Below are 110,887 nucleotides of genomic sequence, written 5' to 3' on the forward strand. Positions count from 1 at the left end.
CGCCGACCCGCCGCCCACCGTCTGGGTGAAGTACCCGGTTCCCGGGGGCGGGGCGGCGCGGGGTTGTAGCACACGTTCGACGTGTGGTACGCCTCCACGTAGACCAGACAGTTCTGGCAGGACACCGGGTTTGCCCCGGCGCCGGCGCACGGGGCCGCCTGTGCCACACCGGGTGCGGCGCCGACCATCGAGAACGGGGCGATCGCGAGCGCGGCGGCCGCCGTCGCGATAACGCGCACCCCGTTCACTGGCAGACCTTCCCACACCCCCTTGGTTGTACATGCTAGCGACCTGACGGGACCCCCGACTTTCCTTGCCGGCCCGCGATCGGCCCTAGGATCGTCGACGTGTCAGCGACCGAACGCATCGAACTCACCCTGCTGGCGACCGGTCTGATCTTCATCGTGGCCGGGGCGGCGCAGGCCCGTTTCCGCTTCATCAAGGAGCGCCGGCCGGGTCGGCGGTTCTACTGGGCCACCTCGATCATCGGCATCGTCAGTTTCGCGGCGGGGGTGGGCAAAATCTGGCCCAACGCCGTCGCCGTCGCGGTCATCTTTTCGGCGGTCGTCGCCTTCTCGGCGTATCTGACGACGCCCTATCTCAAAATCGGCGGACGAATCTATGCGTCGTCGCCGGAAAATCGTCAGCCCGATCCCTGAGGAAACAATGCCGACCGCTGATTTCCAGACCCTGCTCTATACGACGTCCGGCCCGGTCGCCACGATCACGCTGAACCGCCCCGAGCAGCTCAACACCATCGTCCCGCCCATGCCGGACGAGATCGAGGCCGCCGTCGGGCTGGCCGAGCGCGACGACGACATCAAGGTGATCGTGCTGCGCGGCGCGGGCCGCGCCTTCTCCGGCGGCTACGACTTCGGCGGCGGCTTCCAGCAGTGGGGCGAGGCGATGAACACCGACGGGCGCTGGGACCCGGGCAAGGACTTCGCGATGGTCACCGCCCGCGAGACCGGCCCGACCCAGAAATTCATGGCCATCTGGCGCGCATCCAAACCGGTGATCGCGCAGGTGCACGGCTGGTGTGTCGGCGGGGCCAGCGATTACGCGCTGTGCGCCGACCTGGTGATCGCCAGCGAGGACGCGGTGATCGGCACCCCCTACAGCCGGATGTGGGGCGCCTACCTGACCGGCATGTGGCTCTACCGGCTGAGCCTGGCCAAGGTGAAGTGGCACTCGCTGACCGGCCGGCCGCTGACCGGCGTGCAGGCCGCCGAGGTCGAGCTGATCAACGAGGCGGTGCCGTTCGAGCGCCTCGAGGCCCGCGTCGCCGAGGTCGCCGCCGAGCTGGCCAGGATCCCGTTGTCGCAGCTGCGGGCGCAGAAGCTGATCGTCAACCAGGCCTACGAGAACATGGGCCTGGCGTCCACCCAGACGCTGGGCGGCATCCTCGACGGCCTGATGCGCAACACGCCTGACGCGCTCGATTTCATCGAGACCGCCCAGACGTGGGGCGTGCGGGCGGCGGTCGAGCGGCGCGACGGCCCGTTCGGCGACTACAGCCAGGCCCCGCCGGAGCTGCGGCCCGACCCCAGCCACATCATCGTGCCTGATCGCGACGGATAGTGAGATGGCCTACGAATGTGCCCCCGGCGCCCCCACCGGGGCGCTGAAAGTGCTACGGTAACGACTATGTCTCGGCTGAGTTCCGGCCTGCGTGCAGGCGTCGCTTTTTTTGCTTTCCTGGTAGCCCTGGGCATCGCGGCTACGACCTTCCCGAAGACGGCGGCGGCCGACTCCACGGAAGACTTCCCGGTCCCCCGCCGGCAGATCGCCACCACCTGCGACGCCGAGCAGTATCTGGCGGCCGTCAGGGACACCAGCCCGGTGTACTACCAGCGGTACATGATCGACTTCAACAACCACGCCAACCTGCAACAGGCAGTGATCGACAAGGCGCACTGGTTCTACTCGCTGTCGCCGGAGGAGCGCCGGAACTACTCCGAAAACTTCTACAATGGCGACCCGCTGACCTTCGCCTGGGTCAATCACATGAAGATCTTCTTCAACAACAAGGGCGTTGTCGCCAAGGCCACCGACGTGTGCAACCAATATCCGCCCGGCGATATGTCGGTGTGGAACTGGTCTTAGATCGACCCTGGTCTTTATTGGCCATCGAGTTTAGACTCTGCGACTGTCGGGAATCGCTTTTTTCCCCGTAGTTTGGGGACAAATCAATAGTTCTTGACTGGTATTCGCACTCGTGCAGACGCCAGTCCGTGCGCGACCAGAGTCAACCAGGACTTACACCATGCCCATGCCGGGATGCTGCGCCCCAGCGAGGACGCGATGAGCGTCGTAGACCCCCAGTCCGACGCGCTCGCGGCCCTCGACTGGCTCGAGATCACCTGCCAATCCGAGGCCGGGTGCACGAACAGGGCGACGCACATCGTGTACCGGCACGCCGTGGACCAATGCAACCGGCCGAACCTCGACCCGTCGGGCAACGTCGTGGAGATCCTGTGCATCGGTTGCGTGCGCCGGCTCAAGGCCCAGGTGCTGCAGCAGGTGGACCGGATCAACCGCTGCCCGGGCGGCTACTGCCTGACCTGCGGGGCGCCGGTGCACAAGCTCAGCGACGTCATGCGCAAGATGGTGCAGCTGCGCACCTACGCCTGACCTCTTTTCAGTAGTGCGGGGCGCTGGCCCCGCGACAGTTCCCCCACGTTACGCACGTGATATGCGTTACACTTCAGGGCGCGAGGGGAAGAAGTCAACGGTCCCGTCCAGGCAAGAAACGGCCATGATTTACTTAGGTAAGCCTTGGCTGCGCTGGTGCCCCGGGATCGGTGCGCCGGGCGGACGGGCGCTGCGCGGCGATCCGCCCAACAGAAGTGCCCAACCGCTGAAAGGGATTCCAGATTTTCAAGGTGCTGTCCCGAACGTGGATCCCCCTGGTCATCCTGGCGGTGGTGGTGATCAGTGGGTTCATCGTGTACCGCGTGCACGGCTACTTCGGTTCGGAAAAGCGCGAATCCTATGCCGACAGCAACCTGCAAAATCCAAAGCCGTTCAACCCGAAGCGAATCGCCTATGAGGTGTTCGGCCCGCCCGGAACAACCGCGGACATCAGCTATTTCGACGTCAACGGCGACCCGCAACGCGTCGACGGCGCGCCATTGCCGTGGTCGCTGCGCATCACCACCGACAAGGCCGCCGTGATGGGCAACCTCATGGCGCGCGCCAGCGGCGACAGCGTCGGCTGCCGCATCACGGTGGACGACGTGGTCAAGGCCGAACGAATCTCCAACGAGGTGCACGCCTACACCTTCTGCGTGGTGAAGTCCGCGTGACCACGCAACAGTTCGCCAACACCCACGCCGAACGACCGTTCATCGCAAGAGCGATCCACACCTTCGCGGTACCGATCATCCTGTTCTGGGTCGGGATCGCCATCGCCCTCAGCCTGTTCGTCCCGTCGCTGGAAGTGGTCGGCCAGGAGCGGTCGGTGTCGCTGAGCCCCAGCGACGCACCGTCATTCGTGGCGATGAAACACATCGGCCGTGCGTTCAACGAGGGCGAGACCGACAGCTCGGCGATGATCGTGCTGGAGGGCAACCAGCCCCTCGGCGACGACGCCCACAAGTTCTACGACGCGATGATCCGCAGGCTGCGCGACGACAGGACGCACGTGCTGAGCGTCCAGGACTTCTGGGGCGATCCCCTCACGGCCGCGGGCGCGCAGAGCAACGACGGCAAAGCCGCGACGGTCCAGGTGAACCTCGCCGGCAACCAGGGCGAGCCGCTCGCCAACGAATCCGTCGAGGCCGTCCGCAAGATCGTGAACAGCGTGCCCCCGCCGCCGGGGGTCAAGGTCTACGTCACCGGGGTGGCGGCGCTCGCCGCGGACCTGCACCACAGCGGCGACAAATCCATGCTCCGGATCACGATGACGACGGTCGCGGTGATCCTGATCATGTTGCTCTTCGTCTACCGCTCGATCATCACCGTGATCCTCCTGCTGGTCACCGTCGGCTTCGAATTGACCGGAGCGCGTGGAGCGGTCGCGCTGCTGGGGCACTTCGGACTGCTGGGACTCTCCACCTTCGCGGTGTCACTGCTTACTTCGCTGGCGATCGCGGCCGGCACGGACTACGGCATCTTCATCGTCGGTCGCTACCAGGAGGCCCGCCAGGCCGGCGAAGACAGGGAATCCGCGTTCTACACCATGTATCGGGGGACGGCGCACGTCATCCTGGGCTCCGGTCTGACGATCGCCGGGGCGACGTTCTGCCTCCACTTCGCCCGGATGCCGTACTTCCAAACCCTCGGCATTCCTTGTGCGGTCGGGATGTTGACCGCGGTGGCGATCGCGCTGACGCTCGGCCCGGCGGTGCTGACGGTGGGCAGCCGGTTCGGCGTGTTCGACCCCAAGCGCAAGATCGGGGTGCGCGGCTGGCGACGGATCGGTACCGCGGTGGTGCGCTGGCCGCTGCCGATCCTGGCCGTCACGTTTGCCGTCGCCCTCGTCGGCCTGCTCACGCTGCCCGGCTATAAGGCCAACTACAACGACCGCGAATATCTGCCGAAGTCCATCCCCGCCAACGAGGGCCTGACGGCCGCGGATCGCCACTTCTCCCAGGCCCGGATGAAGCCGGAAATCCTGATGATCGAGTCGAACCACGACATGCGCAATCCGGCCGACTTTCTGGTCCTCGACAGGCTGGCCAAGGGCATCTTCCGCGTCCCGGGCATCTCCCGCGTCCAGGCGATCACCCGGCCCGACGGGACGACGATGGACCACACGTCCATCCCGTTCCAGATGAGCATGCAGAGCGCCGGTCAGATGCAGAGCATGAAATACCAGCGCGACCAGATGGACAACATGCTCAAGCAGGCCGACGAGATGACCAAGACCATCGCCAACATGCAACGCATGTACGACCTGATGACCCAGCTGGTCGCCACCACCCACCGCATGGTCGGCGACACCGTCGAGATGCAGCAGATCACCAACGAGCTACGCGACCGCATCGCCGACTTCGACGACTTCTGGCGACCGATCCGCAGCTACTTCTATTGGGAGAGGCACTGTTTCGACATTCCGATCTGCTGGTCGATCCGGCAGATCTTCGACGCGCTGGACGGCGTGGATCAGATCACCGACAAACTGAACACGCTCGTCGGTGACATCAAGGACCTCGATCGGCTGATGCCGCAGATGGTCGCCCAGTTCCCGCCGATGATCCAGACCATGGAGAACATGCGCACGATGATGCTCGACATGCACAGCACGATGTCGGGGATCTTCGCCCAGATGGACGAAATGAGCGACAACGCAACGGCGATGGGCCACGCCTTCGACGCCGCCAAGAACGACGACTCGTTCTACCTGCCGCCAGAGGTGTTCAAGAACAAGGACTTCAAGCGCGCGATGAACAACTTCCTGTCGCCGGATGGGCACGCGGCGCGCTTCATCATCCTGCACCGCGGCGACCCCGCGTCGGCCGAGGGCATCGCGAGCATCGACAAGATCCGCACCGCGGCCGAGGAGTCGACCAAGGGAACGCCTTTGGAGGACTCGAAGTTCTATCTGGCCGGAACGGGCGCCGTCTTCAAGGACATCTCCGAAGGGGCCCAGTGGGATCTGGTGATCGCGGGGATTTCCTCGCTGTGCCTGATCTTCATCATCATGCTGATCCTCACCCGCGCCCTGGTCGCCGCCGCCGTCATCGTGGGTACGGTGGCGATTTCCCTGGGCGCTTCCTTCGGGCTGTCCGTCCTTTTCTGGCAGCACATCCTGGGCATCCAACTGCACTGGATCGTGCTCGCGATGTCGGTGATCGTGCTGTTGGCCGTGGGTTCCGACTACAACCTGCTGTTGGTCTCCCGGTTCAAGCAGGAGATTCACGCCGGCCTGAACACCGGCATCATCCGCTCGATGGGCGGCACCGGCAAGGTGGTCACCAACGCGGGCCTGGTGTTTGCGTTCACGATGGCGTCCATGGTCGTCAGCGACGTGCGGATGGTCGGCCAGGTGGGCACCACCATCGGGCTGGGCCTGCTGTTCGACACGCTAATCGTGCGCGCGTTCATGACGCCGTCCATCGCCGCGCTGCTGGGGCGCTGGTTCTGGTGGCCGATCCGGGTGCGCTCCCGCCCGGCCAGGGTGGTGTCGCGGCCCGTCGAGCCGCGTTCCCTCGCCTACACCGACTGACCGCCGATCGGCTCCGAATAGCTGTTATGGCAACGATCGCGCTCATCGGCTTCCTCGGCGGCCTCATCACCGGCATCTCGCCGTGCATCCTGCCGGTGCTGCCGGTGGTGTTCTTCTCCGGCTTGAACAGCACCCGCGCCGCAAGGCCGTACCTGGTGATCGCCGGTTTGGTCTGCAGCTTCAGCGTGGTCACCCTGGCCGGTTCGGCCCTGCTGTCGGCGCTGCACCTGCCGCAGGACGCCATCCGCTGGGCCGCCCTGGTGACGTTGACCCTCATCGGCCTCGGGTTGATCTTCCCGCCCCTGCAACATCTCATCGAGCGGCCGTTCGCCCGCCTCCCGCAGCGTGAAATGGGTTCGGGCCGCACGGGTTTCGGGCTCGGCCTGACGCTGGGCGCGCTGTACGTGCCGTGCGCGGGCCCGGTGCTGGCCGCCATCGTCGTCGCCGGCGGGACGGCGCGCATCGGCCCGCCGATCCTGGTGCTGACCGCGGCGTTCGCGGTCGGCGCCGCCCTGCCGCTGCTGGTTTTCGCGCTGGCCGGGCGGCGCATCGCCGAGCGCGTTGCGGCCTTCCGCCGTCGGCAGCGCGCGATCCAGGTCACCGGCGGGATCGCGATGATCCTGCTGGCGGTGGCGCTGGTGTTCAACCTGCCCGCCGTGCTGCAGCGCGCCGTCCCCGACTACACGGCGGCCATGCAGAAAGGCATCGGCGCCAACAACATTCGGCAGAAGCTGAACGCCAGCGGCACCTCCCGGGGGCAGCTGGCCGACTGCACCGATGCTCTTGGCGGGACTGCGGCGTTGCAGCAGTGCGGTCCGGCACCCGCCATCACCGGGATCACCGGCTGGCTCAACACCCCGGGCGGCGCCCCGATCGACCTGGCCTCGCTGCGCGGCAAGGTGGTCCTGGTCGACTTCTGGGCATACTCCTGCATCAACTGCCAGCGCGCGATCCCGCACGTGGTCGATTGGTACCACCGGTATCGCGACGACGGCTTCGTCGCCATCGGGGTGCACACCCCGGAGTACGCGTTCGAACGGGTCCCCGCCAACGTGGCCAGCGGCGCCGCCGCGCTGCACATCGGCTATCCCGTCGCGCTGGACAACGACTACGCGACGTGGAACAGCTACCAGAACCTGTACTGGCCCGCCGAATACCTCATCGACGCCAACGGGACGGTGCGCCACACCAAGTTCGGCGAGGGCGACTACGACGGCACGGAACGGCTGATCCGCCAATTGCTGACCGACGCCAACCCGAACGTCAGGCTGCCCGGCGCCGGCGGCACGGTCGACGCCACCCCGCACACCCGGCTCACCCCCGAGACGTACTTGGGCGCCGGCAAGGCCGTCAACTACGGCGGCGGCGGCGAATACCAGCCCGGCACAGCCACGTTCGCCTATCCGGCCACGCTGCCCGACGACCGGTTCGCCCTGCGCGGCCGGTGGGCCCTGGACGACCAGGGCGCCACGGCCGACAGCGACGACGCCGCCATCCGGCTGAACTACACCGGCAAGGACGTCTACGTCGTCGTCGGCGGCACCGGCACCATCACCGTGACCAGGGGCGGCCGCACGACCGCGACGCCCATCGGCGGCCCCCCGACCCTGCACCAGATCGCCGGCGCCGACCCGGGGGACACCGCGCGCCGCGATCAGCTCGACATGCAGGTCGGCAAGGGCCTGCAAGTGTTTTCGTTCACGTTCGGCTGAGCAGACCATGTCCTCGACCACGGCCGACTCCGGCTTCGACGCGATGAAGGGCGATAGGCTACCGCTCGATGAGCAACGAGCTCGACGCCCTGCTGCGCCGGGTGGCGCGCGGGGACAGCGCCGCCTTCGCCACGGTCTACGACCTCACCAAGGCCCGGGTGTACGGACTCGTGACGCGGGTGGTGCGCGACCCGGGCTACAGCGAGGAAACCACCCAGGAGGTCTACCTGGAGGTGTGGCGCAGCGCGGCGCAGTACGACCCCGCCAGGGGGTCGGCCCTGGCCTGGCTGCTGACCATGGCGCACCGGCGGGCCGTGGACCGGGTGCGGGCCGAGCAGGCGGGCAGCAATCGGGAAGCCCGCTACGGCGCGGCCAGCGCCGAAACCGCCGGCACGATAGCCCAAGATCCAGTCGCCGACTCGGCGATCGCCGGCGACGAGCGTCGCCGCGTGGCGCACTGCCTGGACGCGTTGAGCGATGCGCAGCGGCAGTGCATCGAGCTGGCCTACTACCAGGGGCTGACCTACAGCGAGGTGTCGCAGCGGCTGGCCGCCAACCTGTCGACGATCAAGTCCCGCATCCGCGACGCGCTGCGGGGCCTGCGTAACTGCCTGGACGTGCCATGACCGAACCGACCGATTTCGAACTGCTTGAGCTCGCCACCCCGTACGCCCTGCACGCCTTGTCGGACGCGGAACGCGCCGAGGTCGAGCGGCGGGTGGCCGCCGCGCCGGCGCCGGTGGCGGCGGCCTTCGGCGACGAGGTCCGCGCCGTCCGCGAGACGATGGCGGTCGTGTCGGCGGCCACGGCGGCCGAGCCACCGGCACGCCTGCGGGCGGCCACACTGGCCGCCGCGAGGCCCGACAATGTCCGTCAGATGGCTTGGCGCAGAACGGTTTTGGCGTCCACGGCGGCGGCCGTCGTGGTGGGTGCCGCGGCGTTCGGCGTCGGGGTGCTGATGCGTCCGCCGGCCAAGCCGACGATGGCCGAGCAGGTCCTGGCCGCCCCGGACGTGCAGACGGTGTCGCGGCCGTTGGCCAACGGCACCGCCACGGTGATGTTCTCCCGCGACCGCAACGCGGCCGTGCTGGTGATGAACAACGTGCCGCCGCCCTCGCCGGGGACCGTGTATCAGATGTGGCTGATCGGGAGCAACGGCCCCACGTCGGCGGGCACCATGGGCGCCGCGGCCGTGTTGCCGTCGACGAAAGACATGCTCACCAACATCGGAACCTCGACGGCGCTGGCGTTCACCGTCGAACCCGGCAGCGGGTCGCCGCGGCCCACCACCCCGATCCTGGCCGAGCTGCCGCTGAGCTAGGCCTTCTTGGCGAGGCCGCCCAGGATCGCGACGAGCACGCCCAGCCCCACCAGCGCGGCGCCGGCCACCAGCGTCACGTCCAGCCAATGGCGCAGGCCGGCCTCGGCGTGGGCGACCATCACCTCGGCGACCTGGCGGATGTCGCCGGTGGTGCGGTTGAGCGCGTCGTCGACGTAGCGGCGGCCCACCTCGATGCCCGCCCATCCCGCCGCGCCGACCAGCAGCGCCGAGACCCCGAGGCTGCTCAGGGCCTTGCCGCGGCGGCGCGCGGCGGCCAGCGTCAGCAGCGCGAACAGGCCGCTCAGCGCCGCCGCGCCGGCGCTGACCCACGGGCCCCAGGCCGCCAGCCGGCTCAGCTTGCCCTCCCGCAGCGACGGCGGCATCGACACCGCGACCGGGATCGTCAGGTCCGCGGGCACCGTGACGTTGTGGCTGCTCAACACCTGCCGGAACGAGCCGTCGTTGAGCATCGGGGCCACATCGATGACCCACTGGTTGCCGCTGTGGCCCGGCGGGGGGTCGGTGAACAACCAGGCGTGGGCGGCCCGGTTGGCCCGGGCGAACAGCGGCGGGAACGAGGGGCCCGCCGTGAAGCCGCTGGCGACGTCGTGCACCTGCGCGCCGTCCACCGGGTGCCGCGCCGCGCCGCGCTCGGCGATGAGCGCCATCGCCCGCGTGGTGAGTTCGCCCGCCATGGCCGACTGCAGGGCGCGGTCGCCCGCGGCCCGCTGCGCGAGCGCGGCGTAGCCGTCCTCGCTGACGACGTTGCGCTGTGCCCAGCCCGCGGGAACCGTGACGGCCAGCGCAACCGTGGTGGCCAGCCACAACGCCACGGTTGCCGCGAATCGCACGCCCTAGAACCTACTGAATCCCCCGCACGTACGCGGCCTGGCCGAGGTGCTGGGCGCAGTCGTCGATGATGCTCACCAGCCGCGCGCCGGCCGTGACGGGCGGATCCCAGTTGGTGTCGACGACGCGGCCCAGCTCATCGGCGGTCACGCTGGCGATGTATTCGAGGGTCAGCTTGTGCACCGCGTGGTAGTAGCCGCTCAGCAGCTCGGCGGGGGCCTTCACCTTCGCCACCTCGTCGGGGCCGTGCCCGTAGCCGGTGTCGTTGCGCGGCAGGTCCAACCCGAACCGGTCCACCCAGCCGTCGCGGGTCCACACCTGCTCCACGCCGGCCACGTGGGCCAGCTGGATGTCCTGCACCCGGGCGCTGTGCCAGATCAGCCAGGCGATGCTGTTGGCGCTCGGGGCCGGGCGGTAGTTGGACACCTCGTCGGTCAGCCCGTCGGCGAGCTCGTCGACGTGTTCGATCAACCGGGTGAACGCGTCGCGAAGCAGTTCCTGAGTTGCAGCGTCAGCGTTGGCCATGCCACCGACATTACGGGCCGCCGTGGAAGACCGCTTCGACGTTGTTGCCGTCCGGATCGCGGACGAAGGCCCCGAAGTAGCCGGGGTGATATTCGGGCCAGAGCCGCGGCTCGTGTAGCGATTCGGCGCCCAGCCGCACGGCCGTCTGGTGGAACGCGCGCACCGCGCCCTCGTCGGCGGCCTCGAACGCGAGGTGCGTTTCGCGGGCGGCACCCATGCCCGACCCGTCGGCGATCCAGAACGACGGTTTGCCGTCGCGGCCGTACCCGATGGCGCGGCCGAAATCCATTTGCCGCGAGAACCCCAGTACCCCCAGCACGTTGTCGTAAAAACTCTGCGATTTCGGATAGTCGGCGCAATTGATTCCGATGTGGTCGATCACGGAAGAGGTCCTGGCACGACGCACCGGCGCGGTCGTAGATTATTTAGATGACCTACGACCTCATCATCCGCAATGGCACCATCGTCGACGGGCTGGGCGGTGAGCCGTACGTCGGCGACGTCGCGGTGCGAGACGGCGTGATCGAGGCGGTCGGATCCGTGAACGGCGACGGCGCCCGCCGCGAGATCGACGCCACCGGCCTGCTGGTCACGCCCGGCTTCGTCGACCTGCACACCCACTACGACGGCCAGGCCATCTGGTCGGAGCGGCTGACCCCGTCGTCGGCGCACGGGGTGACCACGGTGGTGGTGGGCAACTGCGGCGTCGGCTTCGCACCGTGCCGCCAGTCCGACCACGACGTGCTCGTCGACGTGATGGCCGGGGTCGAGGACATTCCCGGCGTCGTGATGACCGACGGCCTGCCGTGGAACTGGGAGACCTTTCCCGAATACATGGACGCGCTGGATGCCGGCAAACGCGACATCGACGTGGCGGCCTACCTGCCGCACTCGCCGCTGCGGGTGTACGTGATGGGTCAGCGCGGCGCCGACCGCGAGCCGGCCACCGCCGAGGACCTCGCGAAGATGCGGGCGCTGGCCAAGGAGGCGATGGAGGTCGGCGCGCTGGGCTTCGCGTCGTCGCGGCTGACCATCCACAAGACCGAAAGCGGTTCGCCGATACCGAGTTACGACGCCGCCCGCGAGGAGATCGAAGAGATCGCCAAGGGCGTCGTGGACGCCGGCGGCGGGCTGCTGCAATTCGTGCCGGACATTCCCGCCGGCGGCTACCAGCCCGTCCTGCAGACGGTGTTCGATGTGGCCGAGGACCTGGACCTGCCCGTCACCTTCACCCTCGTCGTCGCCAATTCCGGCGACCCGACGTGGGAGGACGCCATCACGATGATCGAGAAGGCCAATGCAAATTCGGGGGCCGGTGGGGCACAATTTACCGCGCAGCTGCTGCCGCGCCCGATCGGGCTGATCATCGGGCTGCAGCTGAGCGCCAACCCGTTCGTGCTGTACCCCAGCTACCGCGAGATCGCGCACCTGCCGCTGGCCGAGCGCGTGGCCGAGATGCGCAAGCCGGAGGTCCGCGCCCGGATCCTGGCCGACAAGCCCGGCGTCGGGCACCCGATCCTGTACGTGGCGCAGATGTGGGACTGGATCTACCCGTTGGGCGACGAGCCGAACTACGAGCCGGACCCGTCGACCAGCATCGGCGCCCGCGCCCGGGCCCGCGGGGTGGATCCGATGGAGGAGGCCTACGACCGGCTGCTCGACGACGACGGCCGCGCCATGCTGTTGGTCGCGACCAGCAACCTGCAGAACAACTCGCTGGACACCGTCGGGAAGTTGCTGCACCGCGACGACGTGGTGCTCGGGCTCGGCGACGGCGGCGCCCACTACGGGATGATTTGCGACGCCAGCTACACGACGTACTTCCTGGCGCATTGGGCGCGCGATCGCAAGTCCGGCAGGTTCACCGTCGCCGAGGCCGTCCGCGAGCTCACCTCCGTGCCGGCCCGGGTGGCCGGGCTGGGCGACCGCGGCCGCATCGCCCCCGGGTACAAGGCCGACCTCAACGTCATCGACCACGGCGCCCTGCGGCTGCACAAGCCGGTGATCCGGCACGACCTGCCCGCCGGCGGGCGGCGCCTGGACCAGACCGCCGACGGATATGTGACAACGATCGTTTCCGGGGAAATAATTGCTGAAAATGGCGTTCCGACCGACGCGCGTCCAGGCAAGTTGGTCCGCGGCCGAAAGCCTTTGCCTGTACCTGGTCGATAACGCCACGAAGGGCCCCCCTTCCCGGTTAAGTTGGGTCAGTGACGAGCCCGCATTTTGCGTGGTTGCCGCCTGAAATCAACTCGGCACTAATTTTTGCCGGGCCGGGTGCGGCGCCGCTGCTTGCTGCGGCCGAAGCCTGGGACGGGTTGGCCGAGGACCTGGCGACGTCTGCGTCGTCGTTCTTCTCGGTGACCTCGGATCTGGCCAACGGGTCGTGGCAGGGCGCGTCGGCGGCGGCGATGATGGCCGTCGCGACCCAGTACGTGGGCTGGCTGAGCGCGGCCGCGGCGCAGGCCGAGGCGGCATCGAGCCAGGCCGCGGCCATCGCGGCCGCCTTCGAGTCGGCGGTCGCGGCCACCGTGCAGCCCGCGGTGGTGGCCGCGAACCGCGCCCTGGTGAAGGCGCTGGCGTCCACGAACTGGTTCGGATTCAACCTGCCGGCGATCATGGACACCGAGGCCGCCTACGAGGCGATGTGGGCGGCCGACGTGGCCGCGATGTTCGGTTACCACGCCGACGCGTCGGCGGCGGCCGCGCAGTTGGCGCCCTGGCAGCAGGTCCTGCAAAAAATCGGTTTCACCTTCAACAACGGCAAAATTGGTTTCGGTCCACTTTCGATGGGCAATTCGAACGTCGGTTACGGAAACAGCGGCAGCTTAAATGTCGGCTCCGGAAATTCGGGGAACAACAACTTGGGGTTGGGAAACCTCGGTAATAACAACTTTGGCTTTGGCAACAGCGGTAACAACGACTTCGGTATCGGGCTGACCGGCAACAACCAGATCGGCTTCGGCGGCTTCAACTCCGGCACCGGCAACATCGGCTTCTTCAACTCCGGCAGCAATAACATCGGCTTCTTCAACTCCGGCACCGGAAACTTCGGCATCGGAAACTCGGGCGTGTCCAACACCGGCCTCTTGAACTCGGGGTCGGTCAACGCGGGCTTTTTCAACAGCGGCAACGCCAACACGGGCTTTTTCATGGACGGCAACCTGGCCAGCCACAGCGCCCAGGACGCCGTGCTCAACTCCGGCATGACCGGCGGCGTCGGGGCGGCCAACCTCAGCTCCAGCCTGCTGAACTCGGCCGCGACCACGGGCGGCCTCAACGCGGGCCTGTCCAACGCGGCGATGCTCAACCCGGCCAGCGCCGCCATCGCCGCCCCGGGCGACACGAGCGTCCTTTCCGGCGGCATGCAAGCGGGTGCCGCGAACGCCGTCGCGGGCGCGGCGAGCGGCCCCACCCCCACCCCGCCGGCGCTGCGGACCACCACGGCACCCGCCGGCTTCTTCGCGGCCAGCGGCGCCGAGGAGGGGATGCGGAACCTGCCCGGCCGGGAGTCCGGCATACCCAACTCGAACTTCTTCAACAAGGCCGACCGCCCGCCCGGCGCGCCCGAGCCGGGCATCGGGGAGCCGGTGCTACCCGACTAGCCGCCTAGTCTTAGACCATGCGCACGAAAAAGAAGGTGGACCTCGAGCGGCTGGCCGCCGCCCTCCCGGACTTTCCGTTTGCATACCTGATCACGGTCGGCGACGACTATCGCGCCCACACCGTCACCGTCGAGCCCCGGTTGCGCGAGGCCACCCTCGACGTCGGCCTGATCGGCGGGCGCACGCGGGAGAACCTGGCCCGGCGCGGCGACGTCACCCTGCTGTGGCCCCCGCGCGAACCCGGCGGCTACTCGCTGATCGTCGACGGCAAGGCCGAGGTGACGGAGTCGGCCGACGAGACCGTCCGCCTGGGCGTCGTGCCGGAGCGCGCGCTGCTGCACCGCGAGGCCGACTCCCCCAGCGCCGCCAAGGGGTGCCTGCACGACTGCGTGGTGTTCTCGCATTAGTTTCCCGCGCCGAACGTGCAACCAGGGCGGAAAATTCGGCGAAATCCCGCCCTGAGGGCACGCTCGGCGAATACGAAAAAGCCCGGCCCCCAAAGGGACCGGGCTTTTCGTTGACTTTCTAGAAGTCCATGCCGCCCATGCCGCCGGTCGGGTCGCCCGCGGGAGCGGCCGCCTTCTCCGGCTTGTCGGCGACGACGGCCTCGGTCGTCAGGAACAGCCCGGCGATGGACGCCGCGTTCTGCAGCGCCGAGCGGGTGACCTTGACCGGGTCGGCAACGCCGGCCTTGAGCAGGTCCTCGTACTCACCGGTCGCGGCGTTCAGGCCGGTGCCGGCGGGCGAGTTGCTGACCTTCTCGGCGACAACGCCGGGCTCCAGCCCGGAGTTGAAGGCGATCTGCTTCAGCGGGGCCGACAGCGCGACGCGCACGATGTTGGCACCGGTCGCCTCGTCGCCGGTGAGCTTCAGCTCGTCCAGGGACGGGGAGGCGTGCAGCAGGGCCACGCCACCGCCGGCGACGATGCCCTCCTCGACCGCCGCCTTGGCGTTGCGAACGGCGTCCTCGATGCGGTGCTTGCGCTCCTTGAGCTCGACCTCGGTGGCCGCGCCGGCCTTGATCACCGCAACACCGCCGGCCAGCTTGGCCAGGCGCTCCTGCAGCTTCTCGCGGTCGTAGTCGGAGTCGCTGTTCTCGATCTCCTGGCGGATCTGGGCCACGCGCCCGGCGATGGCGTCGGAGTCACCGGCGCCCTCGACGATGGTGGTCTCGTCCTTGGTGACGACGACCTTGCGGGCCTTGCCGAGCAGCGCGACGTCGGCGCTCTCCAGCGACAGGCCGACCTCCTCGCTGATCACCTGGCCGCCGGTGAGGATCGCCATGTCCTGCAGCATCGCCTTGCGGCGGTCGCCGAAGCCGGGGGCCTTGACCGCCACCGACTTGAACGTGCCGCGGATCTTGTTGACGACCAGGGTGGACAGCGCCTCGCCCTCGACGTCCTCGGCGATGATCAGGAGCGGCTTGCCGGCCTGGATGACCTTCTCCAGCAGCGGCAGCAGGTCCTTGACCGTCGACACCTTGGAGCTGACCAGCAGGATGTAGGGGTCCTCGAGGACCGCTTCCTGACGCTCGGCGTCGGTGACGAAGTAGCCCGAGATGTAGCCCTTGTCGAACCGCATGCCCTCGGTGAGCTCGAGCTGCAGGCCGAAGGTGTTGGACTCCTCGACGGTGATGACGCCCTCGTTGCCGACCTTGTCCATCGCCTCGGCGATCAGGTCGCCGATCGACTGGTCGCCCGCGGAAATCGCGGCGGTGGCCGCGATCTGGTCCTTGGTCTCGACCTCCTTGGCCGACTTCAGCAGGGTCTCGGTGACCTTCTCGACGGCCTTCTCGATGCCGCGCTTCAGGCCGAGCGGGTTGGCGCCGGCCGCGACGTTGCGCAGGCCCTCGCGCACCAGCGCCTGGGCCAGCACCGTGGCCGTCGTCGTGCCGTCACCGGCCACGTCGTCGGTCTTCTTGGCGACTTCCTTGACCAGCTCGGCGCCGATCTTCTCGTACGGGTCCTCCAGCTCGATCTCCTTGGCGATGGACACACCATCGTTGGTGATCGTGGGGGCACCCCACTTCTTCTCCAGTACGACGTTGCGGCCCTTGGGACCCAACGTCACCTTTACCGCGTCGGCGAGGGCGTTCAGGCCCCGCTCGAGGCCGCGACGGGCCTCTTCGTCGTACGCAATTGTCTTGGCCATTGCGAAGTGATTCCTCCGGATTGGGAATGAAACTGGGGCCACCGGGTGGCGACGACCCCATTACTTACGCTGGCCGGGTGCAGTGCCCGCGACGGACGACCTAGCTGGTCTCACCGTCCCGACCTAGCACTCGCCAGTCGCGAGTGCCAACGTCATTCTTAGCACTCGCCTATGCCGAGTGCAAGAACGGGTCACCCCTTATCGCGGGTTATCGCGCAGCGCGTAATCCGTCGATGACGACGTCGGTCACCCGCTCGGCCAGCGCCGAGTCGTAGGCCTCCATCGCCTGGCAGCCGACCAGGATCGTCTTGAGATCCCGCATGTCGATGTCGCGCCGCGCGGTGCCCGCTTCCTGCGCGGCCCGCAGCAGCTCGCCGAGCAAGGCCTTGAAGGCGTCCTCGGCCTCGGGCGCGGCGCAGGCGATGTCGATCCCCAGCCCCGCCAGCGCGTCGACCAGGCCGCGGTCCGTCGCGCCCCAGTGCAGCACCATCGAGCGCAGGAAGCTGAACAGCGCCTCGCCGGGCCCGGCCGATTCGAGCAGGGCGCGCCCGTCGTCGACCAGGTGGCCCATCCGGTCCTCGATGACGGCCTGAAACAGCGCCTCCTTCGTCGGGAAGTGACGGTAGACCGTGCCCGCGCCGACGCCGGCCCGCCGCGCGATCTCGTCGATGGGCACCGCCAGGCCCTCGGCCGCGAAGGTCTCGTAGGCGACGTCCAGGACGCGCGCGCGGTTGCGCGCCGCGTCGGCGCGCAGCGGCCGGGCCGGGTGCGCCATCTGTTCACCACCTATCGGTTGACAAAGCGGGGCGTGCGTTCCGTATAGTGACGATCAACCGGAGCGCTCGCCCCGTTTACTCTACAAGTTCAAGGAGCCCGTCATGGCCAAGTGGACCACCGCGGACATTCCCGATCAGACCGGTCGCGTCGCCGTCATCACCGGAGCCAACACCGGCCTCGGCTACGAGACCGCGCTGGCGCTCGCCGACCACGGCGCCCACGTGGTGCTGGCCGTGCGCAACCTCGACAAGGGCAAGGACGCGGCGGCCCGGATCACCGCGGCGAGCCCGCAGGCGGACGTCGCGCTCCAGGAGCTCGACCTGACGTCGCTGGACTCCATCCGCGCGGCGGCCGAGCAGCTGCGCTCCGCGCACGACCGCATCGACCTGCTGATCAACAACGCGGGCGTGATGTGGACGCCGAAGTCCACCACCAAGGACGGCTTCGAGCTGCAATTCGGCACCAACCATCTGGGCCACTTCGCCCTCACCGGGCTGCTGCTGGACCGGCTGCTGCCCGTCGCCGGCTCGAGGGTCGTGACCGTCAGCAGCCTGGGCCACCGCATCCGTGCCGACATCCACTTCGACGACCTGCAGTGGGAACACGGCTACAGCCGCGTGGGCGCCTACGGGCAGTCGAAGCTGGCCAACCTGCTGTTCACCTACGAACTGCAGCGCCGGCTCGCGCCGCACGGCACGACGATCGCCGCGGCCGCGCACCCGGGCGGCTCGCGCACCGAGCTGACCCGCAACCTGCCGCCGCTGGTGGCGCGCATCACCCCGCTGATCGAGCCGTTGTTCCAGGGCGCCGACATGGGCGCCCTGCCGACGCTGCGCGCCGCGACGGACCCCGGCGTGCTGGGCGGCCAGTACTACGGCCCGGACGGGTTCGCCGAGCAACGCGGCTACCCGAAACTCGTTGGCTCCAGCGAGAAGTCGCACGACGTCGCCACGCAGCGCCGGCTGTGGGCGGTCTCCGAGGAGCTCACCGGCGTGGTCTACCCCTTCGACTGACGCCCGCCTAGGGCAGGTCGAGCAGTTGCTCGTAGAACCCGCCGAAGCCGCGGACCCGGTCGACCAGGTGGATTTCGAGGATCCAGTGGCAGCTGCGACCGGTCGGGTCGCTGCGCCGCATCGGCCTGTCCGAGCCGGGCATGATGTACCACTCGACTCCGGTGCCGGCGATCTTCTTGTGCGGAAACTCGCCCACCAGATGGCCGGCGATGTGGCTGCCCCACTGGAAGCCCTCGGCGCGGGCCACATCGACGACGTACTCGAACAGCTGCGCGCCGGTGACGTCGGGGTGATCGTTGAAATAGCCGCGCCCGGCCTCCCACACCCGCGGCAGCGCGTCGCGCAGGGCCACCTTGTTCGGATCGTCGCCCAGCACGAACGTGCGCCCGAAGTCGGCCTCCCATTCCTCGAAGATGGGCCCCAGGTCGAGGTAGGCGATGTCGTCGGCGGCAATCGCCCTGTCGGGAGGGTGATCCTTGAAGGGCCGCAGCGTGTTCTCGCCGGCCCGCACGATCCGACGATGCCAGTGCCGGGTCACCCCGAACATGTCCGCGGCCAGGCGGGCGATCTCGTCGGACAACTCCTGCTCGCGGACGCCGGGGCGAATCATGTCGGACCGTTCGATCTCCGCGAACAGCTGTGCGGCCTTGGCCTGGGCCTCGAGAAGCCGTGCTGCGCGCAGCTGTTCGTCAGCGGCCCCCACACCGGCGATGGTAACTGGCAGGCTGGGCATATGTCCCTCGCCGTTCCGCCCTACCCACCGCCCCGCTACACCAAGGACGAGCCGGAGGTCAGCGCGTGGCTCAAGCGCGCCGACGCGCCGCCCGATTACGAAACCTTCGGGACCGAGTACCACTACCTGGCCAACCAGCAGGCCACCGACGGCGACTACGGCCTGTACCGCGTCGACATCGCCCCGGCCGGCGGCGGGCCCCCGGCCCACTTCCACCGGGCGATGTCCGAGGCGTTCTTCGTCCTGTCCGGGACGATGAAGCTCTACGACGGCAACGACTGGGTCGACGGGCACCCCGGCGATTTCCTCTACGTCCCGCCCGGCGGCGTGCACGGCTTCCGCAACGAGGCCGACGAACCGGCATCGGTCCTGATGCTGTTCGCCCCCGGGGCGCCGCGGGAGGCCTACTTCGAGGGCTTCGGGGCGCTGGCCGACATGACCGACGACGAACGCCGGGAATGGTTCATCCGCCACGACAACTACTGGGTGCAGTAGTCGGTTAACGCTGGGCGAACTTTCGGTGCCGCGCACCGATGTTCGGCGCCGGCGCGACGTAGGGTTTGGCCGTGCAGGTCAGGTCGAAGCGCGCGGCGGCGTGGTTGCGGATGAAGGTCGAGACGGCGTACAGCGCCCCGGTGCGGACCGCCGAGCGGGTCAAACGGCCGAGGCGCCCCGGCCTCAGGCCGGTGCCCACCGCATCCGCCCGGGTCCGCGGGCGGCGGCTGCGGCCCCTGACCGGTCACCGGCCGAAGCGGTAGTCGCCGTCGACCAGTTCGCGGGTGCGTTCGTAGAACGTCCGCCCGCTGTACGGCAATTGCGTGACGACCTTGCCGCTGGGATGCCGGAAGTAGTTGTCGCACGCGAGCCACACCTTGCCCGCCATCGCGGCCTGGAGCTCGTCGTTGTAGCGGCGCTGCGCGTCCGCGGTGACCTCGATCGTGCGCGCGCCGCGGGCCCCCATCACGTCGAGGATGTGGCGGACGAACGTGGTCTGGGCCTCGTGGATGTACAGGATCGAGTTGACGCCGTTGGTGTTCGGGCCGTACAGCGTGAAGAAGTTCGGATAGCCCGCGATCAGCGTGCCGAGGTGGGCCTCGGCGCCGCCGCTCCAGTCGTCGCGTAGGTGGCGTCCCCCGGTCCCGTAGACGTCGATGCTCGACAGGTAGTCGGCGGCCTTGAATCCGGTGCCGTAGATGACGGTGTCGACGCGGTGCTCGACGCCGTCGGCGGTGCGCACCCCGCGCTCGGTCAGCTCGGCGATCGCGGTCGTCTCCAGCGTGACGTTGGGCAACGCGAACGTGGGGTACCACTCGCGCGACATCAGCGGCCGCTTGCAGCCGGCGGGATAGTCCGGCGTCAGCTTCGCGCGCAGCTCGGGGTCGGCCACCTTGCGCCGCAGGTAGCTGCGCGCGAGCTCGGTCGCCTCGCGCGTCTGCGCGGCGTCGACGTCGAAGCTCGACGATTCGTAGGCATCGAAGGCCTCGTCGCGCAGTTTGCGCGCCATCTCGGGGTGGCGTTCGAACTCCTCGTGCTGCTCGGCGGTGAACGGGAAGTCGAAGCGCGGGGCGATCCAGATCGGGGTGCGCTGAAACACCGTGAGGTGCGCGGTTTTTGGTGCGATCGCGGGCACGTACTGGACGGCGCTGGCGCCGGTGCCGATGGACGCGACCCGCTCCCCCTCCGTCGGCCTGCTGTGATCCCAACGCGACGAATGGAATTGGCGACCGCGGAACCGGCGCGCCCCGGGGATGTCCGGAACGTGGGGCACGTCGAGCATCCCGACGGCGCTGACCACGACGTCGAAGTCGTGCCCCGCGCCGTCGTCGGTCGTCAGCGTCCACCGCCGCCGCTCGTCCGACCACCGCACCGTCGCGATCGCGGTGTGGGGCCGCAGGTGCGGGCCCAGCCCGTGATCGGCGGCGACCTTTTCCAGATACGCCAGGATCTCGGGCTGGTTCGCGTAGGTCTTGCTCCAGCGCGGGTTGGGCGCAAAGGAATACGAGTACAGGTGCGACGGGACGTCGCAGGCCGCGCCCGGAAAGGTGTTGTGCCGCCAGGTCCCGCCGAACCCGTCCGCGCGGTCGAAGATGGTGAAGTCGTAGCCGCCCTGGGCCAGCTGGATGCCCATTGCGATGCCCCCGGCACCGCCGCCGATGATCCCGACGCGCGGCTTTAACCCCATTGCGCGAAGTACGGTCGCTCGGGGCGGCTCTTCTCCACGAGGATGAACACCACGCCCCACGGGTCGACGAACCAGCTGGTGCGGACCCGCGCGACGTCCGCGACCCCGCTGACCAGAAACCGCACTCCCCTGCTCTGAAGCTCCGCGCGGGTGGCGTCGAGGTCCTCACAGATCAGCCCGACGTGCGACAGCCCGTGATCGGTCAGGGCCCGGTCGCCGTCGCCGCCGTCGACGTTGAGGTATTCGATCACCTCCAGCACCCGGTCGCCGTCGTCGCCGAAGCCGACGATGGCCGCCTTCATGCTCGGGTCGGACACCAGCTCCCCCATGTCCTCGCGAATGGCATTACCGCTCATGACATAGGGCGGCGAGAGCACACGCAGGCCCAACACGTCGCGATAGAACGCCACCGCGGCCTCGCAATCGGGAACGCACACCCCGGCGTGGGCCAACCCGGTAATCACGTTCTCAACCTTACGTCGGCGAGGCACGGATCGGGGAGGGCCGATAATGGCCGGGTGCGGTCAGTCGAAGAGCATCAGCGAGTCGTAGCGGAGATGATCCGCGCCCGCCCATCGGTAGCGGTCGCGCTGGCGCAGGCCCAGGGGCTGGCGCTGGCCGACGACGTCGTCGCCCGGTTGGCGCTGCCGGTCTTCGACAACTCCGCGATGGACGGCTACGCGGTGCGCGCCGAGGACGTCGCGGACGCCACCCCCGACCACCCGGTGGTGTTGGAAGTCGCCGAGGACATCCCGGCCGGGCGCACCGACGAGCTGACCCTGCGGCCGAAGACCGCGCACCGGATCATGACCGGCGCGCCGGTGCCGGCCGGCACGACGGCCGTCGTGCCCGTCGAGGACACCGACGGCGGGGTGGACTCGGTGGCGATCCACCAGCCCCGCCCGGCCGGCGCGCACATCCGCCGGGCGGGCGAGGACGTCGCGCCCGGCACCACGGTGCTGCGCCGGGGCCAGGTGGTGACGCCGGCGGTGCTCGGGCTGGCGGCGGCGCTGGGCATGGCGGAGCTGCCGGTGATTCCGCGCCAGCGGGTGCTGGTGATGTCCACCGGCTCGGAGCTGGTGTCGCCGGGCGAGGCGCTGCGGCCCGGGCAGATCTACGAGTCCAACTCGATCATGCTGGCCGGCGCCGTCCGCGAGGCCGGCGCCGAGGTGATCGCGGTCGCGACCGCCGAAGACGATGTCGCGCAATTCAGTTCGATCCTCGACCGGTACGCCGCCCCTGAAAATCAAGTCGACCTGATCATCACCAGCGGCGGCGTCAGCGCCGGCGCGTACGAGGTCGTCAAGGACGCGTTCGGCCGCGAGGGTATTCAAGGGGACCAGGGGGTGGAATTCGTCAAGGTGGCGATGCAGCCCGGCATGCCGCAGGGCATCGGGCGGGTGGCCGGCGCGACGATCGTCACCCTGCCCGGCAACCCGGTCAGCGCGCTGGTGTCCTTCGAGGTGTTCATCCGCCCCGCGCTGCGCCGCGCGATGGGCCTGCCGGATCCGGACCGGCCGCACCGCCCCGCGGTGCTCGCCGAATCGCTGACCTCGCCGCGCGGCAAGCGCCAGTTTCGCCGCGCGATCCTCGACCGCGAGTCCGGCAGCGTCACCAGCTACGGCCCGCCGGCGTCCCACCACTTGCGGTGGCTGGCGTCGGCCAACGCGCTGCTGGACATCCCCGAGGACGTCGTCGAGGTGTCCGAGGGGACCGAGCTGCTGGTCTGGGACCTCAGCTGAGGCTGGTCGAAGGCGCGGCTGCAGCGGATCGCGACGCCGGCTGCGGCGAGCATCACCGGGATGGTGACCAGCGCCCCGGCCAGCCCGACCCGGCCGGCCAGATGGCCGATCAGCGGCGGGCCGAGCAGGTAGCCCACCCACCCGGTCGCGGCGACGAGCGCGATCGCCGAGCCGGCGCCGCTCGCCGAGTAGGCGGCGCTGAACGCGGTGGGCACCAGCAGCGCCACCCCCGCCCCCAGGGCGGCGAATCCGATGACGCTGACGACCGGATTGGCGGTCGCGAGCGTGACGGCCATGGCGACCGCGGCGAACAGCGCGAGCACCGGCAGCAGCACCCGGGCCGAAACGCGGGCGTGCAGCCGCACCGCGCCGAACCGCGTGACGACCATCGCACACGTGTAGGCGGCATAGCTGCACGCCGCGATGCCGGGCCCCGCGCCGACCACGTCGCGCAGGTAGGTGGCCGACCAGTCGGTGGCGGCACCCTCGCACAGGAACGACGAAAACGCCACGGCCGCAAGCACTCCCACGGCCGGCGTCATCCAGGGCCGCCGGCGCAGGCCGGGCTCGGGCCCGGCCGCCTCGTCGGCGATCAGGCGCCGGGTCAGCGCCTCCACCGCGACCACGACCACGACGCCGAGGACCGCCAGCTGCGGCAGCAGGCCGACGCCCGCGCCGACGCACGCCGCGCCGATCAGGGCTCCGGCCAGCGCACCGACGCTCCACATGCCGTGGAACCGGGACATGATGGGCGCCCGGGCCAGCCGCTCGACCGCGGCGGCCTGGGTGTTCATCGCGACGTCCAGCGCCCCCTGGAAGAACCCCCACAACGCCAGCGCCGCGAACAGCCACGCCCCCGACCGGGCCAGCCCGACCGTCGCGCCCGCGGCGGCGTATCCGGCCAGCGTGACGCGAACCAGCCGGGGGCTGCCCCAGCGCGGCAGCGCCCAGTGGCTCAGCAGCGTGGCGGCCACCGACCCCACCGGGGCGCCGAACAACGCCGTGCCCAGCGCGGCGTCGGACAACCCCAGCTCGGCCTTGACCCGCGGTATGTGGGCGGCCCACGACGAAAACAGCACCGAGTGGGCGATGAAGGCGGCGGTGACCCCGATCTTCGCGCGGCGCAGCCGCGTCGCCCAGCCGTCATCTGAATGCATTTGCAACCAATCGTTCCCCGTGCGCGCCGCTGCCAACCACCGGGCTCTTCTAAGATGGCCGCGTGGCAAGACGCCCCCGCACCGTGGGCCCCACCGCCGAGGACCCGGCCTTCAGCCCGCAGCACGCCCTCGAGTTGGTGCGCTCCGCCGTTCCGCCCGTTCACCCGGCCGGCAGGCCCTTCGTCGCCGCCGGCCTCGCGACCGCCCTCGTCGGCCGCAACCACCGCTGGGTGCGACGGGTGGGCCTGCTGGCCGCCGGCGCCTGCGCGGGGTTCTTCCGTCACCCCACGCGGGTGCCGCCCACCCGGCCCGGCGCCGTGGTGGCGCCCGCCGACGGCGAGATCTGCGTGATCGACTCGGCGGCCCCGCCCGCCGAATTGAGCATGGGCGACGCCCCGCTGCCGCGGGTCAGCATCTTCCTGTCACTGCTGGACGCCCACGTGCAACGGGCCCCGGTGAGCGGCGAGGTGGTCGCCGTGCAGCACCGGCCCGGCCGGTTCGGATCCGCCGACCTGGCCGCGGCGAGCACCGAGAACGAGCGCACCAGCCTGCGGATCCGGACCGACTCCGGCGCCGACGTCGTGGCGGTGCAGATCGCGGGGCTGCTGGCGCGCCGCATCATCTGCGACGCCCACGTCGGGGACAAGCTGACGATCGGCGAGACCTACGGCCTGATCCGGTTCGGCTCCCGGCTGGACACCTACCTTCCGCCCGGGACGGAACCGCTGGTCAAGGTCGGCCAGCGCGCGGTCGGCGGCGAGACCGTGCTGGCCGAACTGCCATGAGCGACAAGCCCCGCGGCAGGCGGACGGTGAACCTGCAGATCCTGCCCAGCGCGATGACGGTGCTGTCCATCTGCGCGGGGCTGACGTCCATCCGGTTTGCCCTCTTGCACCAGCCGGTGCCCGCGATGGCTCTGATCGTCGCCGCCGCGATCCTGGACGGGCTCGACGGCCGGGTGGCCCGCATGCTCGACGCCCAGTCGCGGATGGGCGCCGAAATCGACTCGCTGGCCGACGCGGTGAACTTCGGGGTCACGCCCGCGCTGGTGCTCTACGTGTCGATGCTGTCGCGCTGGCCGATCGGCTGGGTGGTGGTGCTGCTGTACGCGGTGTGCGTGGTGCTGCGGCTGGCCCGCTACAACGCGCTGGCCGACGACGGGAACCAGCCCGCCTACGCGCACGAATTCTTCGTCGGGATGCCCGCGCCCGCGGGCGCCGTCTCGATGATCGGGCTGATGGGGCTCAAGCTTCAGTTCGGTGACGGCTGGTGGACCTCGGTGTGGTTCCTGTGCATCTGGGTGACCGGGACGTCGATGCTCATGGTCAGCGGGATCCCGATGAAAAAGATGCACGCGGTGCGGGTGCCGCCGAACTACGCCACCGCGGTGCTGCTGGTGCTGGTGGTCTTCGCCGCCGCCGCGGTGTTGCAGCCCTTCATCACGATCTGGGTGATCATCATCGCCTACCTGTGCCACGTCCCGTTCGCCGTCCGCAACAAGCGCTGGCTGGACCGGCATCCCGAGGTGTGGGGCGATCAGCCCAAGCAGCAGCGCGCCGTGCGGCGCGCGAACCGCCGGGCGCAGCCGAGCCGCCGGTCGATGACGCGGTTGGGGCTGCGGAAGCCGAGCGGGCGCCTGCGATGATCCCGGCCTCCGGCGAGGCCCGTCAGCTCACCCTCACCGCGAGGCTGAACACCTCCGCCGTCGACTCGCGCCGCGGCGTGGTCCGGCTGCATCCGAATGCCGTTGCGGCCCTTGGCATCCGGGAATGGGACGCGGTGTCGCTCACCGGATCGCGGACGACGGCGGCGGTCGCGGGCCTGGCCGGCCCGGACACCCCCGTCGGCATCGTGCTGCTCGACGATGTGACGCTGTCCAACGCCGGGCTGCGGGAGGGCACCGAGGTGATCGTCAGCGCGGTCACCGTCTACGGCGCGCGATCGGTGACGCTGTCCGGCTCGTCGATGGCCGCCACTTCGATCACGCCGGTCACCCTGCGCCAGGCGTTGCTGGGCAAGGTGATGACCGTCGGCGACGCCGTGTCGCTGCTCCCGCGCGACCTGGGTCCGCCGTTCTCGACGTCGGAGGCCGCCCGCGCCCTGGCTTCCTCGGTCGGGATCAGCTGGACCTCCGAGCTGTTGACCGTCACCGGTGTCGATCCCGACGGACCGGTCAGCGTGCAGCCGAACTCGTTGGTCAGCTGGGGAACCGGAGTCCCGGCCGTCGAGGGCAGGCCGCACGAACGGCTGTCCACCGGCACCCCGGAGATCCTCGTCGAGGAGCTGAAGGGCTCGCAGCCGCAGGCCGCCAAGCTCGCCGAATGGCTCAAGCTTTCGCTCGACGAACCACACCTGCTGAAGACGCTGGGCGCCGGCACCAACCTCGGGGTGCTGGTGTCGGGGCCGGCCGGCGTGGGCAAGGTGACGCTGGTGCGCGCGGTCTGCGACGGGCGCAGGCTGATCGAGCTCGACGGGCCCGAGGTGGGCGCGCTGGCCGCCGACGACCGGCTGAAAGCCGTTGCCGCGGCGGTGCGCAAGGTCCGCGACGGCGGCGGCGTCCTGCTGATCGCCGACGTCGACGCGCTGCTGCCTGCCACGGCGGAGCCGGTGGCCGCCCTGATCCTGGGCGAGCTGCGGGCCGCGGTCGCCACGGGCGGCGTCGCGTTGATCGCCACCTCCGCCCACCCCGACCAGCTCGACGCGCGGCTGCGCGCCCCCGACCTGTGCGACCGCGAACTGGGCCTGCCGCTGCCCGACGGCGGCACCCGCAAGGCGCTGCTGGAGGCGCTGCTCAAGCCGGTGCCCACCGGCGATCTGCGCCTGGACGAGATCGCCTCGCGCACACCGGGTTTCGTTGTTGCCGACCTCGCCGCCCTGGTGCGCGAGGCCGCGCTGCGGGCGGCGTCGCGGGCCAGCGCAGACGGCCGGCCGCCCGAGCTGAGCCAGGACGACCTGGTCGGCGCGCTGACCGTCATCCGGCCGCTGTCCCGTTCGGCCAGCGCGGAATTGACCGTCGGGAACGTCACGCTCGACGACGTCGGCGACATGGCCGAGGCCCGGCAGGCCCTGACCGAGGCGGTGTTGTGGCCGCTGCAGCATCCCGACACGTTCGCCCGGCTGGGCGTCGACCCGCCGCGCGGCGTGCTGCTGTACGGCCCGCCCGGGTGCGGCAAGACGTTCGTGGTCCGCGCCCTGGCCAGCACCGGCCAACTGTCGGTGCACGCGGTCAAGGGCTCCGAGCTGATGGACAAGTGGGTGGGCAGCTCGGAAAAGGCGGTGCGCGAACTGTTTCGGCGGGCCCGCGACTCGGCGCCGTCGCTGGTGTTTCTCGACGAGGTGGACGCGCTGGCGCCGCGGCGGGGCCAGAGCTTCGACTCCGGCGTGACCGACCGGGTGGTGGCCGCGCTGCTGACCGAGCTGGACGGGATCGACCCGCTGCGCGACGTGGTGGTGCTGGGCGCCACCAACCGGCCCGACCTGATCGACCCCGCGCTGCTGCGGCCCGGACGGCTGGAGCGGCTGGTGTTCGTCGAGCCGCCCGACGCCGCGGCCCGTGGCGAAATCCTGCGCACCGCGGGCAAATCCATTCCGCTGAGCGACGACGTCGACCTCGACGAGGTGGCCGCCGGGCTCGACGGGTACAGCGCCGCCGACTGCGTGGCGCTGCTGCGGGAGGCCGCGCTGGGCGCCATGCGGCGATCGATCGACGCCTCCGACGTGACGGCCGCCGACCTCGAGGCGGCCCGCAAGGCCGTGCGCCCGTCGCTGGATCGCGCGCAGGTCGACGCCCTACGCGCGTTCGCGAAAGCTCTCTAGCACCGCGCGCGCCGACGCCGCGACGTCGACCTCCAGCCATTTCGGCATCGGCTCGTCGTGCGCATGGCGCCGCACCACCGCGTACGGCAGATCGGCGACCGCGCGCGCGACGGCGTCGACCGATCGCCGGTCGCCGCGCCCATACAGTTGCCTCGCCAGGGCGGCGAGCCGCTCGGTCAGCGGCGCGTTCATGGCGGCGAGCGTCTGCCGGAACGCCGCGTCCGGCTCGCCGTCGAGCAGGTCGCCCGGGCGGATGGTCAGCAGCAGCCGGGCGTCCTCGGGCAGTTCGCGCGCGAAACCGATGCCGGCCACGGCCATCGCCACCGCGGTGTCGACGGGGGTGGCGCCGCGCGCGGCCATCGCGCGCGCCTGAAAGCGTTCCAGCGCCCGCAGCCACGCCGCCGTCAGGATGCCGTCGCGATTGCCGAACCGGTGATACAGCGTGCCCGCGGGCGCGCCGCTCGCCTTGGATATCGCCGCGACGCTGGCGGCGCGGGGCCCGCCGTCGAGCACGAGCGCCCGCGCTGCGTCCAGGATCACATCGGTTTCGTGCTTCCGCGGTGGCGCCATGATCTAGTACATTCCTTCTATATGGAACGATTACCCTATATCGATGAGCATGCCATAACCGTCGACGCGAATCGCGCAGACACGTGGTCGGCGCTGCTGCGGGTGATGTGCCGCGACCCGCACGACCCGTCGACCGTCCCGGCCGGGTTCGTGCTGGACGAGGCGCGCGCGCCCGAGCGGTTCGCGCTGAAGGGCCGCCACCCGTTCGCGGTCTATCGCTGGGTGTTCGAGTTGGCGGACGAGCCGGCGCACCGCACCCGGGTGCGCGCGCTGACGTGGGCCGACTTCCCCGGCATCCACGGCAAGGCCTACCGCGCGCTCGTCATCGGCACGGGCGGTCACCGCGTCGCGGTGCGTTGGACGCTGAACCGCATCGCGGCCGCGGCCACCGGAGCCGACTACACCGACGTCTTCGAAGCCGCGCTGGCGCAGGGCGATTCGCGCACCGCCGAGCAGGCGTTCCGCGACGCGGTGGGCGACCGGCCGGGCTCGGGCGGCAGGCTGGTGGTCTGGATCCACCGCCACGTCCTGCGATTTCGGCTGGGCCCGTATTCCTCGCCCCAGCACATCATCGGCTGGCCGATCGCGCGTTCGGATCCCGACGAGGTCGTCCTGACCACCGGCGGGCCGCTCATGCGCGGCGAGCTGACGCTGCGCCGCCAGGACGGGCGGGCCTCGCTCACCACCCGCGTGCAGTACGCCCACCAGATCGCCGCCCGAGCCGTCTGGGCCGTGATCGGACCGCTCCATCGGGACGTGGCGCCGCAACTGGTGAAACGCATTGCGGCACACGCTTGAACCGGATGGCTCGCTCGCTCGTGACCACGAAGCTGTAACCCCCTCGACTACTTAACGGCATGGAGAAGCGATGATCACGGCAGCGCCGACGACGCGCGTCATGGTGGTGGCGATCCTGGTGTCGACGGTCGTCTTCCTCGATGGCACCGTGGTGAATCTGGCGCTGCCGGCCACGGCGCGCGAGCTGGGCGGGGGCATGTGCTCGCAGCAATGGGTCGTCGACGGCTACCTGCTCGCGGTGGCGGCCATGGTGCTGCCGGGCGGCGCCATCTCGGACCTGTTCGGCCGCATCCCGGTGCTGCGCTTCGGCCTGGCGGCCTTCGGTGCGGGCTCGGTGCTGGCGGCCACGGCCGCCACCCCGGCCATGCTGATCGCCGGGCGCGTGGTCCAGGGGCTCGGCGGCGCCTTCCTGGTGCCCGGCTCGCTGGCGCTGATCAACTCGTCGTTCGGCCCCGCGGCCCGGCCCGCGGCGATCGGGTCGTGGACCGCCTGGACCAGCACCGCCTTCGCGGTGGGGCCGCTGCTGGGCGGGCTGGCCGTCGACTTCCTGAACTGGCGCTGGATCTACGTCCTGTCGGCGATCCCCATGGCCGTCGGTTTCGCGCTGACGTTCTCGCTGCCCGACATGCCGGCGCCCGCCGGCCGCGCCCGCGTCGACGTGGCGGGCGCGGCACTGTCGGCGACCGGCCTGGCCGCCACGGTGTACGCGCTGATCGAACAGGGTCGCCGGGGCTGGGGCGACCCCCTGGTCCGGGCGGCGCTGGCGGCGGGCGTCGCGGCCCTGCTGGCGTTCGTGGCGTGGCAGCGTCGCACCCCGCACCCGATGGTGCCGCTCAGCCTGTTCGCGACCCGCAATTTCGCCGGGGCCAACATGGTCACCGCGTTCGTCTACGGCGGCATCACGATGGGCTCGTTGGCCCTGGGCCTGTACCTCCAGGAGGTCGCCGGCTACTCCGCCACCGCCGCGGGTCTGACGACGCTGCCGAGCCCGATCATGTCGTTCGTGTTCGCCCGTGGCGTCGGCGGATTGGCCGCCCGGCTCGGGCACCGCCTGTTCCTGATCGTCGGCCCGGCGCTGGCGGGCATGGGCCTGTTGCTGATCCGCCCCACCGCGCACGGGTTCCACCTCGTCTCCGACGTGCTGCCCGGCAGGATGCTGCTGGCCGTCGGCATGGTGCTGGCCATCACCCCGCTGACCGCGGTCAACCTGTCCGCCGTCAAGTCCGCGCACAGCGGGATCGCCGCCGCCATCCAGAACGCGACGGGGCGCACCTCCGCGCTGATCGCCGTGGCCTGCGTGGGGCTGATCACCGCCAACCGGCTGACCGACGCCAGCTTCACCCGGCTGCTGGAGGTCAGCGCGGCATTGTTCTTCGTGGGCGCCGTGATCGGTGCCCTCGGCATCAGAAACGCGCCCGCCCCGGCCGGGTCCGCCGCCGACACGATGACGCTGGAGCTCCATCCCGCGCGCTAGCGTTACTGTCATCGGGCATGACGCAACGTCCCACCGCCCTGCAGGTCGTCGAGGGAATCGACCTGTCGGGCAAGGCCTGTGTGATCACGGGCGCCTCCTCCGGTCTGGGCCGCGAGTCCGCCCGGGCGCTGGCCGTCGCCGGCGCGCACGTCGTCCTGACCGCACGCAACCCCGACGCCCTGGCGCAGACGGCCCGGTGGGTGGCGGGCGAGGCGCCCGGCGCGCGGATCTCGACGGTGCCGCTGGATCTGACCGCGTTGGCCGGCGTTCGCGCGGCGGCGCGCGCGATCGGCGAGGTCGCACCGGTGATCGACGTCCTGATGAACAACGCCGGCGTCATGTTCACCCCGTTCGGGCGGACCCGCGACGGGTTCGAAATCCAAATCGGCACAAACCATTTCGGGCACTTCGAGCTCACCCGCCTGCTCGTCCCGCAACTGGCCGCAGCGGGCGGCGCGCGCATCGTCGCGCTGTCGTCGGCGGGCCACGCCCTGGGCGACGTCGACTTCGCCGACCCCAATTGGGAGAGTAGGGAATACGACAAGTTCGCCGCCTACGGCGCGGCCAAGACCGCGAACATCCTGCACGCGAAGGAGGCGGACCGGCGGCTGCGGGGGTCGGGAATCCGCGCGTACGCGGTGCACCCCGGCACCGTGGCAACGTCGCTGGCGCGCTACATGTCCCGCGCCGACTTCGCCCGGCTGCGCGAGATTGCCGCCGCCCGCGGCGGCGCGCTCGACCTCTCCACCCCCGAGCAGGGCGCGGCCACCCAGGTGTGGGCGGCGGTCAGTCCCGAGCTGTCGGACACGGGTGGGGTGTACCTGGAAGACTGCCACGTCAGCGACGCGGTCGCCCCCTACGCGTGCGACGAGCGGCGCGCGGCGGACTGGTGGAGCATTTCCGAAAAGCTCTGCGACAGAGCGTGAATCGAATGTGCACCCAGGCATTCGAGTGTGCGCATGGGGCGGTATTTTGACCGAATTCTCTCCGTGGGTTCACAGTCAAGTGCACCAACGCACACTCGGCGGTCGCTAGCGACTCACGGCTCCGGCAACTCCCGCCAGTCGGCCGACAGCCGCGAGCTGAACCGCGGCGGCCGGCGATCCAGGAACGCGCTGACCCCCTCGCGGGCGTCGGCGGTGCCCATCACGCGGTGGTGCAGCTGGGTTTCCAGCGACGCGACCTGCCGCGGGCCGTAGTTGTTGATCGCGCTGTCCCACAGCAGCCGCTTGCACAACGCCGCCGACATCGGGGCCACGTGGGCCGCGATGTCGCGGGCGATTTCGCGGGCGTGGTCGAGCACCCGCTCGGCGGGCAGCGCCCGATTCGCGACGCCGAGCGCCACCGCCTCGGCGCCGGTGAAGGTGCGCCCGGTGAGCAGCAGCTCGGCGGCCACCCCGAGGGTGGCCAGATGCGCCAGCGTCCAGTGCGACGCGCAGTCGGGGATCACGCCCCGGCGCACCTGCACCACACCGTATTTGGCGTCCTCGGCGGCGATGCGGATGTCGGCCTGCAGCGCGATCGTCAGGCCGATGCCGATGGCGTGGCCGTTGAGCGCGGCGATCACCGGCTTGCGCAGCTCAAACGCGGCCGGGTCGATCGGCGAGGCCGAAAAGCCGCTGTCGTCCGCCGGGGAGTCGAACGGCGAGATGTTGCCCGAGAAGTCGGCGCCCACGCAGAAGGCGCGGCCCGCCCCCGTCACCACGAGGGCGCGGACGGCGTCGTCGGCGTCGCAGTCCCGGTAGGCCCGGCTCAGCAGCCGGCCCATCTCGGCGGTGTAGGCGTTGAGATGGTCGGGGCGATTCAGCGTCAGCACCGCCACGCCCTCGTTGATGTCGACCGTCACGTCGGCGCTCATCGCGTTGCCCCCTATTCGGACAGCTGGAACTCCACCATGTCGGCAAGCGCGTCGACGGCGTCGCCGAGCGCCACGAATCGCTCGGCCGCCGACGGCGCCGACAGCACGCTGTAGCGGTCGGCGGTGCCGATCGGGATGCGCGACGCCAGTTCGAACAGCCGCTGCCCGGGATCGCCGTCAGCGCAACCCAGGAGCTCGTCGCGCTCCGGCAGCCGGGCATCGCGGGCCGCGGCGATCCGCTCGAACAACGCCAGCACGCGGTCCTCGATCTCGAGCAGCTGCGCGGCGCTCACCGGCTCCCCCGGCTCGTCGGGCCACACGCTCACCGTCGCGCGCGGGTAGGGATCGTCGGGCAGCCACTCGCGCACCCGGATCCGCTCGCCGGTCCGGCAGCGCAACGCGTATCGGCCCCCGCCATGGTCGGCGTGTTCGGCGATGCGCGACAGCACGCCGACGTCGCACCGCGAATCGCCGCCGCCGACCTCGCGGCCCCGCGCGATCAGCACGACGCCGAACGGTTCGTCGTCGTGCAGGCACCGCCGCACCAGCGCGGCGTAGCGGGGCTCGAAGACGCGCAGCGGCAGCTCCTGGCCCGGCAGCACCGCCGATTCGAGCGGGAACATCGCCCGCTCAACGGGTTCGGTGTCGGCCATCAGATGTCCAGCTCCGCCACCAGCGCGTCGACCACCGCACGCAGGTCGCCGTCGTGCTCCTCGGCCACCCGCCGCTGACGCTGATACGACGCGCCGTGGGTCACGATGTCGGCCACCGCGCGCAGCTCGTCGGCGCACCGCAGCGACTTGGCGACCGGCTCCAGCATGTTCAGCACGTCGTCGAGGTCCTCGGTGACCAACCGCTCGTTGCTCTCGGCGTCCAGGATGATCACCGCGTCCAGGCCGTAGCGGGCCGCGCGCCACTTGTTCTCCTGCACGTGCCAGGGCGGCATGGTGGGCAGCGTCTCGCCGGCGTCGAGCCTGCGGTCCAGGTCGACGATCAGGCAGTGGGTCAAGGCGACCAGCGCGCCGAGCTCGCGAAGGTTGGACACGCCGTCGCAAACCCGCACCTCGAGGGTGCCGAGGTGCGGCGAAGGCCGGATGTCCCAACGGATTTCGTCCATGTGGTCGATGATGCCGGTCTTCTTCTGGTCGTGCACGAAGCCCTCGAACTCGGACCACCGCTGGAAGTGGAACGGCAACCCGGCGGTCGGCAACTGCTGAAACATCATGGCGCGGTTGCTGGCGTATCCGGTGTCCTCGCCGCCCCACCACGGCGACGACGCCGACAGCGCCAGCAGGTGCGGGTAGTACTTCAGCAGCGAGGTCATGATCGGCATCACCTTGTTGGCCGACGAGATCCCGACGTGGACGTGCACCCCCCAGATCATCATCTGGCGGCCCCACCACTGGGTGCGTTTGATCAGCTCGGCGTAGCGCGGGGCGTCGGTCAGCTTCTGGGCGGACCACCGGGCGAACGGATGGGTGCCCGCGCAGAACAGCTCCATGCCGCGGTCCCGGACGACCCGGCGGGCCGGGCGCAGGGTCTCGCCCAGGTCTTCCATCGCCTGCGCGGTGCACTCACAGATGCCGCTGACCACCTCGACGGTGTTGCGCAGCAATTCCTTATGCACGCGCGGGTTTTCGCCGATCTCGGCGATGACCGCGGTGGCCTCGTTGCTCAGGTCGCGGGTCTGGGCGTCGACGAGGGCGAACTCCCACTCCACGCCGATGGTCGGCCGCGGCGAGGGCGCGAAATCGATGCGGGTTCGCGACCTGCTAGCCGGCGCCGATGACACCGCACGCCACCCGCTTGCCGGCGTCACCGGTCGTCATCGTCATCTGGTCGGGACCCGGCGTGCCGTTGGTCTGGTTGTAGCGCTCCGGCGGGATGTTGGCGAAGTTGTCGGCGCCGGCGTGGATGACGATCGCCGTCTTCTCACCGGAAGTCAGGTCCTCCATGGCGAACGCGTCCGTGGTGGTCACCAGCATGCCCACGCCGTCCTTGCGAACCTGCAGCGAAGTCAGGTCGCCGCTGGCCGGTTCGCCTGAATGCCCGGGCGCCTGGAAGTGGCCGCCGGCGGACAGGAAGTCGCCGGGCGCGCCGCCGGTCGGGGCCGTCGAATTGGGCTCGCACTTGCCCACCTTGTGGATGTGCACCCCGTGGAAGCCGGGCGTGAGGTGCCCCGGGCCGGACGTCGCGATGGTGATGGTGGCGTAGCCGTTGCTGAAATCGAACTTCGCGGTCGCGACCTGAATGCCGTCGGGCGTCTTCAGTTGGGTGGTCAGGCTTTGGCCCGCCGGTTGCTGTTCGGCGCCGTCGGTGCCCGAGGTGGGTGACGGCGCGCTCGCTCCCGTCCAGATCGCCGGCGTGGTGCCCGGGACCTTCGAGGCGTGCTGGGGTGACGAGCAGGCACCCACCAGCGCGACACAGGATCCGGCCGCGAGCGCGGACGTGATGACGGCGGCGGCGTTGCGGTGCTGAGGCATAGCGGAAGCCTAGCCCGACGGTCCCCGAAATTGGAGCAGCGCCAACGTCAGCCCGTCACCAGGACGATGACGCCCGGCGGCTGGCTACTCAGCGCCGGAATCCGCGGCTGCACCGGCGCTCCCAGGTTTTTCCCGACCGCGTCGGCGGTGGCGTGCTCACCGTCGGCGTCGGTGTAGTAGACCGTGGTGGCCGTCACGTCGGGCAGCGTCAGGTTGCCGACGTCGGTCACCTTGAAACCGGCGGACGTGAGCTGATCCTTGGTGCGCGCGGCGACACCCTCCTTGGAGGAGATGTTGTAGATGCGGACCTCGGCCTGGTTCGCCGGGGCGGCGCTGGTGGTCGCCGACGGGCTGGCGCTGCTGGTCGCGCTGGACACGGCCGACGCCGAGTCGTCGTCGGACTTTCCGGAGGAACTCAGCGCCTGCCAACCGAGCAGCAGGAAGATGACGCCCAGGAACAACAGCACCATCACCATGGCCCGGAGTGGAAGTCCCGTGGAATCGGGAACGCGCTCTTTCATCGAGCCCACTGTAGCGAGTTAGGTCACCTCGAAGCCGAGACGGCGGGCGGCCCGCGCCTTCTGCCGGCTCGCGCGCAACCGGCGCAGCCGCTTCACCAGCATCGGGTCGGCGGCCAGCGCCTCGGGTCGATCGACTAACGCGTTGAGCACCTGGTAATAACGCGTCGCCGACATCGAGAAGAGCTCCTTGATGGCGTCTTCCTTGACCCCTGCGTACTTCCACCACTGGCGCTCGAAGGCCAGGATGTCGTGTTCACGGCGGGTGAGGCCATCGGCGATTTCAGCGTCGTCCCCCGATCGATTTGCCCGCGCCATGGCGCTGTCCATATCGCTTCCCCTGGACCCTTCCGGCGATGCTCAACGTGTTCGAATGACTCTTACTTAGGGGCGTGTTTCGGCGAATATTGAACCACGCCGCGAACCCTCAAGCCGTAATCCAGACCCGCGAGTCGGCCGATTGGCCGCGATTGCCCCCGGCACCCGGGAAGGCGGGACATCGCCGCGCCTAAGCTTGCCGACCATGGCAGTCGTACCCATCCGCATCGTGGGAGATCCCGTCCTGCACACCCCGACGACGCCGGTGCCCGTCGGCGCCGACGGTTCGCTGCCGGCCGACCTGCCCGAGTTGATCGCCACCATGTACGACACCATGGACGCCGCCCACGGCGTCGGCCTGGCCGCCAACCAGATCGGATACGGGCTGCGGCTCTTCGTCTACGACTGCGCCGAAGACCGCGGCCTGACCGACCGCCAACGCGGTGTCGTGATCAACCCGGTGCTGGAAACCTCCGACATACCCGAGACGATGCCCGACCCGGGCGCCGACGAGGAGGGCTGCCTGTCGGTGCCGGGCGAGTCGTTCCCCACCGGCCGCGCGAAGTGGGCCCGCGTCACCGGGCTCGACGCCGACGGCAACCCGGTCACCATCGAGGGCACCGGCCTGTTCGCGCGGATGCTGCAGCACGAAACCGGTCACCTGGACGGCTTCCTCTACCTGGACCGCCTCATCGGCCGGTACGCCCGCAGCGCGAAACGGGCCGTGAAGTCGCACGGTTGGGGCGTCCCGGGACTGTCGTGGCTACCGGGCGAGGGGCCGGACCCGTTCGGTCACTGATGGTTTCGTGGCCCGACCCGGGAACCCGGGTGACGGTTCGCTACCGGCGCGCGGAAGGGTCGGTCCCGCCGCTGACCGACGCCGTCGGAGTCCTGCTGGCGGTCGATCCGCTGGTGCGGGTGCGGACGAAAACGGGTGCGGTGGTCGAGTTCGCGCCCGCCGACGTGGTCGCGTTGCGCGCGCTGACCGACGCGCCGGTGCGCACCTCGGACATCCGGGCGCTCGAGCGCGCGGCCGCCGCCGCCTACCCCGGCGATGAACACACCTGGCTGGACGGCTGGCTGCTGCGGGCCGGGCCAGGGGCCGGTCCGGCCGCCAATTCGGCCATGCCGCTGGACATTTCGGCCCGCATCACCGCGATCCCCGAGATCGTGGCCTGGTATGAGCGTCGCGGCCTGGCCCCGCGGCTGGCCATCCCCGAGCGCCTGCTGTCGCTGCCGCCCGGGGCCACGGTCGAGCTCACGGAGCAGATCCTGGTGCGCGACCTCGCGCCCGGCGGCACCCGGTGGGTGGGGCTGTCGGCGGCGCTGCACGAGGACGCGTTGGCCCGGGCCGCGAGCCGCGGGGCGACCCGCGCGTTCGTGGAGCTCGACGACGGCGACGCCGACCGGATCGCCCTGGCCCGGTCCCTCGGCTTCCGGCTGCACCACCGGCGGCGCTACGTGCCGGCGCGACGACTCGATAGCGTCGAGCCATGATTGACGGCGGCGACCCGCGGCTGCGGCTGGCCACCTGGAACGTCAATTCGATCCGCACCCGCCTGGACCGCGTCCTGGACTGGCTGGGCCGCGCCGACGTCGACGTCCTGGCCATGCAGGAGACCAAGTGCTCGGACAGCCAGTTCCCCACCCTGCCGTTCTTCGAACTCGGCTACGAGGTCGCGCACGTCGGCTTCAACCAGTGGAACGGCGTGGCCATCGCCTCCCGCGTCGGCATCGACGACGTGCAGGTCGGCTTCGAGGGCCAGCCCACCTGGAGCAGCAAGCCGGAGGTGGCCGCCACCGCCGAGGCGCGCGCGCTCGGCGCCACCTGCGGCGGCGTCCGGGTGTGGAGCCTGTACGTGCCCAACGGCCGCGCCGTGGGCGACCCGCATTACTACTACAAGCTGAATTGGCTTGCCGCGCTGCGCGATACGGCGGCCGGCTGGCTGCGCGACGATCCCACGGCCCCGATCGCGCTGGTCGGCGACTGGAACATCGCCCCGACGGACGAAGACGTGTGGAGCACCGAGTACTACACGGGCGCCACGCACGTCTCCCCGCCGGAGCGCCGGGCGTTCGAAGCCGTCGTCGACGCACAATTCACGGACGTGGTAAGACCTTTCGCCCCGGGCCCGGCGGTCTACACCTACTGGGATTACACCCAGCTGAGGTTCCCGAAGAATCGCGGCATGCGGATCGACTTCATCCTCGCGTCGCCGGCGCTGGCGGGCCGGGTCACCGGCGCGCAGATCGTGCGGGAGGAACGCAAGGGCAAGGCGCCGAGCGATCACGCGCCGGTGCTGATCGATGTGAGGACCATTTGAGCCTGCTCTGAGAAGTTCCTCGTTGTACGCGGGTATGTAACGTGGCAGGCTTTCGCTATCGAGCACGAATTCGTTGTTGCTGTTAACTTTGCGTTCAACGGGTACTCAGGTAGCCGCGCGGTTCCCAGCGAGAGCGACTAGATACCAGGGAGTGATCATGGGTGTCGTCGGCGGGGCAGTCCGCAACGTGGGCAAAACCGTGGGTCGCGCGGCGGACGCGACCACCGCGGCAGCGGGTGCTGTCGGCGGCGCCGCGGTCAATGGAATCGTCGGCGGCGTAACGGGAGCCGCCGAGGGAATCAAGCGCGGAATCAGCAGCGGCAGCCATTCGACGCCGGCCGCGGCGCTGGCCCTGGGCGCCATCGGCGTCGCGGGTCTGGTCGAGTGGCCGGTGTTGCTGGCCGTCGGCGGAGGCGCTTTGTTGTTGCACCGGATGCAGCAGAAAACCGGCGGCCAGGCCCCGGCGAAGGCCAACCTCAAGCCGGTGCCCTCCGAGCCCGCGCCGAAGAAGGTCACGCCGGCGAAGGCGGCCGGCAAGCCGGCGGCCAAGAAGGCTGCCGGGCGGCGCGCCGGTGCCGCCGAGTTGCGCAGCACCAACTAGGAACCGTCTGAGCCGCCCTTGAGCATTGTCACGTCGTTACAACGATCGACGCCGCTGCGGGCGCTCACGACAGTTCTGGACATCGCGGCGATTCCGCTGCGCGAAGGCGCCCGCGCGCTCACTGGAGATTTGCCGCATGAAACGCTGAGCCGGCGCTGCTGGCGGGGCGAGAACCGCGCCTGGATCGAGGTGCGCGGCCTGGACGACGCAAACCCCGGTGACCTCGACGCCGCCGTGCTCGACGCGCTCCGCGCCCACCCCGGCGTCAGCTCGGTCAGCCTGAACCACCCCTTGTCCCGGGTCGTCATCACCCTCGGCGACGGCCACACCTCGCTGCGCGACCTCTGTCACCTCATCGACGACGCCGAAAGGCGTTGCCGCGCAACGAGCAAGGCGTCGGCGACCACCCTGCCCGGCGACGGCGTGGTCGCGGCGACCAGGGCCGTGACGCTGGCCGCCAACGCCGCCGGGCTGGGCGTCGCGCTGGCCGGGCGCGCGCTGCGCTGGCCGCGACTGCCGATCGGCGTCCAGGCGCCCATCGTGGCTCTCGACTACCAGCCGTGGCTGCGGCGCCTGCTCGAGGACCGCATCGGCGGGCCCGCGACGGACACGGTGCTGACGCTGGCCATGGCGGCGGCGGAAACCGTCACGCTGGCCCCGGCGTCGCTGTCGGTCGGCCTGCTGATGCAGTCGCTGAAGGCCGCCGAATGCCGCGCCGAGGCGGCGGCGTGGCGCAGGCACGAACCCGAGCTGGCCCGCTACGCGAACCAACCGCCCGGCGATGCCCCGCCGCGGCCGCCCCGCGCCCGGGCCGTGGAACGCAACGCCGGGCGGTTCGCGCTCGTCCAGGCGCTCGCCGCCGGGCTGGTCGGCGCCACCACCCGCAACCTGAACATGACCGCCACCGCGGTGCTGGTGACCGCGCCCAAGGCCAGCCGCACCACCCCGGAAGCCTTCGCGGCGGCGCTCGGGCGCGGCCTGGCCGACCACCACGCGGTGCTGTCGCTGCGGCCCGACGCGCTGCGCCGCCTGGACCGGGTCGACGCGATCGTCATCGACCCCCGCGTGTTGTGCACTCCCGGCTTGCGGGTGGCGCGCATCCGCGGCGCCGACGAGTTCGACCTGCCCGCGGCGTGGGACCGCGCCCAGCTGGCGCTGGAGCGCAACGGGCACCGGCCGGGCTGGCACCGGGTGCCCGGCGAACCCGGTTCGGCGGTCGAGGCGCTGTTCCGGCCCGGCCACGACCCCCTGGCGTCGGCCGTGGTCGCCGAGGCGCACCGCACGGGCGCCGAGCTGGTCTCGGTCGACGTCGACTCGCTGGGCGAATTGCGTCCCGCGTTCGACGACCTGAGGCCCGTGCCGGGCAAGGGCTCCATCGACGACGCCCTGGCCGGCGCGGTGGCGGACCTGCAGCAGGCCGGTCGCACCGTGGCGGTGCTGTCATCTCTTGGCGCGCAGGCGATTTCGGCCGCCGACGTGGCCCTCGGGGTGCTGCCCCAGCCCGGTGCGGGTCCACCGGCCTGGTGCGCCGACCTGCTGCTGCCGGATCTGGCCGCCGCGTGGCGGCTGCTGCACGCGCTTCCGGCGGCCAAGGCCGCCACCCAGCGCGGCGCCGGGATCGCGGCCGGCGCGACGGCCATGGGCTCGCTGCTGATGATCCCGGGCATCCGCGGCCTGGGCCCCGGGCCGGTGACGACCGGCGCGGCCGCGGGCGCGCTGTCCGGGTACCTGCTGGCGCGCGGGACCCTGGCCGCGGACCCGCCGCGCCCGGCGTCCGCCCACGAATGGCACGCGATGTCGGTCGATCAGGTGCGCCGGGTGTTGCCGGCCACCGACTCGGAGCCGGACACCCGGCCCGCGGGGCGGCCCGACGCGCCCCCCAACGCGGCCTGGCAGCTCCTCAAGGCCGTCCGCGCCGAGCTGACCGACCCGCTCACCCCGGTGCTGGCGCTGGGGTCGGCGGCCAGCGCGGTGCTCGGTTCGCCCGTCGACGCTGTCCTGGTCTTCTCGGTGCTGACCGGGAACTCGATCCTGGCGGCCAGCCAGCGGCTGCGCGCCGAGAACCGCTTGAACCGCCTCCTCGAGCAGCAGATCCCGCCGGCCAGGAAGGTCGGGACCGGTCCCGACGGGGAGCGGGTGTACACCGACGTCATCGCGGCGCAACTGCGCCCCGGCGACGTCATCGAGATCCGCACGCACGAGGTGGTGCCCGCCGACGCCCGGATCGTCGAGGAGGTCGACGTCGAGGTCGACGAGTCGACGCTCACCGGCGAGTCGCTGTCGGTGGAGAAGCAGGTCGACGCCACGCCCGGCGCCGACCTCGCCGAGCGTCGCTGCATGCTCTACGCCGGGACCACGGTGGTCGCCGGCACCGCGGTCGCCCTGGTGACCGCGGTCGGGGCCGACACCCAGGAACGCCGCGCCGCCGAGCTGGTGTCCGGCGACCTGTCGTCGGACATCGGCCTGCAGCACCAGCTCAGCCAGCTCACCAACCGGGCCTTCCCCGTCAGCGTGGCCGGCGGCGCGCTGGTGGGCGGCCTGGGGCTGCTGCGCGGTACCGGCCTGCGCCAGGCGGTGGCCAGCGGCATCGCCATCGCCGTCGCGGCCGTCCCCGAGGGCATGCCGCTGGTGGCGACGCTGGCGCAGTCGGCGTCGGCGCGGCGGCTGACCAAGTTCGGCGCCCTGGTCCGCGTGCCGCGCTCGGTGGAGGCGCTCGGCCGCATCGACGTGGTCTGCTTCGACAAGACCGGAACCCTCAGCGAGAACCGCCTGCGGGTGGCGCAGGTCCGCCCCGCGCCCGGGCGCTCGCCCGAGGAGGTGCTGCACGACGCCGCGCACGCCGCGCCGGCCGCCAACGGCAACCCGCAGGTGCACGCCACCGACGTCGCGATCGTCGAGGCCGCCAGGCGTTCGCTCAACGGCTCTACCCCCGACGCCGAGGCGGACGCCCACCTGCCGTTCCGCTCCGGGCGGTCCTTCTCCGCCTCCATCACCGGCACCGAGCTGACCGTCAAGGGCGCGCCGGAAGTGGTATTGGCCGCGTGCGACGGGGTCGACAAGAAGACCGCGAAGACGGTCTCCGAACTCGCCGCCAACGGGTTGCGGGTGATCGCGGTGGCGCGGCGCCGGCTGACGGCGCAACAGGCGCGGGCGATCCAGCAAGACCCCGACGACATCGCGGAATTCTGCCGCGACGGGCTGACCCTGACGGGGTTCCTCGGCCTGTCCGACACCCCGCGCGCCGAGGCCGTCGGCCTGCTCGCCAACCTGCGCGACCAGGGCGTGGGCGTCAAGCTCATCACCGGCGACCACCCGATCACCGCCCTGGCCATCGCCCGGGAGCTGGGGCTGGCCGTGACCGACGAGCAGGTGATCAGCGGCGCGGAATGGGACGCGCTGTCGCGCAAGGACCAGGCGCGCGTCGTGACCGAGCGGGTCATATTCGCCAGGATGACGCCCGAGAACAAGGTGCAGGTCGTGCAGACCCTGGAGGGTGCCGGCGTGCTCTGCGCGATGGTCGGCGACGGCTCCAACGACGCCGCCGCCATCCGGGCCGCCACCGTCGGCATCGGCGTGGTGGCGGGCGGCAGCGACCCGGCCCACATGGCGGCCGACGTCGTGCTGGTCGACGCCCGCATCGAGGCGCTGGTGGAGGCGATCGCGGAGGGCCGCCAGCTGTGGCAGCGGGTGCAGGCGGCCGTGTCGGTGCTGCTCGGCGGCAACGCCGGCGAGGTGCTGTTCGCCGTCATCGGCAGCGCGCTCACCGGCACGTCGCCGCTGAACACCCGGCAGCTGCTGCTGGTGAACATGATGACCGACGCGCTGCCGGCCGCCGCGCTGGCGGTCAGCGAGCCCAGCGGCCCGGTCGATTCCGGCCTACGCGGCCCGGACCAGCCCGCACTGTGGCGCGCGGTGGCGATCCGCGGGGTCACCACGGCCGCGGCGACGACCGCGGCGTGGGCGATGGCGAGCGTCACCGGCCGCCCGCAGCGGGCGTCCACGGTGGCGCTGGTCGCGCTGGTGGGCGCCGAATTGGGTCAAACGCTGCTGGATTCCCGGGCCCCGCTGGTGGTGCTCACGGCGGTGGGCTCGCTGGGGGCGATGGGGACGCTGATCAGCATCCCGGTGGTCAGCCAGTTGCTCGGCTGCACACCGCTGGGTCCGGTCGGCTGGGGACAGGCCCTGGGTGCCGCCGCCGGGGCGACTGTCGGGGTAGCCGTTCTGAACCGTGTTGCGGAAGGTTGGGGCACGCGGCTCCAGCCGGACACACTGCCACCCGGACCTGACGCGCCCGCGACGAACGCGGAACCGTCCGATCGGAATGCCGAATCTCCACGACCCCGACCCGCCAGAGCAGCGCATAGAGTTCAACCAGCGGGACCTTCAGCACCGAGGCAATCGACGAAACTAGCGGATCGCCCCCGAGGTCGGTCATCGTCGACATAGGTCCGACGGTGGCCTCGCGACCCGGCGGGGCGGCAAACCCTCAGTTACCGGAAGGCAAATGATGGCCGAAAAGAAGACGCGCAGGGGGACCTCGCAGCGCGACGCCGTGCAGAAGATCCGCGAGGGCGAAACCTTCGTGGTGAACGTGCCGGTGGTGGGGCAGGTGGAGATTCCGCGCCCGGAGCAACTGGCGTATTACGGCGGCCTGGCGGCGCTGGCCGCGTTCGAGCTCATCGACTGGCCGGTCGCCCTGGTGATCGCCGCCGGGCACGTCTTGGCGAGCAACCACCACAACAAGCTCCTCGAGGAGCTCGGCGAGGCGATCGAGGAGGTTTAGGCTCCGCCGTCGCTCAGGCGCTGGCGACCGCGCGGTCGAACCGCAGGGTGACCCGGGTGCCGCCGGAGCTTCGTACGGTGTCGACGCCGTCGGCCAGCCCGCCGATCAGCGTCAGCCCGCGGCCGCGTCGCTTGTTGCGCAGGCTGGCCGACGAGTCCCCCACCCAGCGCCCGCTGTCGCTGACGGTCACCGCGACCGTGTCGTCGCGCAGGAAGGCCTCGACGGTCACGGTTTTGCGCGGCTCGCTGTGGCTGCCGTGCTCGATCGCGTTGGTCACCGCTTCCCCGGTCGCCAGCAGGATGTCCTCCTCGCGGCCCGGCTCGACGGCGATGCTGTCCAGCCAGCCCCGCAGCTGCCTGCGCGCGACGGGGATCTGCGCCGGCACGGCCGGCAGCACGGTGGCGAAGCTGCGCCCCGCCGCATGGCTCGGGCGCAACGCGAGGACCACGACGTCGTCGCGATAGCCCGCCGGCGGTGTCATCCGCGCCAGCAACTCGGTGCAGACCGATTCGACCGGCAGCTCGGCGCACGCGGCGGCCGCGGCCTTCAGGCGGGCGAAGCCCTCGTCGAGCGTCTCGCCGGCCCGCTCGATGAGCCCGTCGGTGTACAGCAGGATCATGCCGCCCGGAGTCAGCTCGGCCGTCGCGGTGGCGCCGGACGGGTGGGCGTCCTCGACCGCCACCGGTGGACGGCGGCCCGACTCGAGGAAGACCGGATCGCCGTCGGGCGGGACGAGCAACGGATAGGGATGCCCGGCGCAGCTGTAGCTGACGGTGGCGCCGCCGGAGCCGGTCCCGCTATCGATCAGCGCGTAGGCCACCGTCGCGCAGCGGGCGCCGGTGACGCTGGCCGCGTACCTGTCCAGCGCCGCCAGCACCGCGAGCGGTTCGGCGGCGGTGAGCGCCGAGGCGGCCACCGCGGCGCGCAGCCTGCTCATCACGATCGCGGCGGCCAGGCCGTGCCCGACGACGTCGCCGACGGAGATCCCGATCAGGCCGGCGCGGCCGAGCGGAGTGACCGAATACCAGTCGCCGCCGACCCGCATCGCTTCGCCGGCCGGCTGGTAGACGGCCGCCACGACCGCGGCGGTCGAGCTGCGATCCAGGTCGAGCAGGTGCTCCTGGAAGTCGACGGCGATCCGGTGTTCCCGCGCCATCGTCCGGACCCGGTCCAGCGCCGACTGGGTCAGCTCGGCCATCCGGCGGAACGTCTCGAGCTCGGTCGCGTCGAACTGCCGCGGCGTGGGCCACAGCAGCAGCAGCGCGCCGACGACGCGACCGGTGTTGTCCCGCAAGGGATGCGCGACGCAGGCGCGCACGCTGGCGGCGGTGTCGCGCACGGCGTGCTGGTAGCGCGGGGGCAGGTCGAACGTGTCGGGGACGACCATCGGCTCGCCGCCGCTGATGACGTCGGCCCCGATCAGCGGCGAGTCGAGCGCGGCCACGTGGTAGCGGTCGCGCACCTCCACGGGCAGGTCGCCGGCGTATTCGAAGCGCACGTGGCGCTCGCCGTCGAGCACCCCGATCGTCACCGCGGCGGGATCGCCCGTCTCCGACGGGTGGCCGATCAGGGCGTCCAGAATGCCGGCCACCGAGTCGGTGGCCTGCAGGGCGGCGTCGAGGCGCGCCAGGTCGCGCTGCGCCTCGCGCCGCTGGCGGTCGCGTTCGCGGGCGACCGCCGACAACCGCGACGCCACCCGGTCGACCAGCTCCTGCGAGCGGAACGGCTTGGGCAGGTAGTCGTCGGCCCCGCCCGCGAAGCCCTCGTCGACGGCCTCCGCACCGGCCCGGGCCGACAGCATCAGGACCGGCGTGGCGGCCAGGGCCGGGTCCGCGCGGATCGCCGCAACCAGGTCGAAGCCGCTGAGGCCCGGCATCATGACGTCGGTCACGATCGCGTCGGGGTGCAGTTCCCTGGTGACGGCCAGGGCCGACTCGCCGTCGGCGACCAACACGGTTTCCCAGCGGGCGGAAAGGACCCGGTCCAGGTGCGCCCGCATGTCGGCGTTGTCGTCAGCGATCAGCACCAACTGCCGCGCACCGCCGGCCGCCCGGCGCGGCGCGCCCGCCAGCCACTGACCCGCCTCGGCCACATACGGGTTGCTCACGTCCGGCATCGCCGCGGGGGGCGGATCGACCGCGACGTCGGCGGCGGAACGCGGCAGCCGGATCGTGACCGTCGTTCCGCGATCCAGTTCGCTGTCGATCTCCACGGTTCCGCGTTGCAGTTCGACGAGCCCGCGCACCAGCGACAGCCCGATCCCGGTGCCCTCCACGCTGCGCCCGCGCGTGTTCTCGGCCCGGTAGAAGCGTTCGAACAGGCGGTCCAGGTCGTCGGGCGCGATGCCAACTCCCGTGTCGCGCATGGTGATCCGGCACTCGGCGGCGTCGGCGCGCACCTCGACCGAAATCGAGCCGTGCAGGGTGTATTTGACGGCGTTGGAAAGCAGGTTGAGGACGATCGTTTCCCACATGCCCGGGTCGATGTCGGCCAGCGCGGGACCGCAGTCCAGCACCAGGTCCAGCCCCGCGCGCTGGCACAGCTCGGTGAACGACGAGGCGATGTGCTCGGTGAGCGCGCCGACGTCGGTGCACACCAGCTTCGCGTTCGCCCGGCCCGCTTCGATGCGGGAGAAATCGAGCAGCGAGTCGACCAGGCGCAGCAGGCGCCGGGCATTGCGGTCGGCGACGCTCAGCCGATCCGTTAGCACGCTATCCGGCGGCGCCTCGGACAGCGCGTCACCGAGCGGACCGAGCAAAAGCGTGAGGGGCGTGCGGAATTCGTGGCTGACGTTGGTGAGAAACGCCGTCTTGGCCCGATCCAGCTCGGCCAGCGCGTCCGCGCGCTGCCGCTGCTGCTCGTAGGAGACGGCGGAGGCCAGCGCGGAGGACAGCTGGTCGGCGAGCAGCTGGCAGAAGCCGCTGTACATCGAATCGAGCGGCCGCAGCGGGCTCGCCCCGATCACCAGCGCCCCGCCGTGGGCTCCTTCGCCCAGCGGCAACACCAGGGCCTGCCGCGGGCAGTCCTCGCCGAGAACGCCTGCGATGCCCGGTATCACGTCCTCCAGCCCGTCGATCACGGCTGCGGTCGTCCGCGAGCGCGGCGCCGCCCCGGGGCCCGTCAGCTCCGCCAGCGAGCCCGGCAGCAGCTCCCGGATCGAGGGCGTCGCTCCGCGCAGCGCGCCGTCGAGGTACACCGCGATGAACGGCAGGTCCAAGGGCTGCGCGCCGCATGCGGCGACGGCGCTCTGCACGGCGTCGTCGATGCCGTGCGTCTCCATCAGGGCGCCGGCCACCGCGTTGAGCAGGTGGAGGCGACGCTCGCTCAATACCCGGTGGGTGGTCTCCCGGACGGCGCAGAAGATTCCGTAAACGTCTCCGCCGCTGCCGATCAGCGGGCTGTAGCTGAACGTGAAGTACCGCTCCTCGGGCTGGTCGCCGGTCATCAGCGGCAACATCAAGTCGTCGGACCACGTCGCGATGCCGGTGTCGATGACGCTGGTGAGCATCGGGTGAATCTGTCCCCAGATCTCCCACCACACCTGCTCCGCCGGGCGCCCCAGGGCCGCCGGGTGCTTGTTGCCCAGGATCTGCGCGTAGGCGTCGTTGTACATCAGGAACAGGTCGGCCGGCCCCAGCCACAGCACGATGGGAAACCGCGACGTCAGGGTGACCGCAACGGCCGCCCGCGCCTCGGCGGACCACTGGTCCGGTGACCCCAGGGGGTGGTTCGCCCAGTCGAACTCGGCGAAGCGGCGACCCATTTCGCCGCCCAAGTCGACCGCGGCCGCCAGATCAGCCGGCAGGCCTGGGTTCATTGCCGGCGGTTGCGCTGCAACGCATCGGCCAGCGTCGGTGCGATGTCGAGGATGCGGTCCAACTCGGTCACCTGGATCGGCCGGAGCACCTGGTCGTGATCGGCCACCACACGCACCGAGGTGCCGGCCGCCTTCCCTTCCTCGTGGCACTCGAGCACCGCGTTCAACGCCGCGCTGCCGAAGAAACTCACGGCCGCAAGGTCGATGACCACCAACCGCTCCGGGTGCGTCGCCGCCACCTGGAGCGCGGCGGTGAGGTGGGTGGCGAGCTCGCCGACGTTGCTGGAGTCGACATCACCCTTGACGCGCACGACTACCGCATCCCCATTGGCCTCGTGACCGACCGCCAACACTTCCATGCCCTTCCCCGACTTCGTGCGTTCGCATACAGCGCTGGTTACCCAGCCGGCTCGTCGGGAATCCTTTCGTGGACCGTCAGCAACAAATGGTCGAACTGACTTTGCGCGGCGGGCGCCGGGGCCATCAGCGTCGTCACTTCGTCGAGCAGTTGCTTCGCCAACGAGCGCAGCTTCACGTTGGTCTCCTGCGAACGCCATTGCAGCACGCGGAAGGCTTGGTCGGCGCTGACCCGGTAGACGTACATCAGCACGCCCTTGGCCTGCTCGATGGCCGCACGATTCTCGAAGAGGTCGGGCAGGGCGGCGTCGAGCACCTCTTGCCGGGCCTCGCCGAACGTGTCGGTCAGGTCGACGTAATAGCCGGCGGTGCCCACCACCGCTCCCGACTCGTCCAGCATCCGGTCGGCCACCACGATGGCGTCGTGCACGTTGCCCGCGGTGTCGAGGAACCGGTGCCGGCTGGAAAACGACTCCGCCGACTGCAACGCGTAGTCGAGCAGCTCCTGGACGTGCGCGCGGTCGTCGGGATGCTTGTGCGATAGCAGCAGATTCGTCGTCGGTTCCACGGACCCGGGCTCGTACCCGTGCATCCTGGCCACCTCGTCGGACCATTCCCAGCGTTGGCCGACGAACCAGAACCGGAAGGCGCCGACGTTCAAATGCCGGGCGGCCGCCTCGATTGCGCTGGTCGGCTCCTTGTGGTTGCCCGCGGGTTGCACGTTTGCATCCTGCCATCCGGTGGGTATCCCGGGCTACCGCCTGAGGGGGTAACGTCGCGTGCGGACCATCCACAAGACGCGGGAGCGCACGCCGAGTGCGCTGAGAGGACGGCTGGGGCCGTCGACCGTAAGAACCTGACCGGGTAATGCCGGCGTAGGGAGATGAAAAATGACCGACACCTTGTCAACAGCCGCGCCGTCCGTCACCACCGGCCCCATCGCGGGCAGCAGCAAGGCTTACCGCGAGCTGGACGGCGTGCCCGGCGCGCGGGTCCCGTTCCGGCGGGTCCACCTGTCGACCGGGGACCACTTCGACCTCTATGACACGTCCGGGCCCTACACCGATCCCGACGCGGTGATCGACCTGGCGGCCGGCCTGCCGCCGCGGCCCGGGGTGGTGCGCGACCGCGGCACCCAGCTGCAGCGCGCCCGCGCCGGCGAGATCACCGCGGAGATGGCGTACATCGCCGCCCGCGAGGAGTTGCCCGCCGAGCTGGTGCGCGACGAGGTCGCCCGCGGCCGCGCGGTGATCCCGGCCAACCACAACCATCCCGAGAGCGAGCCGATGATCATCGGCAAGGCGTTCGCGGTCAAGGTCAACGCGAACATCGGCAACTCGGCGGTGACGTCGTCGATCGCCGAGGAGGTCGACAAGATGGTGTGGGCCACCCGTTGGGGCGCCGACACCATCATGGACCTGTCCACCGGCAAGAACATCCACGAGACCCGCGAGTGGATCCTGCGCAACTCCCCGGTGCCGGTCGGCACGGTGCCGATCTACCAGGCGCTGGAGAAGGTCAAGGGCGACCCGACGGAACTGACGTGGGAGATCTACCGCGACACCGTGATCGAGCAGTGCGAGCAGGGCGTGGACTACATGACCGTGCACGCGGGCGTGCTGCTGCGCTACGTGCCGCTGACCGCCAAGCGGGTCACCGGCATCGTGTCGCGCGGCGGGTCGATCATGGCGGCCTGGTGCCTGGCGCATCACCGGGAGTCGTTCCTGTACACCAACTTCGAGGAGCTCTGCGACATCTTCGCCCGCTACGACGTCACCTTCTCGCTGGGTGACGGGCTGCGGCCGGGCTCGATCGCCGACGCCAACGACGCGGCGCAGTTCTCCGAGCTGCGCACGCTGGGCGAGCTGACCAAGATCGCGAAAGCCCATGGCGCGCAGGTGATGATCGAGGGCCCGGGGCACATCCCGATGCACAAGATCGTCGAGAACGTGCGGCTGGAAGAGGAGCTGTGCGAGGAGGCCCCGTTCTACACGCTGGGGCCGCTGGCCACCGACATCGCGCCGGCCTACGACCACATCACCTCGGCGATCGGCGCGGCGATCATCGCCCAGGCCGGCACCGCGATGCTGTGCTACGTGACCCCGAAGGAGCACCTGGGGCTGCCGGACCGCAAGGACGTCAAGGACGGGGTGATCGCCTACAAGATCGCCGCGCATTCGGCCGACCTGGCCAAGGGGCACCCCCGCGCCCAGGAGCGCGACGACGCGCTGTCGACGGCCCGCTTCGAGTTCCGGTGGAACGACCAGTTCGCGCTGTCGTTGGATCCCGACACCGCACGGGAATTCCACGACGAGACGCTGCCGGCCGAACCGGCCAAGACCGCGCACTTCTGCTCGATGTGCGGGCCGAAGTTCTGCTCGATGCGAATCACCCAGGATGTGCGCGACTTCGCCGCCAAGCACGGGCTCGAGACCGAAGAGGACATCGAGGCCATGATGAGCGAGGGGATGGCCGAGAAGTCGCGGGAGTTCGCCGAGCACGGCAACCGGGTGTATCTGCCCATTACCCAGTGACGTTTCTGCCGCTCGCGCCGGCGGGCACCACGCCGTTGCGCGTGCTGACCATCGCCGGGTCGGACTCGGGGGGCGGCGCGGGCATCCAGGCCGACATGCGCACCATGGCGCTGCTCGGCGTGCACGCCTGCGTCGCGGTGTCGGCGGTGACCGTGCAGAACACGGTGGGGGTCAAGCGCTTTCACGAGGTGCCCCCCGACGTCGTCGCCGACCAGATCGAGGCGGTGGTCACCGACATCGGCATCCAGGCCGCCAAGACAGGGATGCTGGCGTCGTCGGCGATCATCGCGGCGGTGGCCTCTACCTGGCGACGGCTGGGTCTGCCGGCCCCGCTCGTCGTCGACCCGGTGTGCGCGTCCATGCACGGTGGCGCGCTGCTGGCGCCCTCGGCGCTGGATTCGCTTCGGGACCAACTGTTTCCGCTGGCCGCGCTGGTGACACCGAACCTGGACGAGGTGCGGTTGCTGGTCGACATCGACGTGGTCGACGCGACCTCGCAGCGCTCGGCGGCCAAGGCGCTGCACGCGCTGGGCCCGCGATGGGTGTTGGTCAAGGGCGGGCACCTGCGGTCCTCGGAGCGCAGCTGCGACCTGCTCTATGACGGCGCCGAGTTCCACGAGTTCGACTCGGAGCGGCTGCCCACCGGCAACGACCACGGCGGCGGCGACACGCTCGCGAGCGCGGTCGCGTGCGCGCTGGCGCACGGCCTCACGATGCCGGACGCGGTCGGCTTCGGAAAGCGCTGGGTCACCGAATGCCTGCGCGCCGCCTATCCCCTGGGTCATGGGCACGGCCCGGTGTCTCCCTTGTTCAGGCTCACGTGAACCTTGAGGCGATCGCAGGCGTGGCGCACGAACCCGACGGGTCACCGGCGGGCGTCGTCGTGCTGACCCACGGCGCGGGCGGGGACCGGGATTCGCTACTGCTGCAACAGGTTTGCGACGAGTGGGCGCGCCGCGGCTGGCTTGCGGTGCGCTACAACCTGCCGTATCGGCGGCGCCGGCCCAAGGGCCCCCCGTCGGGTGCGGCGGCCGCCGACCGCGCGGGCATCGTCGAGGCGATCACGGTGTGCCGCGGCCTGTCCGGCGGCCCGCTGATCGCCGGCGGGCATTCCTACGGCGGTCGGCAGACCTCCATGGTGGTCGCCTCCGGCGAGGCCGGCGTGGACGTGCTGACCCTGTTCTCCTACCCGGTCCACCCGCCGGGCAAGCCGGAGCGGCCGCGCATCGAGCACCTGCCCGACATCCGGGTGCCCACCGTGTTCACCCACGGAACGTCGGATCCGTTCGGCACGCCGGGCGAGCTGCGCGACGCCGCGGCGCTGATCGCCGCGCCGACCGAGGTCGTCGAGATCACCGGAGCGCGCCACGATCTGCGCTCGAAGACCCGCGACGTGCCGGCGCTGGCGGTCGACGCCGCGCTGCGGCTCATTCGTCGCCAAAAACCGTGAGCCGCATCAGCTTCCGGACGCACGCCTGCGCGTAGGACGAGTCCTCGTCGGCCGCGGCCATCCGGCCGAGGTCGATCACCAGGGCCATCGCGGCGTGCACCAGGAACCGCGCGTGCATCGGGGGAACGGACGGTCGCGCGGCGGTCAGCAGCCGGACCCAGGAGTCGACCGTCGACCGCTGCACGTTGCGCAGCAGCGCCTGGTCGCCGGGCGCCAGGTTGAACCGCTCGGTGTAATAGACGGCGGCCAGCTCCGGGTTGGCGAATGACGTGGCCACGTAGGCGCCCATCAGCGCCGTCAGTGCCTGGCGGGGTTCGGCGAACGCGCCCAGGATCGGGGACAGGTGGGCGGAGACCCGGTCGGCCGCCCGGCGCAGCCCGGTCGCGAGGATCTCGCGCTTGCCCGGGAAATACCGGTAGATCCCCGAAACCGGTAGGCCGGCGGCCGAGGCGATCTGCGCCATGCTGGTCCCCGCGTACCCCCGCTCCTCGAACAACACCATCGACGCGTGCAGCAACGCTTCGTAGGCGCCCGCGTCGGAAGCGAAGATCCGCCACGCCACCGGGCGGGGGAAGTCGTCCGACGGCTCCGGAAACTCGGCCGCGAGGATCGCGGACGCCGCCCCGGTCAGCAGCGCGCGGATCTCGTCGGCCGGCAGGCCCGCTCCGTGGTCGACGACGCTGCCGATGGCGCTGAGCGCCGCCGCCGAAAGCATCCACCGCTGCCGGGATGTCAGCGACGGTCGAATCGCGCTCAGCGGCCGCTGGATTCGGCGATTGACCAGCCGCAGCTGTCCGGTCAGCACGGCCTGGTCCTCGGCCCGCAGGTATCGGGCCTGCCAGCGGTACAGGCCTCCGGCGGCGCGGTTGTCCAGGGTGACGTCGATGAGCGCGGCGATCACCTCGTCCAGCGTCGCCGCGCCGTCGGTCCGATCGACGAGTTGCTGGCCCAGGGCCAGCACCGCCCCGCGAAAGAGGGCGTACTTGCCGGCGTAGTGGCGGTAGAGGGCGGCCGCCGAGATCCCCACCCGCGCGGCGATGGTCTCCATTCCCACCGCGTGATAGCCGTTGGCGCTGAACGCCTCGGCCGCGGCGCGGGCGATCTGCGCCTTGCGGTCCTTGGGCCGCCGCCGGACCGCGGTGCTGGCGGTGGACACCCGATTACCCTACCGTCTCCGCGGAATCTCCATTAACATATGACGCGACCAGAAGGACCGCACATGTTGGAAAAGCTTCGCCGAGTGCTCGAATTTCGGCTCAGCATCGCCCAGCTCATGGCGATCGGAATCATCCTCGGCACGCCCTATCTCCTGGTAGGCGCCATCTGGTCCACGACACACACCGAGCACCTGCACCAAATGCACGGCATCGACCTGGCGGTGTCCTTCCTCGGCTCGATCGTGTCGTGGCCGGTGCTGATCTTTGCCAACGTCTGCATGACCTGACGGATCGGCCGTTTACATAGTCACGGGGGAAGCAGGAGCATGCGGAATCGTCCGATGCTGGTGGGAGCTGTCGGCCTGGCGCTGGCGCTGATCGGATTGGCGGCGCTGTGGCTGCCGATCGAGCTCGACGCGCACGACGCCTACGGCTTCCCGATCCAATGCGGCAACGGCTTCAGCTCCAACCTCTCGGCCGGGCAGGGCGCCGGCGCCGGCGCGGCCGACCAGTGCGAGAGCGCGCTGCTCACCCGTCGCGCCTGGGCGATCCCGTCGGCCGCCATCGGCTGGCTGCTGATCACCGTCTTCCTGATCGTGTGGGCGCGCGCCGCCCCGCCCGCGCGCAGCGATTTGCTCAGCTAAAACTGGACAGTTTTAGCTGTCTAATTTAGGCTGGGGTTCATGGACGGCGTCGGCGACTCCTCGGTGATGGCGGCCCGCGACCTGCGGGTGCTGTTCAGCCGGTTGCGACGCCGGTTGAGGAGCCTCGGGGTCGACGACGACCTCACGCCGTCCCAGACCGCGGTGCTCACCCGCCTCTGGAAAGAGGGACCGTCGTCGGCCAGCACGCTGGCCGGCGCCGAGGGGGTGCGTCCGCAGTCGATGGCCACCATCGTGGCCGCGCTCGAGCAACGCGGGCTCATCGCGCGCGCTCCCGACCCCGAAGACGGCCGCCGCCAAGTCGTTTCGTTGACGTCGGCGGGCCGGCGGCGCGCCGAGAGCCATCGTCAAGCGCGGGAAGAGTGGCTGGCACGCGCCATCCAGGAGCGGTATTCCGAACGGGAACGCCGAACCATCCTCGATGCGCTAGCGCTGCTCGAGCGTCTGACCGAGTCATGAGAGGGGAACCGCTGCAATGGAATTGGGTGTGCACTTCATCGACTTCCTGCCGGGGGATCCGGCAAAGCTAGGCCCGACGCTGGCCGACGCGGCCAAGGCCGCCGAGCAGGGCGGCGCCACACTGTTCACCCTGGCCGACCACTTCTTCCAGATGGAAAACGTTGGGCGAGCCGAGGATCCGTTCCTGGAGGGCTACACGTCGTTGGGCTTCTTGGCCGGACAGACCGCGACCATCGACCTGGCGCTGCTGGTCACCGGGGTCACCTATCGCCATCCGGGCGTGCTGGCCAAGACAGTCACCACGCTGGACGTGCTGTCGCAGGGCCGATCGATGCTGGGCCTGGGCGCCGCATGGTACGACCGCGAACATCTCGCCCTCGGCGTTCCGTATCCGCCGCTGCGCGAACGGTTCGAAAGGCTGGAGGAGACGCTGCAGATCTGCCGGCAGATGTGGAGCGACGACGACGGGCCGTACCACGGCAAGCACTACCAGCTGGCCGAGACGATCTGTGCGCCGCAACCTATTCGGTGGCCGCCGGTCCTGATCGGCGGCGACGGCGAGAAGAAGACGCTGCGGTTGGTGGCGCAGTATGCCGACGTCTGGAACAGCATGTCCAGCGACGTCGACGAGTTCAAGCGCAAGGTGGACGTGCTGCACCGCCACTGCGACGCCGTGGGCAGGGACCCCGGCGAGATCCGCAAGACGTCGGGTGGCGTCGCCCTGCTGGATCCCTTCCAGGACACCGCCGGTTACCTGAGGACCGTTGAACGCTACGCCGAGTTGGGCGTCGACATGATCAACGTCGGGCCGCTGCCCGGGAACCCCGACCCGGTCGGATTCATCCGACGTCTCGGTGACGAGCTGGTGCCCAAGCTCGCCGAAATCGCCTGAGCTATCCCGGATACCGCGAGTAGCAGGCGTCCATGTTGCCGCCCACGCCGCCGCGGAAGGCGGCGATGCGGGTGAATCCGGCCGGCACGCTGATGCCGTCGGCGTCGCTGGCGACCAAGTGATTGGTGAGCAGTCCGGCGACGGCCTCGTCGAGGTCGCCGGCCGTCAGCACAAGCTGCTTCTGGGAGGGCAGTTCGATCGGTTCGGCCATCTTGCGGTGCACGACGCCGGTCAGGCAGGCGGTGCGCAGCGCGGTCCAGGGGCTCTGCATGGGCAACCCGCGGTCGTGTTGCACGGCCAGCGCGTACCTCGACATCACCATCGACAGGGCGGTGTCGTCGCCCTGCGGCAGCGTGCGTTCACTCTCGGCGGCCACCTGACCCACCTTCGCGAGTCCGGGTAGGTCGACCACGATGGTGTTGGTGGCCGGGCAGTAGGACGCCGGCGGGCTAGGCTTGGCGTCCGGGCAATCGGCCGGTTTGTAGGACAGCGTCGGCGGATTCTTCAGGGGGAAGATCTTTCCCAGCAGCTCCATGAGCGTCGTCAGCGTGTCCTCGTTGATGGGGACCTCTCCGGTCTCCGGGTCACCGCTGGTGTCGAGCCGCAGGGTGGTCGGCAGGTCGCCGCGGCGCTGCTCGATCTCCTGCTTGTTGATGGTCGCGCACGCCGAGGCTCCGTCGATGAAACCCATCTGGAACGCGCTGATGCGATCCAGGGCCGACCCGTGCTCGTCGTCGTTTTGGGTTTCGGCGTCCATCACCGGATCTCGGGTGGTGATGATGCCGGCCAGCACGTGGTCGAGCCCGTCGGCGGTGCTCAGCGTGAAGCGGGGTGATTTCCCGTCGGCCACCCAGAACAGGTAGACGCCGGCGAAGCAGTCGGCCTGCTGCTCGCGAACGATCGTCGGGTCTTTGCGGGTCACGAGTTTGGCCATCTGCTGTAGGGCGTGACCGAATTCGTGCGCCAACACACCATTGACGGACATGTCGCCGAAATAGCGCTGCGCGACGGCCATGAACACCGTGCGATCCCAGGCGATCAGGTTGCAGCGCCCCGTGAAGAACGCGTTGACGAGCTTATAGGTGTCGTTGTAACAAACGATCGGGCTACGCGGATTCTCCGAGTCGTAGGACACCATCTTTTCGACCGGAACGAAAGTTCCTTTCAGCGATTGGCTGTATACCGACTTCCAGTACTCCTCGATGTCGTTGATCGACAGCAACGACAGCTTGTCGATCGGGCCGTTGTCGGTGTTGAGCACTTTGCCGGTGGGACTCGGTGCGTTCGGCCGGATTCCGCTGGGCCCGTTGGTCGCCGGGATGCCGCCCACCCGGAACGGGTCGTTGAGCATCGACAGAGCGCGCCCGTCGACGAAGGTGGTGCACCCGGCCACCACAAGTACCGCCCCGGCGCAGGCGATTGCCGCCTTCAGACGTCGACTCGGCCCGCGCTTGTTCATGAATGACCTCATCCCGGCCGGGCTGCAGGGCAGCATCAAAGGGACCTCATTCTAAATCCCCTGGCAAACTCTGACAGGCCAAATGCAACTTGGGTTACCCATTGCGAAACGCGAACGGGCGGGAGGGTATTCGATACGCGAATTGCCGGTGCCCTAAAAGGGCGGCGGATCGTCGTCGTCGAGCGGTGGGGCGGGTCCGCCGTAGGTCCAGTAGTCCATGGGCCGGGTCGTGCGCGCTTCGCGGGCCTGCCGATTGCGTCGGCGTTCGGCGGCGATGCGGTAGGCGCGGTCCTGGGCTCTGGTGCGGCGGCGTTTGGGCATCATCGCGGTGCGTTCGGCGCCGTAGTCGGGGATCGGGTCGGCTTCGGGGGCCGCAAAGCCCCCGACGGAGCGGCACAGACTCGGGAACAGCAGTGCGCTGCCCGGGGTCGTGACATAGGTCTGCCCGCCAGGCATGGTCACGATCAGGGTCCCGTCGCGCAACTGCTTTTCAACCCAGCCCCAAAACGTCTTCAGCAAATGATGAGTTCTGCAGTAGCACTTGAGGTTTGAGGCATGGGTGGGCCCACCTTGGGCGTAGGGGATGGTGTGGTCGATGTCGCATTCGATCGCCGGGCGATCACAACCCGGGGCACGACACGTCAGATCGCGGCAGCGCACGAAATCGGCCAACGCTTTGGAGGGCACGTAGCCGTTTTCCGGTGGGGCGTCGCCGGGATGGACCAGCGGCACCAGCTTGGAAGAGGCGGCCAGTTCGGCCACCAGTTCGGGTGGGATGAGCCCGTCGGCCCCCAGCTCGGAGCCCGCCGCCGTGCCGGTGCCATCCAGGGTGGCCTGCTCGGCGATTACATGGATGACGACTGGCCCGGCCGGGGGCCGCTTGCCGGCCGCACAATCCGGGCGCCCGCAGCGACACCCCAGCCGGTCCGCCCCGGCCGCCAACGCACCCAGCGCGTCGGCGCGGCGCTGCTCGCGGGTGCGCGGATCGTGCGCGCACACCGTGGCCGCCAACGCAGTCAGCCGCCGGTCCAACGCGTGGGCATCGGTGGCGAACAAAGTGCCTTGGATCTCGGCGAGGCCGTCTTGGACCCGATCCCCGATCCACACCTCCCGACCGACCTGAGCCTCGCGGCGCCGGCGTACCGCGTCCTTATCGGCCTTGGCCACGATCTTGTCCACCTGGGCGGCCAGCCGACCCCGGCTCATCGACGGCCAGCGCGCCACGTTGGCCGCCAGCGTGGCATCGACCCCCGCCAACACGGCGTCGTCGACGATCAAATCGGTGCGAAACACCAGCGTCGCAAACATCCTGAAATCGATGTCGCCGGCTCGAAATACCTCCCCCACCCCAGGCAGACGCTCCCGCAGCGCCCGCGCGTAGTGCAGCCGGCTGGCCGCCAGGCCCTGACTGATCCGCAACGCCGCGGCGATTTCGGCGGCCACCGCCTCCATGGTGTCGATGGCCCAATCCTCGGTTTCCGAACACCGCGACAACCGATACCGAAACAACTCATGAATCGCGACCAGCTGCGCGGCCGCCGCCCGGTTCTCCGCCCGCGACTCCGCGCCGATCCGCTCCAGCATCACCGCCGACTCCGGAGTCACGGACGGGGAGTGCCGCTCGATCATCTCGTCAAGCCGGGCAATCGCCTCGGCACGGGCGGCTTCATCGAACATACGTTCGAGTATGCCACGCCCCACTGACATTTCTGTTCAAGCGGCCGGGGCAGATGATCGTGGCAGCCGTTGCCAGTGGTGACCCGGCCGCTGACTGGCGCCCTGCCGGGTCGTCTTCGAATTGATCTGTCCCACCGTTGCGCGAACGCCGAAAAAAGAGCCCCGACACCGCTAGGGCATTCGCGTGCGGTGCCGCTTGTCGTGCGGCGGCACGCCGTTCACACCGCCGATCGACTCCGCGTAGGTGCCCACCGCGAAGCCGACACCAGAACCCATGATCGCCAAAGCATCCCGGTTGACGGCATCGACGGTGTCGCGGGGGCTTTGGAAGTTGGGGTCGAACGGGACGCCCGCCTGGCCGCCCCACAGTCGCGCTTGCACGGTGGTTTTCGGCTGCGAGGCGCCGGTAGTCATGCCGCCGACCGGCACGCCCGCGATCATGAAGGGGTGGTAGTCGGTCCTGGTGCCCAGCGGCATGTCGGCGGGCCGCTTGCCGGCCAGGTTCAGATAGCCGCCCAGCGTGCGCTCGATGCCGGCGGAACCCTCGGGCACGTCGCCGAAGGAGATTCCTGGCGTGGGCGGACCGGACTGGTCGCCGTCGTCGGTGAAGTAGCCGGCGTTCGGCGATCCGAGCATGGTGAAGTCCAGGTACATCGCGATGTCGTTGAGTTGGTTGGCATCCATGCCGAACACGTAGTCGGTGACGCCGTTGAGCCCGTCCTCGTCGGCTCCCCAGAACACGAACCGCACCGCGTTGTTCACCGGGGCCAAAGGGCCCAGCTGCAGCGCCGTCTCCAACACGGCGGCCACGCCGGTCGCGTTGTCGTTGATGCCCGGTCCGTCGCGCGGGCCGTCGAGATGCGCGCCGACCACGATCGCCTCGTGCGGCGAGCCGGTTTCGGTCTGCGCCAGCACGTTTCGCGAGGTGATCTTGATGTTCTCGGCGTCCAGCACCAGGCGTATCGGCGCGGTCTCACGCGCGAGCGCCGGGGCGCCGTAAGCGCCAACGACGGCGACCGGCACGGTCAGCTGCTTGAAATAACCGGGCGCGAAGAGGCCGGGCGGAGCCCCCTGGCCGCCGCTGGGCGCGCTGAGCACCACCAACGCCGCCGCGCCCTTGGCCAGCGCGGCGTTCTGCTTGTCGACCACCGAGCAACCTGAGTCGTCGACGACGGCGATCGCCCCCTTGGGCACCGCGGCCGGGTAATCGCCGACGGCGCAGCCCGAGGGTCGCGCCGGGTGCACCGGCGGCCCGGTGAGCCCGCCCGGGGGCGTGCGAACCAGCAGCGACGCCTGGTCGACCTGATAGGTGCGGCCGGCCACCGTGAGCGCGGGCTTACCGGGCGAAACGTTGAAGAGCCGGTCGAACTGCGGTGTTGATACGTTGAAACCCCTGTCCCGCAACGCCTTCGCCACATACTCGACGCTGGCGTCGTAGCCCGGCGTGCCGTCCGCGCGGTTTCCGCGGTTGGCGTTGGCGACGTTCTGCAGCGCGCGCAGGTGGGTGACCAGCCGGTCCGCGGTGACCCGCTGGGCCAGTACCCGGGCCAAATCCGGCGCGGCCGACGGCGGTGCGGGGCGCGGCGACGAGCATCCCGCCACGAGCGCGAGCACGATCAGCGCCGAGGCCAGCGGGCGCATCATGGCTTGGCGAGCACGTGGCGCGTGCGATCCGCCAGGACCGGAACCCCGTTGCGGCCGCTGAGGTCCTGCGCGTAGAAGCCCACCGCGTAGGCCACGCCGGCGCCGTTGATGCCCAGCGAGGTGCGGTCGATGTGATCGAGGGTGTCGGTTTTCTGGTGATAGTTGGGGTCGAACGGTTGGTCGGCTTCCCCGCCCCACAGCTTGGCCTGCTCGGCGGATTTCTTCACCTCCGCGCCCGAGAACAGCCCGCCCGCCGGGATGCCGGCGAGGGTGAATCCGTCGTAGTCCGAACGGCCGTCGAACGAGGTGTCCTGCGCGGTCTTGCCGGCCGATTTGAGGTAGGCGACCAGCGTGCGCTCGATGCCGGCCGAGCCCTCCGGCACCACCGGCTGGCCGCGCGCGTCCATCGGCAGCGACTGGTCCCCGTCATAGGTGAAGTAACCGGGGTTGGGCGACGCGAGCATGTCGAAGTTCAAATACAGCGCAATGCCTTTGAGCGCGTCGAGGTTCAGCGACTCCACGTAGTTGCGCGAGCCGATCAGCCCGAGTTCCTCGGCGCCCCAGAAGCCGAACCGCACCGCGTTGTGCACCTGCGGCGAATTCCCCAGCTGCACCGCGGTTTCCAGGACCGCGGCCACGCCGGATCCGTTGTCGTTGATGCCCGGGCCCTCGGGCACGCTGTCCAGGTGGGCACCGGCCATCACGACGTCGGTGGGCGAGCCGGTCTTGGTCTGCGCGATCACGTTGCGGGCCTTGAAGGTTTGCACGCTCGCGTTGAGCTTGATCGTGGTCGGTCCCGGCTGCGCGCGCAGCTGCATCCCGATGGACTTGGTGACGCTCAGCACCGGGATCTTCACGTCGGTGTCGGCCCCGAGGGTGCCGCCCATCTGCTGCTCGTCGACGTTGTCGACGACGATCATCGCGACGGCGCCGCGCTGCGCCGCGGCGTTCTCCTTCTGGGCGAACGGGCAGGTGCCGCGGTCCACCAGCACCACCGCGCCCTGCACCCGCAGCCCATCGAAGTCCGACGGCTTGCAGCCCGGGTCGTCTCCCTGCGGCACCGGCACCAGTGGCCCGCTCACCCCGTCGGGCGGGGTGCCGAGGCTGAACTCCAGCGGGCGCGCCTCGACCGCCGCGCCGCCGACCGTCAGCGCCGGCTTGTCGCCGTGGAACACCCGGGCCGAGAACTCGGGGGTCTGCACGTCGAAACCGCTGTTGCGCAACGTGTTCACCACATAGTCGACGCTGGCTTCGTAGCCGGGGGTGCCCACGGCGCGGGTGCCGTTGTTGGCGTTGGCGATGTCCTGGAGTTTCGACAGGTGCGCCAACATCCCGTCGGCCGTGACCTTGTCGTGCAGTGCGGTCGCGAACGAGGCCGCGGCCGGGTTGGCGCTAGGCTGCTCCGAGCCGGCGCAGCGGTTCGAGCATCCGGCCAGGGATGCGGCCAGGGCGACGGCGCCGAGCACCGCCGGGATCGTTCGCGATTTTTTTACCATCGCGCCCAAGGTTAGACATACAGCGCGGTGAATGGCGCAAAAGGAATGTTGCGCACCACAAACCAAACCGCCACCAGCAGCAGCGTCACCATCGCCGCCCAGCGCTGGTGCTGCCACCCCTTGACGCGCCGGCCCGTCACCCGACCGTAGGTCCACGCCCCATACGCCCATACCAGCAGCACCAGCGCCACCAGGCCCAGCGCGTTGAACCGGGCCGCCGCCGCCACGTCGCCGTGCATCAGCGAATACAACATCCGTGCGCTGCCGCACCCCGGGCAGTCGATGCCCAGCAGGGCCTTGGTGGGACACACCGGCACCGGCCCACCCGGCGTGGTGGGATCACCCACCCAGGTGGCCGCGCACACCAACGTCGTGGACGCGGCCACCAGGAGCGGCGCCCCCAGGGCGAACCGCACCGGCCGTTGGCGCGTTACCACGAGCGTCCCCGCTTAGAACATCGCGGAAATCATGGCCGCGCTGGTGTTGTCCGCGTTCATACCGACGGCCACCGTGTAGATGATCGCGATGACGACCCAGACGACCCAGATGATGACCGACCAGATGACCCACTTGCGTGCGCTGGCGGCGGCCGCCTGCGCCTCCGCGTGCAAACCCTGCGCCCACATTCCGTTGACTTGGGCGGCTTTCACGATCGCCACGATCCCGGTGATGGGAAAGCAGAATATCGTCGCCAAAATCGCCCACACCAAGTAGTTATTCGGCGCTTGCCCAACGGGCTGCTGCGGCGGGTATCCCGGGGGCGGTGGTGGCTGTGTCATGGATTCTCCAGTCGCGAGGAGTTAACCGGCGTGAAGCGGTGCTTACCATACCCGAGCGGCGCGGGGACGGCACCCTCTCGGCGAAATTCGTTATTTGCGCACGTCGCCCGAACGGCGGAAATGTAGCGGGAAGCCGCGAAATAGGCTGGCCGTGAAGCGCTTTGCCGCGCGCGGAGGGCCGACCGGGCGCGGATAAATAGATTCCCAAACAGATAATTTCCTGCGGAATGTGTTGCATAGACAGGACATAGCCCTACGATCCCTTTAGCGGAAGCATTGTTTCCGGGCAGCGACGCAACCATTAGGAGCCAAAGATGCCTCATCCGAGCAAGGCGCTGCGAGCCGCGGCGGCCGCAGCGCTCGCGGGCGGTTTCGCGTTGGCCGGTGCCACCGTCGCGGTCGCGGACCCCAACACCGGTAACCCGGCGGACATCAACACGCTGGCCGGATCGCTGTCCAAGGGCTACGGCCTCAACAACTGCACTCCCGGAAACATCGACGCCGGCGAGCTGGCGGTGCTCACCTGCGGACAAAACCCCGACCCCAGCGGCCCCGTCCAGGCGAGGTACATGCTCCTCAACAACGCCGACAGCCTGAACGGCTCGTTCAAGACCAGCATCAAGGACGACGTATTGACCGCCTGCGGGGACACCGGCCAATCGCCCACGACCTGGCACCAAGGCAGCAACAACGCCAACTCGGGATCCGTCGCGTGCGGCACCTACCAGAATGCCGCCGAGGTCATCTGGACCACGGATTCCAAAAACGTGCTCAGCCTCATCCGCGGGTCCAACTCCGACGTCGCCGCGCTCTACCAGTGGTGGCGCGCGAACGGCTGACATCAACCATTGGGCCGCAACGTATTTCATCTGCACGGCCCGAAAGGCGCTCGGGTTCCTTGATTTTCCCCCACAATGAAGGAGTTCAGAATGTCCCCTCTCACCAACGCGCTGCGAGCCGCGACGGCCTCGGCGCTCATGGGCGCTTCCGCCCTGGTCGGTGCGGTCACGGCGACCGCGGACCCCGGCACCGGTAGCTCGGCCGACATCAACACCCTGGCCGGCGCGCTGTCCAAGGGCTACGGCCTCAACACTTGTCAGACGGCGCCACTGTCGGGTCCCGTTCTGGCCGAACTCGATTGCGGGCAGAACCCCGACTCCAACGGACCGGCCGCCGGCGTCTACCAACTGTTCGGCAACGGCAGCGATCTGGCCGCCGCGTTCACCTCCGGCATCAACGGTGTGTCGCTGAGCCCGTGCGGTGACAACGGCCAGTCGCCCGGCACCTGGCACCAGGGCAGCTCGGGCGCGACGGCGGGGCAGGTGGCGTGCGGCACCTACAAGAACGCCGCGGTCATCACCTGGACCACCGACGCCAAAAACGTGCTGAGCCACATCCGGGCGTCCAACACCGATGTCAACGCGCTCTATCAGTGGTGGCGGACGAACGGCTAGGGGGTCGGATGATGTCTCGCCTCACCACCGCCCTGCGCGCCGCGACGGCCGCGGCGCTCACCGCGAGTTTCGCCGTCGCGGGCGCCGCTACCGCGTCCGCGGACCCGAGCACCGGCAGCACGGCCGATATCAACACCCTGGCCGCGTCGCTGTCGAAGGGCTACGGCCTCAACAATTGCAAACCGCAAGCCATCACCGAAAAGGGTGAGATCGCCGAGCTGCAATGCGGGGAAAGCCCCGACTCCAGCGGGCCCGCCAGCGGGCAATACGGCCTCTTCTCCTCGAGCGGCGACGCGGCCGCCACGTTCGCCAACGCCGTCAAGGGCGGAACCATGACCGGGTGCGGGGGCGACATGACCCAATCGCCCGGGACGTGGAGCCAGAACGGCCAGGCCGGCGGGAAGCTCGCGTGCGAAACCAGCCAGAACCTCGCGGTGGTCACCTGGACCACCGACAGCAAGAACCTGGTGGGCCAGATCGTCGGGCGCAACGGTGACATCGGCGCGCTGTACAAATGGTGGCAGGCCAACGGCTGACGCTCTACAGTTGCGCGGCAACCAGATCCGCGACCGCGCGCATCCCGGCGCCGTTGGGGTGCAGCGGGGCCGGCCGGCCCGGTAGCGGCACACCGAATCGCGCGGGCGTCGTGGTCCACGGCTCGGGCGACCACGCGTGGTGCGGCCGGCTGGCGTCGGCGGCGCGGACGATCTCGCATCCGGTCGCGGCGGCGGCGTCGGCGGTGGCGCGTTCGAGCGTCGCGGCGACGTGGCGGCCCAGGTCGGCATCGGCTTGCGGCAGGGGCGGCGCGGGCGCACCCGCGGGCGGCAGGATCGTCAGGTAATCGACGAACAACACCCGGGCGCGCGGGGCGCCCCGGCGCAGCGCCGTGCCGACCGCGCACAACGAATCGAACACGTCGGCGAGCGCCCGATCGCGCGTGTCACGGTCCAGCAGTTCGGAAATGAGCCCGCCCAGCAGCGGCACCCCGCGGACCGGGCGCGGCAGCGCGGCGGCCATCAACAGCGGCACGTAGCCGACGTCGTTGCCGCCGATGGTCACCGTCACCAGGCTCTCCGAGCCGTCCAGCGCGGCGACCTGCGGCGGCCGGCCGTGCTGGCGTTCGGTGAGCACGTGCGCGGTGGTCGCGCCGGAAAAGGTGACGTCGACCAGATCGAGATTCAGCCGCTCGGCGACCAGGTGCGCGTAATTTCGGGCGGATCGGCCCGACCACCGCGGCGCGCCCGTGGCGCGGGGCCGGATGCCGGGGCCGGCGGCCATCGAACTGCCCAGCGCGACATAGCGCTTCATCGTTCGGGGCTGGAGGCCTGCGCCCAGAACCGCTTCGGGATCCGCCCGGCCCGCCGCGCCAGATGGCCGGCGGTGACGGCGGCGGCCATCGCCGCGGCCATGGCCGGCGGATCGGCGGCGCGGGTGACCGCGGTCGCCAAAAGCACCGCGTCGCAACCCAATTCCATCGCCAGTGCCGCATCGCTGGCGGTGCCGATGCCCGCGTCGAGCACCACCGGGACGCCGGCACGGGCGACGATCATCTCGATGTTGTGCGGGTTGGTGATGCCCAGGCCGGTGCCGATCGGGGCGCCCAGCGGCATCACCGCCGCGCAGCCGACGTCCTCCAGGCGACGCGCCAGCGCCGGGTCGTCGTTGGTATAGGGCAGGACGACGAACCCGTCGTCGACCAATTGCTCTGCGGCCCGCACCAACTCGACCGCGTCGGGCAGCAGCGTGCGTTCGTCGGCGATCACCTCGAGCTTGACCCAATTGGTGTTCAGCGCCTCGCGGGCCAGCTGCGCGGTGAGCACCGCCTCGGCGGCGCCGCGGCACCCCGCCGTGTTGGGCAGCGGCGTGATGCCCAGCCGGTTGAGCAGGTCCAGCAACCCGGTTCCGCCCTCGGCGTCCACCCGCCGGATCGCGACGGTCGTCAGCTCCGTGCCCGACGCGATCAGCGCCTCCTCGAGCACCGCCAGGTTCGTCGCTCCCCCGGTGCCCATGATCAGCCGCGAGGCGAAGCTGCGATCGGCGATCGTCAGTTTGGCTTCCATATCGGGACTAGCCACCTTGCACCGCCGTCACCACCTCGAGTCGGGCACCGTCGAATAGTGTTGTCGCCCACCGCGAACGCGGCAGCACCGCCAGATCCATCGCGACCGCGATGCCCCGGTCGGGGAAGCCCAGCGACTCGAGCAGCGCCGCGACGGTGGTCCGCTCGTCGACCTCGACCTGCTGCTCGTTGACCGTGACGATCATGAGGGGGCTCCGACCGGGACCAGTTCGGCGACAATCTGTTCGGCGGTCCACGGCGCCAGCAGAAACCCGGAGCGGCCGTGGCCGGCGGCGACCAGGGTTCGCGCGTCCAGCCGCTGCACGATGGGCAGGTTGTCGGGTGTCATCGGGCGCAGCCCGGCGGCGCACTCGGCAAGCTCGTACTCCCCCAGCGCCGGCAGCACCGCGCACGCGTCGTCGAGCAGGTCGCGCACCCCGGACACCACCGGCGCCGTGTCGCGCCCGTGCTCGTACTGGGTGGCGCCGACGACCACCCCGTCCGGGCGCGGCACCAGGTACACCTGGCGCCCGTGCACCCGGGCACGTATCACCCTCTGCAGCAACGGCATACACCCCTTGCGCCAGCGCAGCCGCAGCACCTCGCCCTTCACCGGCCGCACCGGCAGGCCGGGCCACAGCGTGGGCGCGTCGATGCCGTTGGCGATCACCACCGCGTCGGCCTCCACCCCGGCGAGGTCGTCCACCGGCCCCGCCCAGCGCACCCCCAGGCGCTCGCAGGCCGCGCCCAGCGCGTCGAGCACCGCGCGGTTGTCCACGGCCAGCTCGGTCGGCGCCCGGAAGCCGTGCCGGATGCCCTGGGCCAGCAGGGGTTCCACGTCCCGCGCGGCCGACTCCCAGACCACCGGGTGCCCCTGTTCGGACAGCCAGTCGGCGACGGTGCGCAGGTCCGCGACGTCGGCGCGGTCGACGGCCACCACCAGCGACTCGCGGGCGGTGACCACCCCCGGCGGCAGCCCGTCCAGATAGCCGCCCTCGCGCCACAGCCGCAGCGATTCCAGGCCCAGCCGCAGGAGCCGCTCCTCGCCCGGCCAGCCCTCGCTGTGCGGGGCGAGCATGCCGCCCGCGACCCAGGACGCGCCCGCGTCGCCGGTGCGATGCACCCGCACGGACCAGCCGGCCTGCGCGGCGCGGCGCGCCACCGACAGCCCGATGACCCCGCCGCCCACCACGGCGAGTGACTGTGGCATCTGCTGCTCCCTTCGCCGGCATGACCCGGATCAGGTGTGACGGTAAGGGCAGGCGCGCCCACTCTCAGTCCGCGATCCTTGGGACTCCCGTGCTCTTCGCAGTCCACGCTAGCGCGATACCGTCGCGCTGTGCACCAACCGGCTTCCCGTCTCGCCGCGGCGAGGCTGTACCTGTGTACCGACGCCCGCCGCGAGCTGGGCGACCTCGCCGAGTTCGTCGACGCCGCCCTGGCCGGCGGGGTGGACATCGTGCAGCTGCGCGACAAGGGGTCGGCCGGTGAACAGCGGTTCGGGCCGCTCGAGGCGCGCGACGAGCTGGCCGCCTGCGAGATCCTCGCGGACGCGGCCCGCCGGCACGGCGCCCTGTTCGCGGTCAACGACCGCGCCGACGTCGCCCGCGCGGCCGGCGCCGACGTGCTGCACCTGGGCCAGGGCGACCTGCCGCTGGGCGTGGCGCGCGAGATCGTCGGGCCGGACACGGTGATCGGCCTGTCCAGCCACGACCCCGACCAGGCCGCGTCGGCGGCCGTGTCCGGGGCCGATTACTTCTGCGTCGGGCCGTGCTGGCCCACCCCGACGAAACCGGGTCGCCGCGCGCCGGGCCTGGAATTGGTGCGGGTGGCCGCCGCGCTCGGCACGGACAAGCCGTGGTTCGCGATCGGCGGAATCGACCCGGAGCGGCTGCCCGACGTGCTCGCCGCCGGCGCCCGGCGAGTCGTGGTGGTGCGGGCCATCACCGCGGCCGCCGACCCGCGGGCCGCCGCCGAACGGCTCAGTTCGGCGCTGGCAGCAGCGAGCTGATCCGCCGGCTCAGCTGCGACGGCTCCTGGTCGGCCTGAAGTAGCGGGCCCGGCATGCACCACACGAACACGCCGGCCTCGATCTCGAGCGTGCGCGGCAGGTACTTGCGCCGTTCGTCGTCGTGGTCCAGGTGCACCAGCGCCGGCGCGGTCCGCAGCCGCTGCCAGCTCGCCGCGAAACCGGGATGCAGCGGCAGGTCGGCAACCTCGCTCTCGGCGACCCAGCGCATCTCGGCGCTTTCCCGGTTGGGAACGGTCTGCAGCAACTCGGCCGCGTCGGCGACGACGGTGGTGTAGCTCCAGCTGGTGCCGCCGGGGCCCGACACCTCGGCGGTGACGACCGTCGCCCGGACGCAGACCAGGTCGGCCAGCAGCCCGGCCTCCTCGTGCGCCTCGCGGACGGCGGTTTGCTCCGGGGTCTCGTGGCTGTCCCGGGCGCCGCCGGGCAAACCCCACGTGCCGCCCTGGTGGCTCCAGATCGCGCGGTGCTGCAGCAGCACCGCGGGCGTGCCGTCGGGCGCGGGGGCGCGCAACAAGAGGCCGGCCGCGCCGTAGCGGCCCCAGTAATGAGCGCCGCTGTCGGATACCACCCATCCGTCACCGTCGCCGTGCACGAGATCAGGATATGCAGGCGATCCGCCCGGTCAATCGGGTCGCCTCCCCCCATCCGGACGAACATGCTCTTAGAATTCGCTTATTCGGGTTCGTGCGGCGAAACTTGGGGCCGAAAGATGAGGGCTGAGCAGACGTGACGGTTGAGCTGGCGCACCCGTCGACCGAGCCGAAGGGGTCGCGGTCGCCGGCCGAACCGGCCCACCCCCGGTGGTGGTTCATCTCCACCACGCCGGGGCGGATCCTGACCATCGGGATCGTGCTCGCCGCCCTCGGCGTCTCCAGCGCCTTCGCCACCTCGACCACGATCAACCACCGCCAGCAGGTGCTGTCGACGGTGCTCAACCACACCGAGCCGCTGTCGTTCGCGGCCGGACGCCTGTACACCACGCTGTCGGTGGCCGACGCGGCGGCGGCCACGGCGTTCATCGCGCAGGCCGAGCCGCGGCCGGTCCGGCTGCGCTACGAGCAGGCCATCACGGACGCCGCGGTGGCCGTGACCCGGGCGTCGAGCGGGCTGACCGACGAACCGCTGGTGCAGTTGCTGGGCAGGCTCAACGCCGAGTTGGCGGTCTACACGGGGCTGATCGAAATCGCGCGGACCAACAACCGGGAGGGCAACCCGGTCGGGTCGTCGTACCTGTCGGAGGCCTCCGGGCTGATGCAGTCGAGGATCCTGCCGGACGCCGCGCAGCTGTACCAGGCGACGTCGGAGCGGGTGGACAGCGAAACCACCGCGTCCACGCACTTCCCGGCCCCGGTGATCCTCGTCGTCGCCAGCACGGTGGTGTTCGGCGCGTTCTCGCATCGCTGGCTGGCGCGGCGCACCCGGCGCCGGATCAACCCCGGGCTGGTGGTGGGCGCCCTCGGTATCCTCGTCATGGTGGTATGGGTCGGGACCGCGCTAACCATCTCCACGACTGCGAGTCGTAGCGCCAAGGACACCGCCGCGGAGTCGCTACGGACGGTCACCAACGTCGCCATCACCGCGCAGCAGGCGCGGGCCGACGAGACGCTGTCGCTGATCCGCCGCGGTGACGAAGAGATGCGCAAGCAGTCGTTCTACGATCGCATCGACTCCATGCACTCCCAGCTCGACCAGTACCTGTCGCGCAGCGACGCCGTCGACAAGCCCGACCTGCAGGGCGCCGACCAGCTGCTGCTGCGCTGGCGGCAGGCCAACGACCGGATCAACTCCTACATCTCGGTGGGCAACTACCGGGCGGCCACCCAGGTCGCGCTGGGCAGCGGCGAGGACGACTCCACCCCGGCGTTCGACAAGCTCGAGGACGAGCTGGGCAAGGCCATGGACCAGAGCCGCACCCACCTGCGCAACGACGTGCTCAACGCGCGCAGCGGGCTGTCCGGCGCCCAGGTGGGCGGCGTCGTGCTGTCCCTCGGCGCCGCGATCGCCGTCGCGCTGGGGCTGTGGCCGCGGCTGAAGGAATACCGGTGATGAGGCGCTACCTGGGCGCGCTGGCCGCCGCGGTCGTGCTGGCCGGCTGCGGCCACACCGAAACGCTGACCGTGGCCACCGTGCCGACGCTGCCGCCGCCCACGCCGGTCGGCATGGAGCAGCTGCCGCCACAGCCGCCGGTGCCACCCGACGACCCCAGCCAGGGCTGCAACGCGACCGCCAGCCTGCGGCCCTTCCCCACGAAGGCCGAGGCCGACGCCGCCGTCGCCGACATCCGCGCCCGCGGCAGGCTGATCGTCGGGCTCGACATCGGCAGCAACCTGTTCAGCTTCCGCGACCCGATCACCGGTGAGATCACCGGCTTCGACGTCGACATCGCCGGCGAGATCGCGCGCGACATCTTCGGCGCCCCCTCGCACGTCGAGTACCGGATCCTGTCGGCCGACGAGCGCGTCACCGCGCTGCAGCGCTCGGAGGTCGACGTCGTGGTCAAGACCATGACCATCACCTGCGACCGGCGCAAGCTGGTCAACTTCTCCACCGTGTACCTCGACGCCAACCAGCGCATCCTGGCGCCGCGGGACTCGCCGATCGCCAAGGTGGGCGACCTGTCCGGCAAGCGCGTCTGCGTGGCCCGGGGCACCACGTCGCTGCACCGGATCCAGCAGATCGACCCGCCGCCGGTGGTCGTGTCGGTGGTGAACTGGGCCGACTGCCTGGTGGCCATGCAGCAGCGGGAGATCGACGCCGTCAGCACCGATGACTCGATCCTGGCCGGGCTGGTGGAGGAGGACCCCTACCTGCACATCGTGGGGCCGAACATGGCCACCCAGCCCTACGGCATCGGCATCAACCTGAACAACACCGGGCTGGTCCGGTTCGTCAACGGCACGCTGGAACGCATCCGCCGGGACGGCACGTGGAACACGTTGTACCGCAAGTGGTTGACGGTGCTCGGTCCCGCGCCCGCCCCGCCCACGCCGAGGTACGTCGACTGATGGCCGAGCTGGATCACACCGAGCAGCCCGGCGCCGACGACGGCGCCGCATCCCCGGACACGCAGGGCGGTCCGGTGACGGGGCGCATCCAGGCCACCCAGGCGCTGTTCCGGCCCGACTTCGACGACGATGACGACGACTTCCTCATCCCCGGGATCGACACCGACGCGCCGGAACGGATGACGGTGGCCACCCGGGTGCTGCCGCCGACGCGGCAGCTGGGCGGTGGCCTGGTCGAGATACCGCGGGTGCGGGACATCGATCCGCTCGAGGCCCTGATGACCAACCCGGTGGTGCCGGAGTCCAAGCGCTTCTGCTGGAACTGCGGCAAGCCGGTCGGCCGCTCCGGCGACGAGGGCAAGGGCGAGTCGGAAGGCTGGTGCCCGTCCTGCGGCAGCCCGTATTCCTTTCTGCCGCAATTGAATCCGGGGGACGTAGTCGCCGGGCAGTACGAGGTCAAGGGCTGCATCGCGCACGGCGGACTGGGCTGGGTGTATCTGGCGCTCGACCACAACGTCAACGAACGCCCGGTGGTGCTCAAGGGCCTGGTGCATTCCGGCGACGCGGAGGCGCAGGCCATCGCCATGGCCGAGCGCCAGTTCCTCGCGGAGGTGGTCCACCCGCAGATCGTGCAGATCTTCAACTTCGTCGAGCACAAGGACGCCCACGGCGCCCCCGTCGGCTACATCGTCATGGAGTACATCGGCGGGCAGTCGCTCAAGCGGGCGCTCAAGGAGAGCAAATCCGAGAAGCTGCCCGTCGCCGAGGCGATCGCCTACCTGCTGGAGATCCTGCCCGCGCTGACCTATCTGCATTCCATCGGCCTGGTCTACAACGACCTGAAGCCGGAGAACATCATGCTCACCGAGGAGCAGCTCAAGCTCATCGACCTGGGCGCGGTGTCGCGGATCAATTCGTTCGGATACCTTTATGGCACACCGGGTTTCCAGGCGCCGGAGATCGTGCGGACCGGCCCGACGATCGCCACCGACATCTACACGGTGGGCCGCACGCTGGCGGCGCTCACGCTGAACCTGCGCACCCGCAACGGCCGCTACGTGGACGGCCTGCCGGACGACGATCCGGTGCTGAAGAACTACGACTCGTTCGGCCGGCTGCTGCGGCGCGCCACCGACCCGGACCCGCGGCGCCGGTTCTCCACCGCCGACGAGATGTCCGCCCAGTTGATGGGCGTGCTGCGCGAGGTGGTCGCCCAGGACACCGGGATACCGAGACCCGGCCTGTCGACGGTCTTTTCGCCCAGCCGCTCGACGTTCGGGGTGGACCTGCTCGTCGCGCACACCGACGTGTACCTGGACGGGCAGGTGCACTCGGAGAAGCTGACCGCCCGGGAGATCGTGACCGCGCTGCCGGTGCCGCTGGTCGACCCGACGGACGTCGCCGCGCCCGTGCTGCAGGCGACGGTGCTGTCCCAGCCGGTGCAGACGCTGGACTCGCTGCGCGCGGCCCGGCACGGCTCGCTGGACGCCGACGGCATCGAGGTGGCCGAGTCGATCGAGCTGCCGCTGATGGAGGTCCGCGCGCTGCTGGACCTCGGCGACGTGGCCAAGGCCACCCGCAAGCTCGACGACCTGGCCGAGCGCGTCGGCTGGCGGTGGCGGTTGGTCTGGTACCGGGCCGTGGCCGAGCTGCTGACCGGCGACTACGACTCCGCCACAAAGCATTTCACTGAGGTGCTGGACACCTTCCCCGGCGAGCTCGGCCCCAAGCTCGCGCTGGCCGCCACGGCCGAGCTCGCCGGCAACACCGACGACCACAAGTTCTACCAAACCGTGTGGAAGACCAACGACGGCGTGATCTCCGCGGCTTTCGGGCTCGCCAGGTCGCTGTCGGCCGAGGGCGACCGGGAGGCCGCGGTGAGCACCCTGGACGAAGTGCCGCCCACCTCAAGGCATTTCACCACCGCGCGGCTGACCAGCGCGGTGACCCTGATGTCCGGCCGGTCGGCCAGCGAGATCACCGAGGAGCAGATCCGCGACGCGGCCCGACGCGTGGAGGCGCTGCCGCCGACCGAACCGCGCGTGCTGCAGATCCGCGCCCTGGTGCTCGGCGGCGCGATGGACTGGCTGCAGGACAACGAGGCCAGCACCAACCACATCCTCGGTTTCCCCTTCACTGAGCATGGCCTGCGGCTGGGCGTCGAGGCGTCGCTGCGCAGCCTGGCCCGCGTCGCGCCCACGCAGCGGCACCGCTACACGCTGGTGGACATGGCGAACAAGGTGCGACCGACGAGCACCTTCTAGGGTCTGCGGCGGCCCCTGCGGCCTCGCCGCTGCCGCCCCCGCCGCGAGTGTGAATCCTAGGCGGCGACACGCCGACAAACCTCGCCATGGGCTCACACTGAAAAGCCCTACGCTCACACTCGATCCGCGAGCGCTTCGCGGACGCGGTGCAGGATGCCGGCGGGGCGGTCCTCCGCGACGACCCGGATGACGATCCAGCCCATCCGCTCCAGCACCTCCTGCCGCCGAATGTCTTTGGCGAATTGGCGTCGGTCGGTCCGATGGTGATCGCCGTCGTATTCGACCGCGACCAACTGTTCCTCCCAGCCCATATCGAGGTAAGCGAAGGGAATGCCGTCGTCGGCGAGCACCGGGATCTGCGTCTGGGGCCGGGGCAAGCCCCCGTCGATCAGCAGCAGCCGCAGGTAGCTCTCCCGCGGCGACTGAGACCCGGGGTCGACGAGGTCCAGCGCGGCCTGCAGCCGCCGCAGCCCGGGCGAATGGGGGTGGCACTTCGCGATGCGCAGCACGTCGACGGGCTTGAAACCCGTTGCCCGCGCGAGCGCGTCGAGCCGCACGACCGCCGAGCGGATGGCGCCGCGCCGGCCGATGTCGAAGGCCGTGCGCTCGGGCGTGGTCACGGTGCGCCCGTTCATGGTCTGTGTCTCGCCCTCGAGCAGCGCGTCACGCCGCGTAAGCACGCCGCGCGGCGGGCGGGTGTTGGCGTGATTGAGTTCAACCGGGACGTCGTCGGGAATCCACCTGGAGCCGTGTAAGGCCGCGGCGGCCGCGCCGACGATCGTCGCCTTCCGTCGCGACCACAGCCAGGCCGAGAAGATGCGCTGCTCAAGCGAGAGCTCGACCTCCCTGGCCAGGTAGACGTTCGGAAACACCGCGCGGTAGCCGGAGCGCAGGTGATACCGGCTCAGCGCGCCGCTGGCCAATGCCTCGCTGCCGATAAACGGTTCGCTCATGCGCCGCAGAGTTGCACAGCGGCCGCGGGCCGCGCGGACATCCATCCACAGGCGCACGCATAGCCAAAACATAGGTTCGTGCCGCACAGTTATCCCATGCCGGGGGAGTCGACGCGGTGGATCAGCACCGCCCGCGGGCTGCGTCGCGCCGGGTTCGGGGTGACCGGGCCCGAGGTCGACGCGGCCCTGGCCCGGGACTGGCCGAGCCACGTCGACGCCATGCTGGGCGCCAACCCCGACGCCGACCCGGGTGCGATCGCCACCCCGATGCCCTCCCTGGAGGTGCCGCGCGCACCCGGCAAGGGCGCGACACCGGCGGCCCGCAAGCAATACAACGGTCAGCTGTCCGAGCAGCAGCGCGTGCTGTTCGACTGGTGGCTGACCCGCATGGTCAGCGTCGGCCAGCCGATCCACGAGAAGTTGACCCTGTTGTGGCACAACCACTTCGCCACCTCGGCGCAGAAGGTGCAGGTGGCGGCGTACATGGCCGCGCAGAACCAGAAGCTGCGCGCCGGGTCGCTGGGCGACTTCCGCACGCTGGCCTACGCGATGCTGACCGACGCCGCGATGTTGCGCTGGCTGGACGGTCAGACCAATACGGCCAAGGCGCCCAACGAGAACCTCGCGCGCGAGTTCATGGAGCTGTTCGCGCTCGGCCACGGCAACGGCTACACCGAGGACGACGTGCGCGCCGGCGCGCGGGCCCTGACGGGATGGGAGATCGGCGCAGGCGGCCAGACGGCGATGTCGCCGAAACGCCATGACCCGAGCGCCAAGACGCTGTTCGGCCGGGCTCAGAACTTCGACGCCGCCGGCTTCTGCGACGCCGTGCTGAGCCAGCCCAAGTCCGCGGAGTATGTCGCGGGACGCCTGTGGCAGCAATTGGCCTCGGACGACCCGCCGTCTGCGCCGGCGCTCGGCCGCCTGGTCGCCGCGTACGGCCCGCGACGCGACCTGCGCGCGCTGACCCGGGCGATCCTCACCGACGACGAATTCACCAATGGAGGCGGGCTCCGGCCGACAAGCAGGGTCAATACCCCGGTCGAATGGCTCGTCGGCGTGCTGCGCGCGCTGCGCGTGCCGGCTGCCGACCCGGCGCACCGCAAGCTCGTCGACGCGACGCTGCGCGGGCTGGGGCAACGGCCGTTCTACCCGCCGAGCGTCGGCGGCTGGCCGCGCGGCCAGGTGTGGCTGTCCACCGCGAGCGCGCAGACCAGGCTTCGCGCCGCGACGCGGCTGGCGCAGGCCGGCGACCTGTCCGGCGTCGAGAGCGCCGCCCCGGACGACCGCATCGACGCGGTCGGCTACCTGATCGGGGTCGGGGCGTGGTCGGACCGGACCGCCGACGCGCTACAGCCCCTGGTGCGCAGGCCGCCGCAGCTGCTCGCCGCCGCCGTCAACACTCCCGAATACCTGACCTCCTGACTGGATAGCCGATGCCCGAGATCAACCGCCGCAGATTCCTGATCGCCAGCGCCGGCTTCGGCGCGGCCGGCCTGATGTCGGCGGTGGCGGTCGAATGGCCCGACCTGATGCGCGCGGCGCGCGACCGCCCGCTGCCCGCCGGCGCGGGGGTGCTGGTGCTCGCCACGCTCTACGGCGGCAACGACGGCATCAACACGCTGATCCCCTACGGCGACAACGCCTATCACGACGCTCGGCCCGACCTCGCCTACGCGCCGGGTGAGGTGCTCCACCTCGACGAGCGGCTGGGGCTCAACCCCGCGATGAAGGGCCTGGCGGGCCTGTGGAACCAGCGCCAACTCGCCATCGTCCGCGGCGTCGGCTATCCCAAGCCCGACCACAGCCACTTCCGGTCCATGGACATCTGGCAGACGGCGTCGCCGGCCGAGCCCGTCTCGACCGGCTGGATCGGCCGCTGGCTCGACGCCACCGGCGACGACCCGTTGCGCGCGGTCAACATCGGGCCCGTCCTGCCGCCGCTGGCCGTCGGCGAAAAACAGACCGCGGCGGCGCTTTCCCCCGCGCAGCCCGCGGCCGGGGACGGCATCGACGCGATCATGGGGGCGCTCGGCGCCGACGACCCCGACGACACCCCGGCGATGGCCGCGGTGTGCAAGGCCTATCGAGCCGCGCAGACCGTCGGCAAGACGTTCGATTCGGTGAAACCGCCGGGCCGCCAGGATAATCCGCTGGCAACGCAGCTGGGCGCGGTGGCCGAGGCGGTGAAGGCCCGGGTGCCGACGCGGGTCTACACGGTGCAACTGGGCGGTTTCGACACCCACGCCGGCGAACGCAATACGCAGCAACGCCTGCTCCAGACGTTCGACCAGGCGGTCACCGCGTTCCTGCGGCAGGTGGCCGGTTCGAACGTGGTCGTGATGGCGTACTCGGAGTTCGGCCGCCGGGTGCACGCCAACGCCTCGCAAGGCACCGACCACGGCACCGCCGGCCCCGTCTTCGTCGCGGGCACGCACGTGAAGGGCGGCTTCTACGGCGAGGAGCCCAGCCTCACCGACCTGGACAACGGAGACCTGAAGTACACCACCGACTTTCGCGATGTCTACCACGAGGTGCTGACGCGAACCGTGGGCGCCGATCCGACCCCGTCGGTCGGGCCGGGGCGAAACGAGCTGGGCTTCCTAACCGCTTAGCGCGCTGACGCAGTCGCGGGCGATGGCCAGCTCCTCGTTGGTCGGGATCACCAGCACCACGATCGGCGACCCGTCGGCGGATATCTGCCGCGCGCCCCGGCCCCCGCTGAGGTTGCGCCGCTGGTCGAGCACGATGCCCAGCTCCTCCAGGCCGGCGACCGCGTCGCGGCGCACCGCCGGATCGTTCTCGCCGATCCCGGCGGTGAAGGTGATGACGTCGGTGTGCCCCAGCACCGCCAGGTAGGCGCCGATGTACTTGCGCAGCCGGTGAATGAACACGCTGTAGGCCAGTTGCGCTGCGCCGTCGCCGGATTCGATCATCTCGCGCAGCCTTCGGAAATCGCGCTCGCCGGACAGGCCCAGCACCCCGGACCGTTCGTTGAGCATGGCCTCGACGTCGTCGACGGCCATGTCCGCCCGGTGCCACAGGTAGCTGACGATGCTGGGGTCGATGTCACCGCTGCGGGTGCCCATGACCAGGCCCTCCAGCGGCGTCAGGCCCATGGAGGTGTCGATCGGCCGGGTGCCGGCGATCGCGGACGCCGAGGAACCGTTACCCAGGTGCAGCACAATCTGTTTCAGGCCGCCGACCGGCCGGTCCAGGAAGGCCGCCGCCTGCTCGCTGACGTAACGGTGCGACGTGCCGTGAAATCCGTAGCGGCGGATCTGCCAGCGCTCGGCGATCTGACGGTCGATCGCGTAGGTCGCCGCTGCGGGCGGCATGTCGTGGAAGAACGCCGTGTCGAACACCGCCACGTGGGGCACGTCGGGCAGCAGCTTGCGCGCCACCTCGATGCCCTTGAGCGCGGGCGGATTGTGCAGCGGCGCCAACTCGGACAGCTTCTCGAGGGCGGCGATCCGCGCGTCGTCCATCACCGTCGGGCGATAGAACTCGTTGCCGCCGTGCACCACCCGGTGCCCGACCGCCACGAGCCCACAGTTCCGCAGGTCGATGCCGTCGCGCGACAATTCGTCGAACGCGCGGTGCAGCGCCGCGTCGTGATCGGGCACCGACGACGCGTCCTCCCCGATCCGCTCGATGTGCCCGGACGCCCGCGCCTCGCCCGAATCCGGCTCGACGAGTTGGAACTTCAGCGACGACGAGCCGGAGTTGATCACCAGCACCAGGCGGTTATCGGCCATGGCTGCCCTGCGCCTGGATCGCGGTGATTGCCACGGTGTTCACGATGTCCTCGACCGTCGCGCCGCGGGACAGGTCGTTGACCGGCTTGCGCAGCCCCTGCAGCACCGGGCCGATCGCGATGGCCCCGGCGCTGCGCTGCACCGCTTTGTAGGTGTTGTTGCCGGTGTTGAGGTCGGGGAAGATCAGCACCGTGGCGCGCCCGGCCACCGACGAATCGCGCAGCTTGGTGGCCGCGACGGACGGGTCGATGGCGGCGTCGTACTGAATGGGGCCCTCGACCAGTAGCTGCGGATCGCGTCGCCGCACCAACTCCGTTGCGGTCCTGACCTTTTCGACGTCGGCGCCGGCCCCGGAATCACCGGTCGAGTAGGACAGCATGGCCACCCGCGGCTCGATGCCGAAGTGCGCGGCGGTGCGCGCGGAGCTGATCGCGATGTCGGCGAGCTGCTCGGACGTCGGATTGGGGATGATCGCGCAGTCGCCGTAGACCAGCACCCGGTCCGGCAGGCACATGAAGAACACGCTGGAGACGGTGGACACGTCGGGCACGGTCTTGATGACCTCGAAGGCCGGCCGAACGGTGTGCGCCGTGGTGTGGGCGGCGCCCGAGACCATGCCGTCGACGGCGCCGTTGTGGACCAGCATGGTGCCGAAATACGTGCCGTCGCGCATGATCTCGCGGGCGTGCTCGACGGTGATCCCCTTGGCCTTGCGCAGCTCGGCGTACTGTTCGGCGAACTTCTCCCGCAGCTCGCTGCTCAGCGGGTCGATCACCGTCGCGCCGTCCAGGTTCACGCCGAGCTCCGACGAGCGGAGCCGGATCTGGGCCTCGTCGCCCAGGATGGTCAGGTCGGCGACACCGCGCTGCAGCAGGCGGCCGGCCGAGCGGAGGATGCGGTCGTCGTCGCCCTCGGGAAGAACGATGTGCCTGCGATCCGCGCGGGCGCGCAGCCGCAGCTGGTAGGTGAACATCTGCGGGGTGACCACGGCCGGGATCGAAATGGCAAGCTGCGTCAGGAGATCCGCGATGTCGACGTGGCGGTCCATCAGCTCGAGCGCGGTGTCGATCTTGCGCTGCGACATCGCGGTGACCCGGCCGCGCGCCGAGGCGGCCGCGCTGGCGGTGTCGTAGGTGCCCAACGTGGTGGCGATGATGGGCAGGCGCAGCCGCAGGCCGCTCACCAGGGCCGCGATCGAGGGATGCAACTCGAACCCGCCATTGAGCACCAGGCACGACAGCGACGGAAACCCTTCCGCCGCATGGGCGCTGGCGACGGCGAGCACCACGTCGGAGCGGTCGCCGGGGGTGATGACCGCCATGCCGTCGCCCAGCCGTTCCAGCACGTGGTCGGCGGTCATGCCGGCGACCAGCACGGCCATCACCTCGCGTTCCCGCAGCGACGCCTCACCGCTGACCGGCGTGCCGCCCACGGCCGCCTCCAGCTCGGCGACCGTCGGCGCCGACAGCAGCGGCTCCTCGGGCAGCACGTAGCTGCGTAGCGAGGACGGCCGCAACGCCTCACCCACCTTTTTTTGCACGTCCGCCAGCTCCGCCGGATCGCAGCGGTTGGCCACCACGGCCGCGGTGTGGGCGTGCTGGGCGTTCAGCTCCGCCAGGCACACCTCCACGACGCCGGCCACCTCCGCGGCGGTACGGCCCTTGCCGCTCACGGTGAGCAGCACCGGCGCGCCCAGGTTGGCCGCGATGCGCGCGTTGACCGACAGCTCGGCGGGCCTTGCGACGTCGGTGTAGTCGCTGCCGACGATCACCACCGCGTCGCAGCCCTGCGCCATCGCGTGATACGAGTCGACGATGCCGGCGATCGCCGCGTCGGTGTCGGCATGCAGCTGCTGGTAGGTCACGCCCACGCACTGCTCGTAGGACATGCCCGCGGTGGTGTGCTCCAGCAGCAGTTCCAGGATGTAGTCGCGGCCCTTGCCGTCGGGGGCCCGGGTGATCGGGCGGAACACGCCGACCCTGGCGACCGTGGCGCTCAGCCGGTGCAGCAGACCCAGCGCGATCGTCGACTTGCCGGTCTCCGGCTCGGGAGCGGCAATGTAGATCGCGGAGGGTGGTTCAGCCAAGTCGCCGCAGCCTGGGCGCCAGGTCCTTTTCGAAGAGCTCCAGGAACCGGCGCTGGTCGTGGCCCGGCGCGTGGAACACCAGGTGGTTAAGGCCCCAGTCGACGTACTCCTTGACCTTGGCGACCGCCTCGTCGGGATCCGACGCCACGATCCACCGCTTGGCGACCTGCTCGATCGGCAGCGCGTCGGCGGCCTTCTCCATCTCGATCGGGTCGTCGATGCTGTGCTTCTGCTCGGCGGTCAGCGACAGCGGCGCCCAGAACCGGGTGTTCTCCAGCGCCAGCTCGGGGTCGGGGTCGTAGGAGATCTTGATCTCGATCATCTTGTCGATGTCGTCGACGTTGCGATCGGCGGCCGCGGCCCCCTCCTTGACGGCGGGGATGAGCTTGTCCTTGTACAGCTCCTCGCCCTTGCCGGAGGTGCAGATGAACCCGTCACCGGCGCGTCCGGCGTACTTGGCCACCGCCGGGCCGCCGGCGGCGACGTAGATCGGCACGCCGCCCTCGGGCACGTCGTAGATGGAGGCGCCCTTGAGGCGGTAGTAGTCGCCGTCGAAGTCGACGCGGTCGCCGCGCCACAGCTCGCGCATCAACCGCACCGACTCGCGCAGCCGGGCGAACCGCTCCTTGAACTCCGGCCAGTCGCCCTCGTAGCCGGTGGCGATCTCGTTCAGCGCCTCACCGGTGCCGACGCCGAGGAAGATCCGGTTCGGGTAGAGGCAGGCCATGGTGGCGAAGGCCTGCGCGATGACGGCCGGGTTGTAGCGGAAGGTCGGCGTGAGCACAGAGGTGCCCAGAATGATGCGCTTGGTGCGTTCGCCGACGGCGGTCATCCAGGCCAGCGAGAACGGGGCGTGCCCGCCCTCGTGCCGCCACGGCTGGAAGTGGTCACTGACGGTTGCGCTGTCCATGCCGTGACCTTCGGCGGCGACAGCTAGTTCGACGAGCTCGCGCGGTGCGAATTGTTCAGCGGACGCTTTGTATCCGAGTTTCAGTTCAGCCACCCGTTATTTCTACTCCTCCATCGATGGTCCCGACCCGCCGCGCCCGGCATCGCCGTGCTTGCGATCGCTCCTACACTCGCGGGCATGGGATCGGCACCGACTCTTGATCAGGTCACCGACACCGTGTACCTCGCCCAGGGCCACGCCGTTAACTGGACGCTGGTCGTCGACGGCACCGGCGTGATGCTGATCGACGCCGGTTACCCCGGCGATCGCGAGGACGTGCTGGCGTCGCTGGCCCAGCTGGGCTACGGCGCGGGCGACGTGCGCGCCATCCTGCTGACGCACGCGCACATTGACCATCTGGGCTCGGCGATCTGGTTCGCCCGCGAGCACGGCACCCCGGTGTATTGCCACGCCGACGAGGTGGGCCACGCCAAGCGGGAGTACCTGGAGCAGGTGTCCATTTTCGATGTGGCGCTGCGCATTTGGCGGCCGCGGTGGGCGGTGTGGGGCGCGCACGTGGTGCGCAACGGCGGGCTGATCCGCGACGGCATCCCGTCGACACGGCCGCTGACCGCCGAGGTGGCCGCGGGCCTACCCGGCAACCCGACGGCGATCGCCACTCCGGGGCACACCGGCGGGCATTGCTCGTATGTCGTCGACGGCGTGCTGGCCAGCGGCGACGCGCTGATCACCGGGCACCCGCTGCTGCGTCGCGGCGGGCCGCAGCTGCTGCCGGCGGTGTTCAGCCACGACCAGCAGAATTGCCTGCGCAGCCTGGGCACGCTGGCCGTACTGGACACCGAGGTCCTGCTGCCCGGTCACGGCGACGTGTGGCGCGGGCCGATCCGCGAGGCGACGGAAGCGGCGCTCCAGCGGGCGCAATGACGCGGATCCGCGCCTCCCGCTAGCGCTGAGCGACGTACTCGGGCAGACCGATGTCGTCGCGGAATTCGCGCCCGACGATCCGGCCCGCCACCCATGGGATGTCCAGCAACTTCGATGCCTGGTTTCGGGTCCACAAGCCGAGCGACGTCTTCGGCGCGAACATCGAGGCGAACGCGCGCGCCGACCGCTGCCTGGCCTCGACGATCGGGCGCAGCCGGCGTTCATAGCGGCGAAACGCTTCGCGGTGATCGGCGCCCGCGCGGCTGAGTTCACCGGCCAGCACGTACGCCTCCACCATGGCCAGACCGGTCCCCTCCCCCGCCAACAGCGAGACTGCGGCCGCGGCGTCACCGACGAGCGCCACCCGCCCCTGCGACCAGCGGTCCATGACGATTTGGCTCACGCGGTCGAAGTACACCTCGGGGGCGCGGTCCAGTTCGCGGAGGATTTCGGGGCATTCCCACCCGGCGTCGCCGAAAACGTGGGACAGGGTGGTCTTGACCCCGGACGCGTCTTGGGGATCGGGGCCGCTCATGTGGTCGGCGGTGAAAACGAAGAGAAACAAGGTTTTTTCGCCGCGCATCGCGAATCGCGAGACCATGCGACCGGGTGTCGAGTACGCGAGATAGACGAGCTCGTCGCGCGGCTGATAGCCCTCGGCTTCGAAGGCTGCCACGCGGTAGCCCAGGTCCACCTCGAATGTCGATTCCGGGCCGAACACCAGGCCGCGCACGGGCGAATGGATGCCACCGGCGCCGACGACCAGGTCGAACTGGCGTGACTGGCCGCGCTCGAACGTGACCAGCACGCCCGCGTCCTCTTGCGCGATGGCCGAAACGCTTTCACCGAACAGGGTTTCGACGCGATCTTCGAGCGAGCGGTGGATCATGGCCGCCAGATCGCCGCGCGGCAGGGTGACGAAGCGGCCATCGAGGTTGCGCCGGAACAACTCCGCCGAAAAGCCGCCCACCTTCCGCGAATTCCGGTCCACCAGCCGCAGCTCCTGCACCGCGTAACCGGCGGCGTGCAATTCGGGAGTAAGCCCCATCCGTTCGGCGACGCCATACCCGCCACCCCAGAAATCCACGGCATAGCCGCCCGTGCGCAACCGCGGCGCCTTCTCGATCAGGGTCGGCTCGTGGCCGCAGCGCCAAAGCCAGTACGCGAGCGTGGGGCCGGCGATCCCGGCGCCGACGATGGCGACCTTCATGCGCATACCCCTCTCCTGCGCATTGCGATAACCATATCATAGTGCAATAGTTGCACTAGGCAAATTAATGCGAGCCCGGGTTAAGGGGGCCGTTGTGCTGGAAGAACTTACGGGCATGCCCGCAGGGGTGCAGGCGCTGGAAGCCGTTGGCACCGTGACGGCCGCGGATTACCACCGCGTCTTCGCGCCGCTGGTCGATCGGGCGCGACGAACAGGTGGCCGGATGCGGCTGCTTTACCAGTTCGGCCCGGGATTCCGGCGCATCACCCCCGGCGCGCTGTGGGCCGATACCCGGCTCGGCGCGAGCTACGTGCGGCTGCTCGATGGCTGCGCAGTCGTCAGCGACCGCGGCTGGATCCGGGCGCCGTCCCGCAGCATCGGCGCGTGGATGCCCTGCCCGGTGCGGGTCTTCGCGGACGACGAACGCGATGACGCGGCCGCGTGGCTGGCGTCGTTGCCGGCCGGCAGCGGCGCCTCCGCCCGCGACATGGCAAAGGCCTACATCGGTGGAACCGGCGCGGCGGTCGCAAGCCTCGTCAGGCTCGTCGTCCCCTAGCGGCCCCGGGATGCCGGAGCAATCTCGTTGAGCCCCAGGTGATCCCGCAGCGTCTCGCCGGCGTACTCGGTGCGGAACGCGCCGCGCTCCTGCAGCAGCGGCACCACCCGGTCGACGAACTCGTCCAGCCCGTGCGGCGTCAGGTGCGGCACCAGGATGAACCCGTCGCAGGCGTCGGCCTGGACGTACGTGTCGATCTCGTCGGCGATGCGCTGCGGGGTTCCGACGAACTGCTGGCGGCTGGTAACGGCGATGATCACCTCGCGGATGGACAGGTTCTCGGCCGAGGCGCGCTCGCGGAAGCGGCGGGCGACCGCCATGGGGTCGCCATGCCGGACGCGCCCCTGGGTGATGTCGCTGTCGACGACCGGATCGACGTCGGGCAGCGGGCCGTCCGGGTCGTAGGCCGACAGGTCGCGGCCCCACACCTGCTCGAGCATCGCGATCGCCGTCGCACCGCTGACTTGCTGGTAGCGGATGTGGCGTGCCCTGTCCTGCGCCTCGGCGTCGGTGTCGCCGATGACGAACGTCGCCGCCGGAAAGACCTTGAGATCGTTGGGATCCCGGCCGTAGGACGCGGCGCGCCCCTTGACGTCGGCGTAATAGCGCCGGCCGTCCTCCAGCGACGAGTGCAGGGTGAACAGCGCGTCGGCGTTGCGGGCGCCGAACGCGCGACCGTCGGCGGAGTCGCCGGCCTGCAGCAATATCGGGTGGCCCTGCGGGCCGGCGGGCAGCGTCGCGAACCCGCGCACGTCGAACTGCGGACCGCGGTGCGCGACGCCGCGGATGCGGTCGGGGTCGACGTACATCCCGGCATCGACATCGGCCAGCACGGCGTCGGCCGCCCAGCTGTCCCAGAACTGGCGGGCCACGGTGAGGAACTCCTCGGCGCGCGAATACCGGTCGGCGTGATCCAGAAAGCCGCCGCGACGGAAGTTGGCGCCGGTGAAGGCGTCGGACGAGGTCACCATGTTCCAGCCGGCACGCCCGCCGGACAGGTGGTCGAGCGTCGCGAATTGCCTTGCCACCTCGAAGGGTTCGTTGAAGGTGGTGTTGATGGTCCCGGTCAGTCCGATGCGGTCGGTGACGCCCGCCAGCGCGGCCAGCACGGTGAACGTGTCCGGGCGGCCCACCACGTCGAGGTCGTAGATGCGGCCGCGGTGCTCGCGCAGCCGCAGCCCCTCGGCCAGGAAGAAGAAGTCGAACAATCCCCGTTCGGCGGTGCGGGCCAGGTGCACGAACGACTCGAACTCGATCTGGCTGCCCGCGGCCGGGTCGGTCCAGACCGTGGTGTTGTTGACCCCCGGGAAATGCGCGGCCAGGTGAATCGGCTTGCGGCTCATGATGTCAACCCCCACCTTTTGGCGATCAGTTCGTGCGAGCGCAACCGGTCAGCGTGCCCGTGAGTGACCGAGGTGATGACGAGTTCGTCGGCGCACGTCGCGCGTTGCAGGTTCTCCAACCGCTCGGCGACCTCGTCGGGGTTGCCGACGAATTGCGTTGCCACCCGGTCGATCACGACCTCCAGCTGCTCGTCGGTCAGTGGGGCGCACTCGTCGGGGTCGGGGTAGGGAACGGCGCCGCCGCCGGCCCGGATCGAATACACCCAATGCCCGTAGCTGGACGCCAGGTGCTTCGCGGTGGCGGAGTCGTCGGCGACCACGACGTCGGCGGACACCACCACGTACGGCCGCGGCAGCGCCGGCGACGGGACGAACGCGTCGCGGTAGGCGTCGATGGCGTCCAGGGCCGTCGCCGGGGTGAGGTGGTAGCTGGCCACGAACGGCAGCCCCCGCGCGCCGGCGACCTGGGCGCTGCGGCCCTTGCTGCTGCCGAAGATCCACGGCGTCAGCGCGGCGCCTTCCCCCGGCACGGCATGCACGTCGAAGCCGTCGACCTCGTAGGTTCCGGCGAGCATCGCCATGATGTCCCCGAGCTGCTCTTCGAAGTCGGGCGCGACGGCCTCGGGTTGCTGCAGGATCGCCTGGGTCGCCTGCACGCGGCCGCTGCCCAGCAGCTTGCGCAGATCGAACGGCGGCGGGATGACCACGCCGTTCACCTCGCGCCACTCGCGCGACGGTTCGGGTCTGGGGGGTCGCGGGGATCGCGGCTTGGTGATCCGCCGCTGCGCCGAGCGGCCCAGGCCGAGGTCGATGCGGCCCGGATAGAACGCGTCGAGCATGCCGAAGCTTTCGACCACCGCGGCGGCCGTGGTGTGACTGAGCTGCACGGCCGCCGAGCCCACGCGAATCGTGTTGGTGGCGGCCGCGATTTGTCCGATCAGCACGGCCGGTGCCGCGCTGGCGACCGCGACGAAGTGATGCTCGGCGATCCAGAACCGGCGATAACCCCACCGCTCGGCGTGCTGGGCGAGCTCGATGGTGTTGCGCAACGCCGTCGCCACGTCGCCGCCCGAGCTGATCGGCGCCAGGTCCAGGATCGACAGCGGCACCGGGGTCATCGGCGCACCGCCGCGTAGCGGTTGGGCGCCACGGGCAGGCCCAGGCGGGCGCGCAGGGTTTCGCCCGGCCGGTAGGCGGTGCGGAAGCGGCCGGCTCGCTGCAGTAGCGGCACCACCTCGTCGACGATCACCGGCAGGTCGGCGGCGTTGACGGCCGGCCGCAGCCGCACCCCGTCGACGCCCAGCCGCTGCCAGCCCACCACCATGTCCACCAATTCCGCTGCGCTGCCGGTGAAGACGAGGGCATCGGAGGAGAAGTCGTCCTCGCCGCGGAACGAAACGACCACGTCGGCAAGGACTTTCAGGTGGGCGCCGCCCGCGGCGCGCACCTCGTCGAGGATGCTTCGCACCGACGCGTCGTCGGTGGGCGTGATGAACACCACGTCGGCGCCGGCCGCGGCGAACTCATAGGCGGGCCCGACGTGCGCCAGCGCGGCCACCACCGGCTGGCCCTGCGGCGGTCGCGGCGTGATCGACGGCCCCTTGACGGAGAAGAACTTTCCGGCGAAGTCGATGTAGTGCAGCTTGTCGACGTCGACGTACCGGCCGGTGGTCACGTCGCGGATGATCGCGTCGTCCTCCCAGCTGTCCCACAACCGGCGCACCACGTCGACGTACTCGACGGCCTCGTCGAACAGCGGAGCCCCGGAGACGTCGCGGCGGCCGAACAGGGCCGCCTCGTGCGAGGTGGCGCTCACCCGCGGCTGCCAGCCCGCCCGGCCGTGCGACACGAAGTCAAGGGTCGCAATGGATTTGGAGACGTGAAAGGGCTCGGTGTGGGTCACCGTGGCCACCGGGATCAGCCCGATGTGTCGCGTCGCGGGGGCGATGCGGGCCGCGACCAGGACGGCGTCGGCGCGGCCGGTCAGCCGGTCAGGATGAATCCGGGAGCTCCGCCCGATCTGGGGCATCAAGGAGTCGTCGATGGTGAGGAAGTCCAGCAGCCCGCGCTCGGCGGTGGCCGCCAGCTCCGCCCAGTAGCGGCCGTCGAGCACCGACGGCGTGTGGGGATGCGACGCCAGGGTCGGCCGCCACGCGTGCGGGTGCCAGCCGTAGCCGTCGAGCGCGACGCCCAGGTGGAGCTGACCGGTCATGGCAGCCACTTTTCGAAGGCGATCGGCCGGAACGGCCCCCAGTCCGGCAGCGGCTCGGCGGGGGCGATGCGGGCGTAACCCGTCGCGTCGTACAGCGCCTCGGCCTCGGGCTGGCGGTTGCCGGTGATCAGGTACAGCCGCCGGTAACCCCGCGCGGCGGTCTCGGCCTCCAGCGCCGCCAGCAGCGCCCGCGCGTACCCGCGGCGGCGGTGGGCGCTGTCGGTCCAGACCCGCTTGAGCTCGGCGGTCTGGGCGTCGAAGCGCCGGAACGCCCCGCCGGTGACCGCCACGCCGTCCACCACGCCGATGAGCAGGCCGCCGTCGGGCGGCGCCAGCTCGTCCGCCGGCACCGGCAGCCAGGCCAGGTGCGCGTCCGGCGTGCCGCCGTACCGCTGCGCGTACTCGACGGCCAGCTCGGCGAGCAGCGGCTGCGCGAGCGGGTCGTCGTGGGTGGCCGCGACGAATTCGAGCTCGATTTCCGTCATCACCTAACGTCTAACGCTCGTTGCCGGGAAGCATTCCGGGCCGAAACGCCGTGACATACCGCGGGACCAGCTCCACGTCCTCCGGGCGGCCACGCCACAAATCGGCCAAACCGAGGGCGGTGAACAATTCGACGACGTTCCGCTCGGCGGTGTCCCAGCCGTGCGCGGCCAGATACTCGGGGACGTAACGGTATTCGCCCGGGTACATCAGGCTGGCCAGGTCGACGTCCAGGCCGTGCCGGCGCCAGGAGTCGACGAACGCCTGCCGCGCCGCCTGCCGCGCCGGCGTCCAGGCGGCCATGTGGTCCGCCGTGAAGCGGCTGCCGGCCGCGCTCACCCGGGTGATGTCTTGCAACAGCCGGTGCTGGGCGTCGGGTGGCAGGTAGCCGACGAGCAGCTGCTCGGCGATCCACACCGTGGGCGCGGCGGCGTCGAAGCCGGCCCGGCGCAGCGCGGCCGGCCAATCCTGGCGCAGGTCGACGCCGACCGCGCGGCGATGCGCCGTCGGGCTGGCGTCGAGCCCCCGCAGCACGTCTGCTTTGAAGTCGAGGACCTCGGGCCGGTCGATCTCGTACACCGTCGTCCCCCGCGGCCACCACAGCCGGTAGGGCCGAGTGTCCAGACCCGAGCCCAGGATCACCACCTGGCGGATGCCCGCCCTGCCGGCGTCGGCGAGAAATTCGTCGGAGAACTTGCCGTAGGCCGCCTGTACGTAGATGAGCCCGGTCGCGACCGGGTTGCCCCCGCCGTCCGCGGCATATCGCTCGTCGTCGATCACCCGGGTGAAATAGTCCACCCCCGCGGCGCGCACCAACCGCTCCGCGAAGGGGTCGTCGAGGAGCCCCTTGTTGGTGGCGACGGCCCGGACGACCGCGTCGAAAGTGGTGGCCAAACCCTGGCCGGCGGCGGGATTCCAGCGGGCGCCTGGCATGGTCTTCTCGGGACTGCTCAGCGGTCGGCGCGGCGCCGGACGGCCAGTTCGGCGACCGCCCGCCACCCGAGCAACAGGACCGCCGTGACCGACGCGGCGACCACCACGAAACTCGCCGCCACGCCCGCCGAGCTGGCCTTGCGCAACAGCATGCCGACCGCGACGGTGCACACCCAGACGATCACCCCGGTGGGGGCCACCGCGGTGGGCCGCCGCCAGCCGCGCGACACCAGCCACCCGACGGCCGTCCCGGACAGGAACGGCCAGGCCGTCGTCGCGACGCCGCCGAGGTTGAGCCCTTCGTCGTGGCTGCGGCGCCCGATGGCGCAGAACACCAGCACCGCGATGACGTCCACAGCGAGCCAGGCCAGCCCGCGGAGCCGAAGCATGCCGCGAGACTACCGGGCGAGCTGGGCATCCTTGACCCCGCGGGCGCGGTGAACCTAAATTCGGCACCGATGAATACCCGGGGCAGGCTCGCGGTCGTGACCGGCGCCGGGTCGGGCATCGGCAGGGCGGTGGCCCTGGCGTTCGCGGCGCAGGGCGACCGGGTCGTCGCCGCCGACATCGACGAGGCGGCCGCGCAGGCCACCGCCGACGCGGCGCCCGGGCTGATCACCGCGCTGCCGGTCGACGTCGCCGACCCAGCCCGGGTCGAGGTCTTGCGCGACAGGACCCATGCCGAGGTCGGCGTGCCCAGCATCGTGGTCAACGCCGCCGGGTGGGACCGCACCGACCAATTCCTCAATGCCACACCGGAATTCGCGGCCAAGGTGGTGGCCATCAACTACCTCGGCCCGGTGCACGTCTGCAGCGCGTTCCTGCCGGGCATGATCGACGCGCAGGCGGGCGGCCGGGTCGTCAACCTGGCCAGCGACGCCGGCCGCGTCGGCAGCGCGGGCGAGACCGTCTACGCCGGCGCCAAGGGCGGCGTCATCGCGCTGACCAAGTCGCTGGCCCGCGAAATGGCCCGCCACCAGATCACGGTGAACTGCGTGTGCCCGGGCCCCACCGACACGCCGCTGTTCCACGCGCAACCGGAAAAACTGAAAGAAGCGCTGGTCAAGGCGATCCCGTTTCGCCGGCTGGCGCGGCCCGAGGAGGTCGCCGCGCCGGTGCTGTTCTTCGCGTCCGACGCCGCGTCGTTCATCACCGGACAGGTGATCAGTGTGAGCGGCGGCCTAACGATGGCAGGCTGACTCCTATGAGCACCGATGCGCCCCCCGCCTTTGACCGCGACGATCCCCTGGGGCTGGACGCTTCCCTGTCCGGCGACGAGCTCGCGGTGCGCGACACCGTGCGGAAGTTCTGCGCCGAGCACGTCCTGCCGTACATCGGGGAATGGTTCGAGATCGGCGACCTCCCGGTGCGCCAGCTCGCCAAGCAGTTCGGCGAGCTCGGCCTGCTCGGCATGCACCTGCACGGCTACGGCTGCGGCGGGGCCTCCGCGGTGCACTACGGCCTGGCCTGCACCGAGCTCGAGGCCGCCGACTCCGGCATTCGGTCGATGGTGTCCGTGCAGGGGTCGCTGGCGATGTTCGCCATCTGGAAGTTCGGCTCGGAGGAGCAGAAGCAGCAGTGGCTGCCCGGCATGGCCGCCGGCGAACTGCTGGGCTGCTTCGGGCTGACCGAACCCGACGTGGGGAGCGACCCGGCCGCGATGAAAACGCGGGCGCGACAGGACGGCTCGGATTGGGTGCTCAACGGCCGCAAGTTGTGGATCACCAACGGTTCGGTCGCCGACGTGGCGATCGTGTGGGCGGCCACCGACGACGGGATCCGCGGCTTCATCGTTCCGGCCAAGACTCCCGGCTTCGCCGCGAACACCATTCACCACAAGCTGTCGCTGCGTGCCTCGATCACCAGCGAGCTGGTGCTCGACGACGTGCGGGTGCCCGCCGACGCGATGCTGCCCGAGGCGCGGGGGTTGCGGGGTCCGCTGTCCTGCCTGTCGGAGGCGCGCTACGGCATCATCTGGGGGTCGATGGGGGCGGCGCGCTCGGCGTGGCAGGCCGCGCTCGACTACGCCATGCAGCGCACCCAGTTCGGCCGGCCCATCGCCGGGTTCCAGCTGACGCAGGCCAAACTCGTCGACATGGCCGTCGAGCTGCACAAGGGGCAGCTGCTGTCGCTGCACCTCGGTCGCCTCAAGGACGGCGTCGGGCTGCGCCCCGAGCAGGTCAGCTTCGGCAAGCTCAACAACACCCGCGAGGCGATCAAGATCTGCCGGACGGCCCGAACCATCTTGGGCGGCAACGGGATATCGCTGGAATACCCCGTCATCCGGCACATGGTCAACCTGGAGTCGGTGCTGACCTACGAGGGCACGCCGGAGATGCACCAGCTCGTGCTCGGCCAGGCGTTCACCGGCAGCGACGCGTTCCGCTGAGGGGAGTCGATGATGAAATCCGTGGCCTATCGGATCGGTGTCCTCGCCGCCGCGTGCGGGCTCCTGTGCGCGCCCGCGGCGGTCGCCGACCCGGTCACCCTGCCGCCGATGACCTCGGGCGGCGGCGGGCCGATCGTCGGCGGCGGCAACAACTCCGGGATCGCGCAGCAGCTGACCGGCCTGGGCAATCCGAACGTCCAGGAGGTCGACGGCCCGGACGCGGCCCAGTTCATCAACGCCGCGGCGGCGGTGAGCAACCCGCAGCTCGCGGCCCCCTTCGGATTGCTCAAGCGGGCATTGGCGTGCCAGACCAACAACGCGGGGTTCGGGGCGCGCGCCTACCGGCGTAACGACGGGCAGTGGGGAGGAGCGATGCTGGTCGCCGCCAAGAGCGCCACCCCGAACGTCGACGCGCTGACCGCGTGCGCCAAGACCAATTGGCGAAGGCCCACCCTCGGCAGCGACACCGCGATGTGCAACAGCGGCTGGACCACGCCCAATTCCTTCGACAGCCGCCGCAGCAACGCCGAGGCCTATTACATCTTCCTCGCCGGCACGGCCGACGACTTCTGCACCGCGCTCAACGCCAAATACAAGACCAACGCCGCAGCCTGGCCGTTCTAAATCGCTTGCACGTGAGCGGTTTTCACCACCACCGCCGGGGCGCCCGAATCCGTGCTCGGTGAGTGCGGCAGCAGGGCCGCAATGGTCCATATCGCGATGCCGGCGACGAGCACGACGGCGCCGATGACGATGCCGGCGATCGCCATGCCGCGGCCCTTCTGGCCGGTTCTCCTGATCTGGGACAGCGCGACAAAGCCGAAGATGATGCCCAGGAAGGCCCCGATGAACATGCAGACCCAGCCGAACAGGGAGCACACCAACGACGCGACGGCGAAACCGTTGGTGCCGACCATCTGTGGCGGCGGGTACCCGGGCGGCGGCGGGTAACCGTAACCGCCTGCGGGAGGCGGCGGATAGCCGTAACCGCCCGGTGGCGGGGGTGGGTAGCTAGGCGGTTGTTCCGTCACGGCAGCCTCCTCCATCGAGAGGCAACACTCTACTCCCGTTTCGCCTGGTGAAGGGGCATTCGATCGGCCGCGCAGGCGCCCTTCGGCTCAGCCGTCGATGTGCGTCGGCGGGTCGGCCAACCCCGGATCGCCGGGGCGCTGGTCGGGGCCCATCACGTCGCAGCGCCGTTCGGGCACCAGGTAGGAGCTGGCCCCGTGCGGAACCAACTGGGGGGCCGCCACGCAGCGTTGCCAGGTCCCGTCGGGCTGGACGGGTCCATCGCACTTGCTGAGCACCGGCCCGCCGTAGAGGCAGCCGGCACCGGCAGGCGGCGCCGCGGCGATCAGTCCCGAGGCCACCAGCATGGCGGCCAACCCTCCGACGATGCTGCGCCTCATGGTTGCCTCCCGTGACGTCGCCGCTGGGGCCTCGCCACGACGCTACCGCTTCCGCGGCCCTGTGATCCAGGTCACCGTGAGGCGCCCGCCGGGGCTAGCATGGATCTGTTATGAGGGCGGTCGTTATCGCGGTCTGCTCCGCGATCGTGTCGGTGTTGCTCAGCGTCCCGACGGTGGCGCACGCGGATCCGTGCGTCAACGGCACCGTCCGGCCCGGTCCGGGCGCCGCCGTCCTGTTGTGCCAGGACCGCGGGTGGTTGTTGGTCATCCCGAAGGGCGCCGGCGGTTACGGCCCGGATCAGCCGCTGCCGCAGACCTGTGCGACGTTCGCGGACAAGTACATGTGCCCGACCGCAGGGTGAGGCGCGCGCTGCCCGAATCACGCTGCGCCTGACAACATAGGCTGGAGAGCATGTCGCGCCATCGCGTTGTCATCATCGGTAGCGGGTTCGGGGGTCTGAATGCGGCCCGGTCGCTCAAGCGGGCGGATGTCGACGTCACCCTGATCTCGAAGACCACCACGCACCTGTTCCAGCCGTTGCTGTACCAGGTGGCCACCGGGATCTTGTCCGAAGGCGACGTCGCCCCGACCACCCGCCTCATCCTGCGCAAGCAGAAGAACGTGCGCGTGCTGTGGGGTGAGGTCGGCACGATCGACCTGAAGGCCAAGACGGTCACGTCGCACCTGATGGGGTTGCAGACGGTGACGCCCTACGACAGTCTCATCGTGGCCGCCGGTGCCCAGCAGTCGTATTTCGGCCACGACGAGTACGCCGCCTTCGCGCCCGGCATGAAGAGCATCGACGACGCCCTGGAGTTGCGGGCTCGCATCCTCGGCGCGTTCGAGGCCGCCGAGGTCGCCACCGACCCGGCCGAACGCCAACGCCGGCTCACCTTCGTGGTCGTCGGCGCGGGGCCGACGGGCGTCGAGCTGGCCGGCGAGATCGTCCAGCTGGCCGAGCGGACGCTCGCCGGGGCGTTTCGGACCATCACGCCCAGCGAGTGCCGGGTCATCCTGCTCGACGCGGCGCCGGCGGTGCTGCCGCCCATGGGCGAGAAGCTCGGCCTGAAAGCCCAACGGCGGCTGGGCAAGATGGACGTCGACGTCCAGCTCAACGCCATGGTGACCACGGTCGACTACATGGGCATCACGGTCAGGGACAAAGACGGCACCGAGCGCCGCATCGAATGCGCCTGCAAGGTCTGGGCGGCGGGCGTGCAGGCCAGCCCGCTGGGCGCGATGATCGCCGAGCAGTCCGACGGCACCGAAACCGACCGCGCCGGGCGGGTGATCGTCGAGCCCGACCTCACCGTCAAGGGCCACCCGTACGTCTTCGTGATCGGCGACCTGATGTCGGTGCCCGGCGTGCCGGGGATGGCCCAGGGCGCGATCCAGGGCGCGCATTACGCCACCGGGCTGATCAAGCAGGCGGTGAAGGGCCAGGACGACCCGGCCAACCGCAAGCCGTTCAAGTACTTCGACAAGGGCAGCATGGCGTTGATCTCGCGGTACAGCGCGGTCGCGAAGGTCGGCAAGCTGGAGTTCGGCGGCTTCATCGCCTGGCTGGCGTGGTTGCTGTTGCACCTGTTGTACCTGGTCGGCTTCCGCAACCGCATCGCCGCCATGTTCTCCTGGGGCATCTCGTTCCTGGGCCGCACCCGCGGCCAGATGGCGATCACCAGCCAGATGATGTACGCCCGGCCCGTGGTGGACTGGGTGGAGCGGCAGGCGCAAGAGGGGACGCTCGCGGCGGCCGAACGCATCGAAGCGGCCGAAAAGGCCGGTTAGCTCAGGGCCTGATCGATATCGGCGATCAGGTCGTCGGTGCCCTCGAGGCCGACGGAGATGCGAACCACGTTGTCGCCCAGCCCGATTGCGGCGCGACCCTCCGGCCCCATCGCGCGGTGGGTCGTCGTCGCCGGGTGAGTCACCAGCGATTTGGCGTCGCCCAGGTTGTTGGAGATGTCGATCAGCCGCATCTTGTCCAGCACCTCGAAAGCCCGTTGCTTTGCTGTGTTTTCGGCGCAGTCGAGCGCGAAGGTGATCACCGTCCCGCCGCCCGACATCTGCCGCTTGGCCAGGTCGTACTGCGGGTGCGACGGCAGATACGGGTAGCGCACCCAGCTCACCGCCGGGTGGGTTTCCAGGAATTCGGCGATGCGGTGCGCCGAGGAGTTGCCGTGCTCGACCCGAACGGCCATCGTCTCAAGGCCTTTCAGCAACACCCAGGCGTTGAACGCGCTCATCGCCGGGCCGGTGTGCCGCATCAGCTTCTGGACGGGGCCGTCGATGTACTCCTTGTCGCCGAGGATGGCGCCGCCCAGCACGCGGCCCTGGCCGTCGATGTGCTTGGTGGCCGAGTACACCACGACGTCCACCCCGAGCGGAAAGCCCTGCTGCAGCAGCGGCGTGGCAAAGACGTTGTCCAGCACCACCTTTGCGCCCGCGGCGTGGGCGAGCTCGGTCACCGCGGCGATGTCGACCAGTGACTGCATCGGGTTCGACGGCGTCTCGAAGAACACCGCCGTCGTGGGCACCGACAGCGCCTCCTCCCACTGCGCGAGGTCGTCGCCGTCGACGAAAACCGTTTCCACGCCCCACCGCGGCAGGATCTCGTTGCACACCACGAAGCACGACCCGAACAGGCTGCGCGCCGCGACCAGCCGGTCGCCGGCGGCCAGCAGCGCGCCCAGCGAGGTGAAGACCGCGGCCATGCCGCTGGCGGTGGCGAACGCCGCGGGCGCCCCCTCGATCAGGCGCAGCCGTTCCTCGAACATCGTCACGGTCGGATTGCCGTAGCGGGAGTAGACGAAATGGTCCAGCTCGCCGGTGAACGACTGCTCCGCGACGGCCGCCGACTCGTAGACGTAGCCGGACGTCAGGAACATCGCCTCGGCGGTCTCCTCGAAACCGGACCGCAGCAGGCCGCCGCGCACGCCGATGGTGGCCTGGCTGACGCCGTCGGGCAACGCCTTGGGCGTGCGGACCGAATCGGTCACTGCTGCTTCCAGGGCAATCCGACCGCGCGCCAACCGGTTTCACCGCGATGACCGTCGGCGCCGAGCTGACCTTCGAAACCGTCCAGCACGTTGTAGGCCGGGGTGATGCCCAGTTGCGTGGCCACCTGGGCCGCGCCGATGGAGCGATTGCCCGAGCGGCACAAGAAGATCACGGGCCGCTCTTCGTCGGTCTCGGCCGCCGGGACCTGTCGGTTCAGCTCGTCGGCGAAGTTCGCATTGGGCATCCCGTTGCCCGTCACCCACTCGATGTAGACCACGTCGCGGCCCAGGGTCGACAGGTCGGGCACCCCGACGAAGCGCCATTCGGCGTCGGTGCGCACGTCGACCAACACGGCGTTGGGGTTGTCGCTGAGTAGCTTCCACGCCTGCTGGGGCGTGATGTCTCCTGCGTAGCTCATCCGCGTGAGTCTCGCATATTCAGCGCGTTCGCCACCTGCCGGGCGCGGTCGCGCGCGGCCGCCACGTCCGGCGCGGTGGCCAGTGCCACGCCGAGCGCGGCGGGGCGATGCTGCGGGTCGAAGATGCGCAGATCGCTTTCCGGCACCCGCAGCGCCGCGTTGAGCGCGTCGACGCCCCGGGACCCGCCGTCGTGGCCGGCGTCGATCAGGTGGGCGGCGGCCGGCGACATCATCATGGTGTCGACCGGCAGGCCCAGGATCGCCCGGGCGTGCAGCTCGAACGCCGACAGCCGCTGGCTGCGCACGGTCACCCAGACGCTCGGGGGCGGGTGCGCGGTGACGTCGGAGAAGTACACCTCGTCGCCCTTGATCATCAGCTCGACGCCGAAGACGCCACGCCCGCCCAGCGCCTTGATGATGCGCGCGGCGATCGACTTGGCCGCGTCCACCGCGGCGTCGCTCATCTGCTGGGGTTGCCACGCCTCCAGGACGGCCCCGTCGGCGTCCCGATGGCCGATCGGTGAGCAGAACTCCAACACCGGGCCGCTCGGGCCGTCCTTGCGGACCGCGAGCAGGGTGACGTCGAAGTCGACGTCGACGACCGTCTCGGCCATCACCCGGCCCGCCGTGCTGCCCACCGCGCGCTGCCACGCCGGCTCGATGTCATGCGGCCCGGAGACCACCGAGTGCCCCCGCCCGGACACCGGCTTCACCAGCAACGGATACCCGGCGTGCGCGGCCACCGCCTGCAGTTCGCCGACCGATCCGACGAACCAGAACGGCGCGGTGGGCAGCCCCAACTCGTCGGCCGCCAGCCGGCGCAGGGCCTCGCGGTCGGCGGTGAGCCGCACGGTGCGGGCGTTCGGCACCAGTTCGGTGCGCTCGTGGTCGTGGCCGTCGGCCAGCGCCCCGGCGGCGACCGCGTCGGTGGCCGTCACCACGAACTCCGGTTGGTGCTGTCGAATCGCCCGCGACAGCTCGTCGGGGTCGGTCAGGCGCTCCTCGACGGCGGCCACCCGCGCGCCGAGGTGCCGCAGCGCGATCGCCAGCTCCCGGGTGAGCTCGCCGGAACCGAGCAGCAGCACCGCCGGCCGGGCGTCGGCCGGGGCGGGCGGCGCGGCGTCCGGGGGCACGGCCAGGGCCGTCGTCTGGTCGTCCTGTCCTTCGGTCAAGCCGTCAGTCACCGCTCAAGGATAGGTCGGTTCCCCGCAGGCTAGGGCTGGCCGGGAAGCAGCCGCACCATCAGGCCGTTGGCCTCGGCCAAGACCGTGTCGTCGGCGTCGACCAGCTCCGCGGCGACGAACGCCTTGCGGCCCTCGGCCGTGGTGACCCGCCCGCGCACCGCCAGCGGCGCGTCGATCGGGGTGACCTTGCGGTAGTCGACATGCAGGAACGCCGTGCGGCTGATCGGCCGCCCGGCGGCGTGGGAAATCATGCCGAACATGTGGTCGAACAGCAGCGGCAGCACGCCGCCGTGCACGGCGTGATTGCCGCCGACGTGAAACCGGCTGAAGTATCCGGTCATCTCGACGCCGTCGGGGGCGTACCGGGTCAACGTCCACGGTGGCAGCAGCAGGCTGCCCATGCCGGGCAGGTCGGGCGTCCGCCCGGCCGGCGCCTGGCCCTCCTCGGCCCGGAACGGGCGCAGGACCTCCACCAGGGCCGCGGCGCGGTCGGCCGCGTCGTCCCAGACGTCGTCGGAGGGGTTCGCGGACACGGCCAAGTCCTGCAGGGCCCGCATCGCCGCGACGAACCGGCCGAAACCCGGGCCGGGGCTGGCCGGGCCGTATTCGGGAAAGCCGCCGTGGTGTTCGTATTCGGGATCGAGCTCTTTAGGGTCCGCCTCGGTCACGGGCGGGCCGCCAGGACGTCGCGGCGCACGATCGTCTGATCGCGTCCGGGACCGACGCCGATGCACGAAATGTGGGCTCCGGCAAGCTCTTCCAGCCGCAACACGTAATCCCGTGCCTTGGCGGGCAGGTCGTCGAACTCCCGGGCGTCCGAGATGTCCTCCCACCAGCCGGGCAGCTCCTCGTAGATGGGTTCGGCGCGGTGCAGGTCGCTCTGGGTCATCGGCATGTCCCCGATGCGCTCCCCGTCGATCCGGTAGCCGACGCACACCGGCACCGTTTCCAGGCTGGAGAGCACGTCGAGCTTGGTCAGGAAGAAGTCGGTGATGCCGTTGACCCGGGTGGCGTAGCGGGCGACGACCGCGTCGAACCAGCCGCAGCGCCGGCGCCGCCCGGTGGTGACGCCGAATTCGCCGCCGGTCTTGGACAGGTATTCGCCGTTCTCGTCGAACAGCTCGGTGGGGAACGGCCCGGAGCCCACCCGGGTGGTGTAGGCCTTGAGGATCCCCAGCACGGCGGTGATCCGGGTCGGGCCGATCCCCGACCCCACGCACGCGCCGCCCGCCGTCGGATTCGACGACGTCACGTAGGGGTAGGTGCCGTGGTCGACGTCCAGCAGCGTGCCCTGGGAGCCCTCCAGCAGCACCGTCTCGCCGGCCTCCAGCGCGACGTTGAGCAGCCGGCGGGTGTCGCGGATGCGGTGGCGGAAGCCGTCGGCCTGTTCCAGCAGGGCCTCGACGATCTGGTGCGGGTCGAGCGCCTTGCGGTTGTAGATCTTGACCAGGATCTGGTTCTTCAGTTCCAGCGCGGCCTCGACCTTGTGGGTCAGCAGCTCGGGGTCGAGCACGTCGGCGACCCGGATCCCCTGCCGGGCGATCTTGTCCTGGTAGCACGGGCCGATGCCGCGGCCCGTGGTGCCGATCTTCTTGTTGCCCATGTAGCGCTCGGTGACCTTGTCGATGGCGACGTGGTAGGGCAACAGCAGGTGCGCGTCGGCGGAGATCAGCAGCTTGGTGGTGTCCACGCCCCGGTCCTCGAGGCCCTTGAGCTCGTCGAGCAGCACCCCGGGGTCCACCACCACGCCGTTGCCGATCACGTTGGTGACGCCGGGCGTCAGCACCCCGGACGGGATCAGGTGCAGCGCGAAATTCTCGCCGCTGGGCAGGACGACGGTGTGCCCGGCGTTGTTGCCACCCTGATAGCGCACCACCCACTGCACGCGCCCGCCGAGCAGGTCAGTGGCCTTACCTTTGCCCTCGTCGCCCCATTGGGCGCCGATGAGGACGATTGCCGGCATGACGTTGCTCCAACCTGATCTCGCCTGCTTATTGTGGTCCAGCCGGTGACACACCCTATCCCAGCCCTGTCTCAGGAGGTTGCGACTGACGCATGGAAACCGTGGGGGTGTTGGTGTTCGGCGACCGGCGGCTGCCCGGGCCGCTGACCGGCCTGCCGGTGCACCCGGCCGACATCGACGCCGCGATCGGGCCGTACCGGCGCCTGGCGGTCGTCGGCGCCGACGCGGACCTGGCCGCGGTGCTGACCGGATTGCTGCGCGCCGACCGGCTCGACGTCGAGGTGGCCTACGTGCCGCCCCGCCGCACCCGCGCCACCCGGATCTACCGCCTGCCGGCCGGACGGCGCGCGGCGCGGCGCGCCCTGAGCGGCGCGGCGCACCGGGTGACCCTGGTCCGCGACGAGACCGGATCGGCGGTCGTCGGGCGGGCCGGCTGGCTGCCCGCGGACGGCGGGCGGCTCCTGCGCGGCGAGGCGGTCGTCGACGACACCACCCTGTTCGACGGCGAGGTCGCCGCCGTGCGCGTCGAGCCGACGCTGGCCCTGCCGGGCCTGCGGGCCTCGCTGCCGGGCGGACCCTGGCGCCGGTGGGTCGCCGGCCGCGCGGCCCAGCTGGGCAGCACCGGCGTCACCGTCGTGCGCGACGGCGTCGCGGCGCCACGCCCGGCGCGCCGGTCGACGTTCTACCGCAACGTCGAAGGTTGGCTGCTGGTCCGGTAGCAACCTCGGGGCGGCAGCGTCAGCAGGCGCCCGGCCGGCTGGGCGGCGGCGTGAAACCGCTGGGCCAGACGGTGCCGTCGCCGTAGAGAACGTCGGTCAGGTTCGCGCCACCGAGGTCGGCGCCCGAGAGATTGGCGTCGCACAGGTTCGCCTTGGTGAGGTCGGCATTCGCCAGATGCGCCCCGCGCAGGTCCGTTCCGCTCAGTCCGGCACGCCACAAGTGCGCATAGGACAGCCGGGCGCCGCGGAGTTTGGAGCCGACGATCAGGGCGTCATCCAGTGTCGCGCCGTACAAATACACGTTCTCGAGTCGCGCCAGGCCCAAGTTGGCACCGCGCAAGTCGGAGGAATTCATGCTGACGTCGGAGTAATCCGCCGCCGTTTCGGCCAGAAAGCTGGCACCCCGCAGGCACGTGTGCGAAAAATCTACCGATTCATTCGCCGCATCGTGGCTCCGATCGCGCCGGCCCACCACGTAGATCACCGTTTGAATGTCCTCGCTGGGACGGGGGTCGGTCGTAGCGGCAGCGGTCAGGGCGGTCCGGGCCCCCAGCGGGGTCGGTGAATTGGCAACCGCCGCAAGCGGATTCGAATCGGCACACGCACCCGTGCCGACTGCCGCATGGCCGCGGACAAAGGATGTCAGGACGTTGTAGACGTCCTGGTGTTCGGTCGGCGTGTCCGTCGCAAGCGTGTCCAACGCGTAAATCCCGCCGAGTCGTACGTCGAGGTTGTCCGATCCGAGGTGCTCGATCGCCTTGCTGTAGCGATCGCTCGCCTGCTGGCGCGTGTTGGCTTGCAGCGTCTGCTCCGAGAGCTGCACGGTCTGCTTCGAGACCTTGAAGGTTCCATAGGCGACGACGGCCGTACCGATCGCCACGACGGACGTGGCGACAGCCCCGACCGACTTCCACCCCGGCCAGGAAAAAACTGTTATCAGCACCCGAATGACGCGTTCCCGCCTTGACGATGCGCGGCGGGTGAGACCAAGGCCGTCACCGGGCAGGCCGTTGACTTTTGGGGCGGGAAGCGGCGGTGCGCCCTGCCTAACCGATGTCATGGCGTTGAGCGTCGCTCACCCCCTCGCCTGCACGCATGAGTAGTCGAGTACTCCAATGTCTCGATAACGGACGGCGGCCCGCGCGTCCGGTAGTTTCGACCGGTGAGCTTCCCCGGCCGGCAACACGAATCGGTGCGGCCCAGCCCGATTTTCTTGGGCCTGGTCGCGCTGACGGCGGCCGGCGGCGTGCTGGCCTGGCTGGCCGGATCGAGCGTGCGGCCGCTGTCCTACGCCGGGGTCTTCACCTTCGTGATCGCGGGCTGGCTGGTGTCGCTGTGCCTGCACGAGTTCGGGCACGCGGTGACCGCCTGGCGCTTCGGCGACCACGATGTCGCCGTCCGCGGCTACCTGACGCTGGATCCGCGGCGGTACAGCCACCCCGCGCTGTCGCTCGTGCTGCCGATGGTGGTCATCCTGCTGGGCGGCATCGGCCTGCCGGGCGCCGCGGTGTACGTGCGGACCTGGTTCATGACCCCGGCCCGCCGCAGCATGGTCAGCCTGGCGGGCCCGGCGGCCAACCTGGTGCTGGCCGTGCTGCTGCTGGCGCTGACCCGCCTGTTTTACGACCCGGCCCACGCGGTCCTGTGGGCGGGCGTGGCGTTCCTGGGCTTCCTTCAGCTGACCGCGGTGTTGCTTAACCTGCTGCCCGTTCCGGGCCTCGACGGCTACGACGCGCTGGAACCGCATCTGAGCCCGGAGACGCAGCGCGCGCTGGCCCCGGCCAAGCAGTGGGGCTTCTTCGTCCTGATCTTCCTGCTGCTGGCGGCCAGCCCGTGGTTCTTCCGCGTGGTGCTCTGGCTGTTCGATTTCTCCGGCGTGCCGCACTGGCTGGTGTCCGCCGGCAACCAGCTGACCCGTTTCTGGAGCGGCTGGGTCTGACGTTTGCCATATATGCGCCATTGCGCATATATTGCTGGGCTATGGGCGCCGGCCACAACCACACCCCCGCCGAGGGCGACTTGTCCCGGATGATTCCGCGCATGGTCGTCGCGGCGGCGATCCTGGCGGCGTTCTTCGTCATCGAGTTGACCACCTCGCTGCTGATCAATTCGATCGCACTGCTGGCCGACGCGGGACACATGCTGACCGACGTCGTCGCGGTGTTCATGGGGCTGGCCGCGGTGACCCTGGCCCGCCGCGGCAGCTCGTCGCCCGCGCGCACGTATGGGTGGCACCGGGCGGAGGTGTTCACCGCGGTCGCCAACGCGGGGCTGCTGATCGGCGTGGCCCTGTTCATCCTGTGGGAGGCGATCCAGCGGCTCAAGGAAACCCCGTCGATCCCCGGCGTGCCGATGATCGTCGTCGCGCTGCTCGGCCTGCTGGCCAACCTGGTGGTCGCGCTGCTGCTGCGGTCGCACGCGCAAGGCAGCCTGGCGGTCAGGGGCGCCTACATGGAGGTGGTGGCCGACAGCGTCGGCAGCCTCGGCGTGCTGATCGCCGGCGTGGTCACGGTGACGACGCGCTGGCCGTACGCCGACGTGGTGGTCGCCGTGCTGGTCGCGCTGTGGGTGGCCCCCCGCGCCATCTCGCTGGCCCGCGACGCGCTGCGCATCCTGTCCGAGGCCTCGCCGGCCCACATCGACGTCGAGGAGTTGCGCAGCGCGCTCGGCGCCGTCGACGGCGTCACCGAGGTGCACGACCTGCACGTGTGGACGCTCTCGCCCGGCAAGGACATGTGCACCGCGCACCTGACCAGCGACGCCGACTCCGCCCGCGTGCTGCAGGACGCGCGCGCGGTGCTGTCGGCGCGCGGGCTGGACCACGCGACCGTGCAGATCGAGTGCCCGGGCGGCGCCGACTCGTGCTCGGAAAGCTCCGAGAGTTACTGAAGCCCCAGCGCGGCGCGGGCCGAGGGGTCGCAGTCGTCGAGCAGGTCCAGGCAGCGCTGGTATTCGTCGGTCTCGCCGATGGTGTCGGCCGCCTTCGCCAGTGCCGCGACGCAACGCAGGAAGCCCCGGTTGGGCTCGTGCGCGTACGGCACCGGCCCGAAGCCCTTCCAGCCGTTGCGCCGCAGCTGGTCCAGGCCGCGGTGGTAGCCGGTGCGGGCGTAGGCGTAGGCGGTGACGGCCTTGTCTTCCGCCAGCGCCTCCTCGGCCAGCGCCGCCCAGGCCACCGACGCCGACGGGTGCGCGGCGGCGACGGAGCTCGGGCTTTCGTTGGCCAGCAGCTCCGCCTCGGCGTCGCTATCGCCGGGCAGCAGGATCGGATCGGGTCCGAGAAGATCTCCCATCGACGTCATGGTGTCTATTTTGCCGTCCCCCCGGTGCGGGTCGCTAAGCTCCTTGCATGTCCAATCCACCCGAACCCGACCGCGGCGGCGCGCCGAGGCGGCCGGGCGGCGAAGCGCCCGGCGGCGAGGGCGCCGAGGGCCAGCCGATGGTGCCCGACGATCCCGAGACCGAGACGGTGGTGATCAACAAATCCGATCGGGGCGGCGACCCCGACGCGGATCCGGACGGGGCGCAACGCGAACGTCGTTTCACCGCACCGGGATTCGACGCGAAGGAGACCCAGGTCATCGCGACTTCCGCCGAGCCCGCCACGGAGGTGTTCGCCTCGCCGCCGGCGGGCCAACCCGCGCCGGCGCAGCAGGGAGTTCCCCCGAAAGCCGCTGTGCCGCAATCCATCCCGCCCCGGCTTGGGGCAAAGCTGCGCACGACGCGGCAATTCAACTGGGGCTGGGTGCTGGCGCTGGTTGTGGTGGTGCTGGCGCTGGCGGCGATCGCGATCCTGGGCACCGTGCTGCTGACCCGCGGCAAGCACTCGAAAGTCTCTGAGGAAGACCAGGTTCGGCACACCATCCAGCAGTACGACGTCGCGGTGCAGCGCGGCGACCTGACCGCGCTGCGCACCATGACGTGCGGGAACGCCCGCGACGGATACGTCGACTACGACGAACACGCCTGGCAGGAGACCTACCAGCGGGTGTCGGCGGCCAAGCAGTATCCGGTGATCGCCAGCATCGACCAGGTCGTCGTCAACGGCCAGCACGCCGAGGCGAACATCACCACGTTCATGGCCTACGACCCGTCGCTGCGCTCGACGCGCAGCCTCGACCTGCAATACCGCGACGACCACTGGAAGATCTGCCAGTCCCCCAGCGGCTAGCGGGCGCCGAGTGACTTCCCGGCGCAGTGCAGGTCGTTGCAGGCCTCCAGGACGCGCTCGCTCATGCCGGCCTCGGCCATCTTGAGGTACGTGCGCGGGTCGTAGGCCTTCTTGACGCCCACCTCGCCGTCGACCTTGAGCACGCCGTCGTAGTTGGTGAACATGTGGCCGGCGATCGGGCGGGTGAACGCGTACTGGGTGTCGGTGTCGACGTTCATCTTGACCACGCCGTAGCGCAGCGCCTCCTCGATCTCCGACTTCAGCGAGCCCGAGCCGCCGTGGAACACGAAGTCGAACGGCTTGGATCCCTCGGGCAGGTCCAGCTTGGCCGACGCCACCCGCTGCCCCTGCGCGAGGATGTCGGGGCGCAGCTTGACGTTGCCGGGCTTGTAGACGCCGTGCACGTTGCCGAACGTCGCGGCCAGCAGGTACCTGCCGTGCTCGCCGTGGCCCAGCGCGTCGATCGTCTTCTCGAAGTCCTCGGGCGTGGTGTAGAGCTTGTCGTTGATCTCGTTGGCGACGCCGTCCTCCTCGCCGCCCACCACGCCGATCTCGATCTCCAGGACGATCTTCGCCGCCGCCGCCTGCTTGAGCAGCTCCTGCGCGATGTCCAGGTTCTCTTCGATCGGCACCGCCGAGCCGTCCCACATGTGGGACTGGAACAGCGGATCGCCGCCCGCGCTCACGCGCGCCGCCGAGATCGCCAGCAGCGGGCGCACGTAGCTGTCGAGCTTGTCCTTGGGGCAGTGGTCGGTGTGCAGCGCGACGTTGATCGGGTATTTGGCCGCGACGACGCGGGCGAACTCCGCCAGCGCGACGGCGCCGGTCACCATGTCCTTGACCCCGAGGCCGGACGCGAACTCCGCACCGCCGGTGGAGAATTGGATGATGCCGTCGCTGCCGGCGTCGGCGAAGCCTTTGATCGCCGCGTTGAGGGTTTCCGAGGACGTGCAGTTGATGGCCGGGAAGGCGTAGGAGTTCTCCTTGGCCCGGCCCAGCATCTCGGCGTAGATCTCGGGGGTTGCGATGGGCATGGGCTCCTCCTGGCGGCTGGGCCCATCCAGTATCGCAACAAAGGTATGTTGAAGCATCGTGAGCACCACCGTGACGGCCCTGCCGGACATCCTCGACCCGATGTACTGGCTGGGCGCCAATGGCGTCTTCGGATCGGCGGTGCTGCCCGGCATCCTGGTCATCGTCTTCATCGAGACCGGGCTGCTGTTTCCACTGCTCCCCGGCGAATCGCTGCTGTTCACCGGCGGGCTGCTGGCCGCGCACCCCAACCCGCCCGCGAGCATCTGGGTGCTGGCGCCGTCCGTCGCGGCGGTCGCGATCCTGGGCGACCAGACCGGGTACTTCATCGGGCGGCGGATCGGTCCGGCGCTGTTCAAGAAGGAGGACTCCCGCTTCTTCAAGAAGCACTACGTCACGGAGTCACACGCGTTCTTCGAGAAGTACGGGCCCTGGGCGATCATCCTCGCGCGGTTCGCCCCGTTCGTGCGGACGTTCGTCCCGCCGGTGGCCGGGGTGTCCTACATGCGCTACCCGGTGTTCCTCGGGTTCGACATCGTCGGCGGCATCCTCTGGGGCGGCGGTGTGACGCTTGCGGGCTACTTCCTGGGCACGGTCCCGTTCGTGCACCAGAACCTGGAAAAGATCATCCTGGGCATCCTGTTCGTCTCGCTGATCCCCGCGTTCATCGCCGCCTGGCGCGCCTACCGGGGGCGCCGCCGCGGGGCCGGCCAGGAGACCGACTCAGGACACTCGGCTTCTGCGGTACGCAACGAAAGCGTCTAGCAGCTCCGGCCTGTCGAGCGAGCTCTGCTGCACGGCCTGATCCGGCGCGGCCCCGAGCAGGATCCGCTTGATCGGGATCTCCAGCCGCTTGCCGGTCAGCGTCCGCGGGATGCCCGGAACGTCCAGGATGTCGTCGGGCACGTGGCGCGGCGAGGCATGCCGGCGGATCTCGCCGACGATTTTGGACCGCAGCGCCTCGTCGAGTTCCGCGCCGTCCGCCAGGTGCACGAAGAGCGGCATCCAGTAGCCGCCGTCGTCCTGCTCGACGCCGACGACCAGGCAGTCGGTCACCTCCGGCATCCGTTCGACGGCCGTGTAGATCTCCGCGCTGCCCATCCGCACGCCCATCCGGTTCAGGGTGGCGTCCGAACGGCCGTGCACCACAACCGATCCCCGGTCGCTGATGGTGATCCAGTCCCCGTGGCACCACACGCCCGGGTACTTGTCGAAGTAGGCGCCGCGGTAGCGGCTGCCGTCGTCGTCGTTCCAGAAGAACACCGGCATCGACGGCATCGGCTTGGTCAGCACCAGCTCGCCCTCTTCACCGATGACGGGGTTCCCCTCGCCCTGCCAGGCCTCGATGGCCGCGCCCAGGCAGATGCAGGACAGCTCGCCGGCCACCACCGGCAGGATCGAGCAGCCGCCGATGAAGGCGGTGCACACGTCGGTGCCGCCGCTCATCGAGATCACCGGGACCGGCCGGCCAAGTCCCTCCTGGACCCAACGGAATCCGGACGCCGGCAGCGGTGACCCGGTTGATCCCACCGCGCGCACGTTCTCCAGCGGGTACGACTCGCCCGGCCTCAATTCCTTTTTGGCGCAGGCCAACAGGTATCCGGCGCCGGCCCCGAGGAATGTGACGCCGGCGTCGGCGGCGACCCGCCACAGCCCGTCGGTGCCCGGATGCGTCGGGCTGCCGTCGTAGAGCACGATGGTGGCGTCGGCCAGCAGGCCGGACACCAGGAAGTTCCACATCATCCAGCTGGTCGACGAGTACCACAGGAAGCGGTCGCCGGGCTTGAGCTCGAGTTGCAGGTTCAGGTACTTGAGGTGCTCGAGCACCACGCCGCCGTGACCGTGCACGATGCCCTTGGGCTTGCCGGTGGTGCCCGACGAGAACATCACCCACAGCGGGTGGGCGAACGGGACCGGCGTGATGTCCAGGGCGGCATCGTTTTCGATCGCCGCGGCCCACGGCACGGTGTCGGCGTCGACGTCGAGCCCGAGCCGCGGCACCACCACGGTGGCCTTCAGCGTCGGCATCGCCTGCCGGATCGTCGCCAGCTCGGCGCGCCGGTCGATGCGCTTGCCGGCGTACACCGAGCCGTCGGTGGCCACCAGCACGGCCGGCTCGACCTGGCCGAGCCGCGCGATGACGCCGTCCACCGACACGTCCTGGTTGCACACCCCCCAGATCGCGCCGACGGCGGCCGTGGCCAGGGCGGCGACGACGGCCTCGCCGACGTTGGGCAGGTACCCGACGACGGCGTCGCCGGGCCTGACGCCGAGGCCGCGCAGGTAGGCCGCGAACGCCGCCGTCTCCCGCTGCAGCCTCGCCCAGGACCACTCGGTGGATCCGTCCTCACCGACGACGATCATCGCGGGGCGCTCGTCGGTGGCGTGCCGGAATATCTCGGTGGCGTAGTTGAGCGTGGCGCTGGGGAACCACTCGGCGCCGGGCATGGACCGCGCGCCCAGCACAGCGCGGGGCGGACTGTCCGCCCGGATGTCGAAGTAGGCCCAGACGGCGTCCCAGAACCAGTCGATGTCGTCCACCGACTTTGCCCACAGGCTTTGGTAGTCGCGGTACTCGCCGCGGCCGGTCTCGGCCAGCCAGGCCATGAAGCGGGTGAGGTTGGCGCCGGCAAGCGTTGCCTCGTCGGGGATCCAGCCGCCGCTCAGTTCGCTCATGTCTCGCTCACCGCGGTGACGTTACAGGCGGCCTCCATCAGCATCCACCCCGATAGCTGAACCGACAGATCCCGCTCGGCGATCTCCGACGCATTGACCGCGCCCCCGACGAACTGCGCCTCTTCGCCACCCGCCTTGGGCAGCTCGGCGTCGCGGTCCCAGAACGCGCCGAACAGCGGCAGCCCGTCCACCGTCTGCCGGTAGTCCCAGGCCGACTTCGCCGACGACAGCACGATGGTGCGGGCGGTGTCGCGGGCCACGGCGTCGTCGGCGGAGTCGCCCGGCAAGCCGGTGGCGACCAGCGCGAGGTAGCGGGCGGTGATGCCGCCGAACAGGCCGCCGTCGCCGCCGCCGGCGCCGCGCAGCACGCCCGACGGCGCCATCTGCTCGCCGACCGCCGCCACCAGCCGATGCACCCGGGCCTGATGCCGGGCCCTGGCCTCGGCGCCGGTGCGCGCGGCGAGCTCGGTCTCGAGCCCCAGCACGACGCCCTGGCAGTAGGTGTACTGCGCGCGCACCAGCGAGCCGGCCTTGATGCCGTCGAACACCAGGTGCGTCTCCGGGTCGATCAGGGTGCGGTCGATCCAGTCGCTCATCTGGTCGGCCCGCTGCAGGTGTTCGCCGTAGCGGGCGAGGAAGATGCCCGCGGGGCCGTTGGCCGGGGCGTTGAAGAACTTGTCCTGCTTGCGCCACGGGATGCCGCCGCCGTCCGCGGGCGCCCACGCGTCGACGAACTGGTCGGCCAGCTTGGGCAGCGCGCGGTGGCGCTCGACGCCGGCCAGCCGGGCCGCGCGTTCCAGCGCCAAGGCCAGCCACGCCATGTCGTCGTAATAGCTGTTGGTCCAGCGGAAGTTGTTGCGCAGCCGGTGCGAGCGGACCTGGCGGTTGATCATCGCGTGCCGGTGCGGTTGGGGGTCGCGCAGCTGCGCGTCGACCAGGCAATCCAGCAGGTGCGCCTGCCACCAGTAGTGCCAGGTGCCGAACAGCCGGTCTTTGCGGGTCGGCGGCCAGGCCACCACGCCCAGCTGGGTGCCCGGCAGCGCCCACAGCCGCTTCAGGTGTCGCTGCGCGACAGCGGCTTCCGAGCTGGCCGCCCGGTTGGCCCATAGCTGATCCATACCTGTCGATCCTGCCCTAGCGCGGTGTCCGTCGAGTGTGCGGTCTGGGCGTTGTGTGTGCGCTCAGGGTGAGAAATTCGCAGAAATCTCGCCGCCACCGCACACACGACGCCGCAGGCGCACACTCGGCACCGGAGCATGCTGGAGTCCATGGGAGATTTGACCGTCAATGGGCGGCGGCACGAGGTCGATGCCGAGGACGACACACCGCTGCTGTACGTGCTGCGCAATCACCTGGGCTTGAAGGGCACCCGGTTCGGCTGCGGGGTGGGGCTGTGCGGCGCGTGTTTCGTGCTCGCCGACGGCCGCCCCGTGTACTCCTGCGACACCCCGCTGTGGTCGGTGGCCGGCAAGTCGATCCGCACCGTGGAGGGCCTGGGCGACGACGGGCGACCGCACCCGGTGGCGCGCGCCATCGTCGCCGGGCAGGCGGCGCAATGCGGCTACTGCATGTCGGGGATCGTGGTGGCGGCCGCGGCGCTGCTGGCCGACAACCCCGACCCGACGGAGGACGAGGTGCGCGCCGCGCTGGACGCCAACCTGTGCCGGTGCGGCTCGCACAATCGGGTGGTCGCGGCGGTGCTGCGCGCCGGGGCCGAACTGCGGGGGTCCACGAATGCCTGACCTGCCGGAGTCGCTTGCGGCCAATCCCATTCTGGGCGAATGGGTTCGGATCGGCCCGGACGGCGTCATCGAGGTGCGCTCGGGCAAGGTCGAGCTGGGCCAGGGCGTGTTGACGGCGCTGGCGCAGATCGCCGCCGAGGAGCTCGACGTGGGCGTCGGGCGGGTGCGGATGATCGCCGCGTCGACCGATCGCAGCCCCGACGAGGGCTTCACCGCCGGCAGCCGGTCGATCCAGCAGTCCGGGGCGGCGCTGCGCCAGGCGTGCGCCGAGGCCCGGGCGATCTACCTGGACGCGGCGGCGGCCAAGCTCTCCGTCGCCCCCGACGAGTTGGACGTCGCCGACGGCGAGTTCAGCGGCCCGCACGGCCTGGCCACCAGCTATTGGGAGCTCGCGGACGATTCGCTGTTGGACCGGGCCGCCACCGGGGAGGCGACCCCGAAGCCCGAGTCGGACTACGCCGTCGTCGGCACCGACGTCGCGCGGCTGGACCTGCCCGACAAGCTGACCGGGCGGCCGCGCTACCTGCACGACCTCGTAATGGACGGGCAACTGTACGGCCGCGTGGTGCGCCCGCCGTCGCGCGGCGCCCGGCTGCGGGAGGTCAACACCGAGGCGACCCTGGCGCTGCCCGGGGTGGTCACCGTCGTGCGTGACGGGGAGTTCCTGGGCGTGATCGCCGAACGGGAGGAGGTCGCGGTGCGCGCGGCCGAGCGGCTGCGCGGCGACGCGACCTGGGACGAGCGGCCGACGCTGCCCGACGAGGGCGACCTGCCCGGGTTTCTCCTGTCGGCGGCGGCCGAGACGTCGCTGCTGGCGTCCAAAGGGGCCGCGGTGCCGGTTCATTCGACGCGGTCGCATTCGGCCCGCTACCACCGGCCGTACCTGGCGCACGCCTCGATCGGGCCGTCGGCCGCGGCGGCGCTCGCGCATCCCGACGGTCGGCTGGAGGTCTGGTCGCACAGCCAGGGCGTGCACGTGCTGCGGCGCGAACTGGCCGCGGCGCTGGGCCTGCCGGTCGATGCGGTGGTGGTGCGCCACGTCGAGGGGGCCGGTTGCTACGGGCACAACGGCGCCGACGACGCCGCCATGGACGCCGCGGTGCTGGCCCGGGCGGTGTCCGGGCGGCCGGTGCACCTGGTCTGGTCGCGCGCGGACGAATTGGCTTGGGCGCCTTTCGGTCCCGCCGCGGTGGTCGAGATCGCCGCCGAGTGCGGCGACGACGGCGCCGTCGTCGACTGGCGCCACGAGATCTGGAGCGGCAGCTACATGGGCCGGCCCGGCACGACGCCGACGCCGGCGTTCCTGGCGGCCAGCGAGCGCGCCGGTGGCGAGCCGCTCCGCGCCGGCGGCGAGCCGCCGGTCGAGTGGGGCGGCGGCACCGGCCGCAATTCGGTTCCGGGCTACGACTTTCCGTCCTATCGGGTGATCAACCATCTGCTGAACGAGATGCCGCTGCGCACCTCGGCGCTGCGTTCGCTGGGGGCGTTCATCAATGTCTTTGCGGCGGAGTCGTTCCTCGACGAGCTGGCGGTGGCCGCGGGCCGCGACCCGCTCGAGTTCCGGTTGGCGCAGCTGCGCGACGAGCGCGGGCGCGCGGTGCTGCGGGCGGCGGCGGAGCGGGCCGGCTGGTCGGGGCGGGCGCGGCGGGAATCCGTCGGGCACGGCATCGGGTATGCGCGCTACAAGAATTCGGCCGCCTACTGCGCGGTAGTCGCCGACGTGGAGGCCGTCGAGCAGGTGCGGGTGCGCCGGCTGGTGATCGCGGTGGACGCCGGGCTGGTGATCAACCCCGACGGCGCGGCCAACCAGATCGAGGGCGGCGCGATCCAGGCCACCAGCTGGACGCTCAAGGAGCGGGTCCGCTTCGACGGCTTCAACGTCACCAGCGACACCTGGGAGACCTATCCGATCCTGCGGTTCTCCGAGGTGCCCGCGGTCGACGTCGAATTCGTTGCCGGACAAGGCAATCCCCCGCTGGGAATCGGCGAGTGCGCCCAGGGCCCGACGGCGGCCGCGATTGCCAACGCCGTGTACGACGCGCTGGGTGTGCGGGTGCGCTCGCTGCCGCTGACGCCCGAGCAGCTCATCGCGACGATGGACTAGCCAATGCGTGCAGCAATTCGCGCAACCCGCTGAGT

Annotated in this window: 112 protein-coding genes, 3 pseudogenes and 1 riboswitch (1 of these 116 cut by a window edge); of the genes and pseudogenes, 57 read left to right on the plus strand and 58 right to left on the minus strand. The window is 70.4% G+C overall.

All coding sequences use genetic code 11. From position 1 onward, the window contains the following. A pseudogene (locus AWB89_RS27740) lies at window positions 1–248 on the minus strand (hypothetical protein); the annotation flags it as partial. Between the two features lie 99 nt (window positions 249–347). Here AWB89_RS27740 and AWB89_RS08180 point away from each other — a divergent pair. The 9 genes from AWB89_RS08180 (at window position 348) to AWB89_RS08220 (ending at window position 9,205) form a co-directional block, all read left to right on the plus strand. Continuing rightward, window positions 348–659, plus strand: coding sequence for a hypothetical protein (locus tag AWB89_RS08180; RefSeq protein ID WP_085092857.1), 312 nt, complete (start codon window positions 348–350; stop codon window positions 657–659). Window positions 660–666: 7 nt separating this feature from the next. Then, entirely contained in the window at window positions 667–1,581 is a 915-nt protein-coding gene (locus AWB89_RS08185; RefSeq protein ID WP_085092859.1) for a crotonase/enoyl-CoA hydratase family protein, read from the plus strand. Window positions 1,582–1,647: 66 nt separating this feature from the next. Beyond that, window positions 1,648–2,106: a DUF5078 domain-containing protein gene (locus tag AWB89_RS08190; protein ID WP_085092861.1), complete on the plus strand. Its 459-nt coding sequence runs from the start codon at window positions 1,648–1,650 to the stop codon at window positions 2,104–2,106. 198 nt (window positions 2,107–2,304) lie between these two features. Beyond that, window positions 2,305–2,634: a hypothetical protein gene (locus AWB89_RS08195; RefSeq protein ID WP_077099777.1), complete on the plus strand. Its 330-nt coding sequence runs from the start codon at window positions 2,305–2,307 to the stop codon at window positions 2,632–2,634. Between the two features lie 251 nt (window positions 2,635–2,885). Beyond that, on the plus strand, window positions 2,886–3,308 hold the full coding sequence (locus tag AWB89_RS08200) for an MmpS family transport accessory protein (protein ID WP_085092863.1): 423 nt from the start codon (window positions 2,886–2,888) through the stop codon (window positions 3,306–3,308). Then, on the plus strand, window positions 3,305–6,172 hold the full coding sequence (locus tag AWB89_RS08205; protein ID WP_085092865.1) for an MMPL/RND family transporter: 2,868 nt from the start codon (window positions 3,305–3,307) through the stop codon (window positions 6,170–6,172). Before AWB89_RS08200 ends, AWB89_RS08205 begins: the two co-directional genes overlap by 4 nt. 26 nt (window positions 6,173–6,198) lie before the next feature. Beyond that, window positions 6,199–7,884: a cytochrome c biogenesis protein DipZ gene (locus AWB89_RS08210; protein WP_085092867.1), complete on the plus strand. Its 1,686-nt coding sequence runs from the start codon at window positions 6,199–6,201 to the stop codon at window positions 7,882–7,884. Window positions 7,885–7,952: 68 nt separating this feature from the next. Next, window positions 7,953–8,510, plus strand: a complete 558-nt coding sequence (gene sigK / locus AWB89_RS08215; protein WP_085092869.1) for an ECF RNA polymerase sigma factor SigK — start codon at window positions 7,953–7,955, stop codon at window positions 8,508–8,510. Beyond that, window positions 8,507–9,205: an anti-sigma factor gene (locus tag AWB89_RS08220; protein WP_085172765.1), complete on the plus strand. Its 699-nt coding sequence runs from the start codon at window positions 8,507–8,509 to the stop codon at window positions 9,203–9,205. The genes sigK and AWB89_RS08220 overlap by 4 nt, the downstream gene beginning before the upstream one ends. Here the strand turns inward: AWB89_RS08220 and AWB89_RS08225 are convergent. The 3 genes from AWB89_RS08225 to AWB89_RS08235 are packed head-to-tail and all read right to left on the minus strand — an operon-like array spanning window position 9,202 to window position 10,961. After that, window positions 9,202–10,056 (minus strand): hypothetical protein, encoded by an 855-nt coding sequence (locus AWB89_RS08225; RefSeq protein ID WP_085172767.1) that lies wholly within the window; start codon window positions 10,054–10,056, stop codon window positions 9,202–9,204. The two genes, AWB89_RS08220 and AWB89_RS08225, sit on opposite strands and share 4 nt — an antisense overlap. Before the next feature lie 10 nt (window positions 10,057–10,066). After that, window positions 10,067–10,579 (minus strand): mycothiol transferase, encoded by a 513-nt coding sequence (locus tag AWB89_RS08230; RefSeq protein WP_085092875.1) that lies wholly within the window; start codon window positions 10,577–10,579, stop codon window positions 10,067–10,069. Between the two features lie 10 nt (window positions 10,580–10,589). After that, window positions 10,590–10,961, minus strand: coding sequence for a VOC family protein (locus AWB89_RS08235; RefSeq protein WP_085092877.1), 372 nt, complete (start codon window positions 10,959–10,961; stop codon window positions 10,590–10,592). A gap of 47 nt (window positions 10,962–11,008) precedes the next feature. On the opposite strand from AWB89_RS08235, the gene AWB89_RS08240 reads away from it, so the two are divergent. The 3 genes from AWB89_RS08240 to AWB89_RS08250 are packed head-to-tail and all read left to right on the plus strand — an operon-like array spanning window position 11,009 to window position 14,591. Then, window positions 11,009–12,751: an N-acyl-D-amino-acid deacylase family protein gene (locus AWB89_RS08240; RefSeq protein ID WP_085092879.1), complete on the plus strand. Its 1,743-nt coding sequence runs from the start codon at window positions 11,009–11,011 to the stop codon at window positions 12,749–12,751. Between the two features lie 38 nt (window positions 12,752–12,789). Further along, window positions 12,790–14,184: a PPE family protein gene (locus tag AWB89_RS08245; protein ID WP_085092881.1), complete on the plus strand. Its 1,395-nt coding sequence runs from the start codon at window positions 12,790–12,792 to the stop codon at window positions 14,182–14,184. A 17-nt stretch (window positions 14,185–14,201) separates the two neighbouring features. Continuing rightward, window positions 14,202–14,591, plus strand: a complete 390-nt coding sequence (locus AWB89_RS08250; RefSeq protein WP_085172769.1) for a hypothetical protein — start codon at window positions 14,202–14,204, stop codon at window positions 14,589–14,591. Window positions 14,592–14,709: 118 nt separating this feature from the next. Here AWB89_RS08250 and groL read toward each other — a convergent pair whose 3' ends face one another. Both groL and AWB89_RS08260 read right to left on the minus strand, forming a co-directional pair. Further along, complete coding sequence (groL, locus tag AWB89_RS08255) at window positions 14,710–16,335, minus strand: chaperonin GroEL (RefSeq protein WP_068237228.1); 1,626 nt, start codon at window positions 16,333–16,335, stop codon at window positions 14,710–14,712. A 208-nt stretch (window positions 16,336–16,543) separates the two neighbouring features. After that, window positions 16,544–17,110, minus strand: coding sequence for a TetR/AcrR family transcriptional regulator (locus AWB89_RS08260; protein WP_085092885.1), 567 nt, complete (start codon window positions 17,108–17,110; stop codon window positions 16,544–16,546). 103 nt (window positions 17,111–17,213) lie between these two features. Between AWB89_RS08260 and AWB89_RS08265 the strand changes: the two genes are divergently transcribed. Continuing rightward, window positions 17,214–18,125, plus strand: a complete 912-nt coding sequence (locus AWB89_RS08265) for an SDR family NAD(P)-dependent oxidoreductase (RefSeq protein ID WP_085172771.1) — start codon at window positions 17,214–17,216, stop codon at window positions 18,123–18,125. A 7-nt stretch (window positions 18,126–18,132) separates the two neighbouring features. Here the strand turns inward: AWB89_RS08265 and AWB89_RS08270 are convergent, their stop codons facing one another. Then, on the minus strand, window positions 18,133–18,858 hold the full coding sequence (locus tag AWB89_RS08270) for a M24 family metallopeptidase (protein ID WP_085172773.1): 726 nt from the start codon (window positions 18,856–18,858) through the stop codon (window positions 18,133–18,135). Here AWB89_RS08270 and AWB89_RS08275 point away from each other — a divergent pair, their 5' ends adjacent. Further along, entirely contained in the window at window positions 18,859–19,353 is a 495-nt protein-coding gene (locus AWB89_RS08275; RefSeq protein WP_085092891.1) for a cupin domain-containing protein, read from the plus strand. A gap of 4 nt (window positions 19,354–19,357) precedes the next feature. Here AWB89_RS08275 and AWB89_RS26955 read toward each other — a convergent pair whose 3' ends face one another. From AWB89_RS26955 to AWB89_RS08285, 3 genes are read right to left on the minus strand one after another with little or no spacing between them, the layout of a single operon-like run. Next, window positions 19,358–19,552, minus strand: a complete 195-nt coding sequence (locus tag AWB89_RS26955) for a hypothetical protein (RefSeq protein WP_139830433.1) — start codon at window positions 19,550–19,552, stop codon at window positions 19,358–19,360. A 45-nt stretch (window positions 19,553–19,597) separates the two neighbouring features. After that, a complete protein-coding gene (locus AWB89_RS08280) occupies window positions 19,598–21,040 on the minus strand; it encodes a flavin-containing monooxygenase (RefSeq protein WP_085172775.1) in 1,443 nt (480 codons plus the stop codon). Further along, window positions 21,031–21,504 carry a VOC family protein gene (locus AWB89_RS08285; protein WP_085172777.1) on the minus strand — a complete coding sequence of 158 codons (474 nt, stop codon included), beginning with the start codon at window positions 21,502–21,504 and terminating at the stop codon, window positions 21,031–21,033. Before AWB89_RS08285 ends, AWB89_RS08280 begins: the two co-directional genes overlap by 10 nt. Window positions 21,505–21,558: 54 nt before the next feature. Between AWB89_RS08285 and moeA the strand changes: the two genes are divergently transcribed. Next, on the plus strand, window positions 21,559–22,782 hold the full coding sequence (gene moeA, locus AWB89_RS27905) for a molybdopterin molybdotransferase MoeA (protein WP_085172779.1): 1,224 nt from the start codon (window positions 21,559–21,561) through the stop codon (window positions 22,780–22,782). 2 nt (window positions 22,783–22,784) lie between these two features. On the opposite strand, the pseudogene AWB89_RS08295 reads toward moeA, so the two are convergent. Further along, window positions 22,785–23,939, minus strand: a pseudogene (locus tag AWB89_RS08295) (MFS transporter); the annotation flags it as partial. A gap of 62 nt (window positions 23,940–24,001) precedes the next feature. Here AWB89_RS08295 and AWB89_RS08300 point away from each other — a divergent pair. The 3 genes from AWB89_RS08300 to AWB89_RS08310 are packed head-to-tail and all read left to right on the plus strand — an operon-like array spanning window position 24,002 to window position 27,755. Then, window positions 24,002–24,724: a phosphatidylserine decarboxylase gene (locus AWB89_RS08300; RefSeq protein ID WP_085172781.1), complete on the plus strand. Its 723-nt coding sequence runs from the start codon at window positions 24,002–24,004 to the stop codon at window positions 24,722–24,724. Continuing rightward, window positions 24,721–25,584 carry a CDP-diacylglycerol--serine O-phosphatidyltransferase gene (gene pssA, locus AWB89_RS08305; RefSeq protein WP_085092901.1) on the plus strand — a complete coding sequence of 288 codons (864 nt, stop codon included), beginning with the start codon at window positions 24,721–24,723 and terminating at the stop codon, window positions 25,582–25,584. The genes AWB89_RS08300 and pssA overlap by 4 nt, the downstream gene beginning before the upstream one ends. Then, on the plus strand, window positions 25,581–27,755 hold the full coding sequence (locus tag AWB89_RS08310; protein WP_085172783.1) for an AAA family ATPase: 2,175 nt from the start codon (window positions 25,581–25,583) through the stop codon (window positions 27,753–27,755). The genes pssA and AWB89_RS08310 overlap by 4 nt, the downstream gene beginning before the upstream one ends. Here AWB89_RS08310 and AWB89_RS08315 read toward each other — a convergent pair. Next, window positions 27,729–28,325 (minus strand): TetR/AcrR family transcriptional regulator, encoded by a 597-nt coding sequence (locus AWB89_RS08315; RefSeq protein ID WP_085172785.1) that lies wholly within the window; start codon window positions 28,323–28,325, stop codon window positions 27,729–27,731. The two genes, AWB89_RS08310 and AWB89_RS08315, sit on opposite strands and share 27 nt — an antisense overlap. 21 nt (window positions 28,326–28,346) lie before the next feature. Here AWB89_RS08315 and AWB89_RS08320 point away from each other — a divergent pair, with 21 nt between their 5' ends. The 3 genes from AWB89_RS08320 to AWB89_RS08330 all read left to right on the plus strand — a co-directional run bounded on the left by AWB89_RS08320 (window position 28,347) and on the right by AWB89_RS08330 (window position 31,523). Next, complete coding sequence (locus tag AWB89_RS08320; RefSeq protein WP_085092907.1) at window positions 28,347–29,123, plus strand: DUF2867 domain-containing protein; 777 nt, start codon at window positions 28,347–28,349, stop codon at window positions 29,121–29,123. 70 nt (window positions 29,124–29,193) lie between these two features. Next, the gene (locus AWB89_RS08325; RefSeq protein WP_241520448.1) at window positions 29,194–30,597 is read left to right on the plus strand and encodes an MFS transporter; all 1,404 of its coding nucleotides are present in this window, start codon (window positions 29,194–29,196) and stop codon (window positions 30,595–30,597) included. 17 nt (window positions 30,598–30,614) lie between these two features. Next, window positions 30,615–31,523, plus strand: coding sequence for an SDR family NAD(P)-dependent oxidoreductase (locus tag AWB89_RS08330; protein ID WP_085172787.1), 909 nt, complete (start codon window positions 30,615–30,617; stop codon window positions 31,521–31,523). Window positions 31,524–31,636: 113 nt separating this feature from the next. On the opposite strand, the gene AWB89_RS08335 is transcribed toward AWB89_RS08330, so the two are convergent. The 6 genes from AWB89_RS08335 to AWB89_RS08360 are packed head-to-tail and all read right to left on the minus strand — an operon-like array spanning window position 31,637 to window position 35,786. Next, on the minus strand, window positions 31,637–32,455 hold the full coding sequence (locus AWB89_RS08335) for an enoyl-CoA hydratase-related protein (protein ID WP_085092912.1): 819 nt from the start codon (window positions 32,453–32,455) through the stop codon (window positions 31,637–31,639). Between the two features lie 11 nt (window positions 32,456–32,466). Further along, the gene (locus tag AWB89_RS08340; protein ID WP_085172789.1) at window positions 32,467–33,108 is read right to left on the minus strand and encodes an LON peptidase substrate-binding domain-containing protein; all 642 of its coding nucleotides are present in this window, start codon (window positions 33,106–33,108) and stop codon (window positions 32,467–32,469) included. Beyond that, window positions 33,108–34,247, minus strand: coding sequence for a glutamate--cysteine ligase (locus AWB89_RS08345; RefSeq protein WP_085092916.1), 1,140 nt, complete (start codon window positions 34,245–34,247; stop codon window positions 33,108–33,110). The genes AWB89_RS08340 and AWB89_RS08345 overlap by 1 nt, the downstream gene beginning before the upstream one ends. Continuing rightward, the gene (gene sodC, locus AWB89_RS08350) at window positions 34,228–34,938 is read right to left on the minus strand and encodes a superoxide dismutase[Cu-Zn] (RefSeq protein ID WP_085172791.1); all 711 of its coding nucleotides are present in this window, start codon (window positions 34,936–34,938) and stop codon (window positions 34,228–34,230) included. Before sodC ends, AWB89_RS08345 begins: the two co-directional genes overlap by 20 nt. Window positions 34,939–34,985: 47 nt before the next feature. Continuing rightward, window positions 34,986–35,459 carry a LytR C-terminal domain-containing protein gene (locus tag AWB89_RS08355; RefSeq protein WP_085092920.1) on the minus strand — a complete coding sequence of 158 codons (474 nt, stop codon included), beginning with the start codon at window positions 35,457–35,459 and terminating at the stop codon, window positions 34,986–34,988. Window positions 35,460–35,477: 18 nt separating this feature from the next. Continuing rightward, window positions 35,478–35,786 (minus strand): DUF3263 domain-containing protein, encoded by a 309-nt coding sequence (locus AWB89_RS08360; RefSeq protein WP_066931013.1) that lies wholly within the window; start codon window positions 35,784–35,786, stop codon window positions 35,478–35,480. 193 nt (window positions 35,787–35,979) lie between these two features. On the opposite strand from AWB89_RS08360, the gene AWB89_RS08365 reads away from it, so the two are divergent. The 5 genes and pseudogenes from AWB89_RS08365 to AWB89_RS27910 all read left to right on the plus strand — a co-directional run. Further along, the gene (locus AWB89_RS08365; RefSeq protein ID WP_085172793.1) at window positions 35,980–36,573 is read left to right on the plus strand and encodes a peptide deformylase; all 594 of its coding nucleotides are present in this window, start codon (window positions 35,980–35,982) and stop codon (window positions 36,571–36,573) included. Continuing rightward, complete coding sequence (locus AWB89_RS08370) at window positions 36,573–37,271, plus strand: GNAT family N-acetyltransferase, cg3035/Rv0428c family (protein ID WP_085172795.1); 699 nt, start codon at window positions 36,573–36,575, stop codon at window positions 37,269–37,271. Before AWB89_RS08365 ends, AWB89_RS08370 begins: the two co-directional genes overlap by 1 nt. Before the next feature lie 20 nt (window positions 37,272–37,291). After that, window positions 37,292–38,098 (plus strand): exodeoxyribonuclease III, encoded by an 807-nt coding sequence (locus tag AWB89_RS08375; RefSeq protein ID WP_172401680.1) that lies wholly within the window; start codon window positions 37,292–37,294, stop codon window positions 38,096–38,098. 157 nt (window positions 38,099–38,255) lie between these two features. Continuing rightward, a complete protein-coding gene (locus tag AWB89_RS08380; protein ID WP_085172933.1) occupies window positions 38,256–38,699 on the plus strand; it encodes a hypothetical protein in 444 nt (147 codons plus the stop codon). Window positions 38,700–40,493: 1,794 nt separating this feature from the next. Next, window positions 40,494–42,857: pseudogene (locus tag AWB89_RS27910) on the plus strand (cation-translocating P-type ATPase); the annotation flags it as partial. Here the strand turns inward: AWB89_RS27910 and AWB89_RS27915 are convergent. Further along, on the minus strand, window positions 42,829–43,143 hold the full coding sequence (locus AWB89_RS27915) for an Rv1535 domain-containing protein (RefSeq protein WP_308206688.1): 315 nt from the start codon (window positions 43,141–43,143) through the stop codon (window positions 42,829–42,831). The pseudogene AWB89_RS27910 and the gene AWB89_RS27915 overlap by 29 nt on opposite strands. Window positions 43,144–43,206: 63 nt before the next feature. Here AWB89_RS27915 and AWB89_RS08390 point away from each other — a divergent pair, with 63 nt between their 5' ends. Next, a complete protein-coding gene (locus AWB89_RS08390; protein ID WP_139830435.1) occupies window positions 43,207–43,482 on the plus strand; it encodes a hypothetical protein in 276 nt (91 codons plus the stop codon). Window positions 43,483–43,495: 13 nt separating this feature from the next. Here AWB89_RS08390 and AWB89_RS08395 read toward each other — a convergent pair whose 3' ends face one another. From AWB89_RS08395 to AWB89_RS08405, 3 genes are read right to left on the minus strand one after another with little or no spacing between them, the layout of a single operon-like run. Continuing rightward, the gene (locus tag AWB89_RS08395; RefSeq protein WP_085172799.1) at window positions 43,496–47,299 is read right to left on the minus strand and encodes a SpoIIE family protein phosphatase; all 3,804 of its coding nucleotides are present in this window, start codon (window positions 47,297–47,299) and stop codon (window positions 43,496–43,498) included. Further along, a complete protein-coding gene (locus AWB89_RS08400; RefSeq protein WP_085092934.1) occupies window positions 47,296–47,658 on the minus strand; it encodes an STAS domain-containing protein in 363 nt (120 codons plus the stop codon). Before AWB89_RS08400 ends, AWB89_RS08395 begins: the two co-directional genes overlap by 4 nt. A gap of 38 nt (window positions 47,659–47,696) precedes the next feature. Continuing rightward, window positions 47,697–48,377, minus strand: a complete 681-nt coding sequence (locus tag AWB89_RS08405; protein WP_139830436.1) for a PAS and ANTAR domain-containing protein — start codon at window positions 48,375–48,377, stop codon at window positions 47,697–47,699. Between the two features lie 68 nt (window positions 48,378–48,445). After that, a riboswitch (TPP riboswitch) is annotated at window positions 48,446–48,555 on the plus strand. Here AWB89_RS08405 and thiC point away from each other — a divergent pair. From thiC to AWB89_RS08420, 3 genes are all read left to right on the plus strand, one after another. Further along, window positions 48,547–50,190, plus strand: coding sequence for a phosphomethylpyrimidine synthase ThiC (gene thiC / locus AWB89_RS08410; protein WP_085172801.1), 1,644 nt, complete (start codon window positions 48,547–48,549; stop codon window positions 50,188–50,190). (Overlaps the previous riboswitch by 9 nt.) Further along, window positions 50,187–51,014, plus strand: a complete 828-nt coding sequence (gene thiD, locus AWB89_RS08415; protein WP_085172803.1) for a bifunctional hydroxymethylpyrimidine kinase/phosphomethylpyrimidine kinase — start codon at window positions 50,187–50,189, stop codon at window positions 51,012–51,014. The genes thiC and thiD overlap by 4 nt, the downstream gene beginning before the upstream one ends. Further along, window positions 51,011–51,640: an alpha/beta hydrolase family protein gene (locus tag AWB89_RS08420; protein ID WP_085172805.1), complete on the plus strand. Its 630-nt coding sequence runs from the start codon at window positions 51,011–51,013 to the stop codon at window positions 51,638–51,640. The genes thiD and AWB89_RS08420 overlap by 4 nt, the downstream gene beginning before the upstream one ends. Here the strand turns inward: AWB89_RS08420 and AWB89_RS08425 are convergent. Continuing rightward, window positions 51,618–52,796, minus strand: a complete 1,179-nt coding sequence (locus tag AWB89_RS08425; RefSeq protein WP_085172807.1) for a TetR/AcrR family transcriptional regulator — start codon at window positions 52,794–52,796, stop codon at window positions 51,618–51,620. The two genes, AWB89_RS08420 and AWB89_RS08425, sit on opposite strands and share 23 nt — an antisense overlap. 63 nt (window positions 52,797–52,859) lie before the next feature. Here AWB89_RS08425 and AWB89_RS08430 point away from each other — a divergent pair, with 63 nt between their 5' ends. From AWB89_RS08430 to AWB89_RS08445, 4 genes are read left to right on the plus strand one after another with little or no spacing between them, the layout of a single operon-like run. Then, window positions 52,860–53,084 carry a hypothetical protein gene (locus tag AWB89_RS08430; protein WP_085092944.1) on the plus strand — a complete coding sequence of 75 codons (225 nt, stop codon included), beginning with the start codon at window positions 52,860–52,862 and terminating at the stop codon, window positions 53,082–53,084. Between the two features lie 39 nt (window positions 53,085–53,123). Next, window positions 53,124–53,441, plus strand: a complete 318-nt coding sequence (locus AWB89_RS08435) for a hypothetical protein (RefSeq protein ID WP_085172809.1) — start codon at window positions 53,124–53,126, stop codon at window positions 53,439–53,441. A gap of 39 nt (window positions 53,442–53,480) precedes the next feature. Then, the gene (locus AWB89_RS08440) at window positions 53,481–53,918 is read left to right on the plus strand and encodes a MarR family winged helix-turn-helix transcriptional regulator (RefSeq protein WP_085172811.1); all 438 of its coding nucleotides are present in this window, start codon (window positions 53,481–53,483) and stop codon (window positions 53,916–53,918) included. Window positions 53,919–53,934: 16 nt separating this feature from the next. After that, window positions 53,935–54,810, plus strand: coding sequence for an LLM class F420-dependent oxidoreductase (locus AWB89_RS08445; RefSeq protein ID WP_085172813.1), 876 nt, complete (start codon window positions 53,935–53,937; stop codon window positions 54,808–54,810). 1 nt (window position 54,811) lies between these two features. On the opposite strand, the gene AWB89_RS08450 is transcribed toward AWB89_RS08445, so the two are convergent. From AWB89_RS08450 to AWB89_RS08475, 6 genes are all read right to left on the minus strand, one after another. Then, window positions 54,812–56,269, minus strand: a complete 1,458-nt coding sequence (locus AWB89_RS08450; RefSeq protein WP_085092952.1) for a neutral zinc metallopeptidase — start codon at window positions 56,267–56,269, stop codon at window positions 54,812–54,814. A gap of 153 nt (window positions 56,270–56,422) precedes the next feature. Continuing rightward, complete coding sequence (locus AWB89_RS08455) at window positions 56,423–57,946, minus strand: HNH endonuclease signature motif containing protein (protein WP_085172815.1); 1,524 nt, start codon at window positions 57,944–57,946, stop codon at window positions 56,423–56,425. A gap of 171 nt (window positions 57,947–58,117) precedes the next feature. Continuing rightward, entirely contained in the window at window positions 58,118–59,590 is a 1,473-nt protein-coding gene (locus tag AWB89_RS08460; protein ID WP_142282487.1) for a M28 family peptidase, read from the minus strand. Beyond that, entirely contained in the window at window positions 59,587–61,086 is a 1,500-nt protein-coding gene (locus AWB89_RS08465) for a M28 family metallopeptidase (RefSeq protein ID WP_085172937.1), read from the minus strand. The genes AWB89_RS08460 and AWB89_RS08465 overlap by 4 nt, the downstream gene beginning before the upstream one ends. 11 nt (window positions 61,087–61,097) lie before the next feature. Beyond that, a complete protein-coding gene (locus AWB89_RS08470; RefSeq protein WP_085172817.1) occupies window positions 61,098–61,523 on the minus strand; it encodes a DUF2752 domain-containing protein in 426 nt (141 codons plus the stop codon). 12 nt (window positions 61,524–61,535) lie between these two features. Continuing rightward, the gene (locus AWB89_RS08475; RefSeq protein WP_085172819.1) at window positions 61,536–61,865 is read right to left on the minus strand and encodes a CD225/dispanin family protein; all 330 of its coding nucleotides are present in this window, start codon (window positions 61,863–61,865) and stop codon (window positions 61,536–61,538) included. Between the two features lie 314 nt (window positions 61,866–62,179). On the opposite strand from AWB89_RS08475, the gene AWB89_RS08480 reads away from it, so the two are divergent. The 3 genes from AWB89_RS08480 to AWB89_RS08490 all read left to right on the plus strand — a co-directional run bounded on the left by AWB89_RS08480 (window position 62,180) and on the right by AWB89_RS08490 (window position 63,855). Next, window positions 62,180–62,704 (plus strand): serine/threonine protein kinase, encoded by a 525-nt coding sequence (locus AWB89_RS08480; protein ID WP_085172821.1) that lies wholly within the window; start codon window positions 62,180–62,182, stop codon window positions 62,702–62,704. A gap of 90 nt (window positions 62,705–62,794) precedes the next feature. Beyond that, window positions 62,795–63,319: a serine/threonine protein kinase gene (locus tag AWB89_RS08485; protein WP_085172939.1), complete on the plus strand. Its 525-nt coding sequence runs from the start codon at window positions 62,795–62,797 to the stop codon at window positions 63,317–63,319. An 11-nt stretch (window positions 63,320–63,330) separates the two neighbouring features. After that, the gene (locus AWB89_RS08490; protein WP_085172942.1) at window positions 63,331–63,855 is read left to right on the plus strand and encodes a serine/threonine protein kinase; all 525 of its coding nucleotides are present in this window, start codon (window positions 63,331–63,333) and stop codon (window positions 63,853–63,855) included. A gap of 4 nt (window positions 63,856–63,859) precedes the next feature. On the opposite strand, the gene AWB89_RS08495 is transcribed toward AWB89_RS08490, so the two are convergent. The 4 genes from AWB89_RS08495 to thiO are packed head-to-tail and all read right to left on the minus strand — an operon-like array spanning window position 63,860 to window position 66,588. Then, the gene (locus AWB89_RS08495; protein WP_085172823.1) at window positions 63,860–64,627 is read right to left on the minus strand and encodes an SGNH/GDSL hydrolase family protein; all 768 of its coding nucleotides are present in this window, start codon (window positions 64,625–64,627) and stop codon (window positions 63,860–63,862) included. Further along, on the minus strand, window positions 64,624–65,379 hold the full coding sequence (thiG, locus tag AWB89_RS08500) for a thiazole synthase (RefSeq protein ID WP_085092966.1): 756 nt from the start codon (window positions 65,377–65,379) through the stop codon (window positions 64,624–64,626). Before thiG ends, AWB89_RS08495 begins: the two co-directional genes overlap by 4 nt. 7 nt (window positions 65,380–65,386) lie before the next feature. After that, window positions 65,387–65,584: a sulfur carrier protein ThiS gene (gene thiS / locus AWB89_RS08505; protein WP_085092968.1), complete on the minus strand. Its 198-nt coding sequence runs from the start codon at window positions 65,582–65,584 to the stop codon at window positions 65,387–65,389. Further along, complete coding sequence (gene thiO / locus AWB89_RS08510; RefSeq protein WP_085093128.1) at window positions 65,581–66,588, minus strand: glycine oxidase ThiO; 1,008 nt, start codon at window positions 66,586–66,588, stop codon at window positions 65,581–65,583. The genes thiS and thiO overlap by 4 nt, the downstream gene beginning before the upstream one ends. Window positions 66,589–66,717: 129 nt before the next feature. On the opposite strand from thiO, the gene thiE reads away from it, so the two are divergent. Then, entirely contained in the window at window positions 66,718–67,389 is a 672-nt protein-coding gene (thiE, locus tag AWB89_RS08515) for a thiamine phosphate synthase (protein ID WP_085172825.1), read from the plus strand. Here the strand turns inward: thiE and AWB89_RS08520 are convergent. After that, complete coding sequence (locus AWB89_RS08520; RefSeq protein ID WP_085172827.1) at window positions 67,361–68,002, minus strand: NUDIX hydrolase; 642 nt, start codon at window positions 68,000–68,002, stop codon at window positions 67,361–67,363. The two genes, thiE and AWB89_RS08520, sit on opposite strands and share 29 nt — an antisense overlap. Before the next feature lie 134 nt (window positions 68,003–68,136). Between AWB89_RS08520 and glnX the strand changes: the two genes are divergently transcribed. From glnX to AWB89_RS08535, 3 genes are read left to right on the plus strand one after another with little or no spacing between them, the layout of a single operon-like run. Next, complete coding sequence (gene glnX, locus AWB89_RS08525) at window positions 68,137–69,456, plus strand: protein kinase G-activating protein GlnX (RefSeq protein ID WP_085092974.1); 1,320 nt, start codon at window positions 68,137–68,139, stop codon at window positions 69,454–69,456. Next, window positions 69,456–70,415, plus strand: a complete 960-nt coding sequence (locus tag AWB89_RS08530) for a glutamate ABC transporter substrate-binding protein (RefSeq protein WP_085092976.1) — start codon at window positions 69,456–69,458, stop codon at window positions 70,413–70,415. The genes glnX and AWB89_RS08530 overlap by 1 nt, the downstream gene beginning before the upstream one ends. Further along, complete coding sequence (locus AWB89_RS08535; RefSeq protein ID WP_085172829.1) at window positions 70,415–72,679, plus strand: serine/threonine-protein kinase PknG; 2,265 nt, start codon at window positions 70,415–70,417, stop codon at window positions 72,677–72,679. The genes AWB89_RS08530 and AWB89_RS08535 overlap by 1 nt, the downstream gene beginning before the upstream one ends. A gap of 113 nt (window positions 72,680–72,792) precedes the next feature. Here the strand turns inward: AWB89_RS08535 and AWB89_RS08540 are convergent, their stop codons facing one another. After that, entirely contained in the window at window positions 72,793–73,632 is an 840-nt protein-coding gene (locus tag AWB89_RS08540) for an endonuclease domain-containing protein (protein WP_085172831.1), read from the minus strand. A gap of 96 nt (window positions 73,633–73,728) precedes the next feature. Here AWB89_RS08540 and AWB89_RS08545 point away from each other — a divergent pair, with 96 nt between their 5' ends. Both AWB89_RS08545 and AWB89_RS08550 read left to right on the plus strand, forming a co-directional pair. After that, entirely contained in the window at window positions 73,729–75,057 is a 1,329-nt protein-coding gene (locus AWB89_RS08545; RefSeq protein WP_085172833.1) for a DUF1800 domain-containing protein, read from the plus strand. Between the two features lie 11 nt (window positions 75,058–75,068). Next, entirely contained in the window at window positions 75,069–76,247 is a 1,179-nt protein-coding gene (locus tag AWB89_RS08550) for a DUF1501 domain-containing protein (protein WP_085172835.1), read from the plus strand. Here the strand turns inward: AWB89_RS08550 and AWB89_RS08555 are convergent. From AWB89_RS08555 to fgd, 3 genes are read right to left on the minus strand one after another with little or no spacing between them, the layout of a single operon-like run. Next, window positions 76,236–77,390: an acetate kinase gene (locus AWB89_RS08555; RefSeq protein WP_085092986.1), complete on the minus strand. Its 1,155-nt coding sequence runs from the start codon at window positions 77,388–77,390 to the stop codon at window positions 76,236–76,238. The genes AWB89_RS08550 and AWB89_RS08555 overlap by 12 nt on opposite strands. Continuing rightward, window positions 77,380–79,476 (minus strand): phosphate acetyltransferase, encoded by a 2,097-nt coding sequence (gene pta, locus AWB89_RS08560; protein WP_085172837.1) that lies wholly within the window; start codon window positions 79,474–79,476, stop codon window positions 77,380–77,382. Before pta ends, AWB89_RS08555 begins: the two co-directional genes overlap by 11 nt. Next, window positions 79,469–80,479, minus strand: coding sequence for a glucose-6-phosphate dehydrogenase (coenzyme-F420) (gene fgd, locus AWB89_RS08565; RefSeq protein ID WP_085172839.1), 1,011 nt, complete (start codon window positions 80,477–80,479; stop codon window positions 79,469–79,471). Before fgd ends, pta begins: the two co-directional genes overlap by 8 nt. Before the next feature lie 84 nt (window positions 80,480–80,563). Between fgd and AWB89_RS08570 the strand changes: the two genes are divergently transcribed. After that, window positions 80,564–81,310, plus strand: coding sequence for an MBL fold metallo-hydrolase (locus tag AWB89_RS08570; protein ID WP_085092992.1), 747 nt, complete (start codon window positions 80,564–80,566; stop codon window positions 81,308–81,310). Window positions 81,311–81,329: 19 nt separating this feature from the next. On the opposite strand, the gene AWB89_RS08575 is transcribed toward AWB89_RS08570, so the two are convergent. Then, complete coding sequence (locus AWB89_RS08575; RefSeq protein ID WP_085172944.1) at window positions 81,330–82,520, minus strand: FAD-binding domain; 1,191 nt, start codon at window positions 82,518–82,520, stop codon at window positions 81,330–81,332. 94 nt (window positions 82,521–82,614) lie between these two features. Here AWB89_RS08575 and AWB89_RS08580 point away from each other — a divergent pair, with 94 nt between their 5' ends. Further along, window positions 82,615–83,076 (plus strand): SpoIIAA family protein, encoded by a 462-nt coding sequence (locus AWB89_RS08580; RefSeq protein ID WP_085172841.1) that lies wholly within the window; start codon window positions 82,615–82,617, stop codon window positions 83,074–83,076. On the opposite strand, the gene AWB89_RS08585 is transcribed toward AWB89_RS08580, so the two are convergent. The 6 genes from AWB89_RS08585 to AWB89_RS08610 are packed head-to-tail and all read right to left on the minus strand — an operon-like array spanning window position 83,073 to window position 88,436. Next, a complete protein-coding gene (locus AWB89_RS08585; RefSeq protein ID WP_085092998.1) occupies window positions 83,073–84,419 on the minus strand; it encodes an NtaA/DmoA family FMN-dependent monooxygenase in 1,347 nt (448 codons plus the stop codon). The two genes, AWB89_RS08580 and AWB89_RS08585, sit on opposite strands and share 4 nt — an antisense overlap. Then, a complete protein-coding gene (locus AWB89_RS08590; protein WP_085172843.1) occupies window positions 84,416–85,537 on the minus strand; it encodes an LLM class flavin-dependent oxidoreductase in 1,122 nt (373 codons plus the stop codon). The genes AWB89_RS08585 and AWB89_RS08590 overlap by 4 nt, the downstream gene beginning before the upstream one ends. Next, entirely contained in the window at window positions 85,534–86,631 is a 1,098-nt protein-coding gene (locus AWB89_RS08595) for an LLM class flavin-dependent oxidoreductase (RefSeq protein ID WP_085172845.1), read from the minus strand. The genes AWB89_RS08590 and AWB89_RS08595 overlap by 4 nt, the downstream gene beginning before the upstream one ends. After that, window positions 86,628–87,116: a GNAT family N-acetyltransferase gene (locus AWB89_RS08600; protein ID WP_085093004.1), complete on the minus strand. Its 489-nt coding sequence runs from the start codon at window positions 87,114–87,116 to the stop codon at window positions 86,628–86,630. The genes AWB89_RS08595 and AWB89_RS08600 overlap by 4 nt, the downstream gene beginning before the upstream one ends. A gap of 10 nt (window positions 87,117–87,126) precedes the next feature. Further along, the gene (locus tag AWB89_RS08605; protein WP_085172847.1) at window positions 87,127–88,047 is read right to left on the minus strand and encodes a class I SAM-dependent methyltransferase; all 921 of its coding nucleotides are present in this window, start codon (window positions 88,045–88,047) and stop codon (window positions 87,127–87,129) included. Window positions 88,048–88,064: 17 nt separating this feature from the next. Then, window positions 88,065–88,436: a DUF3054 domain-containing protein gene (locus AWB89_RS08610; RefSeq protein ID WP_085093008.1), complete on the minus strand. Its 372-nt coding sequence runs from the start codon at window positions 88,434–88,436 to the stop codon at window positions 88,065–88,067. Window positions 88,437–88,505: 69 nt separating this feature from the next. Between AWB89_RS08610 and AWB89_RS08615 the strand changes: the two genes are divergently transcribed. From AWB89_RS08615 to AWB89_RS08625, 3 genes are read left to right on the plus strand one after another with little or no spacing between them, the layout of a single operon-like run. Next, complete coding sequence (locus AWB89_RS08615) at window positions 88,506–89,246, plus strand: SDR family NAD(P)-dependent oxidoreductase (RefSeq protein ID WP_085093010.1); 741 nt, start codon at window positions 88,506–88,508, stop codon at window positions 89,244–89,246. 5 nt (window positions 89,247–89,251) lie between these two features. Then, window positions 89,252–90,436, plus strand: a complete 1,185-nt coding sequence (locus AWB89_RS08620; RefSeq protein WP_085093012.1) for an acyl-CoA dehydrogenase — start codon at window positions 89,252–89,254, stop codon at window positions 90,434–90,436. A gap of 12 nt (window positions 90,437–90,448) precedes the next feature. Next, window positions 90,449–91,060: a hypothetical protein gene (locus AWB89_RS08625; RefSeq protein WP_085172849.1), complete on the plus strand. Its 612-nt coding sequence runs from the start codon at window positions 90,449–90,451 to the stop codon at window positions 91,058–91,060. Here the strand turns inward: AWB89_RS08625 and AWB89_RS08630 are convergent. Together AWB89_RS08630 and AWB89_RS08635 are read right to left on the minus strand one after the other, a co-directional pair. Beyond that, window positions 91,057–91,467: a DUF4190 domain-containing protein gene (locus tag AWB89_RS08630; protein ID WP_263993478.1), complete on the minus strand. Its 411-nt coding sequence runs from the start codon at window positions 91,465–91,467 to the stop codon at window positions 91,057–91,059. The two genes, AWB89_RS08625 and AWB89_RS08630, sit on opposite strands and share 4 nt — an antisense overlap. Before the next feature lie 87 nt (window positions 91,468–91,554). Next, entirely contained in the window at window positions 91,555–91,845 is a 291-nt protein-coding gene (locus AWB89_RS08635) for a CDGP domain-containing protein (RefSeq protein WP_085172851.1), read from the minus strand. Window positions 91,846–91,955: 110 nt separating this feature from the next. Here AWB89_RS08635 and AWB89_RS08640 point away from each other — a divergent pair, with 110 nt between their 5' ends. Continuing rightward, window positions 91,956–92,207: a hypothetical protein gene (locus tag AWB89_RS08640; protein WP_085093020.1), complete on the plus strand. Its 252-nt coding sequence runs from the start codon at window positions 91,956–91,958 to the stop codon at window positions 92,205–92,207. A 50-nt stretch (window positions 92,208–92,257) separates the two neighbouring features. Next, window positions 92,258–93,634: an NAD(P)/FAD-dependent oxidoreductase gene (locus AWB89_RS08645; RefSeq protein ID WP_085172853.1), complete on the plus strand. Its 1,377-nt coding sequence runs from the start codon at window positions 92,258–92,260 to the stop codon at window positions 93,632–93,634. On the opposite strand, the gene AWB89_RS08650 is transcribed toward AWB89_RS08645, so the two are convergent. Genes AWB89_RS08650 through AWB89_RS08670 form a run of 5 tightly spaced genes read right to left on the minus strand, consistent with a single transcriptional unit; the run spans window position 93,631 to window position 98,411 of the window. After that, window positions 93,631–94,845 carry an O-succinylhomoserine sulfhydrylase gene (locus AWB89_RS08650; protein ID WP_085093024.1) on the minus strand — a complete coding sequence of 405 codons (1,215 nt, stop codon included), beginning with the start codon at window positions 94,843–94,845 and terminating at the stop codon, window positions 93,631–93,633. The two genes, AWB89_RS08645 and AWB89_RS08650, sit on opposite strands and share 4 nt — an antisense overlap. Then, window positions 94,842–95,264, minus strand: a complete 423-nt coding sequence (locus AWB89_RS08655; protein ID WP_085172855.1) for a rhodanese-like domain-containing protein — start codon at window positions 95,262–95,264, stop codon at window positions 94,842–94,844. Before AWB89_RS08655 ends, AWB89_RS08650 begins: the two co-directional genes overlap by 4 nt. After that, entirely contained in the window at window positions 95,261–96,448 is a 1,188-nt protein-coding gene (gene purT / locus AWB89_RS08660) for a formate-dependent phosphoribosylglycinamide formyltransferase (protein ID WP_085172858.1), read from the minus strand. The genes AWB89_RS08655 and purT overlap by 4 nt, the downstream gene beginning before the upstream one ends. Before the next feature lie 29 nt (window positions 96,449–96,477). Continuing rightward, window positions 96,478–97,116: a PaaI family thioesterase gene (locus AWB89_RS08665; protein ID WP_085172860.1), complete on the minus strand. Its 639-nt coding sequence runs from the start codon at window positions 97,114–97,116 to the stop codon at window positions 96,478–96,480. Then, a complete protein-coding gene (locus tag AWB89_RS08670) occupies window positions 97,113–98,411 on the minus strand; it encodes an adenylosuccinate synthase (protein ID WP_085172862.1) in 1,299 nt (432 codons plus the stop codon). Before AWB89_RS08670 ends, AWB89_RS08665 begins: the two co-directional genes overlap by 4 nt. A gap of 92 nt (window positions 98,412–98,503) precedes the next feature. On the opposite strand from AWB89_RS08670, the gene AWB89_RS08675 reads away from it, so the two are divergent. Continuing rightward, the gene (locus AWB89_RS08675) at window positions 98,504–99,130 is read left to right on the plus strand and encodes a peptidase M50 (protein WP_085172864.1); all 627 of its coding nucleotides are present in this window, start codon (window positions 98,504–98,506) and stop codon (window positions 99,128–99,130) included. 19 nt (window positions 99,131–99,149) lie between these two features. Here the strand turns inward: AWB89_RS08675 and AWB89_RS08680 are convergent, their stop codons facing one another. Continuing rightward, complete coding sequence (locus tag AWB89_RS08680) at window positions 99,150–100,190, minus strand: pentapeptide repeat-containing protein (RefSeq protein ID WP_085172866.1); 1,041 nt, start codon at window positions 100,188–100,190, stop codon at window positions 99,150–99,152. Window positions 100,191–100,292: 102 nt separating this feature from the next. Between AWB89_RS08680 and AWB89_RS08685 the strand changes: the two genes are divergently transcribed. Further along, complete coding sequence (locus AWB89_RS08685; protein ID WP_085172868.1) at window positions 100,293–101,069, plus strand: site-2 protease family protein; 777 nt, start codon at window positions 100,293–100,295, stop codon at window positions 101,067–101,069. Window positions 101,070–101,110: 41 nt separating this feature from the next. Then, entirely contained in the window at window positions 101,111–102,019 is a 909-nt protein-coding gene (locus AWB89_RS08690; protein ID WP_085172870.1) for a cation diffusion facilitator family transporter, read from the plus strand. Here AWB89_RS08690 and AWB89_RS08695 read toward each other — a convergent pair. Beyond that, complete coding sequence (locus AWB89_RS08695) at window positions 102,013–102,429, minus strand: DUF3151 domain-containing protein (protein WP_085172872.1); 417 nt, start codon at window positions 102,427–102,429, stop codon at window positions 102,013–102,015. The two genes, AWB89_RS08690 and AWB89_RS08695, sit on opposite strands and share 7 nt — an antisense overlap. Window positions 102,430–102,476: 47 nt before the next feature. Here AWB89_RS08695 and AWB89_RS08700 point away from each other — a divergent pair, with 47 nt between their 5' ends. After that, on the plus strand, window positions 102,477–103,298 hold the full coding sequence (locus AWB89_RS08700) for an Rv0361 family membrane protein (protein WP_085172874.1): 822 nt from the start codon (window positions 102,477–102,479) through the stop codon (window positions 103,296–103,298). On the opposite strand, the gene fbaA is transcribed toward AWB89_RS08700, so the two are convergent. Continuing rightward, window positions 103,295–104,332, minus strand: a complete 1,038-nt coding sequence (gene fbaA / locus AWB89_RS08705) for a class II fructose-bisphosphate aldolase (RefSeq protein ID WP_085093046.1) — start codon at window positions 104,330–104,332, stop codon at window positions 103,295–103,297. The genes AWB89_RS08700 and fbaA overlap by 4 nt on opposite strands. A 58-nt stretch (window positions 104,333–104,390) precedes the next feature. Here fbaA and AWB89_RS08710 point away from each other — a divergent pair, with 58 nt between their 5' ends. Then, the gene (locus AWB89_RS08710; RefSeq protein WP_085093048.1) at window positions 104,391–105,095 is read left to right on the plus strand and encodes a DedA family protein; all 705 of its coding nucleotides are present in this window, start codon (window positions 104,391–104,393) and stop codon (window positions 105,093–105,095) included. Here the strand turns inward: AWB89_RS08710 and AWB89_RS08715 are convergent. Then, window positions 105,054–107,006 (minus strand): acetoacetate--CoA ligase, encoded by a 1,953-nt coding sequence (locus AWB89_RS08715; protein ID WP_085172876.1) that lies wholly within the window; start codon window positions 107,004–107,006, stop codon window positions 105,054–105,056. The two genes, AWB89_RS08710 and AWB89_RS08715, sit on opposite strands and share 42 nt — an antisense overlap. Then, entirely contained in the window at window positions 107,003–108,124 is a 1,122-nt protein-coding gene (locus tag AWB89_RS08720) for a glycoside hydrolase family 76 protein (RefSeq protein WP_085172877.1), read from the minus strand. Before AWB89_RS08720 ends, AWB89_RS08715 begins: the two co-directional genes overlap by 4 nt. 150 nt (window positions 108,125–108,274) lie before the next feature. Between AWB89_RS08720 and AWB89_RS08725 the strand changes: the two genes are divergently transcribed. Both AWB89_RS08725 and AWB89_RS08730 read left to right on the plus strand, forming a co-directional pair. After that, window positions 108,275–108,748: a (2Fe-2S)-binding protein gene (locus tag AWB89_RS08725; RefSeq protein ID WP_085093130.1), complete on the plus strand. Its 474-nt coding sequence runs from the start codon at window positions 108,275–108,277 to the stop codon at window positions 108,746–108,748. Beyond that, complete coding sequence (locus AWB89_RS08730) at window positions 108,741–110,852, plus strand: xanthine dehydrogenase family protein molybdopterin-binding subunit (RefSeq protein WP_085172879.1); 2,112 nt, start codon at window positions 108,741–108,743, stop codon at window positions 110,850–110,852. Before AWB89_RS08725 ends, AWB89_RS08730 begins: the two co-directional genes overlap by 8 nt. Here AWB89_RS08730 and AWB89_RS08735 read toward each other — a convergent pair. Next, window positions 110,833–110,887 carry the 3' end of a vWA domain-containing protein gene (locus AWB89_RS08735; RefSeq protein ID WP_085172881.1) on the minus strand. Its footprint extends 1,154 nt past the window's final position, so the window shows 55 of its 1,209 coding nt (coding positions 1,155–1,209); its start codon lies beyond the right edge, outside the window; the stop codon is at window positions 110,833–110,835. The two genes, AWB89_RS08730 and AWB89_RS08735, sit on opposite strands and share 20 nt — an antisense overlap.

It is taken from the genome of Mycobacterium paraense (assembly GCF_002101815.1).
In the GTDB taxonomy this organism is placed as follows: domain Bacteria; phylum Actinomycetota; class Actinomycetes; order Mycobacteriales; family Mycobacteriaceae; genus Mycobacterium; species Mycobacterium paraense.

Coding starts and splice junctions, on each gene's coding strand:
- AWB89_RS08185 (WP_085092859.1), top strand. CDS start 667: ATGCCGACCGCTGATTTCCAGACCCTGCTCTATACGACGTCCGGCCCG.
- AWB89_RS08190 (WP_085092861.1), top strand. CDS start 1,648: ATGTCTCGGCTGAGTTCCGGCCTGCGTGCAGGCGTCGCTTTTTTTGCT.
- AWB89_RS08195 (WP_077099777.1), top strand. CDS start 2,305: ATGAGCGTCGTAGACCCCCAGTCCGACGCGCTCGCGGCCCTCGACTGG.
- AWB89_RS08210 (WP_085092867.1), top strand. CDS start 6,199: ATGGCAACGATCGCGCTCATCGGCTTCCTCGGCGGCCTCATCACCGGC.
- sigK (WP_085092869.1), top strand. CDS start 7,953: ATGAGCAACGAGCTCGACGCCCTGCTGCGCCGGGTGGCGCGCGGGGAC.
- AWB89_RS08220 (WP_085172765.1), top strand. CDS start 8,507: ATGACCGAACCGACCGATTTCGAACTGCTTGAGCTCGCCACCCCGTAC.
- AWB89_RS08230 (WP_085092875.1), bottom strand. CDS start 10,579: ATGGCCAACGCTGACGCTGCAACTCAGGAACTGCTTCGCGACGCGTTC.
- AWB89_RS08240 (WP_085092879.1), top strand. CDS start 11,009: ATGACCTACGACCTCATCATCCGCAATGGCACCATCGTCGACGGGCTG.
- AWB89_RS08250 (WP_085172769.1), top strand. CDS start 14,202: ATGCGCACGAAAAAGAAGGTGGACCTCGAGCGGCTGGCCGCCGCCCTC.
- groL (WP_068237228.1), bottom strand. CDS start 16,335: ATGGCCAAGACAATTGCGTACGACGAAGAGGCCCGTCGCGGCCTCGAG.
- AWB89_RS08260 (WP_085092885.1), bottom strand. CDS start 17,110: ATGGCGCACCCGGCCCGGCCGCTGCGCGCCGACGCGGCGCGCAACCGC.
- AWB89_RS08265 (WP_085172771.1), top strand. CDS start 17,214: ATGGCCAAGTGGACCACCGCGGACATTCCCGATCAGACCGGTCGCGTC.
- AWB89_RS08270 (WP_085172773.1), bottom strand. CDS start 18,858: ATGCCCAGCCTGCCAGTTACCATCGCCGGTGTGGGGGCCGCTGACGAA.
- AWB89_RS08275 (WP_085092891.1), top strand. CDS start 18,859: ATGTCCCTCGCCGTTCCGCCCTACCCACCGCCCCGCTACACCAAGGAC.
- AWB89_RS08280 (WP_085172775.1), bottom strand. CDS start 21,040: ATGGGGTTAAAGCCGCGCGTCGGGATCATCGGCGGCGGTGCCGGGGGC.
- pssA (WP_085092901.1), top strand. CDS start 24,721: ATGAGCGACAAGCCCCGCGGCAGGCGGACGGTGAACCTGCAGATCCTG.
- AWB89_RS08310 (WP_085172783.1), top strand. CDS start 25,581: ATGATCCCGGCCTCCGGCGAGGCCCGTCAGCTCACCCTCACCGCGAGG.
- AWB89_RS08315 (WP_085172785.1), bottom strand. CDS start 28,325: ATGGCGCCACCGCGGAAGCACGAAACCGATGTGATCCTGGACGCAGCG.
- AWB89_RS08320 (WP_085092907.1), top strand. CDS start 28,347: ATGGAACGATTACCCTATATCGATGAGCATGCCATAACCGTCGACGCG.
- AWB89_RS08325 (WP_241520448.1), top strand. CDS start 29,194: ATGATCACGGCAGCGCCGACGACGCGCGTCATGGTGGTGGCGATCCTG.
- AWB89_RS08330 (WP_085172787.1), top strand. CDS start 30,615: ATGACGCAACGTCCCACCGCCCTGCAGGTCGTCGAGGGAATCGACCTG.
- AWB89_RS08335 (WP_085092912.1), bottom strand. CDS start 32,455: ATGAGCGCCGACGTGACGGTCGACATCAACGAGGGCGTGGCGGTGCTG.
- AWB89_RS08340 (WP_085172789.1), bottom strand. CDS start 33,108: ATGGCCGACACCGAACCCGTTGAGCGGGCGATGTTCCCGCTCGAATCG.
- sodC (WP_085172791.1), bottom strand. CDS start 34,938: ATGCCTCAGCACCGCAACGCCGCCGCCGTCATCACGTCCGCGCTCGCG.
- AWB89_RS08355 (WP_085092920.1), bottom strand. CDS start 35,459: ATGAAAGAGCGCGTTCCCGATTCCACGGGACTTCCACTCCGGGCCATG.
- AWB89_RS08360 (WP_066931013.1), bottom strand. CDS start 35,786: ATGGACAGCGCCATGGCGCGGGCAAATCGATCGGGGGACGACGCTGAA.
- AWB89_RS08365 (WP_085172793.1), top strand. CDS start 35,980: ATGGCAGTCGTACCCATCCGCATCGTGGGAGATCCCGTCCTGCACACC.
- AWB89_RS08370 (WP_085172795.1), top strand. CDS start 36,573: ATGGTTTCGTGGCCCGACCCGGGAACCCGGGTGACGGTTCGCTACCGG.
- AWB89_RS08380 (WP_085172933.1), top strand. CDS start 38,256: ATGGGTGTCGTCGGCGGGGCAGTCCGCAACGTGGGCAAAACCGTGGGT.
- AWB89_RS27915 (WP_308206688.1), bottom strand. CDS start 43,143: ATGTCGACGATGACCGACCTCGGGGGCGATCCGCTAGTTTCGTCGATT.
- AWB89_RS08390 (WP_139830435.1), top strand. CDS start 43,207: ATGGCCGAAAAGAAGACGCGCAGGGGGACCTCGCAGCGCGACGCCGTG.
- AWB89_RS08395 (WP_085172799.1), bottom strand. CDS start 47,299: ATGAACCCAGGCCTGCCGGCTGATCTGGCGGCCGCGGTCGACTTGGGC.
- AWB89_RS08400 (WP_085092934.1), bottom strand. CDS start 47,658: ATGGAAGTGTTGGCGGTCGGTCACGAGGCCAATGGGGATGCGGTAGTC.
- thiC (WP_085172801.1), top strand. CDS start 48,547: ATGACCGACACCTTGTCAACAGCCGCGCCGTCCGTCACCACCGGCCCC.
- AWB89_RS08430 (WP_085092944.1), top strand. CDS start 52,860: ATGTTGGAAAAGCTTCGCCGAGTGCTCGAATTTCGGCTCAGCATCGCC.
- AWB89_RS08435 (WP_085172809.1), top strand. CDS start 53,124: ATGCGGAATCGTCCGATGCTGGTGGGAGCTGTCGGCCTGGCGCTGGCG.
- AWB89_RS08440 (WP_085172811.1), top strand. CDS start 53,481: ATGGACGGCGTCGGCGACTCCTCGGTGATGGCGGCCCGCGACCTGCGG.
- AWB89_RS08445 (WP_085172813.1), top strand. CDS start 53,935: ATGGAATTGGGTGTGCACTTCATCGACTTCCTGCCGGGGGATCCGGCA.
- AWB89_RS08450 (WP_085092952.1), bottom strand. CDS start 56,269: ATGAACAAGCGCGGGCCGAGTCGACGTCTGAAGGCGGCAATCGCCTGC.
- AWB89_RS08455 (WP_085172815.1), bottom strand. CDS start 57,946: ATGTTCGATGAAGCCGCCCGTGCCGAGGCGATTGCCCGGCTTGACGAG.
- AWB89_RS08460 (WP_142282487.1), bottom strand. CDS start 59,590: ATGATGCGCCCGCTGGCCTCGGCGCTGATCGTGCTCGCGCTCGTGGCG.
- AWB89_RS08465 (WP_085172937.1), bottom strand. CDS start 61,086: ATGGTAAAAAAATCGCGAACGATCCCGGCGGTGCTCGGCGCCGTCGCC.
- AWB89_RS08475 (WP_085172819.1), bottom strand. CDS start 61,865: ATGACACAGCCACCACCGCCCCCGGGATACCCGCCGCAGCAGCCCGTT.
- AWB89_RS08480 (WP_085172821.1), top strand. CDS start 62,180: ATGCCTCATCCGAGCAAGGCGCTGCGAGCCGCGGCGGCCGCAGCGCTC.
- AWB89_RS08485 (WP_085172939.1), top strand. CDS start 62,795: ATGTCCCCTCTCACCAACGCGCTGCGAGCCGCGACGGCCTCGGCGCTC.
- AWB89_RS08490 (WP_085172942.1), top strand. CDS start 63,331: ATGTCTCGCCTCACCACCGCCCTGCGCGCCGCGACGGCCGCGGCGCTC.
- AWB89_RS08495 (WP_085172823.1), bottom strand. CDS start 64,627: ATGAAGCGCTATGTCGCGCTGGGCAGTTCGATGGCCGCCGGCCCCGGC.
- thiG (WP_085092966.1), bottom strand. CDS start 65,379: ATGGAAGCCAAACTGACGATCGCCGATCGCAGCTTCGCCTCGCGGCTG.
- thiS (WP_085092968.1), bottom strand. CDS start 65,584: ATGATCGTCACGGTCAACGAGCAGCAGGTCGAGGTCGACGAGCGGACC.
- thiO (WP_085093128.1), bottom strand. CDS start 66,588: ATGCCACAGTCACTCGCCGTGGTGGGCGGCGGGGTCATCGGGCTGTCG.
- AWB89_RS08530 (WP_085092976.1), top strand. CDS start 69,456: ATGAGGCGCTACCTGGGCGCGCTGGCCGCCGCGGTCGTGCTGGCCGGC.
- AWB89_RS08535 (WP_085172829.1), top strand. CDS start 70,415: ATGGCCGAGCTGGATCACACCGAGCAGCCCGGCGCCGACGACGGCGCC.
- AWB89_RS08540 (WP_085172831.1), bottom strand. CDS start 73,632: ATGAGCGAACCGTTTATCGGCAGCGAGGCATTGGCCAGCGGCGCGCTG.
- AWB89_RS08545 (WP_085172833.1), top strand. CDS start 73,729: ATGCCGGGGGAGTCGACGCGGTGGATCAGCACCGCCCGCGGGCTGCGT.
- AWB89_RS08550 (WP_085172835.1), top strand. CDS start 75,069: ATGCCCGAGATCAACCGCCGCAGATTCCTGATCGCCAGCGCCGGCTTC.
- AWB89_RS08555 (WP_085092986.1), bottom strand. CDS start 77,390: ATGGCCGATAACCGCCTGGTGCTGGTGATCAACTCCGGCTCGTCGTCG.
- AWB89_RS08570 (WP_085092992.1), top strand. CDS start 80,564: ATGGGATCGGCACCGACTCTTGATCAGGTCACCGACACCGTGTACCTC.
- AWB89_RS08575 (WP_085172944.1), bottom strand. CDS start 82,520: ATGAAGGTCGCCATCGTCGGCGCCGGGATCGCCGGCCCCACGCTCGCG.
- AWB89_RS08585 (WP_085092998.1), bottom strand. CDS start 84,419: ATGAGCCGCAAGCCGATTCACCTGGCCGCGCATTTCCCGGGGGTCAAC.
- AWB89_RS08590 (WP_085172843.1), bottom strand. CDS start 85,537: ATGACCCCGGTGCCGCTGTCGATCCTGGACCTGGCGCCGATCAGCTCG.
- AWB89_RS08595 (WP_085172845.1), bottom strand. CDS start 86,631: ATGACCGGTCAGCTCCACCTGGGCGTCGCGCTCGACGGCTACGGCTGG.
- AWB89_RS08600 (WP_085093004.1), bottom strand. CDS start 87,116: ATGACGGAAATCGAGCTCGAATTCGTCGCGGCCACCCACGACGACCCG.
- AWB89_RS08605 (WP_085172847.1), bottom strand. CDS start 88,047: ATGCCAGGCGCCCGCTGGAATCCCGCCGCCGGCCAGGGTTTGGCCACC.
- AWB89_RS08610 (WP_085093008.1), bottom strand. CDS start 88,436: ATGCTTCGGCTCCGCGGGCTGGCCTGGCTCGCTGTGGACGTCATCGCG.
- AWB89_RS08615 (WP_085093010.1), top strand. CDS start 88,506: ATGAATACCCGGGGCAGGCTCGCGGTCGTGACCGGCGCCGGGTCGGGC.
- AWB89_RS08620 (WP_085093012.1), top strand. CDS start 89,252: ATGAGCACCGATGCGCCCCCCGCCTTTGACCGCGACGATCCCCTGGGG.
- AWB89_RS08625 (WP_085172849.1), top strand. CDS start 90,449: ATGAAATCCGTGGCCTATCGGATCGGTGTCCTCGCCGCCGCGTGCGGG.
- AWB89_RS08635 (WP_085172851.1), bottom strand. CDS start 91,845: ATGAGGCGCAGCATCGTCGGAGGGTTGGCCGCCATGCTGGTGGCCTCG.
- AWB89_RS08640 (WP_085093020.1), top strand. CDS start 91,956: ATGAGGGCGGTCGTTATCGCGGTCTGCTCCGCGATCGTGTCGGTGTTG.
- AWB89_RS08645 (WP_085172853.1), top strand. CDS start 92,258: ATGTCGCGCCATCGCGTTGTCATCATCGGTAGCGGGTTCGGGGGTCTG.
- AWB89_RS08655 (WP_085172855.1), bottom strand. CDS start 95,264: ATGAGCTACGCAGGAGACATCACGCCCCAGCAGGCGTGGAAGCTACTC.
- AWB89_RS08670 (WP_085172862.1), bottom strand. CDS start 98,411: ATGCCGGCAATCGTCCTCATCGGCGCCCAATGGGGCGACGAGGGCAAA.
- AWB89_RS08675 (WP_085172864.1), top strand. CDS start 98,504: ATGGAAACCGTGGGGGTGTTGGTGTTCGGCGACCGGCGGCTGCCCGGG.
- AWB89_RS08680 (WP_085172866.1), bottom strand. CDS start 100,190: ATGACATCGGTTAGGCAGGGCGCACCGCCGCTTCCCGCCCCAAAAGTC.
- AWB89_RS08690 (WP_085172870.1), top strand. CDS start 101,111: ATGGGCGCCGGCCACAACCACACCCCCGCCGAGGGCGACTTGTCCCGG.
- AWB89_RS08695 (WP_085172872.1), bottom strand. CDS start 102,429: ATGACGTCGATGGGAGATCTTCTCGGACCCGATCCGATCCTGCTGCCC.
- AWB89_RS08700 (WP_085172874.1), top strand. CDS start 102,477: ATGTCCAATCCACCCGAACCCGACCGCGGCGGCGCGCCGAGGCGGCCG.
- fbaA (WP_085093046.1), bottom strand. CDS start 104,332: ATGCCCATCGCAACCCCCGAGATCTACGCCGAGATGCTGGGCCGGGCC.
- AWB89_RS08715 (WP_085172876.1), bottom strand. CDS start 107,006: ATGAGCGAACTGAGCGGCGGCTGGATCCCCGACGAGGCAACGCTTGCC.
- AWB89_RS08720 (WP_085172877.1), bottom strand. CDS start 108,124: ATGGATCAGCTATGGGCCAACCGGGCGGCCAGCTCGGAAGCCGCTGTC.
- AWB89_RS08725 (WP_085093130.1), top strand. CDS start 108,275: ATGGGAGATTTGACCGTCAATGGGCGGCGGCACGAGGTCGATGCCGAG.
- AWB89_RS08730 (WP_085172879.1), top strand. CDS start 108,741: ATGCCTGACCTGCCGGAGTCGCTTGCGGCCAATCCCATTCTGGGCGAA.